This is a genomic window from Streptomyces sp. CBMA29 (genome assembly GCF_014596445.1).
In the GTDB taxonomy this organism is placed as follows: domain Bacteria; phylum Actinomycetota; class Actinomycetes; order Streptomycetales; family Streptomycetaceae; genus Actinacidiphila.
The window spans coordinates 1-115343 of sequence record NZ_MECL01000035.1; the positions used below are offsets into that span (position 1 = coordinate 1).

At 71.4% G+C, this 115343-nt stretch carries 92 protein-coding genes, 1 tRNA gene and 3 pseudogenes (1 of these 96 running past the window's edge); 38 read left to right on the forward strand and 58 right to left on the reverse strand.

From position 1 onward, the window contains the following. From BGM09_RS05405 to BGM09_RS05415, 3 genes and pseudogenes are all read right to left on the reverse strand, one after another. A pseudogene (locus BGM09_RS05405) lies at positions 1-845 on the reverse strand (hypothetical protein); the annotation flags it as partial. Next, complete coding sequence (locus BGM09_RS05410; RefSeq protein WP_317452543.1) at positions 836-2062, reverse strand: hypothetical protein; 1227 nt, start codon at positions 2060-2062, stop codon at positions 836-838. The gene BGM09_RS05410 and the pseudogene BGM09_RS05405, both read right to left, overlap by 10 nt. Before the next feature lie 21 nt (positions 2063-2083). Beyond that, positions 2084-3184, reverse strand: a complete 1101-nt coding sequence (locus BGM09_RS05415; protein ID WP_188280255.1) for a phosphatase PAP2 family protein — start codon at positions 3182-3184, stop codon at positions 2084-2086. 335 nt (positions 3185-3519) lie between these two features. Between BGM09_RS05415 and BGM09_RS05420 the strand changes: the two genes are divergently transcribed. Both BGM09_RS05420 and BGM09_RS05425 read left to right on the forward strand, forming a co-directional pair. Further along, the gene (locus tag BGM09_RS05420; RefSeq protein WP_188280256.1) at positions 3520-4209 is read left to right on the forward strand and encodes a TetR/AcrR family transcriptional regulator; all 690 of its coding nucleotides are present in this window, start codon (positions 3520-3522) and stop codon (positions 4207-4209) included. Positions 4210-4330: 121 nt separating this feature from the next. Next, positions 4331-4924 (forward strand): histidine phosphatase family protein, encoded by a 594-nt coding sequence (locus tag BGM09_RS05425; protein ID WP_188280257.1) that lies wholly within the window; start codon positions 4331-4333, stop codon positions 4922-4924. A 192-nt stretch (positions 4925-5116) separates the two neighbouring features. On the opposite strand, the gene BGM09_RS05430 is transcribed toward BGM09_RS05425, so the two are convergent. The 3 genes from BGM09_RS05430 to BGM09_RS05440 all read right to left on the reverse strand — a co-directional run bounded on the left by BGM09_RS05430 (position 5117) and on the right by BGM09_RS05440 (position 9294). After that, positions 5117-6409, reverse strand: coding sequence for an alpha/beta fold hydrolase (locus BGM09_RS05430; RefSeq protein WP_188280258.1), 1293 nt, complete (start codon positions 6407-6409; stop codon positions 5117-5119). Between the two features lie 192 nt (positions 6410-6601). Continuing rightward, positions 6602-7246: a response regulator transcription factor gene (locus BGM09_RS05435; RefSeq protein WP_317452544.1), complete on the reverse strand. Its 645-nt coding sequence runs from the start codon at positions 7244-7246 to the stop codon at positions 6602-6604. Beyond that, positions 7243-9294, reverse strand: coding sequence for a histidine kinase (locus BGM09_RS05440; protein ID WP_188280259.1), 2052 nt, complete (start codon positions 9292-9294; stop codon positions 7243-7245). The genes BGM09_RS05435 and BGM09_RS05440 overlap by 4 nt, the downstream gene beginning before the upstream one ends. A 1206-nt stretch (positions 9295-10500) precedes the next feature. On the opposite strand from BGM09_RS05440, the gene BGM09_RS05445 reads away from it, so the two are divergent. Next, positions 10501-11421: a metalloregulator ArsR/SmtB family transcription factor gene (locus tag BGM09_RS05445; protein WP_188280260.1), complete on the forward strand. Its 921-nt coding sequence runs from the start codon at positions 10501-10503 to the stop codon at positions 11419-11421. Further along, complete coding sequence (locus tag BGM09_RS05450; RefSeq protein ID WP_188280261.1) at positions 11418-12020, forward strand: dihydrofolate reductase family protein; 603 nt, start codon at positions 11418-11420, stop codon at positions 12018-12020. Before BGM09_RS05445 ends, BGM09_RS05450 begins: the two co-directional genes overlap by 4 nt. Before the next feature lie 11 nt (positions 12021-12031). Here BGM09_RS05450 and BGM09_RS05455 read toward each other — a convergent pair whose 3' ends face one another. After that, positions 12032-13429 (reverse strand): tetratricopeptide repeat protein, encoded by a 1398-nt coding sequence (locus tag BGM09_RS05455; protein ID WP_188280262.1) that lies wholly within the window; start codon positions 13427-13429, stop codon positions 12032-12034. Between the two features lie 222 nt (positions 13430-13651). On the opposite strand from BGM09_RS05455, the pseudogene BGM09_RS05460 reads away from it, so the two are divergent. Both BGM09_RS05460 and BGM09_RS05465 read left to right on the forward strand, forming a co-directional pair. Next, a pseudogene (locus BGM09_RS05460) lies at positions 13652-14044 on the forward strand (hypothetical protein); the annotation flags it as partial. A 154-nt stretch (positions 14045-14198) separates the two neighbouring features. Then, entirely contained in the window at positions 14199-15068 is an 870-nt protein-coding gene (locus tag BGM09_RS05465; protein ID WP_188280263.1) for a spermidine synthase, read from the forward strand. Between the two features lie 67 nt (positions 15069-15135). Here the strand turns inward: BGM09_RS05465 and BGM09_RS05470 are convergent, their stop codons facing one another. Then, positions 15136-15690: a hypothetical protein gene (locus BGM09_RS05470; RefSeq protein WP_188280264.1), complete on the reverse strand. Its 555-nt coding sequence runs from the start codon at positions 15688-15690 to the stop codon at positions 15136-15138. Between the two features lie 164 nt (positions 15691-15854). On the opposite strand from BGM09_RS05470, the gene BGM09_RS05475 reads away from it, so the two are divergent. The 3 genes from BGM09_RS05475 (at position 15855) to BGM09_RS05485 (ending at position 19609) form a co-directional block, all read left to right on the forward strand. Continuing rightward, positions 15855-16592, forward strand: coding sequence for a response regulator transcription factor (locus tag BGM09_RS05475; RefSeq protein WP_188280265.1), 738 nt, complete (start codon positions 15855-15857; stop codon positions 16590-16592). Further along, positions 16589-17962 (forward strand): sensor histidine kinase, encoded by a 1374-nt coding sequence (locus tag BGM09_RS05480; protein WP_188280266.1) that lies wholly within the window; start codon positions 16589-16591, stop codon positions 17960-17962. Before BGM09_RS05475 ends, BGM09_RS05480 begins: the two co-directional genes overlap by 4 nt. Positions 17963-18154: 192 nt before the next feature. Beyond that, a complete protein-coding gene (locus tag BGM09_RS05485) occupies positions 18155-19609 on the forward strand; it encodes a cellulose binding domain-containing protein (RefSeq protein ID WP_188280267.1) in 1455 nt (484 codons plus the stop codon). Positions 19610-19706: 97 nt separating this feature from the next. Here BGM09_RS05485 and BGM09_RS05490 read toward each other — a convergent pair whose 3' ends face one another. From BGM09_RS05490 to BGM09_RS05515, 6 genes are all read right to left on the reverse strand, one after another. Further along, the gene (locus BGM09_RS05490) at positions 19707-21362 is read right to left on the reverse strand and encodes a bifunctional aspartate transaminase/aspartate 4-decarboxylase (protein ID WP_188280268.1); all 1656 of its coding nucleotides are present in this window, start codon (positions 21360-21362) and stop codon (positions 19707-19709) included. A gap of 74 nt (positions 21363-21436) precedes the next feature. Then, positions 21437-23113 carry an aspartate-alanine antiporter gene (aspT, locus tag BGM09_RS05495; protein ID WP_188280269.1) on the reverse strand — a complete coding sequence of 559 codons (1677 nt, stop codon included), beginning with the start codon at positions 23111-23113 and terminating at the stop codon, positions 21437-21439. A 126-nt stretch (positions 23114-23239) separates the two neighbouring features. Further along, positions 23240-24721, reverse strand: coding sequence for a glycoside hydrolase family 1 protein (locus BGM09_RS05500; RefSeq protein ID WP_188280270.1), 1482 nt, complete (start codon positions 24719-24721; stop codon positions 23240-23242). Positions 24722-24847: 126 nt separating this feature from the next. After that, positions 24848-25783: a carbohydrate ABC transporter permease gene (locus BGM09_RS05505; RefSeq protein ID WP_188280271.1), complete on the reverse strand. Its 936-nt coding sequence runs from the start codon at positions 25781-25783 to the stop codon at positions 24848-24850. A gap of 4 nt (positions 25784-25787) precedes the next feature. Continuing rightward, positions 25788-26792 carry a carbohydrate ABC transporter permease gene (locus BGM09_RS05510; protein ID WP_188280272.1) on the reverse strand — a complete coding sequence of 335 codons (1005 nt, stop codon included), beginning with the start codon at positions 26790-26792 and terminating at the stop codon, positions 25788-25790. A gap of 145 nt (positions 26793-26937) precedes the next feature. After that, a complete protein-coding gene (locus tag BGM09_RS05515) occupies positions 26938-28284 on the reverse strand; it encodes an ABC transporter substrate-binding protein (protein WP_188280273.1) in 1347 nt (448 codons plus the stop codon). Positions 28285-28581: 297 nt separating this feature from the next. Here BGM09_RS05515 and BGM09_RS05520 point away from each other — a divergent pair, with 297 nt between their 5' ends. Both BGM09_RS05520 and BGM09_RS05525 read left to right on the forward strand, forming a co-directional pair. Further along, the gene (locus tag BGM09_RS05520; protein ID WP_188280363.1) at positions 28582-29607 is read left to right on the forward strand and encodes a LacI family DNA-binding transcriptional regulator; all 1026 of its coding nucleotides are present in this window, start codon (positions 28582-28584) and stop codon (positions 29605-29607) included. Between the two features lie 1209 nt (positions 29608-30816). Further along, positions 30817-31482: a hypothetical protein gene (locus BGM09_RS05525; protein WP_317452545.1), complete on the forward strand. Its 666-nt coding sequence runs from the start codon at positions 30817-30819 to the stop codon at positions 31480-31482. 176 nt (positions 31483-31658) lie between these two features. Here BGM09_RS05525 and BGM09_RS05530 read toward each other — a convergent pair whose 3' ends face one another. From BGM09_RS05530 to BGM09_RS05540, 3 genes are all read right to left on the reverse strand, one after another. Further along, positions 31659-32093: a hypothetical protein gene (locus BGM09_RS05530; protein WP_188280274.1), complete on the reverse strand. Its 435-nt coding sequence runs from the start codon at positions 32091-32093 to the stop codon at positions 31659-31661. A 92-nt stretch (positions 32094-32185) separates the two neighbouring features. Beyond that, complete coding sequence (locus BGM09_RS05535) at positions 32186-33004, reverse strand: hypothetical protein (protein ID WP_188280275.1); 819 nt, start codon at positions 33002-33004, stop codon at positions 32186-32188. Between the two features lie 150 nt (positions 33005-33154). Next, entirely contained in the window at positions 33155-34420 is a 1266-nt protein-coding gene (locus BGM09_RS05540) for an SAM-dependent methyltransferase (RefSeq protein ID WP_188280276.1), read from the reverse strand. 240 nt (positions 34421-34660) lie between these two features. Between BGM09_RS05540 and BGM09_RS05545 the strand changes: the two genes are divergently transcribed. Next, positions 34661-35365, forward strand: a complete 705-nt coding sequence (locus BGM09_RS05545; RefSeq protein WP_188280277.1) for an alpha/beta fold hydrolase — start codon at positions 34661-34663, stop codon at positions 35363-35365. A gap of 80 nt (positions 35366-35445) precedes the next feature. Here the strand turns inward: BGM09_RS05545 and BGM09_RS05550 are convergent, their stop codons facing one another. Next, the gene (locus BGM09_RS05550; protein ID WP_188280278.1) at positions 35446-36243 is read right to left on the reverse strand and encodes a TetR/AcrR family transcriptional regulator; all 798 of its coding nucleotides are present in this window, start codon (positions 36241-36243) and stop codon (positions 35446-35448) included. Positions 36244-36504: 261 nt separating this feature from the next. On the opposite strand from BGM09_RS05550, the gene BGM09_RS05555 reads away from it, so the two are divergent. The 4 genes from BGM09_RS05555 to BGM09_RS05570 all read left to right on the forward strand — a co-directional run bounded on the left by BGM09_RS05555 (position 36505) and on the right by BGM09_RS05570 (position 41988). Beyond that, entirely contained in the window at positions 36505-38838 is a 2334-nt protein-coding gene (locus BGM09_RS05555) for an MMPL family transporter (RefSeq protein WP_188280279.1), read from the forward strand. A 258-nt stretch (positions 38839-39096) separates the two neighbouring features. Further along, positions 39097-40515: a glycoside hydrolase family 16 protein gene (locus BGM09_RS05560; protein ID WP_317452546.1), complete on the forward strand. Its 1419-nt coding sequence runs from the start codon at positions 39097-39099 to the stop codon at positions 40513-40515. 177 nt (positions 40516-40692) lie between these two features. Continuing rightward, entirely contained in the window at positions 40693-41427 is a 735-nt protein-coding gene (locus tag BGM09_RS05565) for a D-Ala-D-Ala carboxypeptidase family metallohydrolase (protein ID WP_188280280.1), read from the forward strand. A 135-nt stretch (positions 41428-41562) separates the two neighbouring features. Beyond that, positions 41563-41988 (forward strand): hypothetical protein, encoded by a 426-nt coding sequence (locus tag BGM09_RS05570; protein ID WP_188280281.1) that lies wholly within the window; start codon positions 41563-41565, stop codon positions 41986-41988. 40 nt (positions 41989-42028) lie between these two features. On the opposite strand, the gene BGM09_RS05575 is transcribed toward BGM09_RS05570, so the two are convergent. The 3 genes from BGM09_RS05575 to BGM09_RS05585 form a co-directional block, all read right to left on the reverse strand. Continuing rightward, positions 42029-42784: a VOC family protein gene (locus tag BGM09_RS05575; RefSeq protein WP_188280282.1), complete on the reverse strand. Its 756-nt coding sequence runs from the start codon at positions 42782-42784 to the stop codon at positions 42029-42031. 148 nt (positions 42785-42932) lie between these two features. Then, the gene (locus BGM09_RS05580; RefSeq protein WP_188280283.1) at positions 42933-43307 is read right to left on the reverse strand and encodes a YybH family protein; all 375 of its coding nucleotides are present in this window, start codon (positions 43305-43307) and stop codon (positions 42933-42935) included. Positions 43308-43316: 9 nt separating this feature from the next. Then, positions 43317-44018, reverse strand: coding sequence for an alpha/beta fold hydrolase (locus BGM09_RS05585; protein ID WP_188280284.1), 702 nt, complete (start codon positions 44016-44018; stop codon positions 43317-43319). A 331-nt stretch (positions 44019-44349) separates the two neighbouring features. Here BGM09_RS05585 and BGM09_RS05590 point away from each other — a divergent pair. Beyond that, positions 44350-44442 (forward strand): annotated as a pseudogene (locus BGM09_RS05590) (nuclear transport factor 2 family protein); the annotation flags it as partial. Here BGM09_RS05590 and BGM09_RS05595 read toward each other — a convergent pair. Next, on the reverse strand, positions 44418-45263 hold the full coding sequence (locus BGM09_RS05595) for a helix-turn-helix transcriptional regulator (RefSeq protein ID WP_223186359.1): 846 nt from the start codon (positions 45261-45263) through the stop codon (positions 44418-44420). The pseudogene BGM09_RS05590 and the gene BGM09_RS05595 sit on opposite strands and share 25 nt — an antisense overlap. 294 nt (positions 45264-45557) lie before the next feature. Here BGM09_RS05595 and BGM09_RS05600 point away from each other — a divergent pair, with 294 nt between their 5' ends. Next, on the forward strand, positions 45558-46298 hold the full coding sequence (locus BGM09_RS05600) for a siderophore-interacting protein (protein WP_317452547.1): 741 nt from the start codon (positions 45558-45560) through the stop codon (positions 46296-46298). Between the two features lie 500 nt (positions 46299-46798). On the opposite strand, the gene BGM09_RS05605 is transcribed toward BGM09_RS05600, so the two are convergent. The 4 genes from BGM09_RS05605 to BGM09_RS05620 form a co-directional block, all read right to left on the reverse strand. Next, positions 46799-47395: a sigma-70 family RNA polymerase sigma factor gene (locus tag BGM09_RS05605; RefSeq protein WP_223186360.1), complete on the reverse strand. Its 597-nt coding sequence runs from the start codon at positions 47393-47395 to the stop codon at positions 46799-46801. A gap of 227 nt (positions 47396-47622) precedes the next feature. After that, positions 47623-48777: a S1 family peptidase gene (locus BGM09_RS05610; protein ID WP_188280286.1), complete on the reverse strand. Its 1155-nt coding sequence runs from the start codon at positions 48775-48777 to the stop codon at positions 47623-47625. A gap of 352 nt (positions 48778-49129) precedes the next feature. Then, the gene (locus BGM09_RS38770; RefSeq protein WP_188280287.1) at positions 49130-50929 is read right to left on the reverse strand and encodes a discoidin domain-containing protein; all 1800 of its coding nucleotides are present in this window, start codon (positions 50927-50929) and stop codon (positions 49130-49132) included. A gap of 337 nt (positions 50930-51266) precedes the next feature. Next, complete coding sequence (locus tag BGM09_RS05620; RefSeq protein WP_188280288.1) at positions 51267-52802, reverse strand: cellulose binding domain-containing protein; 1536 nt, start codon at positions 52800-52802, stop codon at positions 51267-51269. Between the two features lie 264 nt (positions 52803-53066). Here BGM09_RS05620 and BGM09_RS05625 point away from each other — a divergent pair, with 264 nt between their 5' ends. Then, positions 53067-55994, forward strand: coding sequence for a glycoside hydrolase family 48 protein (locus BGM09_RS05625; protein ID WP_188280289.1), 2928 nt, complete (start codon positions 53067-53069; stop codon positions 55992-55994). 86 nt (positions 55995-56080) lie between these two features. Here BGM09_RS05625 and BGM09_RS05630 read toward each other — a convergent pair whose 3' ends face one another. The 4 genes from BGM09_RS05630 to BGM09_RS05645 all read right to left on the reverse strand — a co-directional run bounded on the left by BGM09_RS05630 (position 56081) and on the right by BGM09_RS05645 (position 58685). Next, on the reverse strand, positions 56081-56476 hold the full coding sequence (locus BGM09_RS05630) for a hypothetical protein (protein ID WP_188280290.1): 396 nt from the start codon (positions 56474-56476) through the stop codon (positions 56081-56083). Between the two features lie 125 nt (positions 56477-56601). Continuing rightward, positions 56602-56677 (reverse strand) — tRNA-His (locus BGM09_RS05635). A 92-nt stretch (positions 56678-56769) separates the two neighbouring features. Next, positions 56770-57372: an oligoribonuclease gene (gene orn / locus BGM09_RS05640; protein ID WP_188280291.1), complete on the reverse strand. Its 603-nt coding sequence runs from the start codon at positions 57370-57372 to the stop codon at positions 56770-56772. A gap of 5 nt (positions 57373-57377) precedes the next feature. Continuing rightward, positions 57378-58685, reverse strand: a complete 1308-nt coding sequence (locus BGM09_RS05645; RefSeq protein ID WP_223186361.1) for a helix-turn-helix domain-containing protein — start codon at positions 58683-58685, stop codon at positions 57378-57380. Between the two features lie 831 nt (positions 58686-59516). Between BGM09_RS05645 and BGM09_RS05650 the strand changes: the two genes are divergently transcribed. Continuing rightward, complete coding sequence (locus BGM09_RS05650; protein WP_188280292.1) at positions 59517-60038, forward strand: universal stress protein; 522 nt, start codon at positions 59517-59519, stop codon at positions 60036-60038. 149 nt (positions 60039-60187) lie between these two features. Here the strand turns inward: BGM09_RS05650 and glmS are convergent, their stop codons facing one another. The 10 genes from glmS to BGM09_RS05700 form a co-directional block, all read right to left on the reverse strand. Next, positions 60188-62002, reverse strand: a complete 1815-nt coding sequence (gene glmS, locus BGM09_RS05655) for a glutamine--fructose-6-phosphate transaminase (isomerizing) (protein ID WP_188280293.1) — start codon at positions 62000-62002, stop codon at positions 60188-60190. 128 nt (positions 62003-62130) lie between these two features. Next, positions 62131-62406: a hypothetical protein gene (locus tag BGM09_RS05660; RefSeq protein ID WP_188280294.1), complete on the reverse strand. Its 276-nt coding sequence runs from the start codon at positions 62404-62406 to the stop codon at positions 62131-62133. A gap of 90 nt (positions 62407-62496) precedes the next feature. Further along, positions 62497-64302 carry an IucA/IucC family protein gene (locus tag BGM09_RS05665; protein WP_188280295.1) on the reverse strand — a complete coding sequence of 602 codons (1806 nt, stop codon included), beginning with the start codon at positions 64300-64302 and terminating at the stop codon, positions 62497-62499. Beyond that, a complete protein-coding gene (locus BGM09_RS05670; RefSeq protein ID WP_188280296.1) occupies positions 64299-64874 on the reverse strand; it encodes a GNAT family N-acetyltransferase in 576 nt (191 codons plus the stop codon). Before BGM09_RS05670 ends, BGM09_RS05665 begins: the two co-directional genes overlap by 4 nt. Next, complete coding sequence (locus tag BGM09_RS05675) at positions 64871-66229, reverse strand: lysine N(6)-hydroxylase/L-ornithine N(5)-oxygenase family protein (protein WP_188280297.1); 1359 nt, start codon at positions 66227-66229, stop codon at positions 64871-64873. Before BGM09_RS05675 ends, BGM09_RS05670 begins: the two co-directional genes overlap by 4 nt. Then, the gene (locus BGM09_RS05680; RefSeq protein WP_188280298.1) at positions 66213-67661 is read right to left on the reverse strand and encodes a pyridoxal phosphate-dependent decarboxylase family protein; all 1449 of its coding nucleotides are present in this window, start codon (positions 67659-67661) and stop codon (positions 66213-66215) included. The genes BGM09_RS05675 and BGM09_RS05680 overlap by 17 nt, the downstream gene beginning before the upstream one ends. Before the next feature lie 112 nt (positions 67662-67773). Next, the gene (locus tag BGM09_RS05685) at positions 67774-68934 is read right to left on the reverse strand and encodes an acyl-CoA dehydrogenase family protein (protein WP_188280368.1); all 1161 of its coding nucleotides are present in this window, start codon (positions 68932-68934) and stop codon (positions 67774-67776) included. Positions 68935-68942: 8 nt separating this feature from the next. Further along, complete coding sequence (locus BGM09_RS05690) at positions 68943-69881, reverse strand: hydroxymethylglutaryl-CoA lyase (RefSeq protein WP_223186378.1); 939 nt, start codon at positions 69879-69881, stop codon at positions 68943-68945. A 101-nt stretch (positions 69882-69982) separates the two neighbouring features. Next, a complete protein-coding gene (locus tag BGM09_RS05695; RefSeq protein ID WP_188280369.1) occupies positions 69983-72133 on the reverse strand; it encodes an acetyl/propionyl/methylcrotonyl-CoA carboxylase subunit alpha in 2151 nt (716 codons plus the stop codon). Between the two features lie 47 nt (positions 72134-72180). Then, complete coding sequence (locus BGM09_RS05700) at positions 72181-73821, reverse strand: carboxyl transferase domain-containing protein (protein ID WP_188280300.1); 1641 nt, start codon at positions 73819-73821, stop codon at positions 72181-72183. A gap of 84 nt (positions 73822-73905) precedes the next feature. Here BGM09_RS05700 and BGM09_RS05705 point away from each other — a divergent pair, with 84 nt between their 5' ends. From BGM09_RS05705 to BGM09_RS05715, 3 genes are all read left to right on the forward strand, one after another. Then, positions 73906-74526 (forward strand): TetR/AcrR family transcriptional regulator, encoded by a 621-nt coding sequence (locus tag BGM09_RS05705; protein ID WP_188280301.1) that lies wholly within the window; start codon positions 73906-73908, stop codon positions 74524-74526. Between the two features lie 67 nt (positions 74527-74593). Further along, positions 74594-75751 carry an acyl-CoA dehydrogenase family protein gene (locus tag BGM09_RS05710; RefSeq protein ID WP_188280302.1) on the forward strand — a complete coding sequence of 386 codons (1158 nt, stop codon included), beginning with the start codon at positions 74594-74596 and terminating at the stop codon, positions 75749-75751. A 52-nt stretch (positions 75752-75803) separates the two neighbouring features. Further along, on the forward strand, positions 75804-76688 hold the full coding sequence (locus BGM09_RS05715; protein ID WP_188280303.1) for an acyl-CoA thioesterase: 885 nt from the start codon (positions 75804-75806) through the stop codon (positions 76686-76688). A 104-nt stretch (positions 76689-76792) separates the two neighbouring features. On the opposite strand, the gene BGM09_RS05720 is transcribed toward BGM09_RS05715, so the two are convergent. The 3 genes from BGM09_RS05720 to BGM09_RS05730 form a co-directional block, all read right to left on the reverse strand. After that, a complete protein-coding gene (locus tag BGM09_RS05720; RefSeq protein ID WP_188280304.1) occupies positions 76793-78094 on the reverse strand; it encodes a sensor histidine kinase in 1302 nt (433 codons plus the stop codon). Between the two features lie 2 nt (positions 78095-78096). Then, on the reverse strand, positions 78097-78771 hold the full coding sequence (locus tag BGM09_RS05725) for a response regulator transcription factor (RefSeq protein WP_317452548.1): 675 nt from the start codon (positions 78769-78771) through the stop codon (positions 78097-78099). 103 nt (positions 78772-78874) lie between these two features. Continuing rightward, positions 78875-79693, reverse strand: a complete 819-nt coding sequence (locus BGM09_RS05730) for a phosphatase (RefSeq protein ID WP_188280306.1) — start codon at positions 79691-79693, stop codon at positions 78875-78877. A gap of 172 nt (positions 79694-79865) precedes the next feature. On the opposite strand from BGM09_RS05730, the gene speB reads away from it, so the two are divergent. Continuing rightward, on the forward strand, positions 79866-80825 hold the full coding sequence (gene speB / locus BGM09_RS05735) for an agmatinase (RefSeq protein WP_188280307.1): 960 nt from the start codon (positions 79866-79868) through the stop codon (positions 80823-80825). A 289-nt stretch (positions 80826-81114) separates the two neighbouring features. Beyond that, positions 81115-85005: an ABC transporter ATP-binding protein gene (locus BGM09_RS05740; protein WP_223186382.1), complete on the forward strand. Its 3891-nt coding sequence runs from the start codon at positions 81115-81117 to the stop codon at positions 85003-85005. A gap of 83 nt (positions 85006-85088) precedes the next feature. Here BGM09_RS05740 and BGM09_RS05745 read toward each other — a convergent pair whose 3' ends face one another. The 6 genes from BGM09_RS05745 to BGM09_RS05770 all read right to left on the reverse strand — a co-directional run bounded on the left by BGM09_RS05745 (position 85089) and on the right by BGM09_RS05770 (position 90540). Next, positions 85089-85715, reverse strand: coding sequence for a hypothetical protein (locus BGM09_RS05745; protein WP_188280309.1), 627 nt, complete (start codon positions 85713-85715; stop codon positions 85089-85091). A 112-nt stretch (positions 85716-85827) separates the two neighbouring features. Then, entirely contained in the window at positions 85828-86751 is a 924-nt protein-coding gene (locus tag BGM09_RS05750) for a LysR family transcriptional regulator (RefSeq protein WP_188280310.1), read from the reverse strand. Between the two features lie 5 nt (positions 86752-86756). Further along, entirely contained in the window at positions 86757-87554 is a 798-nt protein-coding gene (locus BGM09_RS05755; protein ID WP_188280311.1) for a sugar phosphate isomerase/epimerase family protein, read from the reverse strand. Between the two features lie 86 nt (positions 87555-87640). Beyond that, entirely contained in the window at positions 87641-88351 is a 711-nt protein-coding gene (locus tag BGM09_RS05760; protein WP_188280312.1) for a VWA domain-containing protein, read from the reverse strand. Positions 88352-88405: 54 nt separating this feature from the next. Beyond that, the gene (locus BGM09_RS05765) at positions 88406-89368 is read right to left on the reverse strand and encodes a bifunctional helix-turn-helix transcriptional regulator/GNAT family N-acetyltransferase (protein ID WP_188280313.1); all 963 of its coding nucleotides are present in this window, start codon (positions 89366-89368) and stop codon (positions 88406-88408) included. A gap of 86 nt (positions 89369-89454) precedes the next feature. After that, entirely contained in the window at positions 89455-90540 is a 1086-nt protein-coding gene (locus BGM09_RS05770) for a LacI family DNA-binding transcriptional regulator (protein ID WP_188280314.1), read from the reverse strand. Positions 90541-90811: 271 nt separating this feature from the next. Here BGM09_RS05770 and BGM09_RS05775 point away from each other — a divergent pair, with 271 nt between their 5' ends. From BGM09_RS05775 to BGM09_RS05785, 3 genes are all read left to right on the forward strand, one after another. Then, positions 90812-91963, forward strand: coding sequence for a Gfo/Idh/MocA family protein (locus BGM09_RS05775; RefSeq protein ID WP_188280315.1), 1152 nt, complete (start codon positions 90812-90814; stop codon positions 91961-91963). Next, positions 91960-93114 (forward strand): dihydrodipicolinate synthase family protein, encoded by a 1155-nt coding sequence (locus tag BGM09_RS05780; RefSeq protein WP_188280316.1) that lies wholly within the window; start codon positions 91960-91962, stop codon positions 93112-93114. Before BGM09_RS05775 ends, BGM09_RS05780 begins: the two co-directional genes overlap by 4 nt. Positions 93115-93179: 65 nt before the next feature. After that, on the forward strand, positions 93180-94013 hold the full coding sequence (locus BGM09_RS05785) for a sugar phosphate isomerase/epimerase family protein (protein ID WP_317452555.1): 834 nt from the start codon (positions 93180-93182) through the stop codon (positions 94011-94013). Between the two features lie 244 nt (positions 94014-94257). Here BGM09_RS05785 and BGM09_RS05790 read toward each other — a convergent pair whose 3' ends face one another. Further along, complete coding sequence (locus tag BGM09_RS05790; RefSeq protein WP_188280318.1) at positions 94258-94686, reverse strand: DUF937 domain-containing protein; 429 nt, start codon at positions 94684-94686, stop codon at positions 94258-94260. A gap of 206 nt (positions 94687-94892) precedes the next feature. Between BGM09_RS05790 and BGM09_RS05795 the strand changes: the two genes are divergently transcribed. The 4 genes from BGM09_RS05795 to BGM09_RS05810 all read left to right on the forward strand — a co-directional run bounded on the left by BGM09_RS05795 (position 94893) and on the right by BGM09_RS05810 (position 100800). Continuing rightward, the gene (locus BGM09_RS05795) at positions 94893-97112 is read left to right on the forward strand and encodes an ATP-dependent RecD-like DNA helicase (protein WP_188280319.1); all 2220 of its coding nucleotides are present in this window, start codon (positions 94893-94895) and stop codon (positions 97110-97112) included. 124 nt (positions 97113-97236) lie between these two features. Continuing rightward, positions 97237-98526: a citrate synthase gene (locus BGM09_RS05800; protein WP_188280320.1), complete on the forward strand. Its 1290-nt coding sequence runs from the start codon at positions 97237-97239 to the stop codon at positions 98524-98526. A 424-nt stretch (positions 98527-98950) separates the two neighbouring features. Then, complete coding sequence (locus tag BGM09_RS05805; protein WP_188280321.1) at positions 98951-99697, forward strand: SDR family NAD(P)-dependent oxidoreductase; 747 nt, start codon at positions 98951-98953, stop codon at positions 99695-99697. Between the two features lie 218 nt (positions 99698-99915). Continuing rightward, on the forward strand, positions 99916-100800 hold the full coding sequence (locus tag BGM09_RS05810) for a DedA family protein (RefSeq protein WP_223186364.1): 885 nt from the start codon (positions 99916-99918) through the stop codon (positions 100798-100800). A 42-nt stretch (positions 100801-100842) separates the two neighbouring features. Here the strand turns inward: BGM09_RS05810 and BGM09_RS05815 are convergent, their stop codons facing one another. Then, the gene (locus tag BGM09_RS05815; protein ID WP_317452549.1) at positions 100843-101577 is read right to left on the reverse strand and encodes a TetR/AcrR family transcriptional regulator; all 735 of its coding nucleotides are present in this window, start codon (positions 101575-101577) and stop codon (positions 100843-100845) included. A 115-nt stretch (positions 101578-101692) separates the two neighbouring features. Between BGM09_RS05815 and BGM09_RS05820 the strand changes: the two genes are divergently transcribed. Further along, on the forward strand, positions 101693-103915 hold the full coding sequence (locus BGM09_RS05820; RefSeq protein WP_188280323.1) for an MMPL family transporter: 2223 nt from the start codon (positions 101693-101695) through the stop codon (positions 103913-103915). Positions 103916-103918: 3 nt separating this feature from the next. Here the strand turns inward: BGM09_RS05820 and BGM09_RS05825 are convergent, their stop codons facing one another. Then, positions 103919-104122 (reverse strand): helix-turn-helix transcriptional regulator, encoded by a 204-nt coding sequence (locus BGM09_RS05825; protein WP_188280324.1) that lies wholly within the window; start codon positions 104120-104122, stop codon positions 103919-103921. Positions 104123-104416: 294 nt separating this feature from the next. On the opposite strand from BGM09_RS05825, the gene BGM09_RS05830 reads away from it, so the two are divergent. Genes BGM09_RS05830 through BGM09_RS05840 form a run of 3 tightly spaced genes read left to right on the forward strand, consistent with a single transcriptional unit; the run spans position 104417 to position 107161 of the window. Next, positions 104417-105001: a sigma-70 family RNA polymerase sigma factor gene (locus tag BGM09_RS05830; protein WP_188280325.1), complete on the forward strand. Its 585-nt coding sequence runs from the start codon at positions 104417-104419 to the stop codon at positions 104999-105001. Continuing rightward, positions 104998-105768 carry an anti-sigma factor domain-containing protein gene (locus BGM09_RS05835; protein ID WP_188280326.1) on the forward strand — a complete coding sequence of 257 codons (771 nt, stop codon included), beginning with the start codon at positions 104998-105000 and terminating at the stop codon, positions 105766-105768. Before BGM09_RS05830 ends, BGM09_RS05835 begins: the two co-directional genes overlap by 4 nt. Beyond that, on the forward strand, positions 105761-107161 hold the full coding sequence (locus tag BGM09_RS05840) for a deoxyribodipyrimidine photo-lyase (RefSeq protein WP_317452550.1): 1401 nt from the start codon (positions 105761-105763) through the stop codon (positions 107159-107161). Before BGM09_RS05835 ends, BGM09_RS05840 begins: the two co-directional genes overlap by 8 nt. An 81-nt stretch (positions 107162-107242) precedes the next feature. On the opposite strand, the gene BGM09_RS05845 is transcribed toward BGM09_RS05840, so the two are convergent. From BGM09_RS05845 to BGM09_RS05865, 5 genes are read right to left on the reverse strand one after another with little or no spacing between them, the layout of a single operon-like run. Next, the gene (locus tag BGM09_RS05845; RefSeq protein WP_188280327.1) at positions 107243-108085 is read right to left on the reverse strand and encodes a DUF1295 domain-containing protein; all 843 of its coding nucleotides are present in this window, start codon (positions 108083-108085) and stop codon (positions 107243-107245) included. Further along, entirely contained in the window at positions 108082-109440 is a 1359-nt protein-coding gene (locus BGM09_RS05850) for an SAM-dependent methyltransferase (RefSeq protein WP_188280328.1), read from the reverse strand. Before BGM09_RS05850 ends, BGM09_RS05845 begins: the two co-directional genes overlap by 4 nt. 53 nt (positions 109441-109493) lie before the next feature. Further along, positions 109494-110297 (reverse strand): DUF1365 domain-containing protein, encoded by an 804-nt coding sequence (locus BGM09_RS05855; protein WP_188280329.1) that lies wholly within the window; start codon positions 110295-110297, stop codon positions 109494-109496. After that, positions 110294-111685: an NAD(P)/FAD-dependent oxidoreductase gene (locus BGM09_RS05860; RefSeq protein ID WP_188280330.1), complete on the reverse strand. Its 1392-nt coding sequence runs from the start codon at positions 111683-111685 to the stop codon at positions 110294-110296. The genes BGM09_RS05855 and BGM09_RS05860 overlap by 4 nt, the downstream gene beginning before the upstream one ends. A gap of 13 nt (positions 111686-111698) precedes the next feature. Beyond that, positions 111699-111869, reverse strand: coding sequence for a hypothetical protein (locus tag BGM09_RS05865; protein ID WP_188280331.1), 171 nt, complete (start codon positions 111867-111869; stop codon positions 111699-111701). Positions 111870-111946: 77 nt separating this feature from the next. On the opposite strand from BGM09_RS05865, the gene BGM09_RS05870 reads away from it, so the two are divergent. Together BGM09_RS05870 and BGM09_RS05875 are read left to right on the forward strand one after the other, a co-directional pair. Then, positions 111947-113749, forward strand: coding sequence for a molybdopterin-dependent oxidoreductase (locus tag BGM09_RS05870; RefSeq protein WP_188280332.1), 1803 nt, complete (start codon positions 111947-111949; stop codon positions 113747-113749). A gap of 87 nt (positions 113750-113836) precedes the next feature. Continuing rightward, positions 113837-114502 (forward strand): fasciclin domain-containing protein, encoded by a 666-nt coding sequence (locus BGM09_RS05875; RefSeq protein ID WP_188280333.1) that lies wholly within the window; start codon positions 113837-113839, stop codon positions 114500-114502. Positions 114503-114526: 24 nt separating this feature from the next. Here BGM09_RS05875 and BGM09_RS05880 read toward each other — a convergent pair whose 3' ends face one another. Then, positions 114527-115343: the 3' portion of a ketose-bisphosphate aldolase gene (locus BGM09_RS05880; RefSeq protein ID WP_188280334.1), read on the reverse strand. Its footprint extends 29 nt past the window's final position; 817 of the gene's 846 nt are visible here — the last part of the coding sequence; its start codon lies beyond the right edge, outside the window — the gene reads right to left on this strand; the stop codon is at positions 114527-114529.

The window sequence follows — 115343 nt, forward strand, 5'->3', positions numbered from 1 at the left end:
GCGGCGGCCCCGGCCGGGTCGGCCTCCGCCGCCGTACGCGCCGCGTCGTAGCGGGCCATCGCGGGAGCCAGCACACGGTTGTCGAAGACCGGGTCGGTCGCGGGACCCGCGGGCGGGCTCAGCAGCAGCCCGTCGGCGGCGCGGTCGGTCTGCGCGCGCTCGGCGGCGACCGCCCCGTCCAGCCCGTCCGGCGGGTCGATCCAGCCGAGCAGGCCGCCCAGGTGCTGGTCCTCCATCGAGCTCTGCCCGGTCGCCCAGTGCCGGGTCAGCAGCTCCGTCGCGGCCACCAGCAGCGCGCTGCCCGGCGTACGCGCCCGCTCCCCGTAATGCGTCAGCCAGCGGCCGAGCAGCGGCACCGGCACCGGGACGGGGTGCGGCGCGTCCGCGTCCTCGACGGTCCGCAGGAAGCGCGTGGACCGGCCGAGCAGGCGTACGTACTCCAGCGCCGCGCTGTTCGGCACCACGATCTGCGGCGCGTCCGAGCAGACTTCGGACGCTCCCCCAGCCCGGCGGCTGGGAGGTGCCCCCACGCGGTTGCGCGTGGCGGGCTCCACCTCCACGTCGTCCGCGTACGCGTCCATCAACGGCAGTACGGCGCCCGCGAGCCCGGCGAAGAAGCCGAAGCGCAGCTCCCGGTCCAGCGGCTGCGGCACCACCAGCAGCTCGGGCGCCGCCCGGTCGGTGCCGACCATCGCGCCCAGCGGCGCGCCCGCCTCACCGGCCGTCGTCAACGGCACCAGCACCAGCGGCCGTTCGGCCAGATGCCGGTGGCGTACGGTCGCCGCGGGTACGGCCCGGCCCGTCGCGACGGCCTCGGCCCGCGCGAGCGTGTTCATCAACGACATGCGGCACCGTCCCGTGCGGCGGCGTCGTCCGGTACGCCGCCCGGTACCCCGCCCGGTACGCCGTCCCGTCCGGCGGCCTGGGCGGGCAGCGCGGGGGGCTCCTCCCGGGCGGACAGCGCCTCGGCCCGCAAGGCCGCCGCCCGGCGCAGCGCCGCCACCGCCGGGTCGGCCGGGTCACCGGCCTCACCGTGCGCGGCCGACAGCACCGCCTCCACCGTCGTCAGGGTGCCCAGCTCGCCGCGCAGACCGCGGCCGAGGGACTCCACGCAGCCGTCCGCCCGCGACCGGTCACGGCAGTGGTACGCCAGCTCGCAGGCCGACAGGCACTCGGGTGCGTACGCGGCGGGCACGGCGTCCACGGCGGCGGTCAGGTCGATCCGCGGCCGGGTCGGCGTACTGCCGTCCGCGCCGTACCTCAGGTCGAAGGTGGTGCCCTCGGGGAGGGCCGCCGCGATCTCCTCGATCCGGGTCAGCCGGGTCAACTGCCGCCGGGTGACCGAGAGCTGCTTGCGCACGTCGACCCACTCGGCGGTCGGCAGATTCGAGAAGTCCTTCGGGCAGACCAGCAGGACGTCGGGCCGGGTCCGGCCGGCCGCCACCTCGTCGAGCGCGAGCACGTACACCGCGGACTGCCGGGCCGCCGCGCCGACCTTCAACGCGTCCGCGCCGCCGTCCAGGATCGGGAAGGACTTGATCTCCACCACCGTCCAGGACCCGTCGGGCCGCACCGCCACCGCGTCCGGCTCCAGATACGCCAGGGAGCCCGCGACCTCGAGTGCCAGCAGCGGGTGGTCGAGCAGCGTCCAGGAACCGGCCGGTGCCTCGGCGAGCGCCAGCCGCGTCCGGGCCGCCCGGCCCTCGGGCCCCGCCGCCGACAGATCGGGGACCTGAGCGGACTGCGGAATCCCCGCCGCCGTCTCCGCCGCGCCCAGCAGCCGCAGCAACTCGGCGCAGCCGTCCCGTTTGACGCGGGCCTCGAAGGCGTGGCCGCGCGAGAAGGCGAAGCGGGACTGGCCGAACCGGGCGGGCGCGCCCAGCACTTCGGCGACCGCGCCCTTGTCGACCCCGGCGGCGTCCAGCAGCGCGCGGCGGCGGCAGCCGGGGTTGGCGGCCAGCGCGGCCAGCGCGCGTGCGTCGAGCGGCCGTGGCGCGGTGTCGGGGCCGCGCAGCGCGGCCAGCCGTTCCCGCAGCGAGTGGTGGTGGTGCGTAGTGCTCACCCGCGAAAGTGTGGCACCCGGCTACGACATCCGGCTCTGTCCGGCGTGTTCGCCCGCCGCCCGCGGGTCGTCGGCATCATCCGGCCCGTCCGCGCCGGGCGGTACGGAGACGGTCCGCGGCTTCGGTACGGAGGCGCCGCCGCCGGGCGTCGGGATGCTCGCGGCGACACCGCTGACGCCGGTGCCATGCGCGCCGGGGGAGACCTGCGTGCCGTTGGAGACCTGTTTGCCGTTGGATACCTGCGCGGTGTGGGCGACGTGCGCGGTGTGGGTCACGTGCGCGGCGACCACCGCGGACGACGAACCGGAAACCGGCTCCGACCCCTCGGCCGTCGGCCTGCCCACGGCTTCCTTCACGCGCGCCAGCAGCCGGTCGGCGACCCGCAGCGCGGGCTTCGCCAGCAGATAGCCCAGGCCCATCACGGCGACACCGGCCACCGCGTCCAGCAGATAGTGGTTGGCGGTGCCCATCACGACACACGCCGTCGTCATCGGGTAGAGCACGCCCAGGGTGCGCACCACCCTGTTCCGCCCGTAGCGCCACAGGATGATCCCGCACCACAGCGACCAGCCCACGTGGAGGCTGGGCATCGCCGCGTACTGGTTGGTGAGATGTCCCATACCGCGCGGCGCGCTCGCGTCGGTGCCCCACCAGCCGTAGGAGCCGTACTGCGCCATCGTGTCGATGAAGCCGTGCCCGCCGCCGATCAGCCGCGGCGGCGCGGTGGGCGCCACGGTGAAGCCGACCAGACCGATCAGCGTCGAGATCATCAGCCACGTACGCGCCATCCGGTAGTGCGTGGGGCGGCGGCGCCACAGCCAGACCAGGATGCTCGGCGTGACCACATAGTGCAGCGACGCGTACGCGAAGTCCGCGGGCACGCCCAGGAAGGCGTGCTGGGTGAAGAGCTTGTTGAACCAGCGCTCCGGATCGATGTGCAGGAGCTGCTCGAGGTGCAGGATGTCCGCGCCGTGTTCGACGGCGTCGTCCACATCCCCCCTGACCAGCAGGCGGGCGCCGGAGTAGAGCCCGTAAATCACCGCGATGAGCGGCAGCTCTGTCCACCAGCGCAGCTTGCCCCGGTAGGCGGCGGCGCGCGGCGCGGTGGCGGTGATCGTCATGCGGGCGTCTCTCCAGGTTCTCCGAAGGCCGCGGGCGGGCGGTCATGGTCGTGGCGCGTACCCTCTACCGTACGACGTACGCTAAACGCCACGTACACCGGCCCAGAACTACGGAAGAAACTCCGACATCGTACGGTGTTCAACGTTCCGTAGCAGGGGTATGTGCAGTCGAGGACGCCCGGTCCGCTCTCCGGGTTGCCTTCCTCGGCGTATTCCTCGACGTGTTGGCGACGTTTTGACCTCGGCGTACCTCATCGATCGAGGCACTCAAGCACAACTGATGTGCGACTGAAGTACGAGTAAGTACGACTAAGTACGAGAAACAAGAGAATCGGATGTCCGTCACCCAGCCGGTCCGCTCCCCACGGCGCCGCGCTCCCCGCAACTCGCTCAACCCCGACCGTATCCTCGACGCCGCGATCACCCTCCTCGACCGCGACGGCGCCGAGGCGTTCACCATGCGCGCGCTCGCCCAGGAACTCGGCGTCGGCACCATGGCGGTCTACTCCCACTTCCGCGGCAAGGACGAGATCAGCGACGCCGTGGCACAGCGTCTGATGGACACGATAGAGCTTCCGCCCACCGGCACGGGCGATCCGCGAGGTGAGCTGCGGGAGGTCTGCCGCGGCGTCTACGGGCTCTTCACCGAGCACCCCTCCGCGCTCCAGCTCCTCACCATCAGGCCGCTGCGCGGCGACGACGCCATAGCCGTCATCGACCGCATGCTCGAACTGCTCAGGCGCGCCGGACTCGGCCGCGCCGACGCCGCGCACGCCCACGTGGCCCTCATGCAGTACACCGTCGGCTCCGCCCTGTGGAACACGCGGCGGGCCCGCGCCCTGTGCGAGGACGGGGTACGCGACCGGGTCCGCGCCAAGATCGACGCCCTGCCGCCCGACGTCTACCCCGCCCTCGTCAGCCTCGCGCCCGAACTCCTCTGCGCCCAGGACCAGGGGTCCGCGCAGTACGAATTCGGCCTCGAAGGACTGCTGGAAGGGCTGCTCGGCGGCGGCCAGGGGCTCTGAGGGCGCGGACGGCCGGGCCCGCGCGCGGCCCTCGTGCGGCCTGTGCGCGGCCCGTGCGCGAGGAGACGGCGGGGCCGTGCGCGATGATGGGGGGCCCGCTTCCTAGGAAAGGCACCGCCGCATGGCTCCGCGCATTCTTCTGGTCAGACACGGCCAGACGGAATGGTCCCTGTCCGGGCGGCACACCGGCCGCACCGACATCCCCCTCACCGAGGAGGGGCGGCGCACCGCGCGAATCCTCGGGGAGCGGCTCGCGCGCGGGCCCTGGAACGGACTTCCCGACGTCGAGGTCCGCACGAGTCCGCTGCTGCGGGCCGCCGAGACCTGTGACCTCACCGGGTTCGGCGGCGCCGCCAAGGAGTGGGACGCGCTGGTCGAATGGGACTACGGCGACTACGAGGGCCTGACGCCCGCCCAGCTCCAGGGCCTGCGGCCCGGCTTCACCATCTGGCGCGACGGCGTGCCGGGCGGTGAGGCGCTGGCCGAGGTCGCCGCGCGCGCCGACCAGGTCGTCTCCTGGGCGCGGTCCGCCGAGCGCGACGTCCTCGTCTTCGCCCACGGGCACTTCCTGCGCGTCCTCGGGGCCCGCTGGCTCGGCCTCGACCCGTCCTTCGCCGGCGCCCTCCGCCTCGACCCCGCCTCCCTGTCCATCCTCGGCTGGGCCTACGGCGCGCCGGCGATCGAACGCTGGAACGACACGGGTCACTTGGCGTGAGGCCCTGGCTCTTTCGGGTGCCGTTCGGGTGCCGTTCGGGCGGGGGTCGGTGCCGGGCCGGGGTACCTCCTCGAAATCCGTATCACCTGGTCACGCGTATCCGGTGACCTTCCTGTCAACGTATTTCTGCGGGGGCACCCCAGCCCGTCCCCTCCCCTCCCCTCCCCTCCCCTCCCCTCCCCCTTCCTCGGCTCAGGAGGCGGGTGTCGGCAGGGGGCGGTTCAGGAGGAAGGACCGGAGGAGGGCGGTGTAGAGGGCGGGCTGGTCGTGGGAGATGGCGTGGCCCGCGTCCTTGACGCGCACGATGCGGGAGTCCGGGAGGGTCTGCCGGTACTCCTCGGTCACGGCGGGCTTGATGAAGTCGCAGCTTCCCCGCATGACCAGGGAGGGAACGTGGATGGCGCGCAGCTTGGGGCGCGGGTCGGGGAGCTGTTCAAAGTCCTTGACGGTCATCTGGTTGCTGTAGAAGCCCTGGGGGTTGGCGTGCGCCTCCGAGGCCGCGGCGTCCGCGCAGGAGGCGGTGTCCTTGCCGAGCAGGGCCACCTCGTGCATCCAGTGGTCGAGTTCGCCGTCGCCCACCAGGGCGTGCGCGGCGCGCGCGTTGATCTGGAGCAGCAGGCTGGCGGCGATCAGCCGCGGCTTGCTGTCGAGCCGGTCACGGGCCGCCCGCTGGGCCGGTGTCAGGTGGTCCCAGGGGTCTCCCGCCGCGGAGCCGGGGAATTCGTGGCCCCACAGCGCGCCGGGCGAGGTGAACACGGCCTTGGCGACGTGCGTGCCGTGCGCCAGCAGGTACTGGGCGGCCAGCGAACCGCCCCACGACTGGCCGACGACGATGATCCGGTCCGCCCCGATCGTGCGGCGGATCGCGTCGAGGTCCGCGACCTGGCGCGCCACCGTGTACTGGGTGATGTCGGAGAGCCGGGTGGAGCGTCCGGCGCCCACCTGGTCGTACGCGTAGACGTCGAAGCCGTCCGCGGCCAGTTCCCGGCCGCCGGTGGGGATGCCCTCGGACGGGGTGCCGGGGCCGCCGTGCAGGAAGACGACCGGGGCCGGCCTCGGAGTGCCGACGGCGGGAGCGTGCACATAGGCGATGCGTGAGCCGGTCGGCAGATTCCAGAATCCGACGTCCGCCGGGACCGGGGCCGGGGCGGAGGTCGGCATCGGGCGGAAGACCGTACCGGCGGCGAGCGCGCAGACGCCGAGGAGCAGGACGCCGGTGAGGACGCAGGTCGCCCGCAGGCCGCCCTTGCCGAGCAGGGCGAACGCTCCTCGGCCGAGCGCCGCGGCCGTCCCCGCGGCGACCAGCAGGCCGCACAGGGCGAGCAGGGACACGTTCGCGGTCGCGAACGCCGCCGCGAAGAAACCTGCCGTCGCGGTGACGGGCGTCAGCGCCACCGTGACGACGAGGAGGACGCCGCCGAATATGCGGCGCGCGAGCGGGGGAAGAGGGGGGAGCGGGGGAAGCGGGGGAGGTCTCAGTGCCATGCCGCCGAGGCTAGGTACGCGCGGGTCACCCGGTCGTCGTGCGCCCGGACGACCGGCACGCGGCGAAATCCGCAGGTCGGCGGGGTGCCGACCCCCGCCGCACGGCGGGGGTCCCGGCCGCGGACTCAGGCGGCTCCGGGGCGGATCAGGCCCTCGTACGCGGCCGGGGGCTGCGGGCCGCGGACTGTGGGTTTAGCCGGTTCCGGGGCGGATCAGGCCCGTCTCGTACGCGGCGATCGTCGCCTGGACCCGGTCGCGTACGCCCAGTTTGCCGAGGACCACGGCGACGTGGTCCTTGACGGTAGCCGGGCTGATGCCCAGTACGGCGGCGATCTCGGCGTTGGCCAGGCCGCGCGCGACGTGCCGCAGGACCTCGGTCTCGCGCGGGGTGAGCCGCGCCAGCCGCGCCGGGTCGGTTGGGACGGGCCCGGCGGCGTACCGCTCGATCAGCCGTCCGGTCACCGCGGGGTCGAGCAGGGCGGCTCCGCCGGCCACCACCCGTACGGCGTCCACGACCCGTTCCGGCTCGGCGTCCTTGAGCAGGAAGCCGACGGCCCCGGCGCGCAGCGCGGCGAACACGTACTCGTCGAGGTCGAAGCTGGTGAGCACGATGACGCGGGTGGCGGGGGCGCCCGCGACGATCCGGGCGGTGGCCGCGAGACCGCCGGTGCCGGGCATCCTGATGTCCATCAGCGCGATGTCCGGGCGCAGTTCGAGGGCGAGCGCCACCGCCGACTCCCCGTCGTCGGCCTGGCCGACGACCGACAGGCCGGGCTCCGCGTCGACGATCGCCGCGATGCCCGCGCGGACGACCGCCTGGTCGTCGGCGACCGTCACCCTGATCGTGATGGGAACACCTCCGGCAGCCACACGCGCACCGCGTCGTCGTCGGTCCTGGTGAGCGTACCGCCGACCGCGTCGGCCACCGCACGTACCCGACGCAGGGCGCCGGAGCCGCCGGGCGGCGGCGCGGTGAGTTCGACCCCTGAGTCCAGGCGCAGCACGGTGAGCGTGACGCCCTCGGTGAGCAGCAGCGCCGCGACCCGGTACGCGGCCACCCCCACGACGACGGTCACTGCCCGGTGCGGCCCCCGGTAGCGGACGGTCGCGCCGTACCGGCCCGCCAGCGCGGCGATCCCCGCCACCGTGGGCGGCGGAGCGCTCACGCCGTCCCGGCCGCGCAGGTCACGCAGGAGTTCGCGGAGCGCGCCCAGGGCCGCGCGCGCCTCGTCGAGCACGGCGTCGAGCCGTCCCGCGTCGGCCGCGTCCGCCACATTCGCCGCGTATTGCCGGGCGGTACGCAGCAGGCCCGCCGCGATCAGGCGGCGCTGGTCGCGTACGGCGGCGTCGGCGTCCCGTTCGAGCCGCTCCCGCCCCCGCGCTGCCACCGCCCCGCGCCGCTCCCGCCGCCGGGCGGTGGCCAGACCCAGCCACCACAGCGCGAACGACGGCACCGCCAGCAGCCCGGTCAGCGCCGCCCAGGCCGCCGCCCTGCTTCCGGTGATGCCGTCGGCGCTGGCCAGCGCGAGCCCCCCGGTCACGGCCACCGCCACCGGCGCCATCAGCCCGCGCCGCACCGCCAGATACGCGCCCGCGCTGAAGACGAACGTCAGCTCGACCCACCAATAGACCAGGAAAATGTCACTGACCGGCGGCCGGGTCCACCCGGCCCTGTCGCACCCCCACCACAGCACCAGCGCCGACAGCGCCGCCACCAGCCCCGCCCCCGGCGCCCGCGACCGCCACCCCAACGGCACCGCGTGCAGCCCGGACAGCACCACCACCGGCACGCTCGGCAGCAGCCCGCGAAACGAGTCGGGCACATCGTCCGACAACAGGCTCGCGCCGAGCGACAGCGCGACGGCCAGGACGACCAGTGCCCAGTCGAGCGCGGTGGGTCCCCGCCACAGGGGGCGGCGGCGGAGGCCGGGTGTGCGGCCGGGCGTGCGGCCGGGCGTGCGGCCGGGCGTGCGGCCGGGCGTCCGGCCAGACGCGGCGTGTACGACCGGGAGTTCGGCCCGGACCGTCCAGCCGGGGCCGTCCGGGCCGTAACTGAGCGCGCCCCCGGCGGCGGCCACGGTCGTACGCAGCCCGGCCAGGCCGTGGCCCGTGCCGAGGCGGGGTTCGAGCGCCGTGCCGCCGCTGTCGCCGACCGTCACCGTGACCAGGCCGGGGGCGGCCTCGACGGCGATACGGATCGCCGAACCGCGGGCGTAGCGGGCCGCGTTGGTCAGGGACTCGCGCACGACGCGGTACGCGAGGGCGGCGGTCGGCGCGGGGACCGCCGGGGCGGTGCACTCGTAATGGGCGCGGGACTCGGCGGCGAGGGCGGCTATGGCGTCGAGGTCCGCCGCTCTTTCGTCCTGTCTTTCGTCCGCTCTTTCGTCCTCGTGGTCGGTGAGGACGTCGAGTTCGGCGATCGCCTGGCGGGCGGCGGCGCCCGCGTGACGCAGTGCGGCGGCCGTGCGCTCGGGGTCGGCGAGGCGGTGCGCCGCCGCGGCGGAGACGACGATCGCCGTCAGGCACTGGGCGGCCACGTCGTGCAGCTCGACCGCGAGGCGGTCGCGTTCCGCGAGGGCCGCGAAGCGGGGGATCTGGGGTGCGCCGGTACGGTACGCGGCCAGGGCCGAACGCTCGGCGCGCTTGCGTTTCCTCGACCGGCCCAGGACCCACGTGACGGCCGCGGCGCCCGCCGCCACGAGGGCGGTGCCCGCGACGTTCCACGGCCTCAGCCCGGCCGCGGCGGCGGTGGCGGCGGTTATCGCGACGGCGAGGGCCGCGCCGGTGGCGGCGAGGCCGGCGGTGCGGCGGAGGGTGAGCAGGTACAGGGTCAGCAGCAGCGCCGCGGTGGACGCGGCGACGCCTCCGACGGTTTCACCGCCCACCGCTCCTCACCCCCTTCCCGCACCCTAACGAACCCGCCTCCGGCTCTCGTTGTCTTGTCTTTCCCGCCCGCCCACCCGTGCGGGTGTGTTGTTCGTCTGCGGGTGCCGCTTGTGCCTGGTCGGTGCCGGTCCGGGGTACCTCCTCGAAATGCGGCTGCCTGCTCTTTGCTGATTCGGCACCCTTCCTGTCACCGCATTTCTGCGGGGGCACCCCGGCCCGTCCCCTTCCGGTACGTCGGCGTCCGCCTGTCCGCTGTGGCTGAGGGGGTGGGGGGTCTTCCGGCGAACCGTCCTGCGCCGGTGCCCCCTCCCGGTGTGGCGAAGACCTCGGGCCCTTCCCCAAGCACCCCACGAAGCCCCCGCCCCGCCACACTGCCAGCCCGCGCAGGTCCTCTCGGCCCTCACCCACTCCCTTTCGCCCACCCCGGCCGGACGTCGCGTGGCGCAGGTCCCGGTTCCTGGCACCCGTTTTCGCCCGCCCCAGCTGGACGATCGGGCGGCGCCGGGGCTCGGCCTCCCTCCCACCCCCTCCCGCCGCCCCCCACCGGACTGTCGGATGCCGATGTGCCTAAACCCGCCCACCCCCCCGCCCGAAGGCGCCCCGTCGGCCGCCCAAGACCCGGACCCCACCCACCCCCCTGCGCCACCTCGCCGAACGTCGGCCGCGCGGGACCCGCACCTCCCCCACCCCCCCTTTCGCCCACCCCGGCTGGACGGCCAGGTGGCGCAGCGGCCCAGCCCCCACCCCCCTCCGCCACCCACATGAACAGGCACCCGCCGCCGTACCCAAACCCACCCACCCCCCTCCCTGGCCACCCCGCCGGACAGGCACCCGCCGACGTACCCGAGCCCACCCACCCCCCTCCCGCCCACCCCCACCGGCAGGCGAACGCCGACGAGCTCACCCCCACGCACCCCCCTCCCCGGCCACCCCCACCGGGCAGGCGGACGCCGATGGACCCGGAGGGGACGGGGCGGGGTGCCCCCGCAGAAATACGTTGACAGGAAGGGTGCCGGATACGAGGGGCCAGGTGTTACGGATTTCGAGGAGGTATCCCGGGCCGGGACCGACCAGGCACGGGCGGCACCCGCAGACGGAAAAAGCACCCGCACGGGTGGGCGGGCGGGCGGGGAGGAGAAACACCACAGGAGGCGAGCGAGAGATATTCGTTGACACGAATATGCTTTGTGGGGAATACTCAAGACATGGACGCACTCCTCACCGCCTTGGCGGACCCGGCGCGGTGGCGCCTCGTGAGCCTGCTCGCAGAGCACCCCCGCTCAGTGGGCGTGCTCGCACAGCTCGCAGAGGCCCGCCAGCCGCAGACGACAAAGCACCTCCAGACGCTGGAACGCGCAGGCGTCGTGATGTCGCAGCGCTCCGGCCAGCGCCGGATATACGCGCTGCGCTCAGCCCCGCTCAGGGACCTGGCGGCGGCACTGAACCTGCTGGCGGACACGGCGAACGCGGCGAACACGGCGAACACGGCGAACACGGCGGAATGGGAGGTACAGGGCGGGACACGGGCGACGTACGACCGGTACGGCCTGAGCCTGAGGGCGGAGCGCATGGCGGCGGAGGGGGCCGGCTGGGCGGACGGAAGGACGTTCGGGTTCGAGCGTGCGCTGGCCGGCAGCCCCGAAGTGGTCTGGCGGCACCTGACGGACTCGGCACTGCTGGCGCAGTGGTGGGCACCGGAGGACCTCCGGGTCTCGGAGCTGGTGTTCGAGGCGCGGCAGGGCGGCCGGGTCGTCCTGGAGTACCGGGACGCCGAGGACGCCGACGGCTCCGACGGCGTGGTGGGCCGCGCGGAGGGCGCGGTCGACGACGTACGGCCGGGCGAGCGCCTCGCGTACCAGCTCTCACCGCTGCTGCCGGACGGCGCCACGGCGTTCACCTCGCACGTGACGCTCGACCTGCGCCCGACGCCCACCGGCACCCACCTCGACGTCGGCTACCGCATCAGCGACAGCACGATCGACTCGGCCGACTTCGTCGCGGGCATCGAGATCGGCTTCGGCCAGAGCCTCGACAAGCTCGCGGCGACACTCGCGGCGACCGCGCGGGACGCGGCGCCGCAGGACACCAACACATCGCGGGACAACGACACAAGGAGCACGAAATGACCGAGCAGACCGCAAGCCGCAGGGTCGTCACCAACATGAGCCTGTCCCTCGACGGGCACTACGCGGGTCCGGGCGACGCCCGGGACATGGGATGGGTGATGCCGTACGCGATCACCGACGTCGCGCGCGACCACCTCGCGAGCCTCTGGGGCTCCGCGACGACGGCTCTGCTCGGGCGGGTCAACGCTGAGGGATTCCTGGGCTTCTGGCCCACCGTCATCGGAATGGAGGGTGCGGACCCGCGTGACGAGGGTTTCGCGAAGTGGCTGGTGGACAACGAGAAGGTGGTCCTCTCGTCCACCCTCACGGAGTCCCCGTGGGAGCGGACGACGATCGTGGACAAGCCGACCGCCGAGGTGGTCGCGGACCTCAAGGAGACCGAGGGCGGCGACATCCTGGTGCTGTCCAGCGCGAGCGTGATCAAGGCGCTGCTCGCTGCCGACCAGGTCGACCGGCTGGCGCTCAACGTCTTCCCGGTCTTCCTCGGCGGCGGACCGCGCCTCTTCGAGGACGGGCTGCCGGCCGGGCAGTGGTCGCTGGTCAGCCAGGCGGCGGGCGAGCACGGGACGCTGTCCCTCGTCTACGACCGGGTCCGCTGAGGTGCCGCGTGCTACGCCACCAGCATCGCGCGGATGCGGGAGGAGCGGACCTGTCCGAGGAGGCGCAGCGCGCGCGAGCGCGCCGCCTGGGCCTCCTCGGGCCGGCCGGACGCGGCCAGATTGAGGGCGAGTTCGGCCTCGTACAGGGCGATGTTCCGGGTGAAGTGCGGGTCCTGGAGGCGGACGGCCTCGCGGGCGGCGGCAGCGGCGCGGGAGTGGGCGCCGAGGGCGGACCATGCCTGGGCGGCGAGGCCGGAGAGTTCGGCTTCGCCGAAGAAGGTCATCCAGGCGGGGTCGGCGTCGCGGGGGCCGGAGGCGAAGAGGGAGTGGGCGCGGGAGAGGGCGAGTTCGCAGCCGCGCCGGTCGCCGAGCCCGGCGCGTCCCCCGGCCTCGCGCAGGGCCAGCAGGGAGAGCAGCCGGGGGGAGCCGAAGAAGCGGGCGAGGAGCTGGGCGGCCTGGGCGGCGCGGACGGCCTCGCGGGGGCGCCCGGCGTCACGGGCGAGGAAGGCGGTGTTGCAGAAGGCGTGGGCCTCCAGTGCGGAGTCCCCGGCCATCCGGGCGGTGGCCAGCGCCTCGGCGTAGTACGAGCGGGCCTCGGTGAGCCGCCCGGAGTCGTGGGCCAACCAGCCGACGGAGATGGCCAGTTCACCGGCGCCGGAGGCGAGCCCGGCGGCGACGGCGGGCCCGTGGCTGCTCTCGTCGAGGAGCCGGTAGGCGGTGCGCAGGGCGTCTCCGGCGTCGGTGTAGAGGCCGTCGGCGCCGTGCCGGTCGTCGTGCAGCCGGATCTGCCGGACGGACTCGTGGACGGCGCGTACCTCGGAGGACCCGGCGCGGCCGGTCGTACGGCCTCGGTCCCGGCCGCCCTGCGCGGGCACCAGCGTGCTGGCGAGGGCGGCGGAGCCGCCGGTCATGAATGCGCGACGCAGCACGTCGCTCTCCTCGTACGTCGGATCGGGAGGGCCGGCGGAACCAGCGGGGACAGAAGGGCCGGTGGGGACAGAAGGGCCGGTGGGGACAGAAGGGCCGGTGGGGGAGGGCAGGACGGAGAGGGCGGGCGGACCGGCGGTGCCGGACTCGGGGGAGCGGCGGGCGCGGCCCCGTACCGCCCGGCGGGGCGCGAAGCCCATGTCCGCCGAGGTCAGGTCGGGGAACATATGGCGGAAGACCCGCTGGTAGGCGTAGTTGGGGCAGCGGATCTCCCCGCTCTCCAGCCGCCCGATGTACCGCGCGTCGCAGCTCACGTGCTCGCCGATCCCGCGGGCGGCGCGCCGTACCGCCGCCGCGAATTCGCCCGGCGACCGGTCGCCGCGCAACTGGCGGAAGGCGGTGTTGGGCGTGTACGGGGAAGCGGACGCGGCGGCGGACGACCCGGTGGCGCGGGGGAGAGGGGACAGGGGGAACGACGTCATGACGGACTCCCGGACGGACGGTGCCGCTCGGCGGCGGGGACGACCGTACCGGGGAATCGGGCCTGCGAAATACTCAATTTGCCTACAAAACGGATATCTCACGCGCTATCCGCCATGAAACGCCACCCCTTACGGCGTCATTCACGCGTAGCCGTTGACGCCGGGGCGCGTTGATACGGGTGTGGTGCCGATCCCATCGTGAGCGTGAGGAGAGTTGCCTTGTTGGACACCAGCGGGTCACACACGTCGGGTCCGAGCACGGAGAGCAGCCAGCTGCCGCCGCCGTGCGACCTGGTCACCGTGCCGACCAGGCAGGGTCTCGAAGCGGTCGACATCCTGCGGCTGAGCAGCGGAGTCGGTCCCGTACTGCACGACAACTCGGGGCACAGCCTCGGCTTCCTCGTCCCGCCCGGCACCGCGGACTGCTGGGACGTCCCCGGCAGCTCGTGTACCCGTACCGACGGCCGCGGTCTGGTCATCGGTGACGAGCCGCCCGTCGAGGACACCGGCTGGCTGGTGCCGCCGCACACCGACACGGTCGTCACCGACCCGGCCGTACTGCGCGCGGCCCTCGGCATGGCGGCCCGCACCATCGAGCTGGCCGACGGCTTCCGCCCGTCCACGGACCACCACCGCCCGGCCGAGTCGGCCCTGCGGACCGCGGACGCGACCCCGGGGTACCGGTAGACCTGCCCCTGCCAGGCCCCTCGGCCCTCCGGCCTCCCGCCCCTGCCCCGCCCGATCGTCGGCCGTCCCCGATAATCGGGGGATGGCAGGCAAGCGGCAGAGCGGTGGCAGGGCGCGTACCCCGGACACGGTCGAGGCTGAGGTGGGCGGCGGACTCGCCGCGCTCGTGCCCGACCGGGCGCGCCCCGGCGGCTGGACACTGCTGATCGACGGCGCCCCGCAGTCGCATGTGGACCTCGCGGACCCCGCGCACCTGGACTTCTCCTACCAGCGCAGGCTCGGCCACCTGATCGACCTGGCCGCGCCGCCCGGCCGCCCGTTGCAGGTCCTGCACCTGGGCGGCGGCGCCCTGACGCTGGCCCGCTACACCGCGCACACCCGGCCGCGCTCCACCCAGCAGGTCGTGGAACTGGACACCGCGCTGGTCGAGTTGGTCCGCGCCGAACTGCCCTGGGACCGCGGCTGGCGGATCAAGGTACGCGGCGGCGACGCCCGCGCGGGCCTGGCCAAACTGCCCGACGGCTGGGCCGACCTGGTCATCGCCGACGTCTTCGGCGGCGCCCGCACCCCCGCCCACCTCACCAGCGCCGAATTCCTCACCGAGGTCCGCCGGGTGCTGCGGCCCGACGGGCACTACGCCGCCAACCTCGCCGACGGCGGGCGGCTGGACTTCCTGCGCGCGCAGATCGCCACCGTACGGGCGGCCTTCGCCGAGGTGTGTCTGGCCGCCGACCCCGCCGTGCTGCGCGGCAAGAGATTCGGCAATCTCATCCTCTACGCCGCCGACCACCCCCTGCCGGTCGCCGAACTGACCCGCAGGGTCGCCACCGACCCGCACCCCGGCCGGGTCGAACACGGCCGCGAGCTGGCGGACTTCGCGGGCGGCGCGCCTGTCGTCACGGACGCCACGGCCGCCGACTCCCCGGCGCCACCGCCCGACGCCTTCACGTAAGCCCGCGGCCTGCTCCGTACCGGCGCGCCCCGTACCCGCGGCCTGCTCCGTAACGGCAGGCCGGGCGTCAGTCCTCGAAGGCCTGGACCGTCGGCGCGTGGCCGTTCCAGGTGCAGAAGACGGAGGACGAGCCGCTGCCGGAGGTCTCGGTGAAGGTCACCCGCAGCCAGCCGTCCTGCGTCCAGACCTGCATCTGCCAGCCCGGATTGGGCGTCGCGGAGACCAGCGACGCCGAGTCGGGGCCCAGGTCGAGGGCGACCCGGCCGCCGTCCACGGTGTAGCTGTGCACATGGCCGGTGTCGCCGCTCGCCGGAGCGGTCGCCTTCGGCGTGCCCGGGGGCGTCTTCGGCGGCACCTTGGCCTTGCCGGTGACCGGAGGCGGGGTCGTCGCCCTGGTGTGCGTGGCGGTCGGCGTGGCGGTGGGCGTCGCGGGCGGCGTCGGCTTCGGGCGGTGCGTGGAGGACACGACCGGCGGGTCCCCGTCCGAGATCGGCAGGGCGCGCGGCGGGTCGTACGCCGTACGCAGCACCGAGTGCACGCCGAACCACGACAAGGTCACGGCCGCCGCGGTCGCCAGCGCCCAGGCGCCGACATGGAACAGTCCTCTGTGCACGCGCGCCATACTGCCGCACCCGCCCGCCGCCCGGAACACGTACCGCCCGCGCGACCGTCCGCCCCGCCGCGCGTCCGATGCGCCCTGTACGCACCCCGATACGCACCCCGTACGCGCCTCGGATCGTCGGGCGGGCCGGTGCCCGGTCCCCCGGATGGGCTAGGTTGCGGCGCATGGCAAGTGTGCTCGTGGTCGAGGACGACCAGTTCGTACGGTCCGCCCTCATTCGGCACCTCACCGAGGCGTCCCACACGGTACGCAGCGTGGGGACGGCGCTTGAGGCGTTGCGGGAGGTCGCGCAGGTCGGCTTCGACGTGGTCATCCTCGACCTCGGCCTGCCCGACCTCGACGGCTCCGAGGCGCTGAAGATGCTGCGCGGCCTCAGCGACGTACCGGTGATCATCGCGACCGCGCGGGACGACGAGGCCGAGGTCGTACGGCTGCTCAACGCCGGGGCCGACGACTACCTGATCAAGCCGTTCTCCGTCGAGCACCTGTCGGCCCGGCTCTCCGCCGTACTGCGGCGCGCCCGCAGCCGGTCCGCCGCGCCCACCGCGGACGCCCTGATCCACGTCGGCGGCCTGCACATCGACGTACGCCGCCGCCAGGCGGTCCTGGACGGCGCCGTCCTCGACCTGACCCGCCGCGAATTCGACCTGCTGGCCTTCCTCGCCGCCCGGCCCGGCGTCGTCGTCGCCCGCCGCGAACTGCTCGCCGAGGTCTGGCAGCAGTCGTACGGCGACGACCAGACCATCGACGTCCACCTGTCGTGGCTGCGCCGCAAGCTCGGCGAGACCGCGGCCAGCCCGCGCTATCTGCACACCCTGCGCGGCGTCGGCGTCAAACTCGAACCGCCCGCCGCCCTGCCGCCCACCGCGATACCGCCCGCCCCCGCGGTGCCGCCGTCATGAGATGGGCGCTGATCAAGGTGAGTCTGGCGGTGACGGCGATGGTCGTCATCGCCTTCGCCGTACCGCTCGGTCTGGTCGTCAAGGAACTGGCCCGCGACCGCGCGCTCACCAACGCCGAACGCCAGGCCGCCGCGATCGGGCCCGCTCTGGCCATCACCACCGACCGGGGCGAGCTGGAACGCGCCATCGCCAGCACCCAGGCGGGCGCCGAGTCCCGGATCGCGCTGCGCATACCCGCCACCGCGCAGTCAGCGGCCGTCGGCATCGGCACCCCGCACGCCACCGACGCCGCGCTGCACACCGCCTCGGCGTACGGCGAGGCCGCGACCGTACGCGTCCCCGGCGGATACGCGCTGCTCCAGCCGACCGCCGTCAGCTCGGGGACGGTCGCGGTCGTCGAGGTGTTCGTGCCCGACGACGACATCAACCGCGGTGTCCCCACCGCCTGGCTGGTGCTGGCCGCCGTCGGGATCGGTCTGATCGTCGGCTCGGTCGCCATCGCCGACCGGCTCGGCACCCGCATGGTCCGCCCCGCCGCCCGGCTCGCGGGCGCCGCGCAGCGCCTCGGCGAAGGCGACCTGGCGGTACGGGTTCCCGAGGCCGGTCCCAGCGAACTGCGGTCCGCCGCGGTCGCGTTCAACGCCATGGCCGACCAGGTGGTCGAACTCCTCGCCAGCGAAAGGGAGTTGGCCGCCGACCTTTCGCACCGGCTGCGCACCCCGCTCACTGTGCTGCGGCTCAACACCGCGTCCCTCGGCGAAGGCCCGGCCGCCGACCAGACCCGCGCGGCCGTCGCCCAGCTCGAACGCGAGGTCGACCAGATCATCCGCGCCGCCCGCGAACAGCGCGGCGCCCACACCGCGACCGGCGCCGCCGGGTGCGACGCCGCCGAGGTCATCCGCGAACGGATGGCCTTCTGGTCCGCTCTCGCCGAGGACGAGGGCCGCGAGGTCCGCTCCGCGGGGGCCGACCGACCGGTACGGGTCCCCGTCGCCCGCGCCGAACTGGCCGCCGCCCTCGACGCCATGCTCGGCAACGTCTTCCGCCACACCCCGGAGGGCACCGCCTTCGCCGTCGACGTCCACCGCGGCGACGACGCCGTCATCGTCCTCGTCTCCGACGCGGGACCCGGCCTCGCCGACCCCGCCGCCGCGCTGCGCCGCGGCCACGGCGACGGCGGCCAGGGCTCCACCGGCCTCGGCCTCGACATCGTCCGCCGCGTCGCCGAATCCACCGGCGGTGACCTCGCCGTCGGCCGCAGCGTCCTCGGCGGCGCCGAGATCCGCCTCTGGCTCGCCCTCTCCCCCCACACCTCCACCCCCCACCCCACCGCCACCCACCGCCGCGCGACCCTCAAGCGCCACCGCTGACCGGGCCCGGCGCGCCGCACCTTTAACGGCTCCCTTGCGCTGGCTTAAGCGCGCCATAAGAACCCCGTCCGCGCCCCGGACCAGCCAATTTGTCCGTTCTGGACGCGCTAGCGTGCCAACGCGTCCCCCTCTCCCCAACCCCGCCGTCCCCCCTCTCCCCAACCCCCCAACCCCCAAGAGGCAGGCCCGAACATGGCAACAACGCACCGCCGTCGCCCCAGCCGGAAGGTCCAACTGATAGGCGGCCTCACCGCCGTCGCCGCCGTAGCCGGAGGCGCCTTCGCACTGGCGGGGTCGGCGAGTGCCGCGTCGGTCGGGGCGGTGTACTCCAAGACCAGCGGGTGGGACGGCGGTTACACCGGCCAGTACGAGATCACGAACTCCGCGAGCGGCGCCCTCACCGGCTGGACGCTGAAGTTCGACCTGCCCGCGGGAACGAAGATCAGCTCGCTGTGGAACGGCAGTTACCAGGTGTCGGGCCAGACGGTCACCGTCACCGCGGAGAGCTGGAACGGCACGATCGCCCCCGGCGGCAAAGTCGACGTCGGCTTCGTGACGAGCGCGTCCGGCGCGGCGGGCGACCCCGTCAACTGCCTGATCAACAACGCGAAGTGCTCGGTCTCCGACGGCCCCACTCAGACCCCGACGGGCCACCCGACGCAGACCGCGACCCCCACGCAGAAGCCCACGCAGACCCCGACGCCCACCGCCACCCCCACCTCGGGCGGCGGCGGAGGCGGCGGCACCACCGCGTCCAGCGGATTCGCCCCGTACGTCGACACCTCCCTCTACCCGGCGTACGACCTCGTCGCCGCGTCGAAGGCGAACGGCGTCAAGGAGTTCAACCTGGCCTTCCTTGTGTCCGGCGGCGGCTGCGTCCCGAAGTGGGGCGGCGTCACCGACCTGGGCAGTGACGCGGTGGCCGCGCAGATCGGCGCGCTGCGGGCGGCCGGCGGCGACGTACGCGTCTCCTTCGGCGGCGCCAACGGTACGGAGCTGGCCTCGGCGTGCTCCTCGGCGTCGGACCTGGCGGCGGCGTACGGCAAGGCCGTTGACCAGTTCAAGCTCACGAAGGTCGACTTCGACGTGGAGGGCGGCGCGCTGCCGGACACCGCGGCCAACACCCGGCGCGCGCAGGCCATCGCCCAACTCCAGAAGAGCCACAGCGGACTTGAGGTCTCGTACACGCTGCCCGCGATGCCGACAGGGCTCACGCAGGACGGCATCAACCTGCTGAGCAACGCCAAGACCAACGGGGTGGACATCCACGCCGTCAACATCATGGCGATGGACTACGGCTCCTCGTTCAGCGGTGACATGGGCCAGTACGCGATCGACGGCGCGACCGCCACGCAGGCGCAGGTCAAGAGCGTGCTCGGGATCTCCGACGCCGCCGCGTGGAAGAAGATCGCGGTGACGCCGATGATCGGCGTCAACGACGTCGCCACGGAGACCTTCACCGTTCAGGACGCCACGCAGTTGGTGACCTTCGCCAAGTCCAAGGGCCTGGCGTGGCTGTCGATGTGGTCCGCGACCCGCGACAAGCAGTGCGCGGGCGGCGCGCAGAGCTGGGCCGACGCCTCGTGCAGCTCGATCGTGCAGAGCGCGGGCGCCTTCTCCAAGGCGTTCGCCGCGTACACCGGCTGACGGTCCCCGTACGCGACACCCCGCAGCCGTACGGCCGCTCCTCTCCTACCCCCACGGGAGAGGAACGGCCGTACGTGCGAAGCCGCCTGATGTGACGTCAGGCCGTCTGTTCCTGCCACTCCGCGTGGTAGGCGTTGAAGATCTCGCGCAGGTGGTGCCCGATCTTCAGATAGTCGAGGTCGTCCAGATTGGCGAGCGAGACGCGTACCGACCACTGCGGGCCGTCGAAGCCGCCGCCGTTGAGCAGCACCACCGAGGTCTGCTCGGCGAGCCGGAACAGCGGGTCGACCGGCTCGTAGGTGGCCTCCAGATAGTCCGCGAAGGCCCTGCCGTGGGTGCGCTCCGCCTCGGCGAGCAGGTCGAGTTCGATGTAGTAGCCCGCCCGCTCCGGGTCCTCGGCGATCTTCATCCGGGCGCCTTCGAGCAGCAGATCGAGCCGCTGTCGCACGATCGCCCGGATGCGGCGCTTGTACGCCTGGCCCTCCTCCAGCATGTCGAAGAGCGAGAAGAGCGTCATCATCGCCTGCTGCGGCAGCGACAGACCCGCGGTGTGGTTCAGCGCCACCTGGCGGGAGTCGGCGACCAGCCGGTCGATGAAGCGGATACCGCCGGGGTCGAGGCTGAGCGTCCCGTACCGCGCGGCCAGCCGGTCCTTCTCCGCCCCGGGGAGCGCGGCGATCATCTCGTCGATCACATTGTCGTCGTGCAGGGCGATGACGCCGAGCCGCCAGCCGGTGCAGCCGTAGTGCTTGGAGTAGGAGTAGACCAGCAGGGTGTTGCGCGGCACTTCGGCGGCGATCGAGCGGAAGCCTTCCACGAAGGTGCCGTAGACGTCGTCGGTGACGATCAGCAGACCGGGGTTGCTGGTCGCGACGATCTCGCGGATCTGTGTCACCACCCGCTCGCTGAGCGCCAGCGACGGCGGATTGCTCGGGTTGACAAGGCAGACCAGTTTGACGTCGGGGTCGGCCAGCTTGGCGACCTCCTCGGGGGGATAGCGCCATTCGCGTACGCCGGTGCCGGCGAAGAGGTCGGCCTCCACCAGCACGACCTCGAAGCCGTACGTGTCCAGTTCGGGGATCTCGATGTACGGGGTGAACACCGGCACCATCAGGGCGATCTTGTCGCCCTTGTGCAGCAGGCCGTTCTTCATCAGCGAGTCGAAGATGTAGCACATCGCGGCGGTGCCGCCCTCGGTGGCGAACAGGCGCAGATCGCCCGCGCCCTGCGGCGGCCTGCCCGCGAACATCTCGTCACCGAGGTAGCCGCGCACGATCCGCTCGGCGTGGGTCAGCATCCGGTCGGGGACGGGATAGTTGTCGCCGATGGAGGCGTCGGCCAGTTCGTGCAGGAACGCGTCCCGGTCGAACCCGAAGCGCTGGAGGGCGTGCTGGACGCAGGCGCCGAGCATGTCGATGCCGGGCAGGTCCGGGTGCTGCCGGACGAAGGCGTCGAAGCGGCCGCCGATGCCCTGCTTCTCCGGCATGCCGCCGAGGTTGTCGGCCGTCCACACCCGACGGGATTCGGAGAGCGCGAAGTGGCCGAGGGCGAGATACGCCTCGCGGGGGCCGGTGGCGATCCAGTTGGGGTTGCCACGGCCCGCGTTGAGCATCGCGCGGGCGGTGGTCTCCTTCTGCCCCGGCTTGTCCTCCTGCTCGCTCTGCGCGATCTCGATGAATTTGTCCTTCAGCTCGAACGGGCTGAGCTGCGCGAAGGACTGGATCTCGGCGCGGGTGAACCGGGTTTTGGGCACGGCATGCTCCCTCACGGATGTCAGTGGGTCTCGGTGGGCGTCATGGGTCTCAGCGGGCGTTCAGGCGCGGCCGGTCAGGAGCCGAGGACGCCGACGAGGACGGGGCCGGTGAGCGGCAGCAGGAAGTTCGACAGCGCGTAGGTGACCGTGTAGCCGAGCAGCGGTACGGAACTCTGCGCCACCTGGGTGATCGAGGTGATCGCGGGCGTCGAGCACTGCTGTCCCGCGATGGCGCCGATCAGCACCGGTTTCTCGATCTTCAGCAGCTTCAGGCCGACGAAGAGCGAGATCGCCGCCGGGATCAGCACCATGCCGATACCGGCCAGCGGCAGCAGCGCGCCGTACTGCTTCAGCAGCGGACCGGCCTGTGGTCCCGAGGCCAGGCCCGTACAGGCGATGAAGACCGCGAGGCCCAGGTCCTTGATGGTGGCCGCGGCCTGCGGCGGGAAGGCGCCGAAGGTCTGCCGCTGGGAGCGGAACCAGCCGAAGACCAGCCCCGACACCAGGCAGCCGCCGCCGGTGCCCAGCGACAGCGGGATGTCGCCGATGTGGATGACGATCTGGCCGAGCAGCGCGCCGACGGCGATGCCCAGGCCGAGGTAGACGAAGTCGGTGCTGTCGTTCTTGACCACCGCGCCGATCCGTGCGGCGACTTTGCCCAGCCCCGCGCGGGCGCCGACCAGGGTCAGGACGTCGCCCCGGCGCAGTTCGGTGTCGGGGGAGGCGGGCATGTGCTGCTCGCCCCTGAGTACGTCGGTGACGTAGACGCCTGCCCCGGTGAACTCCGGGTGCCGCTTTTGGAGGTCGTCGATGGTGTGGCCGTCTGAGGCCCGTTCGGTCAGCGCGACCTGGCTGCTGGCCAGCGGCGCGTCGAGCCCCGGGATGGCGGAGGTCTCGGGCCCGATCTCGCGGCCCGCCTCGATGGTGTTGGCCCGGCGGCCGACCACCATCACCAGGTCGGACAGGATCAGCTCCACCTCGGGCGCGGGGGTGATGGTGGCACTGCCGCGCCTGATGCCCTCGACGGTGACCCGGCCGCCGAGTCCGGCCTCCAGGTCGCCGACGGTGCGGCCGTCGGCGAGCGTCACCAGGAAGGTGCGGCCGACCATGCCGGGCAGCGGCTCGCGCTCGTCGGCTTCCAGCGACGGCGCGTCGCCGCGCATCCGCAGCCACATCTCGCGCGAGGCGTCCCGCAGGTTGATCCGGAGCATCATCGGCAGGATCTGGCTGGTGAACAGCACGATGGTGACCAGGCCGAAGAGATAGCAGACGGTGTACGCGGTGGCCACATGGCCCTGGTAGTCCTTGACCTGGTCCGGGGTCAGTCCTGACAGCTTGCCGATGGCCTCGGTCGCGGTACCGACCACCGCGGACTCGGTCGCCGCGCCCGCCAGGATGCCGGAGGCGGTGCCGACGTCCAGGTCGAACGCCTTGGCGAGGCCGTAGGCGATACACAGGACCGTGACCATCTCGATCAGAGACAGGACGCCGAAGGTGAGGCCGCGCCGGTTGAAGTTGGCGAAGAACTGAGGGCCCGCCATATAGCCCAGGGCGAAGATGAACAGCGCGAAGAAGACGGTCTTGACGTCGTCCGCGACGGTGACCTTCTGCGTGCCGAGCAGCAGCGATACGATCAGCGTGCCGCAGATGCCGCCCAGTGTGATCGGGCCGACCCGCAGCTTGCCGACCAGATAGCCGGCGGCGAGGCAGAGGAAGAGGGCAAGTTCCGGATGGTCGCGCAGAACGCCCATGTCAGGACGGCCGGACCGGCGACAGCGGTGTAAATCGGTACATAGCTCACAAAATAGCAGCGCGAACAGCGCGGAGCGGTACGGACAGCACCCTCGAGCTGTCCGTACCGCTCCTTTTCCGTTCCCTCAGGAAGCCCCGTCCTCCTCCGCGGCTCCCTGAAGGACGTTCTCGCGGGCGACGGCCGCGTACCAGTGGGCGCTCTGCTTGGGGATGCGGCGCTGTGTGCCGAAGTCGACGTAGACCGCGCCGAACCGCTTGCTGTAGCCGTACGCCCACTCGAAGTTGTCCATCAGCGACCACAGGAAGTAGCCGCGTACGTCCACGCCGTCGGCGATCGTGCGGTGGATCGCCGCGAGGTGGCTGCGCAGATACGCGATCCGCTCCGGGTCGTTGACCGTGCCCTCGGGCGAGATGTAGTCGTCGTAGGCGGCGCCGTTCTCGGTGACCATCAGCGGCAGCCCCGGGTGCTCGCGCGCCACCCGGTGAATGAGGTCGTACAGGCCGGTGGCGTCCACCGCCCAGCGCATCGCGGTGGTCTCGCCGGGCGGCAGGTGGAAGGCGACGTGCTCCGAGCCGGGCCACGGCGAGTGGTCGCTGGCGCCGTGCCCGTCGTTGCGGGGCACGTCGGGTCCGTCGGCGCGCTGCTTGCCGTCCGAAACCAGCGTCGGCGTGTAGTAGTTGATGCCCAGCAGGTCGATCGGCCGGGAGATCTCCGCGAGGTCGCCCTGCCGTACCAGGGACTCCCAGTCCACCAAGTGGGCGGTGTCCGCGAGGAGATCGGCCGGGTAGTCGCCGCCGAGGATCGGGCCGAGGAAGACCCGGTTGCCGACCGCGTCGATCCGGCGGGCCGCGTCGAGGTCGCCCGACGAGGTGGTCAGCGGGCGGATCTGGTGCAGATTGAGGGTGATCGAGGTCTGCGCGGCGGCGGGCAGCACGGAGCGCAGGACCCCGATCGCCTTGCCGTGTGCGAGGTTGAGGTGGTGGACGGCCCGCAGCGCCGACTCCGGCTCGGTGCGGCCCGGCGCGTGCACACCGGAGCCGTAGCCGAGGAAGGCCGAGCACCAGGGCTCGTTGAGAGTCGTCCAGTACGGCACCCGGTCGCCGATCGCGCCGGCCACCAGCGCCGCGTAGTCGGCGAACCGCTCGGCGGTGTCGCGTACCGTCCAGCCGCCGACGTCCTCCAGGTCCTGCGGCAGGTCCCAGTGGTAGAGGGTGGCCACCGGCGTGATGCCGCGGTCGAGGAGTTCGTCGGTGAGCGAGCGGTAGAAGTCGAGGCCGCGCTGGACGGCCGGGCCGCGCCCGGTCGGCTGCACGCGCGACCAGGAGACGGAGAACCGGTACGCGGCCAGGCCCAGGTCGGACATGAGCGCGACGTCGTCGCGGAAGCGGTGGTAGTGGTCGGCCGCGATGTCACCCGTGTCCCCGTTGTGGACGCGGCCGGGCGTGTGGCTGAAGGTGTCCCAGATCGAAGGGGTGCGGCCGTCCTCGGCCGCGGCGCCCTCGATCTGGTAGGCGGCGGTGGCCGCCCCCCAGACGAAGCCGGGGGGAAAGCGGAGCGAGGCCGAGACATTGGCGCTCTCGGCGCTCTCGGAGCGGACAGCGGTCATAACGGGGGACTCCAGGGGAATCAGGGGTAAGCGGGGGAGGGGGCCAACAGGACGCTTCTCAGGGGGAGTTCTTGGTGAGCTCAGGGGAGGCGCGGGGAGTTCGCGCGCGGGGAGTTCGCCGAGGGTTCAGCTCTTGACGGCACCTGCCGTGATGCCGCCGACGATGTGCTTGCCGAGGACCGCGAAGACCAGCAGCAGCGGCAGCGTGGCGACCAGCGCGCCCGTCACCACGATCGAGTGGTCGATGGTGTGGTCACCGGAACCCAGACCGGCCAGCGCGACCTGAACCGTCGGGTTCTGCTGGTTGAGCGCGATGAACGGCCAGAAGAAGTCGTTCCACGACTGCACGAACACCAGCATTCCCAGTACGGCCATCGCGGGCCGCGCCACCGGGAACACCACGTGCCAGATGATCCGCAGGCTGTGCGCGCCGTCCACCCGCGCCGCCTCGACCAGTTCGATCGGCAGCGCCTCGGACAGGAACTGCCGCATGAAGAACACGCCGAAGGCGGCCACCAGCGACGGCAGGATGACGGACTGGATGTGCCCGACCCAGCCCAGGTTGGTGATGATCTGGTAGAGCGGGATCACGCTGAGCTGCGGCGGGATCGTCATCGTCGCGACCACCAGCATCAGCAGCGCGTTACGGCCGCGGAACTGGAGCTTGGCGAAGGCGAATCCGGCGAGCGTCGCGAACATCACCGTGCTGAACGACACGAAGCCCGCCACGATCGTGGAGTTGATCAGCGCCTTGCCCATGTCGACCTGGTCCCACACGATGTGCAGGTTGTCGATCAGATGGCTGCCGGGCAGCAGCGGCATCGGCGGCGTGACGATCTCGGCGTCCGTGCGCGACGCCGCCACCACCGTCCAGTACAGCGGGAACAGCGAGATCAGCGCCGCGACGACGAGGATCACGTACGCGACCGGGCCCGCGTGTTCCTGCTTGCCCGCCCCGCTCCTGCGCAGGAACCGGCGACGCGGCGGCTTGGGCGGCGGTACGGCGGTGGACCGCCGCGACGGCGCGGCCCCGAACGCTTGCGTTTCGGTTGTCTGTGCCATGAGGTCAGCCCCCGAGCTTCCGGCGGTTGGCCCGCAGGATCAACAGTTGGACGGCGCCGATGAGCAGCAGGATCAGCAGCATCACCCAGGCCACGGCGGACGCCTGGCCCAGCGCGCCGGTCGCCCAGCCCTTCTCGTACATGTAGAGGCTCAGCGTCTGGTACTGATGCGCCGAGCCGCCGCTGACGCCGACACCGCCGCCGTAGATCAGCGGCTCACCGAAGAGCTGCGTGGCGCCGATCGTCGAGACCACGATGGTGAACAGGATCGTCGGCCGGATCGAGGGGATCGTGACGCTGATGAACTGCCGCCAGCGCGAGGCCCCGTCGAGCGCCGCCGCCTCGTACAGATCGGACGGCACCGCCTGCATCGCGGCCAGGTAGATCAGCGCGTTGTAGCCGGTCCAGCGCCAGGTCACGATCGACGAAATGGCGATCTGCGAAGGCCACTTGGACGACTGCCAGTTGAGGTTGTGCACCCCGAAGTGGGCGAGGATCTGGTTGACCATGCCGTAGTCGGGGTTGAAGAGCTGGACGAAGACCAGCGACGCCGCCGCGATCGAGGTGGCGTACGGCGCGAGCACCGCGACCCGGAAGAAGCCGCGCGCCCTGAGCTTGAAGTTCAGCAGGTGCGCGAGACCGAGCGCCATCAGGAGCTGCGGCACGGTCGAGATCACCGCGAGCGAGAAGGTGTTGCGCAGCGCGTTCCAGAAGAACGTGCTGTCCCACAGGCGGGTGTAGTTCCGGAAACCGACCCAACTGGCGTCGCCGCCGAGCTGCACCTGGTTGAAGGAGAGATACCCGGTGTAGATCAGCGGGAAGAGGCCGAAGGCCGCGAAGCAGATGAAGAACGGGGCGATGTACGCGTACGGCGACGCCTTGGTGTCCAGCCGGTACAGCCTGGAACGCCAGCCCGGGGGGCGGTGGGCGCCCTTGCCGGGCGAGCGGGGGGCGGCGGGCCGGGACGACGGAGGACTGCCGTCGGACGTCGCCCTGACGGAGGTGGCCACGAGTGGCGTCCTTCCCGTAGGGGTTCGGGCGAGGGTTGTGCGGTGACTGGGAGGAGTACGGCTGGGGGTACGGGGTGGGTTGGACCGGGAGCGAGGTGCGGGCCGCCCGGCAGGTGGGAGACACTGCCGGGCGGCCCCGTCCGCGCTACTGGTCGATCTTGTCCTTGACCAGTGCCTTCACGTTCGACCACGCCTTGTCGGCCGAGGTGCCGTGCTGCTCCATGTCGAGGATTCCGTTGTCGGTGATGAAGGTCTTCACCTGACCGTCGTACTGGCCGATGGGCGCGGGCTGGATGCTCTCCGCGGTGGCCGAGTAGATCTTGCCGACGGGGGTGTCACCGAAGTACGGGTTCGTCGCGTTCTGCACGGTCGGGTCGGCGAGACCCGCCTTGGTCGACGGGATGTTGCCGTTCTTCGCGAAGACCTTCGCCTGCTGGGCGGGCGCGGTCAGCCAGGCGGCCAGCGCGGTCGCCTCCGCTATGTGCTTGCCGGCCTTGGGCACCGACAGGAACGAACCGCCCCAGTTGCCGGCCTGCGGCGGCGCGGCGATGTCCCACTTGCCCTGGTTGGCGGGTCCTGCCGAGTCCTTGATGATGCCGATCATCCAGCTCGGGCAGGCCACGGTCGCGAACTTGGAGTTCTTGAACGCCGCGTTCCAGGTGTTGGCGTCGAACTGCCGCAGCTTGTCGGTCAGTCCGTCCTTGACGGCCTGGGTCGCCAGCGTCCACGCCGTCTTCACACCGGGGCTGGTGTCGTAGATCAGCTTGCCGGACGCGTCCGAGTACTGCGTGGTCTGGCTGGAGACCACCGCGTTGAACAGACCGCTGCCGGAGTCGGTGAAGGCCACGCCCGAGGGCGCCTTCGCCTTGAACTCCTTGCCGACGTCCAGGAACTTCGACCAGTCACCGGCCCACTTGGCCGCGACCGCGTCCCGGTCGTCGGGCAGACCCGCGGCCTTGAAGAGGTCCTTGCGGTAGCAGACCGCCATCGGGCCGATGTCGGTGCCCAGGCCGATCACCGAACCGTCGCTGGTGGTGGCCTGCTTCTCCTTGTAGTCCAGCCAGTCGCCGACGTTGACGCCCTTGGCCTTGCCCAGGTCCACGAACTTCGACGCGAGCGTCGGGCCGGTGGCCTCGGCGATGTAGCCGATCTCGATGGCCTGGATGTCGGAGAGGCCGCTGCCCTGGGACAGGTGGAGCTTCAGGGCGTCCCAGTACTGCTGCCCGTCGGCGACGTTGTCCTCGACGATCGTGATGTTGGGGTGCAGCTTGTGGTACTCGGAGAAGAGGGCCGCGCCCGTCTTGTCGTCGTAGCCGAACGATCCGAAGTCACCGACGTGCAGCGTGATCTTCTCGGTCGAGGAGGCGGTGCTCCCGCTGCCCGAGTCCTTGCTCTTGCTGTCACTGCTGCAGCCGGTGATCAGGGTCGCGCAGGTCGCGAGACCCGCGACCGCGATGACTGCGGCCTTGCGGGTTCTGCCGGAAGTGCGCATTCCACTCTCCTTGTCAGGGTGGGTCTGGCGTGCGGTGGTGCGAGTGAGGGTGTGGGAGCGCTCCCACTAAGCTTGCCGGAACAATCCGGCCTCGGAGGGGTCAGTGTCAAGATGTGAAGTCGATTTCGTTGCCGGAACGTGTCCGGACCGGACCGATGGTCACTTCTTGAACGGATCGGACGCCGCGGGGCGGGTACGGTGAACACAGCGTGGGAGCGCTCTCAAGAGATCCTGCTGTCCAGAGCGGGCCGGGCGCTAAGGTGGCGCGACAGTGGAGCACAGGAGGCGGAAGTGGCCATGAACGGGCGGCACAGCGGACGGCCCACCCTGGAAGAGGTGGCTGTACGCGCCGGGGTGGGACGCGGCACGGTCTCGCGCGTCATCAACGGGTCGCCGCGGGTCAGCGACCGCGCGAAGGCCGCGGTCGAGGCCGCCATCGCCGAACTGGGGTACGTGCCCAACCGCGCGGCCCGCGCGCTGGCCGGAAATCGCACCGACGCCATCGCCCTGGTCATCCCCGAGCCGGAGACGCGGCTCTTCGCCGAGCCGTACTTCTCCGACATCATCCGGGGGATCGGGGCGGAGCTGGCCGACACCGACATGCAGCTCCTGCTCACGCTGATCCGTACGCCCAAGGAGCGGGCCCGCTTCGGCCAGTACCTCGCCGCGCACCGCGTGGACGGCGTCCTGCTGGTCTCCGTCCACGAGGACGATCCGCTTCCGGACCTTCTCGAACAGCTCGACATGCCCGCCGTTCTGAACGGGCGGCGCAGTGACCTCGAATCCGTCTCGTACGTGGACGCCGACAACGTCGGCGGCGCGCGCGCCGCCGTCGCCCACCTCTTCGCCCGCGGGCGGCGGGCCGTCGCGACGATCACCGGGCCGCCGGACATGTACGTGGCCCGGTGCCGCCTCGACGGGTATCGGCAGGCCGTGGAGAGCTCTTCGGGAGGCTCCTCGAACTCCGAGCTTGTCGCCCGGGGCGACTTCACCGAGGAGGGCGGGCGGCGGGCCATGCGCGAACTGCTCGCGCGGCGGCCGGACATCGACGCCGTTTTCGCCGCCTCCGACCTCATGGCGGCCGGCGCGCGGCAGGTTTTGCGCGAGTCCGGGCGGCTGGTGCCGACTGACGTCGCGCTCGTCGGCTTCGAGGACTCGGCCATCGCGCGCCATATGGATCCGGCGCTTACCAGTGTTCGGCAGCCGACGGAGGAGATGGGTCGCACGATGGCGCGGGTGCTTCTTGAGGAGATCGCCGAGAGGGATTCGGTACGACGCCATGTCGTTCTGGCCACTGAGCTCATTCAACGCGATTCCGTCTAGCCCTCTTGTCTTTTGTTTTTCCCGCCCGCCCACCCGTGCGGGTGATTTCTCCGTCTGCGGGTGCCGCCCGTGCCTGGTCGGTCCCGGCCCGGGGTACCTCCTCGAAATCCGTAACACCTGGCCCCGGGTATCCAGTGACGTTCCTGTCAACGTATTTCTGCGGGGGCACCCCGCCCCGTCCCCTCCTCGCCCGTCGGCGTCCGCCTGTCCGCTGTGGTGGCGGAGGGGGGTTGGGGGAACTGGGCCCGCACCCGGCGCACGGCCAGTCGCCCAGCCCCCGGCGGACCGTCGGGCGCCGACGTACCCGAACCCACCCACCCCCTCGGCCCACCCCGGTGAGGGTCAGGTGACCCCGGACCCCGGACCCCGGACCCGATTCACCCCCTCCCGTCACCCAGACGGACAGGCGAACCCCGATGTACCCCAGCCCACCCACCCCGGCTGGGCGGCCGGGTGGCGCAGGGGCTCGGCCTCGCCCTCACCCACCCCCGCCGACAGGCGGACGCCGACGTACCGGAGCCCACCCACCCCTCTCCCGCCCGCCCCCACCGGACAGGTGGGCGCCGACGTACCCGAACCCACCCCCCCTCAGCCACAGCGGACAGGCGACCGCCGACGTACCGGAGCCCACCCACCCCCCTCCCGCTCACCCCCGCCGGACCGCCGGGCGCCGCCGTACCCGAGCCCACCCACCCCCCTCCCGGCAACCCCCCACCGGACAGGCGGACGCCGACGTACCCGGCCCCCACCCACCCCTCTCCCGCCCGCCCCCACCGGACAGGCGGACGCCGACGTACCCGGCCCCCACCCACCCCCCTCCCCGGTCACCCCCACCGGACAGGCGGACGCCGACGTACCCGAGCCCCACCCACCCCCGCCCCCCCTCAGCCCCCACCGGACAGGCGGACGCCGACGGGCGAGGAGGGGACGGGGCGGGGTGCCCCCGCAGAAATACGTTGACAGGAACGTCACTGGATACCCGGGGCCAGGTGTTACGGATTTCGAGGAGGTACCCCGGCCCGGGACCGACCAGGCACAAGCGGCACCCGCAGACGGAGAAAGCACCCGCACGGGTGGGCGGGCGGGAAAGACAAGACGGAGGAAGAACAGGACGTGAAGAAGCGGACGGCGGTCTATGGGGAAGTGGCGACAGAGCTGGCGCTGAGAGGCGACGCGGAGCTGCAAGAGCTGGTGGAAAGAGGGGAACCCTTGGGGACAGGAATCGGCGGACAGACCTCGAAAGTGCTCGTCGCGGGAACTCCCGTCTTCGTGAAGGAGATCCGCCTCACGGACCTCGAAAGACGCCCGGAGAACACCCGCTCGACGGCGAACGTATTCGACCTCCCGGCGTTCTGCCACTACGGCATCGCCACCCCCGGCTTCGGCGCCTGGCGCGAACTGGCCGTCCATGCCATGACGACGAATTGGGTCCTGGCGGGAGAGCACGACGGCTTCCCGCTGACGTATCACTGGCGGGTGCTGCCGAGCACGAAAAGGCCCCTGCCGACGGAACTGGCAGACGTGGAGGCGGCGGTGGCGTACTGGGGCGGGAGCCCCAGTGTGCGGCGCCGCATCGAGGGTGTGCGGGACGCGACGGCGAGCGCGGTGGTCTTCATGGAGTACATCCCGCAGAATGTGCAGAATTGGCTGCGGACCCGCCTCGCGGAGGCGGACGAGAAGACGACGGAACGCGTCTGCGAGTGGCTCGAGCGCGAGCTGCTGGACGGCGTGGATTTCATGAACGCCCGCGAACTGCTGCATTTCGACGCGCACTTCGAGAATGTCCTGGCCGACGGCCACCGCCTGTACTTCGCGGACTACGGCCTGGCGGTGTCGACCCGGTTCGAACTGTCGTCGGCGGAGGCCGAGTTCTAGGAGCGGCACCGGACGTACGACCGCGACTACATCCGTACGCACTTGGTGCGCTGGCTGAAGCGCGATACGGGGAGGGTCCCGGCTCAGGTGCTGGCCCGGCACGGGCAGTTGGCCGAGGAGATGGGGGAGTGGCACAGGACGTTGCGGACGGAGAGCCGGGAGGCTCCGTATCCGGTTCAGTCGGCGGGCCGCCATCTGACGCGGTAGTCGACGCCGTCGGGGCGGTAGCGGGGGCCGGGGGTGGAGCGCCACTGGGCGGTCAGGACGCGCGGCTCGGCGGGGGTGTCGCGGTGGGGGAGGAGCAGCGCGGTGAGTTCGTCGTAGCGGGCGTCGACGCCGCCCGCGCCGGGGTGGGTGTCGGGCTCGGCCGTACCGGCCTCGTAGCGGGTGTGCCAGGCCGCGAAGAGGGCCCACCGCTCGCGCTCCAGGGCGAGTTGGGCGGCGTCGACGGGCCAGACCGCGTAGGTGTCCTCGTACACGAGCCGGAAGTAGTGCGGCTCCCCGTCGACCTCGGCGAGGCCGAAAACCGGGGCGTCGTATCGGTCCAGTTCGGCAAAGACCCGCTCGAATCCCTCGCCGATCAGCTCCTGTTCATCCCAGATCTCGGCCATGAACGGAGGCTACGACCTCGGGCCGCCGAGGCGCGTACGTTTCTTGAACGCGGGCCCTCGTACGCGCTCTCAGAACGCGTCGCCGACGCCCGTCAGCGCCGCCACAGACGGCGCCACACCGGCACTCCCGGCGCGGTACGGGAGGGCGGCGACAGCACCACCCGGCCCGGTGTCGGCGGGGCGGGGACCGCTGCGTCCGGGACGTCGGGCAGCTCCAACTCCGGTACGGCGAGGTGGTGGTGAGGGTGCTCGTGACGGTGGCCGCAGGACGCGGCCGGGCGGTCGCACCAGGCGATGAGGAGTTCGCCGTGGACGTCGGCGGCCTCGCGCACCTGGTCGCGTACGTACGCGTACAACTCGCCGAGGGTGATCAGCCCGTCGCGGTCGCCGTCCGCCTCGCCCGTCCGCAGGCCGTGGGCCAGTGCGTGGGTGAGGCCGGACGGAGCGGCGGTGTCCGAGGCGGAGATGACGGTCCGCCCCCGCCCGCCGAGGCGATCGGCGGTGTCCGTGGGAGAGCAGTCGAGCAGCAGGACGATCCGCCGTGAACCACAGCCGTCCAGCAGCCCGTTGAGGCGGCTCGCGGCGACACCGGCGACGTGCGGCTCACCGTCCGCGCCGTCCGCGCCGCCCGCGCCGCCCGCGCCGCCCGCGCCGGGCGCCGAGACGTGCAGCAGCAGAAGGTCGTCGTCGGCGCGGTCGGCGAAGAAGTCCGTCAGGGCCTGCTCGGCGGGCTCGGCGCGCGCGTCCAGGAGTGTCGTGACGTCGAAGCCGCCGATGCCGGGGTCGCGCAGCGCGTCGGCCAACGCAGCGGCGTCGGCGAGCCGTTCGGGCTCAGGGGCGCGCGGGCGGTCCGCCTCCGGGTCCCGACGCCCGGCACCGGCGATGATCAGCGCGCTCCGCCTGCTCGGCATTCGTTCCGCTCCCCTGGCCGACAAGGCTCTCAGGCTAGGGGCGCAGCCACGACTCGGCGCCCGCCGTGCGGCGAATACGTTCGGGAATACGCTCGCGGACACGTTTGGGGCGCCACCCGTCCGGACGGGCGGCGCCCCACGGTCCGACCCTCAGGCGCCGTCGTCCGCCGCGTCCGGGGACGCTGGACGGCGGGAGAGGATCTGGTCGACGCCCATGCGGTTCTCCGCGAAGGACAGGGAACTGCCGACCATGTAGAGCCGCCAGACGCGGGCCGTCTCCTCGCCCGCGAGCGCGACGAAGTCGGCCCAGCGGTCCTCCAGCGTGCGGTGCCAGGCGTCGATGGTGCGGACGTAGTGCTCGCGCATCGCGGTGACCGACCGCACTTCGAGCCCGGCCTGTTCGAGCAGGCCGACCGTCTCGCCGAGCGGGCGCATGTGCATGTCGGAGACGATGTAGGTCTCGATGAAGGCACCGCCGCCGGGGGCGTTGCGGCCGCGCGCCATCTGCTGCACCATCACGTGCCCGCCTGGCTTGACCCGGTCGTGCAGGGCCGCGGCGAAGGCCGGGTACTCGGCGTCGCCGACGTGCTCGCCCATCTCGATGGTGGCCACGGCGTCGTAGCCGCCGCTGTCGATGTCGCGGTAGTCGCGGCGCTGCACGTCCACCAGGTCGCTGAGCCCGCGCGACTTGACCTCCTGCCGCACGTACGCCGCTTGCTCGGCCGCGAGGGTGACGGCGGTGACGCGCGCGCCGTACCGCTCGGCGGCGTGCAGGGTCAACGAGCCCCAGCCGCAGCCGATGTCGAGCAGCCGCGCCTGCGGAGTGAGACCCACTTGCGTGCAGATCATGTCGAGTTTGTCGCGCTGCGCGTCGGCGGAGGTGTAGTCGGGGGCGTCGCTGGTCCAGTAGCCGGAGGAGTACGCCATCGTCTCGTCGAGCAGCAGCTTGTAGAAGTCGTTCGACAGGTCGTAGTGGTGGTGGATCGCCGCACGGTCGCGGTCCTTGCTGTGCAGCCGCCCGCTCAGCCGGGACGGTGCCCCCGGCGGCGCGGGGCGCGGCCCGATCGCGCCGACCCGTACCGCCGCGGCCATCGCGCGTACCCGGTCGGCCGCCGACAGCCGCGCCGGGCGCAGCTTCTGCTGCCGTACGGCCGCCCACACCGTACGCAGTGCCTGTCCGACGTCCCCCTCGACGTCGATGTCCCCCGCGATGTACGCCTCCGCCAGGCCCAGCTCGCCCGGCTGCCAGACCAGCCGCCGCAGCGCCCGCCGCCGCCGTACGACCACCAGGGGGCCGTCGCCCGAGCCCAGTTCGCTCCCGTCCCACAGCCGCACCCGCAGCGGCAGTTCCCCGCCGAGCGCCTGGTCCAGATGGGGGCGCAGCCGGTCGGCCGCGGTGGGTGTCACGGAGGGCATGGACGCGCTCGCTTTCCGCGGTGCCTGCCGGTCGGGCGGCGGCTCCGCTGTGCTGTTCCGGGGTCGTGCCGGAGTCGTGCCGGGGCTGTGCCGGTCGGGGCTCTCACCCTGTATTCGGCGCGGTACGGCGTACGGATTGGCCTGGGTGCCGTCCGGGTGCTGTCCGGGTGCCGCCCGGGTGCCGCGCTGCCGCGTGCGGGCCTCGGCGGGATTGTCGTACCCCTCGGATACGTTGCCGTCATGGCTGAATTTGTACTGGTTTCGGGGGCGTGGCTCGGCGCGTGGGCGTGGGACGAGGTGGTGCCCGCGCTGCGGGCGGCCGGGCACGGCGTCCATCCCCTGACGCTGTCGGGGCTCGCCGAGAAGCGGGGCGTCGCGCCGGACGCCGGGCAGCGGACGCATGTCGAGGACATCGTGGCCGAGGTGGAACGGCTCGATTTGCGGGACGTGGTCCTGGTCGGACACAGCTACTCGGGGATTCCGGTCGGCCAGGCCGCCGGGCGGATCGGCGACCGGCTGGCCCGTATGGTCCTGGTCGACTCCGAAGTGCCGGTCGAGGGAGGGTCGTTCGCGTCCGGCTGGTGGGAGGGGCAGGCCAGATTCGAGGCGATCCTGGCCGAGGGGGACGGCTTCTGGCCGCCGCCCGCCGCCGAGGAGTTCGAGGGCCAGGGCCTGACCGACGAGCAGATCGCCCGGCTCGTCGCGGGCGCGACCCCGCATCCCGCTCCCTCGCTCACCGAGCCCGCCGCGCTGTCCCGCCCGCTCGCCGACCTCCCGACGACGTACATCAAGTGCCTCCTGGACGGCCCGGAGCCGAACAGCGACGTGGCCGCGCTCCTGGACGGCGAGCAGTGGCGGCTGGTGGAGATGAACACCGGGCACTGGCCGATGTTCTCCGAGCCGCGCCAGCTCGCCGCGATCCTGGGGGCCGAGACCGCCGCCTGATCCGTGTCGGGCGCGCGCGTGCCTCGGGCCCGCGCGCTTCGGGCCCGTGCGCGGGTCGAGCCCACTCGCTCCGGGCCCGCCTACACCTGCGGCACCGGCACGTCCGCCGGGATACGGCGGCGGACGTCCGCGACCAGATTCCGCATCGCCATGCGGAAGATCTCGGCCTGGTGCTCGCCGATGAACGAGGTGTGCCCGAAGACCTCCAGGACCACCTGCCCGTGCAGGCGGCCCCACGCCTCCATGAGGAGAGCGGCCGCCGCCGCGGGCAGCTCTCCCGGGCCCTCCGCCGGCAGCCGGTCGAAGTGCGCCAGGAGCTGGGGCGAGAGCGCGGGAATGTCGGCCGCAGCGAGCTGCGCCGTGCTGAAGCCGTCGAACAGTTCGCGCTGGAAGAGCGCGCTCATCCGGCGGTTGGCCTGGGTGGTGATGCCGTCGTGCGGGGCCGCGTACCCCCGCAGCGGTGTCCCGTAGAGGAGCTGGTACCGCTCGGGGTGGGCGATGGCCCAGTGGCGGTAACCCTCGGCCGCGACCACCAGGCGCGGCAGGTCCGGCCAGTCCGCCGCCGCTCGGTCGAGTGCGGCACGTACGGCGGCGGTCAGGTCGTCGTACGCCTTGGTGACGAGCACCGTGACGAGGGCGTCCCGGCTCGGGAAGTAGTGGTAGAGCGCCTGGACGGTCATGCCCAGGCCGCGGGCTGTCGCGCGCATCGACAGGCCCTCGGGGCCGTTCTCCGCGATCAGGCGTTCGGCGGCGTCCAGGATCTCCTGCGTCGCCGCCGCGCGGCGCCGTTCACGCAGAGAGGGCGGGGGCGGCGGTGTCAGCGGCGTCGGCGGCGCGGACACGTCCGGTGGCGCTGGCGGGTGTTCCTCGGCGGGCATGCGCCCACCCTACGACGGCTTCCTTGGCGTGTATCCGGATTTTGAACACTGTCAGGTAAATCTCGCACTGCCAAAGAACGTTGTGTGCTGTCTACGTTCGTCGCGGCGACGTCACTCCCGTCGCATCCGCCGCACGGCGCGAGTCCGCGGGCCCCGTACGCCCACGACTCCGTCGGTACGCACGTCCAGGACGCACGTCCGTACGTCCGGCACTCACGTCCGCAAGTCCGCACGTCCGCAAGTCCGCAGAGGAGATCTCGCGTGTTCGAACGCATAGCCGAACTGGCGATCCGCCGGTCCCGGCTGGTACTCATCGTCGCCATCGTGGCGACGGCCGTCATGGGTGCCGTGGGTGCTGGCGCATTCACCAAGCTATTGGGCGGCGGCTTCGACGATCCAGCTTCCCAGTCCACCCGGGCACGCGACCTCATCGACAAGAGATTCGGCGGCGAGACGAATCTGGTGCTGCTCGTCCGCACGGCGGACGGCCGTATCGCCGACGGCCGTATCGACGCCCCGGCGGCCGAGCGGAACGGGCGGGCCCTGGTCGCCGAGCTGAAGAGCGACACGACGCTGGCGAACGTCGTCTCGTACTGGGACACGCCAAGCCCCGAACTGCGTTCCAAGGACGGCCGCGAGGCCATGGTGCTCGCCCACGTCAAGGGCGACCCGACGCAGCAGCAGAAGAACGCCGAGAAGCTTCTCGACCACTTCGGCGGTACGTACAAGGACGCGCTCACGGTCCGGGCCGGCGGTGTGGCCGCGGTCGGCAACGACATGTCGACGCAGGTCGTCAAGGACCTCGAACTGGCCGAGCTGATCGCGATCCCGCTGACCCTCGTACTGCTGCTGTTCGTCTTCGGCAGCGCGGTGGCCGCCCTGCTGCCGCTGGCCATCGCGATCATCGCCATCCTCGGCTCGTTCGCCGAGCTGTCCCTGCTCGCGGACGTCACCAGCGTCTCGAACACGGCGACCAACCTCACCACGGCCCTCGGCCTCGGACTGGGCATCGACTACGGCCTGTTGATGATCAGCCGGTTCAGGGAGCAGCTCGCGACGGGCGCGAGTGTGGACGACGCCGTCCGCCGGACCGTCCACACCGCGGGCCGCACCGTCGCGTTCTCCGCGGCGACCGTGGCCGCCGCGCTCGCCGCGCTCCTGGTCTTCCCGCAGTATTTCCTGCGCTCGTTCGGCTTCGCGGGCGTCGGGGTGGTCGCCATCGCGGCCGTCAGCGCGCTGTTCGTCATGCCGCCGCTGCTCGTCGTCCTGGGACACCGGGTCAACAGCGGGCGGCTGCCCTGGATGAAGCCCGCGAGCGCGGCGAACGCCGCGGATTCCCCAGGCGTTACGGGTTCCCCAGGCGTTACGGATTCCGCGGGCGTTACGGGTTCCGCGAGCTCCACGGACTCCGCCGACTCCGCCGCCCGCGTCTCCGTGTGGGCGCGGCTGGCGCGTACCTCGATGCGGCGGCCCGCGTTCACCGCGCTGCCCGTGCTCGTGGTCCTGCTGGCGGTGGCGAGCCCGCTGCTGGGCATCGTCTTCGGCACCCCGGACGAGCGCGTGCTGCCCAAGGACGCCGAGAGCCGCCAGGTCTCCGCGACGCTCAGGAGCGACTTCAGCGGCAGCGACGACTCCGCCCTCCAGATCGTCTTCGGCCAGGCCGTGGACAAGGGCCCCCTGGGGTCGTACGCACAGCGGCTGTCGCAGCTCAAGGGCGTGGTACGGGTCGAGACCAGCACCGGGACCTACGCAGACGGGCAGGCTTCCGCCGCCGGGCCCGGCAGCGCCAACCTCGGCCGCCCCGACGGGCAGCGGATCAGCGTGACCAGCTCCCTGACGCCGAGGTCGGACGCGGCCCAGGACCTGGTCGGCGCGGTACGGGACCTCGCGCCGCCCGCCGGAACGCACCCGCTGGTGGGCGGGACCGACGCCGAACTGGTCGACACCAGGCACTCCATCGGCGGCCAACTCCCGCTCGCCATCGGCCTGGTCGTCCTCACCACCTTCATCCTGCTCTTCCTGTTCACCGGCAGCGTCGTGCAGCCGCTGCGCGCCCTGCTGCTCAACGCGATCACCCTGGTGGCGACCCTCGGCGTCATGACGTGGATCTTCCAGGACGGCCATCTCTCCTCCCTGCTCGGCTTCACCGCGCAGCCGATGGAGATGTCGATGACCGTGCTGATGTTCTGCATCGTCTTCGGGCTCTCCATGGACTACGAGGTCTTCGTCACCAGCCGGATCAAGGAACTCCACGACCAGGGCGAGGACACCGAGTCGGCCGTCGTCAACGGCCTCGGGCACACCGGGCGCATCGTCACCGCGGCGGCCTGTCTGCTGGCCGTGAGCTTCTTCGCCTTCGGTACGGCCAAGCTCAGCTTCATGCAGATGTTCGGCCTCGGCAGCGGACTGGCCATCCTCATCGACGCCGTCGCCATCCGCGGTGTCCTCGTCCCCGCCGCGATGCGGCTGCTCGGCGGATCGGCCTGGTACGCGCCGGGCTTCCTGCGCAGGTTCCACGACCGGTTCGGGCTCAGCGAGGGCGAGCCGGCCTCCGGCCCGGACCTCGACCGCGAACCGGTGCCCTCGCAGGGGTAGTCGGACCCGACAGCCCCCGACAGCTCCGGGCGACCCCCCGGCAGCCCCCGACAGCTCCGGCACGCGCGACGGCCCCCGCTCTTCCCCGGCGGGGGCCGTCGCGTGTGCCGGATCGTGCGCGATGCCTTGACGGCTTGGCCTTTCCGGCCGACACTCCACTCGCACCCTGTCCTGAGAGCGCTCTCAGGATGATGTGAGTGTCATGCCCACATCCAACGTCTCCCCGCTGTCCCCCACCAGCGAAAGGCAGCACCTCCCGTGACGACATCTCCTCCTCCGCCTCCCCTCGGCCATCGGCGTGCGCGGCGCTACCTGGGCAAGGGCCCGCTGGCCGTGCTCAGCACCCTTCTCCTCCTCGTGACCGGCCTCACCGGCCTTGTGCTGTCCGGCGGTTCGGCGTCGGCAGCCGTCCCCGGACCCGCGGCGGGCTGGACGACCGTGTTCAGCGACGACTTCAACGGGGCGGCGGGCACCGGCCTCAACCGGGCCAACTGGCTCTACGACATCGGCACGAGCTACCCCGGCGGCGCGGGCAACTGGGGCACCGGCGAGATCGAGACCTCCACCGACTCGACGCAGAACGTCTACCAGGACGGCTCCGGCCACATGGTCATCAAGCCGGTCAAGGACGCCTCGGGGCACTGGACTTCGGGCCGCGTCGAGACCCAGCGCACCGACTTCGCGGCCCCCGCGGGCGGCCAGCTCGAAATCAGCGCCTCGATCCAGCAGCCCAACCCCCAGAGCGGGCTCGGCTACTGGCCCGCCTTCTGGGCGATGGGCGCCGCCGCCCGCCCGGTCAGCGCCACCAACTGGCCCAGCATCGGCGAGATCGACATCATGGAGGACGTCAACGCCCTCAGCAAGCACTCCACCACCTTCCACTGCGGGCAGTGGGCGGGCGAGTGCCACGACCCCGACGGCATCACCAGCGACCTCCAGCCGTGCGCCGGTTGCCAGACCGGCTTCCACAAGTACTCGGCCGTGATCGACCGCACCAACACCTCCGCCGAGCAGCTCCGCTTCTACCTCGACGGCAATCTGACCTTCACCGTCAACGAGAACCAGGTCTCCGTCGCCACCTGGCAGGCCGCCGTCGACCACGGCTTCTTCGCCATCTTCGACGTGGCCATCGGCGGCTCCTACCCCAACAAGGTCTGCGGCTGCACCTCCCCGTCCGCCGACATCAGCTCCGGCGCGGGCATGAGCGTCGACTGGTTCGCCGTGTACCAGACGACCGGCGGCAGCAGCGGCACGGTCGGCGGCACGACCAACGGCGGCACGTCGTCCGGTACGAGCACGGGTACGAGTTCCGGTACGAGCACGGGCACGAGTTCTGGCACAAGCTCCGGTACGAGCACCGGCACAAGTTCCGGTACGAGCGCGGGCAGCACGGGCGGCAGCACCACCACGCCCGACTACACCGCCGGTGTCACCTCCACCAGTTCCACGCAGGCCCGCATCTCCTTCACCCCGACCACCCCGGCCGCCTATGTCGACGTCCATTACCTCGTCAACGGCGCGGGTCAGCAGAATTTCCGCATGACCAACTCCTCCGGCACCTGGACCCAGACCGTCAACGGCCTGTCCACCGGCAGCGTTCTCACGTACTGGTTCACGTACGAGAAGAACGGCCCGCAGTACGACTCCCCGCACTACACGTTCACCCAGGGGTCCTGACCCTCACCTCGCGTGTGCCTGCCTCGGCGGGGCCGCCCGGACACCATGTCCGCGCGGCCCCGCCGTCGTTCGGGGGGCGATGTGCGCCAGGCGAATATGCCAGGTCAAGGGGTGGTTGACGCGCATAGACAAGGTCGGGCAGTCTCGTGAGTCTGTGAACCCCCCATGGGAGGCGTGATGTTGAGACGGTACGTCCGCGCATTACTCGCAATTGTCATGTTTGCGTCAGCAATCCTTGTCGGAACCGCCGTGACCGCGGGCAGCGCCCATGCGGCCGGCTGCTACTCCTGGGGCCGCACCCTCAGCCAGGGCGCGAGCGGTGAGGACGTCCGCCAGCTCCAGATCCGGATCGCCGGATACCCCGGCTACGGCGCGGTGCTGGCGACCGACGGCCAGTTCGGGCCGGCGACCAGGTCCGCCGTCGTGCGTTTCCAGCAGGCGTACGGCCTCACGGCGGACGGCATCGCCGGGCCGCAGACCTTCGCGAAGATCGGCGCGCTCCAGGACGCCGACTGCACCCCGATCCACTTCACCTTCGGCGAGCTGAACCGCTGCAACACCACCTGGGCGGGCGGCGCTGTCGGCGCGGCCACCGCCCGTGACAACGCCCTGCGGCTCATGTGGAAGCTGGAGGCGCTGCGCCACGCGCTGGGCGACCAGCCGCTCACCACGAGCAGCGGCTTTCGCTCCTACTCCTGCAACAGCGCCGTCGGCGGGGCGGCGAGCAGCAACCACCTGTACGGCCGCGCCGTCGACCTGACCGGCTCGCCGAGCTTCTGCCGCATCGTGCAGGAGGCCCGCTACCACGGCTTCAACGAGATCCTCGGCCCCGGCTACCCGGGCCACAGCACCCACGCCCACCTCGGCGACCAGAGCTCCCGCTACTGGAGCGCCTCCTCCTGCGGAATCTGACCCCCGCGCCCCGCGGCCGATGCCCCCCTCCGCCCCGGCCGCGGGGTTCCGCGCCGCCCGGCGGGTGTCAGTGGTCGCGTTTACGCTGAAGCCGAAAGAGCAGGGCAGGACGGGACAAGAGGGTGGGGATCGCAGATGGGCGGCGACGGTTGGAGCCGGGCCGGGGCGTATCAGCCGGATCTGGCGGCGGCGTTCCGGGCCGAGCAGGAGCGCGAACTCTCCGAGGACGACCACGGGTTCGGGACCATGACGATGGCCGAGCGCTGGGCGGACCCGGACTGGCAGGAGTACATCATGACCGGCGGTACGGCCTCCGTGCTCGACCAGATAGAGGTCGTCGCATCCGACAACGGCGAAGAGGGGCCGTTCATGCGCCCCTTGACCGACGCGGAGATCCGCGCCTGGTGCCCCGGCGGCCGTCCCACCGAGGCCGAGTGGAACGCCGCGCTGTCGGACAGCGGTGACCTCTACCCCGACCGCGCGGCGGGCAACTGCACCGTCCTCTACGACGCAGACGGCACGCCGGCCTCGATCGGCTACTGGGGCGTCACGGCGGACTGACCGCAGCGAGCCGCAGCGGGGCGGGGGCCTGGCCGGACGCCTATCCGGGCCTGCGGACGGAGAATTCGTTGCCGTCGGGGTCGAGGAGCAGGACGTGGCCTCCGCCGTCGGTCTCTCCGCCGTCGGTCTCTCCGCCGTCGGTCGCTCCGGCGGCGGCGCGCGTGGCGCCCAGGGCGAGGAGGCGGTCGACCTCGGCGGAGCGGTCGGCGTCTGCGGGGAGGGCCAGTTCGAAGAAGAGCCGGTTGGTTCCGGTCTTGGGGGCGACGGGCGGGCCGCCCCAGGTGATCTTCGTACCGCCCTCGGGGGACTGGATCGCGGTCTCCTCGTCCTGGTCCCAGACCAGGGGCCACCGCAGGGCCTCGCTCCAGAAGCAGCCGACCTCGCGGGTGCCGTCGCAGGCCAGGGCGCCGACGACACCGGTGTCGGCGAGGAAATTGTTGCCGGGCTCGATGACACAGAATTCGTTGCCGTCAGGATCGGCGAGCACGACGTGCCCCTCTTCGGGGAGCTGGCCGATGTCGATGTGCTGTCCGCCCAGTTCCAGCGCCCTGGCCACCGTCTGCCGCTGGTCCTCGGGGGAGGCACTCGTCAGGTCGAAGTGCGCCTGATTCTGCCGGGTCTTGGGCTCCTGGCTCGGCAGGAAGCGAATACGGAACCCGCCGGTCGCCCCGTCGACCGTGGGGGGCAGGATCTGCGGCCCTGAGGCCAACTCCCAGCCCAGGACGCCGGACCAGAACCGCGCCAGCTCCGTCGGCCGCGTCGCGTGGAAACAGATCGCGAACAGTTGACTGCTCATACCCCGTACCTCTCCGATCCCTCGATGTCCGAGCCGCACCCTAGACACGCCCGTCCGCCCCCGCACCCGAGTTTCCGCCCCGGGCGGCGACGCCGGGCCCGCACCCCAAGGCCGTCCGGCCCCACCGGTCCACCGGCGCGTCAGGAGCTCAGGTGCTCAGGTGCTCGTGCAGCATCTTCCACACTCCGTCCCGCTTCACGATCACATTCGTGCCCCGTCCCTCCCCTGACCGGGGCTGACCGTCCACCACCCCCGTCCAGGCGAAGCGGTACCGGCACACGGCGTGGTCGGCGCCCCGCACGACCCATTCGAGATCCCTGATCTCGTACACCTCGTCGCGGATCGCCTCGAAGGTCCGCTCGACCGCCCCCGCGATCTCCTCCAGGCCCCGATACGAACCGTCGGAGAACCAGTAGACGGCGTCCGGAACGATCAACGGCGCCACCCGTTCGATGTCGTGGCTGTTGTTGGCCTGCTCATACCGCGCCATGAACGCCGTGAGCTCGGCGGCGAGATGCGACATGCGCCGGGCTCAGGCGGCCGGGAGGGCATTGGCGTCGGCGTCGGCTTCGGCGAGGAGGATCGCGGCGACGGCGTCCGGGGCCTCGTGCATGGCGTCGTGGCCGGTCGGGAGGTCGTGGACCTGCCAGTTGGGGTCGGCCTGGAGGCGGGCGCGGAGGGCGGCGAAGGGTGTCCGGTTCTCCCAGCCCGAGCAGTAGACGAACTCGCGGCGGGGGACGCGGGCGACCGCGCCGGTGAGCCGGATCGTCTGGAGGAAGGCGGCGAGGGGATGGGGGCGGCGCCGGGGGTCGCCGCCGTCCGGCGGCCGGACGCAGTAGCCGGTGGCCGCGGCGCCGGCGGCGAACACCTCCCGGAAGTGGTCGTTCGTCGACGACCAGCACGAGTCACCGTCGCGCGGTACGTAGGCGTCGAGGTGCACCAGCCGGGAGATCCGGCCCTCCGCGCGGTCGGCCGCGGCGGCGACCACCATCCCGGCGTAGCTGTGGCCGACCAGCGTCGCGTCGGTGATGCGGTGCCGGTCGAGGCACCGCAGCACGTCGTCGGCGTGCGTGTCGAGACCGGCGGTCGCGACCGTCGCGTTGTCGTCGCCCGGCCGCAGACCGGTCAGGGTCAGGGCGTGCACGGTGTGCCCGGCGCGCTCCAGCAGCGGGACCACCGCCTCGAACGACCAGGAGCCCTTCCACGCGCCGGGTACGAGGACGAACGTCGCCATGTGCTTCTCCTTCTCCGGGTGACACGCGGCCCCCTCCGGCGCTCGGCGCGCCGCGGGACCACTCCGCACAGAGCCAGTCTCACGGGGTCAACCGGTGGCGTGCTACCGCTACGATGCCAAGTTATGCCTGTTCGCCGCCAAATCCGCCCCGCCCCCGGTGTGACGTCCCACGTGTGGCCGTCCGGCGAGGCGAGCGAGGTGCGGCCGCACGCACGCGGACACTCGCGAGACGTGGCGCCCCCACAGCCCCCTGCCCCCAGACGGGGCCCAGCGCCCGGAACATGCTTCGTACGACGACCGTCGCCGCGAGCGGACTGGTACTTACTGGTACATGCGTGAAGAGGCCGCGCAGTCCGCGATCGACACGTTCATCTCGGCGTTCAACGCCTCGGACGACAACTACGTGACCGGGCTGCTCTCCCGGGGGGACGTGGGGCGGAGGTAGGTGCCCGGGGTTTGGCCGGTGGCGCGGCGGAAGGAGTTGATGAAGGCGCTCGTCTTGCGGTAGCCGACGGCGCGGGCGGTGGCGTCGACCGGGGTGCCGTTGGACAGGAGTTGGATGGCGGCGCGGATGCGGACCTGGGTGCGCCAGCGCGTGAAGGAGAGTCCGGTCTCGCTGAGGAAGAGCCGGGAGAGGGTGCGGACTCCGGCGTGTACGTGGTCCGCCCAGGCGCTGAGTTCGCGCGGGTCGGCGGGGTCCGCGAGGAGCCGTTCCGCGATGACGCGTACTCGGGGGTCGGTCGGCATCGAGACGTGGATGGCATGGTCGGGCAGCGGGGTGAGCAGGTCGAACGTGAGGCCCTCGGCGTGCGGGCGACTGGGGTCCTGCGCCTCCGTCCGGCACAGGTGCGCGATGAGTTCGCGCATCAGCGGCCCGATCGAGACGCCGGTGGGCCGGGCCCAGGTGATCGGGCAGCGCTCGGGGTCGAAGGCGATGACGGACCCCTCGCCCATGCGCAGCGCGGAGACGGAGTGCTCGGTCCAGCCGGGGACCCACAGGCCGTAGCCGGGCGGGACCAGCCAGTCGCGCGACGGGGTGCCGACCGCAAACGTCGCGGTCGCGGTCGCGGAGCACAGCAGTATGTGCTCGGGGTGGGAGTGCGACGCCATCCACAGGGGCGATACGCCCTTGCCGCGGTCGATGCTCAGGACCGGCGACCGCGTCGTCGGTGACATCACCGCTGTCACCGCGGCGGGTGACGCGGGCCCTGCCGGCCTCATCGGCGCGTGCTCCGGACTGCTCATGGTGCTGATCCTGTTCCGCAATCACGCCTGGGGATCCTGCCGCGAATCAGCAGAACCGTTCGGGGATTTCGAGGATACGGAACGCGGACTCGTCGGTTTCCGCAGTCAGTTCGCTGAAGAGTTCCCGCCACCGGTTGGGTTCACGCCCCGGTCCGGCTCACGCCCCGCCTGCGGACGGTTGCCGCAAGGCTGGCCGTTTCGGGGTATTCATTGGCCGCCATGCGCGGGCGAGCCGCCCTAGCGTGGAACCCCCCTGCCTGCACGGCCCGTTGACCCGCCATGAGGAGCGCCACCGTGAAACGCCGCCTGTTGGACCGTCTGCTGCTGCCCGCCCGCGTCAACGCCGTCCGCCAGTTGGCGCCGAGGATGCGCCATATCACCCTGACCGGGGCCGAGTTGGCGGGTCTCACCTGGCAGCCGGGCCAGCACGTACGGCTCCAGGTCGGCGCGGCGCCCGGTGCCGTCGACTGGCTGGTGGGCACCCTGCGCACGTACACCGTCTGGGACTACGACGGCGAGAACCTCGAACTGATCGTGTACCAGCACGGCGACGACGAGGGGCCGGGCGCCGACTGGGCGCGTACCGCCCGGCCCGGTGACGAGCTGCGGCTGATGAAACCCGAGGGCTCCTTCGTCACCGCGCCGGGCGCCTACCACCTCTTCGCGGGGGAGGAGACGGCCCAGGTCGCGTACGGCCCCATGCTCCGGGCACTGCCCGCCACCGCCCGCGCCTTCGGCTGCCTGGAGGTCGACACCCCCGACGAACGCCTCGACCTGGACTCCGACGGCGGCCCCCAGAAGAACTGGGACCTGCGCTGGACCTTCCGTCAGGGCCGTCCGGCAGCCTCCGCCACCACTCTCGTGGACGCCGTCCGCGCGCTCGACCTCCCCGCGGAACCCGGCGTCGCCTACCTCGCGGGTGAGGCGAGGACCATTCAACTGATCCGCCGTCACCTCACGGAGGACCGCGGCTGGCCGCGCCGCGCCATCCGTACCAAGCCGTTCTGGACCCCGGGCAGGAAGGGCCTCGACTGACCGCCCCGCAGCCGCGCCCGGAACCCCGCCACCCGCCGATGTGCCCGCTGCCCGACGACACCCTCGCGTCGGACAACGGGCACTTTCGGGATACGGATCAGCGGCCCCGCGAGCCGCCGACCGGTACCCATTCCCCCGGATGTTCCCCCTGGTGTTCCCCCGGGTGTTCCCGTGGTGCGCCGACGACGTCCTCCCCGGTCGTCGGTGCGTCCGCCGTGGCCCGCGCCACGATCCGGACCGCTTCCGCGGTCGCCATGAGTCCCCCGTACAGCTCATGCCAACCGGTCGTGCTCCCAAGGCCCTTGCACCCCTCGGGCTCGGGCGGGTCGTTCACCGTGCGGTCACTCTCGTTCAGGTATGCCAGCATCCTTTCGTGCGGTGAATCCCCTCGATTCGGTTTCGACACGTGCATCCTCCCTGTCTCCCCCTGTTCTTCATGTCGGGATTAGATCCCGACTCGGGACCACGGTGAAAGTGATCCGTGGTCCCGAGAAGCAGACCTATTCCGCGCGCCATTCCTCCTCCGGGCCGATGCCTGAGGCCAACCGGGTGGCCTTCTTCAGGTCCTTGCTGACGGTCGCGGGTGAGACGCCCAGGTGGGCGGCGATCTCGACCCCGCTCAGGCCCCATACGTGGGTCAATTCCCGTATGGTGTATGGGCGTTCACGGCCGATCGCGGCTCGTACGGCGGCGAGGAGTTCGATGAACTCCAGGGAGGCCGTGAGATGGTCCGCGGCGGGGCGGCCGGGAACGCCGGGCCACGGGACGCCTTCGGGGAGTTCCCCGGTCGGGTCCTCGTAGCGCGTACCGAACCGGTTGTAGTGCGACGTGAGTCTGTTGCGGGCGACCACCGTCGCGAAGACGATCACCGGCTTCTCGAAGACGGTGCCCTTGCGGTATTCCAGGATGACGGCGATGCACGCCTCCTGCGTGATGTCCTCGGCGAGGACCGCGTCCCGGGTCAGTCGCCTGACCGCCCTGAGCAGGCGGGGATGTACCTCCTTCAGCTCTGCCTCGATGAGCCCTTCCAGCTCCTCCGACAGCCGTTTCGGCGGCGGTACGGCGCTCGTCGTCATGGCCCCCGAGCCTCGTCCCATGTCCTCCGCTCCATTCGATCTGCGGGTCGCCCCGCGTTGCCGGACATGGAGTAGGACGCGCGAGGCGCCGGATTCTTTCCACCGCCCCCGAAAGGGCTGGGCTTCAAGAATCCGGCGCCTCATATGCCCCTAGAGGCATGGACACACGACATGCGACCGGCTCCGCCGACTTCGCACAAGCCGCAGCTGTCACGCGTCACCGGGACCGCGACAGGTCCCGTATCCGGTCAGGCGGTGACCAGGGTCAGCCCGTAGCGGCTCAGGATCGGGTTGACCGGCTGGAACCAGGTCTGGCCGCCGGAGGTGCAGTCGCCGTAGCCGCCGGATGTGACGCCCTGGGCCTGGTCGCCGGTGATGAACGAGCCGCCGGAGTCGCCCGGTTCGGCGCAGACGTTGGTGCCGGTCAGGCTGTAGACCGCGCCCTGCGAGTAGTTGACGGTGTCGCCCTGGGACAGGACGGTGCCGCAGTGCCAGTGGGTGGTGGAGCCGGAGCGGCAGATGGAGGAGCCGACCGGGGCGACGTTGGAGCCGCGGATCAGCACGTCGCTGACGGTGCCCCAGCCGAGGACGACCGGGACGGTGTACCAGCCGTTGCCGATGGAGATGTAGGAGTAGTCGTTGCCGGGGAAGGTCGAGCCGACGAAGGTGCCCATCGCCGAGCCGTCCCAGCCGACCACGGAGCTGCCCGGTGTGCCGCAGTGACCGGCGCTGACGAAGCCGCCGACCACCGAGAAGCCTATGGAGCAGCGGGTGTTGCCGTTGATGTAGTACGGGTCACCGCCGACGGTCCCGGCCGAGAAGGTGCTCGGCGCGGGGGAGTTGTCGGCCTTGACGGTCAGCAGCCCGGCGGCGCGCGCGGGCGCGAGGAACGCCTTGACGTCCGCGCGGCTCTCCGCCCCGGCCTGTACGTCGGCGACGACCTGGTTGCTCTTGACGTCCACGCGCCAGCCGTGCACCGCCGCGGGCGCGCCGGCGGTCGTACGCGCCGCCGAGTCCAGCGTGGTCTTCGCCGAGTCCAGCGCGGCGGCGCTGTGCGCGACCCGCACCGTGGAGGCGCCGGTCGCCCGTACCGCCTTGGTCGCCGCGGCGTCGGTCACCCCCACCACCAGCTTGCCGGAGGCGGCGTCGAACCACTCGCCGCCGTACGCCTTTCCGGCCGCGCGCCGGGCGGTGGGCGCCAGCGTGGTCGCCGTCGCCTCGGCCTTCAGCCGCGCGGTCGCCTGCGTCTGGGTCAGCCCCAGGTCCCGCTGCATGGCGCTCACCAGTCCTGGCGACACCGGTTCCGAGGCCGACGCCGAGGTCACCGGCGCCAGCCCCAACGCCCCTACTCCCAAAGCCACTACGGCGGACAGACACCAGCCCGTACGAGTCATACGTCGCATCGACGCGCTCCTTTGCACCTTCTCGCGAGCGAGAAATCGTGGGGGGACAACACACTCGAACAGCGCCCGGCAGCCGAGCGCGCCCAACCGCACGAGAGCGCTCTCACCACCGGCCGCTCCCCACCATCAAACGATGTCGAGCACATGTCAACACCGCCTCACGCGTAACACCCGTTTCGTACAGGGATATCCGGAGGTAAAACGTCCGCCATGGCGAGATCCGCTGATCGCAAAATCTTGCCCCCCGCACATGCCGCCGGGGGCGGCCGACGGCCATGAACGGCCGCCGCCCGCCCCCGGCTTGTGGGGGGAGCAGAAAGGAACAGCGGGAAGGAAGGAGCGGCAGCGGGTGCTACCAGCCCACCGCGATCTCCATCCACTGCGGGTTCTGGAGCGAGGCGTACGCGGCCTGCCCGGCCACGTCGTCGTACGGGAACCCGTAGGCGAGGTGGTTGATCGCGTGGTCGTGCCAGAACTTGGCGTACCAGTTGGCCGGGTCGCCGCCCGTGTAGAACTTGGTCGGGTCCTCCCACTGGCTGGACGGGAGGTTGGCGGTGTGCCGGTTGAGCGCGGCGCACATGCCGGGGTTGCCCGCCAGCGAGCCCGCGCAGCCGAAGATGTTGGACGTGGGCTCGTTGACACCGACCGAATTGGCGTACGCCGTGAAGTAGTTGGCGTTCGCGCCGCCCGCGCGGAAGCTCGGGTCGCTGCCCGGCGCGATGATCCGGTACGGAGCCTGGGTCTGGGCCAGCACCTTGAACTGCTGCGGTACGGCGGCCTGGAACTGCGCGAAGGTCGCCTCCCGGCTCTGGTTGAACAGATCCTGGCTGTCACCGAGCTGGACGTCCTGGCCGTCGTGCGTGTGCAGCCGGATGGCCAGCGGCAGGCCCCAGGCGTCGACCCGGGTGGTGTTCCCGTTGAAGACGTTGGCGCCGATGGTGAACTCGATGAAGTCGTAGTACTGGCTGTTCGGCGAGCCGAGGTAGAAGTACATCCGGCCCGAGGAGTTCGCCGGCATGTCGAAGTACGGCTGCTCGGCGATCGAGTGGACCGTGCCGTTGAAGCTCCAGTACACCTGGCTGTCCGGGTACTGGCCGTTGGTCCTGTTGAGGATCTTCAGTTCCATCACATTGTGCGCGGCCGGAATGTCGTCCGTCGTGCCCCAGAAGCTGTCACTGGGCGGTGTGGTGGGGGGAGTCGTGGTGCCGCCGCCGGTGGTGTTGACGGTCAGCTCCCACAGCGAGTAGCCGTACGCGGTGGCGCGGGCGGTGCCGTTGACCCGCAGGTAGCGGCCGGTGCCAGTGACGTTGAGCGCCTGGACGCCGCCGGTCCCGGTGGTGGTGGAGTAGATGGTCGTCCAGCCGCCGGTACCGCTGTCGGACACCTGGATCTGGAACCCGGTGGCGTACGCGGCCTCCCAGTTGAGGCCGACCTTGCAGATCGTCTGCGAGGAGCCGAGGTCGACCTGGAGCCACTGCGGGTCGCCGAAGGCGCTGGACCAGCGGGTGCCGGTGTTGCCGTCGACCGCCGCCGAGGCGGGGGTGGTCGCGTTCTCGGTGGAGGACGCGGTGGCCGGGTGGTTCAGCGCGGCGTTGGCCGTGCCGCAGGCGGCGGGCGGCGTCGTACCGCCGTTGCCGTACACCTGGAACTCCCACAGGGAGTAGCCGTACGGGGTGGCGCGGACCGTGCCGTACATCCGGACATAGCGCCCGGAACCGTTTACGGTCAGCGTCTGATTGCCGCCCGTTCCGGTCGTGGTGGAGTAGATGTCGGTCCAGGTCGTGCCGTTGGCCGACGTCTGGATCTTGAAGGATTTCGCGTACGCCGCCTCCCAGTTGAGGGCGACGGAGGTGATCGTCTGCGAGGAGCCGAGGTCGACCTGGAGCCACTGCGGATCGGCGGCGGCGCTCGACCAGCGGGTGCCGGTGTTCCCGTCCACGGCGGCCGACGCGGGGGTGCCCGCGTTCTCCGTCGAGGACGCGGTGGCCGGCTTGCCCTGGGAGAGCAGGGTGTCCGCCGCGCGGGCCGAGGACTGGGTCCAGACGAGCGCCAGGCTCGCCAGCAGTGCCGCGAGGACGGTGAAGATCAGAACCGGCCGGCGCCCGCCGCGCCATGGCCGTTGGCGCACCGACAGGGTAGTGCTGCCTGACATGTGTTCTCCTCAACCGGGTGGGGGTCCGTGATGGAGGCCGGAGGGAGCCGGAGTGCAATGAGAGCGCTCTCCCGGCGAGGTGATGTTTACAAGCGCTGAACAGCCGCGTCAATGAGTTGTTCAATAATGGTCAGTTGGCCCCTTGTCCGATGTCGAGAACCGAACGCGAGCGGACGCCGAACCCGCAGCTCACCCCTCGCGCGCCGCCGCTCACGCCTCGCGCGCCGCAACTCACCCCCCACCGCCGCTCACGCCTCGCACTCGCGCGCGGCGCGAAGGAGCGGCCCCGCGCACGCCATCCATGCGCGGGACCGCTCCGGCTCGTCACGTCACCGGGTTACCCCAGCGACGTCAGGTGATCGCGCAGCCCGATCCCGTACGCCGTCGGCGTCCCGTCGTACGCCGAGATCAGCGACGGTCCCGAGGAGCAGTCCCAGGTGTTCCAGGTCCACCCCAGGTACGACAGCTTGTGCGCGTCCAGCCAGCTCATGAACTGGTCGATGAAGCCGTGCGAGCAGGTGTTCTCGCCGATCTCACCGGCCACCAGCGGGACCTGCGCCGCGACCGGCGCGACCTGGGAGTCCCAGCAGGCCGCCGAGGAGCAGGTGTTGAAGTTGTAGACGTGGAGCGAGGCGCCCAGATTGCCCGTCGGGTCCGTGGGCTTGTGCGCCAGCCAGCCGGTCAGGTCGTTGGAGTACGCCAGACCGCCCGCCAGGATCACGTTCTGCGCGCCGGTGCCGCGTACCGCGTTGATCATCGACTGCATGCCGGCCACCTGGTAGCCGATCCCCGGGCAGGTGCCGCCGTCCCGCCAGCAGGTCCACGCCTGCTCGGTGGTGGAGGTGGCGCGGTCCGGGTAGGGCTCGTTGAACAGGTCGAAGACCACCGAGGTGTTGTTCTTGAACGCGTTGGCCACGCCGGTCCAGAACGGGATCGCGTACTGCGCGTCCGGCATCGGCTTCTGGCAGGTCGCGTTGACGTCCGAGCAGCCCGCCGAGTTGCCGGTGTACGTGCCGTGGGTCCAGTGCAGCTCCACGATCGGCGTGATGCCGTGCGCGACCAGGCGGTTGACCCAGCCGGTGATCGCCGAGATGTAGTTGGCGCCGCCGTACGCGGCGGGCACGTACGAAAGTCCCTGCCAGCAGTCCTCGTTGAGCGGGACGCGGACCGCCGTGACGTGCCAGCTCTTGATCGCGTCGATCGCCGCGTCGTCCACCGGGCCGTCGAAGACGCCGTAGCCCTGGGCGCACATGAACTCGGTGCCGGAGCGGTTGACGCCGTGCAGCACGACGTTCTTTCCGGTGGAGTCGACGAGCTGATTGCCGGAGACGTGCAGCTTGGGCGGCGCGGTGTCACCACCGGGCGGAGTCGTGGGAGGTGTCGTCGGGGGCGTGGTGGGGGGAGTGGTCGGCGGTGTCGTGGGCGGTGTCGTGGGCGGCGTCGTGCCGTTCACATTGCATGTGGTCCCGTTGAGCTTGAAGACGGTCGGCGCCGGGTTGGAGCCCGACCAGTCGGCCAGGAATCCGGCGCTCACCGAACCGCCCGTGGCGATCGTCCCGTTGTACGACATCGAGGCGACGCTGACGGTCTTGCCGGACTGGGTCCAGGTGCCGTTCCAGCCCTGGGTGACCTTCTGGCTGCCGGGGAAGTCGAAGCTCAGATTCCAACTGGTCGTGGCGGCGGCGTTGTTGGTGATCACCACATCGCCCTGGAATCCGGCGTCCCACTGGCTGGTCACCGAGTAGGCCACCGAGCAGGCGGGGACGGCACCCGACGCGGTCGCGCCGAGCGCGGCGGGTAGCAGCGCGGCGGCGGTCGCGGCCGTCGTGACGGCCGCGATCCCGAACGCCGCGGTGCGCGTGGGTCGTCGCATGTGCGACTCCTCGTAAGTGGGGGGATCGAGAAGTGGACGCGCTCCCACTGGTCCGCCGCAGACCATAGCGGCAAGTCGGCGAGGGCGGTAGGGGTTCGGTGACGACCGTGTCGACTTCTGTAGCGACTCCCCGGTGATAGCGGCATGAACATGCCGTTCTGCTTCACCTCTTGACAGTCCGCTCACAGCGCCTTGATTGTGGGAGCGCTCCCACTGGTTCAGATATTTCCATCCCCCCACAGAACCGCGAGGAGGGCTTCTCGCATGCCCAGAGGAAGACCGTTCAGCAAGCGGATCCGCAGGCTGGTGACGGCTTTCGCCGTCGCGCTGTCCCTGCCGCTCGCCCTGACCGTGGCCGGCGGCGGAACCGTCGCGCACGCGGACACACTCCAGTGCAGCGTCGACTACTCGGCCAACGACTGGGGTTCGGGCTTCACCGCCAACGCCACCGTCACCAACCGCGGTACGGCCGCGATCGACGGCTGGACACTGACGTACGCCTACACCGGCAACCAGGCGCTCCAGAGCGGCTGGAACGGCACCTGGTCGCAGACCGGGAAGAACGTCACCGTCAAATCGCTCGACTGGAACAAGACGATCGCGCCGAACGCCGGTGTGACCACGAGCGCCAACTTCAACTACAGCGGTACGAACGCGGCGCCGACCGCTTTCGCCGTCAACGGCACCGTATGCGGGGGCGCTCACCAGCCACCGCTCACCGTGCTCACCAGCCCGTCGGCCGGGGCCACGTACACCGCCGGCGCCAGCATCCCGCTGGCGGCCACCGCGGTCGCGGCGGACTCGGCGACCGTCAGCAAGGTGGAGTTCTGGAGCGACACCACGCTGCTGGGCACCGACACCACCTCGCCCTACACCTTCACCTGGCCCGCGGTCGCGGCCGGTGACTACTCGGTCTACGCCAAGGCGTACGACAGCCTGGGCGCGTCCGGCGAATCGACCCCGGTGGGCGTGCACGTGGCCGCCGGGCCCTCGATCGTCGCCTCGCCCACGCAGGTCTCGGTCACGCAGGGCGGCACCGGCACCTTCGGTGTCAAGCTGTCCGGCGCGCCGTCGGCCAATGTCACGGTCGCCGTCGCGCGCACCTCGGGGAACACCTCGCTGACCGTGAAGTCCGGCGCCAGCCTGACCTTCACCCCCGCCAACTGGAGCACGGCGCAGACGGTCACCGTCGCCGCCGCGGCCACCGGCAGCGGAGCGGCGACCTTCTCCGCGACGGCCACCGGCTTCGCCAAGGCCGACGTCACGGTGACGGAGGTGACGGGCACCAGCGGCACGTACGACTCCCGCTTCCTGAACCTCTACGGCAAGATCACCGACCCGGCCAACGGCTACTTCTCCCCCCAGGGCATCCCCTACCACTCGGTGGAGACCCTGATCGTGGAGGCGCCGGACTACGGGCACGAGACGACGTCGGAGGCGTACTCGTACCTGATCTGGCTCCAGGCGATGTACGGCCGGATCACCCAGGACTGGAGCAAGTTCAACGGGGCCTGGGCGCTGATGGAGAAGTACATGATCCCCACCAGTGCCGACCAGCCCAGCACCAGCTCCTACGACCCGAGCAAGCCCGCCACCTACGCGCCCGAGCACCCGCTGCCCTCGGACTACCCGTCCAAGCTCGACACCGGCATCTCGGTCGGGCAGGACCCGATCGCGAACGAGCTGAAGTCGGCGTACGGCACGTCCGACATCTACGGCATGCACTGGCTCCAGGACGTGGACAACACCTACGGCTTCGGTGACACGCCCGGTGGCGGCTGCGAGGCGGGGCCGACCGCGGCCGGTCCCTCGTACATCAACACCTTCCAGCGCGGCTCGCAGGAGTCGGTCTGGGAGACGGTGCCGCAGCCGACCTGCGACGCCTTCAAGTACGGCGGCACCAACGGCTATCTGGACCTGTTCACCGGCGACTCGTCGTACGCCAAGCAGTGGAAGTACACCGACGCACCCGACGCCGACGCGCGCGCGATCCAGGCCGCCTACTGGGCGGACACCTGGGCCAAGGCGCAGGGCAAGGGCGCCGACGTGTCGACCACCGTCGCCAAGGCCGGAAAGATGGGCGACTACCTGCGGTACTCGTTCTTCGACAAGTACTTCAAGAAGATCGGCAACTGCACGAGTCCGTCCTGCCCGGCGGGCACCGGCAAGGACAGCGAGCACTACCTGCTGTCCTGGTACTACGCCTGGGGCGGTTCCAGCGGTACGGGCGGCGGCTGGTCCTGGCGGATCGGTGACGGCGCCTCGCACTTCGGCTACCAGAACCCGCTGGCGGCCTACGCGTTGACCACCGACCCGGCGATGGCCCCCAAGTCGGCCACCGGCAAGCAGGACTGGTCGACCAGCCTCACCCGGCAGTTGGAGTTCTACACCTGGCTCCAGTCCAAGGAGGGCGGCATCGCGGGCGGTGCCACCAATAGTTGGGACGGCGCCTACGCCCAGCCCCCGGCCGGCACGCCGACCTTCTACGGGATGGCGTACGACTGGGAGCCCGTCTACCACGACCCGCCGTCGAACCAGTGGTTCGGCATGCAGGCGTGGTCGATGGAGCGCGTCGCCGAGTACTACCAGCAGACCGGTGACGCCAAGGCCAAGGCGGTGCTCGACAAGTGGGTGATCTGGGCGATCTCCCAGACCACCATCAACCCCGACGGCACCTTCAAGATCCCGTCCGACCTGGCCTGGACCGGCGCTCCCGACACCTGGAACGCCGCCTCGCCGGGCGCCAACGCCAACCTGCACGTCACGGTCACGGCCTACGGCAACGACCTCGGTGTCGCCGCCGCCCTGGCCAAGACCCTGGCGTACTACGGCGCCAAGTCCGGGAACGCCGCCGCCAAGACCACGGCCAAGGCGCTGCTGGACGGCATGTGGAGCAAGAACCAGGACGCCCTGGGCATCGCGGTGCCGGAGACCCGTACGGACTTCTCCCGCTTCAACGACCCGGTCTACGTCCCGTCCACCTTCTCCGGCGTCATGCCGAACGGCGACAAGATCAACTCCAGCTCGACCTTCCTTGAGCTGCGTTCCTTCTACAAGAACGACCCCAACTGGTCCAAGATCGCCACCTACCTCGGCGGAGGAGCCGCCCCGACCTTCACCTACCACCGCTTCTGGGCCCAGGCGGACATCGCGCTGGCGATGGGCTCGTACGCGCTGCTCTTCAACGAGTGACGCACATCACCTAGCTCGCCCTGCACGGGAAGGGCCCGGTCCGCGTGACCTGCGCGGGCCGGGCCTTTTCCCGCGCCTTTGGCGGGTCAGCCCCTGGCGGTGGCCTGCTTGGTGGCCTGCTTGGTGGCGGCGGACCTGGTGGCGGCCCGGACGACCGGCGGCACCAGCGCGGTCACCTGCGTACGGGTCCACATCGCGGCGAGCGCGGCCGCGAAACTCATGACGGTCGACTGCTGGTCCGGGGACCAGTGCAGGCCGAAGCCGACCGCGAGGGCGATGCCCGCCTGGAGCAGTCCGAGCACGGCGGCGCTTATCCCGTCCTGCGTGGACACCGCCACCAGCACCCCGGCCACAGCGGCGGCGCCCGCGTTGACCGACGCCTGCTGGCCGTCCGACAGATCGAGGCCGAAGGCAGTGGACAGCTTGACGGCTACGGCGACCAGGGCGAGCCAGAGTGCCGGTTCGCGGCCGAAGATCTTCATGATGGGGTCCGTTTCTGCGCGTCTGCGCGTCTGCGCGGGATCGTGGTGACGAACGCCGCGTTCCCCACGACCGGGCCCGCAATCACGGAAAAGGCCCGGTCCGCATCAGCGGGCCGGGCCTTTCATGGGGTGAGTGACGGGACTTGAACCCGCGGCCACCTGGACCACAACCAGGTGCTCTACCAACTGAGCTACACCCACCATGTGCGGCGCCCTCGGACGCCGACGTGGAAAATTGTACAGGCAAAGAGGCCGTGCTCACGCACCCCTTTTCCGGCAGGCGACCGGAACGCCTACTCGGCGGGGAGTACGTGCTTGGCCGCGATGGCCCGCACGGTGTCGGTGTCCGGCCCCGGCTGGGGGACGAAGACCGCCTCGCGGTAGTAGCGCAGCTCCGCGATGGACTCGCGGATGTCGGCCAGCGCCCGGTGGTTGCCGTTCTTCTCCGGGCTGTTGAAGTACGCGCGCGGGTACCAGCGGCGGGCCAGCTCCTTGACCGAGGAGACGTCCACGATCCGGTAGTGCAGGTGCTGCTCCAGGGTCCCCATGTCGCGCGCGAGGAAGCCGCGGTCGGTGGAGACCGAATTCCCGCACAGCGGCGCCTTGCGCGGTTCGGAGACATGCTCGCGCACGTACCCCAGCACGATCTTCTCGGCCTCTTCGAGCGTGATCCCGCCGGGCAGCTCCTCCAGCAGACCGGAGGAGGTGTGCATCTCCCGCACGATGTCCGGCATGGTCACGAGCGCCTCGTCGGGCGGCCGGATGACCACGTCCACCCCGTCCCCGAGCACATTCAGCTCGGAGTCCGTGACGAGCGCGGCCACCTCGATCAGCGCGTCGTGGGCCAGCGACAGCCCGGTCATCTCACAGTCGATCCACACCATCCGGTCGTTCATACGCCTCACCCTACGGGGCGATCCCGCGAGCCGGGCAGTGCGGCGCCCAGGCTGCGTGAGGCGCGCAGCCGCCCCCGGGACGCGCTCTCGGCCGCCTCGGCCCTGCTGCCGGGCTGCTCGGGCACACGGGCGGCGACGTAGGCGTCACTGTCCGTCTTGCCGGGCGCGGCCAGGATCTGGGAGACCGGGCCGCGCCGGGGCGGCGGCAGGTCGGGTGCGGGCGGTGTGCGGTCCGGCTCGTCCTGCGGCCTGCGGGCGCGGTAGGCCGCCCGGTAGGACGCGGGGGAGGAGCCGAGCTGCCGCCGGAAGTGCCCGCGCAGCGCGACGGGCGAGCGGAAGCCGCAGCGGCCCGCCACCTCGTCGACCGAGTAGTCCGACGTCTCCAGCAGCCGCTGCGCCTGGAGCACCCGTTGGGTGATCAGCCACTGCAACGGCGCGCTGCCGGTGAGCGAGCGGAACCGCCGGTCGAACGTCCGACGGCTCATGTACGCGCGCGCGGCCAGCGCCTCGACGTCGAACTGCTCGTGAAGATGCTCCAGCGCCCAGGCGACGACCTCGGCCAGCGGGTCGGCGCCGATCTCCTCGGGTAAAGACCGGTCGAGGTGTCGCTGACCGGTCTGCCAGTCCGCCCGGCGGGGCGGTACGACCAGGCGTCTGGCCAGCGCGGCCGCGGCCTCGCCGCCGTGGTCGGTGCGCACCACGTGCAGGCACAGGTCGATCCCGGCGGCGGTCCCCGCGGAGGTGAGGACGTCACCGTCGTCCACGAACAGTTCCCTGGGGTCCACGTGCACCGAGGGATACCGTTTGGCGAGCGTGGGCGCGTACATCCAGTGCGTGGTGGCCGGGCGGCCGTCCAGCAGCCCGGCGGCGGCCAGCACGAAGGCGCCGGTGCACAGTCCGATGATCCGGGCGCCCTCTTCGTGGGCGCGGCGGATCGCGTCCAGCGCCTCGGGCGGCGGCGCCTGGGAGATCGAGCGCCAGGTGGGCACGACGACCGTGCCGGCCCTGGAGAGTGCCTCCAGGCCGTAGGGCGCGGTCAGTTCGAGTCCGCCGGTGGTGCGCAGCGGGCCGTCCTCCCCGGCGCAGACCAGCAGCCGGTAGCGGGGCACGCCCGCGTCCTGCCGGTCTATGCCGAAGACCGAGAGCGGTATGGAGCTCTCGAAGATCGGTCCGCCGCTGAAGAGCAGCACGGCGACGACTTCCGGTCGGCGTCGCGCGGAAAGTTTACGAATGGCGCGAGGCGATGCGGATGGTGCCTGCGACGGACTGTCCGTCCTGTCCACCGCCGTAACGGAACTGGACTCCTGGCTCATGGAGCTCAAGCCCCCCTCGAATCGACGCGTCGTCCCCTCGGTCCTGCATGTTTTCCCCCATGAGGCCACCCATGATCAAATCTACTGTGTCAGGTGGGGCGTTAGTGACTAGTTCACCATCTGACGCTAAGTCGACAAGACAACGTGGCGTAAAGCATTCGATCACGAAGCGTTTCACTCGCTGAGCCCGCTGGGAAGTACGCCTCCCGCCACACGGGCCACCAAACGCCCCCTCCGCGTCTTCGGGCATCGTAGAACCGCAGGTGGTGGGGGTGTTAATGATCCGGAAGCCCAATCGGCGCGCAGGGAAGAGAAGTTGGCCGAAAAACGTCGTTCGGCGGGCCGGTGTGCGTAAAGGGCGCCGGGTGGTGCGCCCACCGCGTGCGGGGAGCGGTGCACAGCGCGCGGCCGACCCGCGCGCCTGCCGGAGCCCGAACACGTCGTTCACGTGCGCCGGAGGCGTTCTGTCCATCGGTCCGACGTCCCTCCGGCGGGGTTCCGACGCGTTCCGGAAGAGCCACGGACGGGTGATCCCGATGCGCCCCCACGGTGCGCCGGTGCGCTGAACCGTGCCGCCGGTTGGCGTGATGGCGTTGCACTCTGGGCCCGGCTCCGGCATTCTTCCGGAAACTCCGGGTACCTGCCGGGTACGACAGGGCTGTGGAGCCCCGGCAAGCCTGTGCAGGCGGTCTCCACGGCCGTACTCTGGAGTCAGTGGGACGGGAAGTGGCGAACTGGCCGAAACCGGCTGGTTCCGGCGGCCCGCCCCGCGCGCACCGTCCTTGTCCGCCGCTCGGCGCGTCAGCGCCGCCCTCGCCGAGAATCCGCATCATGGCCGGTCATGAGTTTCCCGAGCCCGCCGACGGCAGGCCGCTCGCCGAGTCGGCGGCGCTGCCCGAGCAGGCCCCAGCGCTGCGGCACGCCTGCGATCCTGCCTTCCGGCACGGGGTCGTGGTGGGCTTCGACGGTTCCCTCTCCAGCGAGCGCGCCCTGTCCTACGCGGTCGGCATGGCGCGCAGGACGCACTCCGCGCTGATCATCGTGCATGTCGCCAACCGGCTTCCGGCCACCGTGTGGGCGGGCTGCGAACCACCGGTCTTCGTGGACGTGCCCGACCACCGCACCGAAGTCCTCGGCCTCGAACTGGCCTGCGCGGACCATCTCGCCGAGATCTCCTGGGTGTTGGTGGAGCGCGGCGGCGACATCTGCCACGAGTTGGAGGAGGTCGGCCGGGAGTACGAGGCCGACGCCATCGTGGTGGGCGGTACGCACGGCCTGGTCGGCCGGATCTTCGGCTCGGTCGCCGGGCGGCTCGCGCGGCGGGCGCAGCGGCCCGTGGTGGTCATTCCGTAGCAGATCGTTCTGTGCGGGATTGTCTCGTGCGGGATTGTCTCGTGCGGGATCGCCCTGTATCGGACGGAGCCCCTCGCCGGGCTGGCGCGGGGCTCCGCTGTATGCGTGACCGGACGAGTGCTCGGCTGCCCGAGTGCTCGGCCGCTCGGCTACTCGACGGTCACGGACTTCGCCAGGTTACGCGGCTTGTCGATGTCCCGGCCCAGCGCGAGGGCCGTGTGGTACGCGAAGAGCTGGAGCGGGATGCCCATCAGGATCGGGTCCAGCTCGTTCTCGTTCTTCGGTACGACGATGGTGTCGTCGGCCTTCTCCTGCGGCTGGTGCGCGACCGCGAGGATGCGCCCGCTGCGGGCCTTGATCTCCTCCAGCGCCGCCCGGTTCTTCTCCAGCAGGTCGTCGTCCGGCACGATCGCGACCGTCGGCATGGACGGGTCGATCAGGGCCAGCGGCCCGTGCTTCAGCTCCGAGGCCGGGTACGCCTCCGCGTGGATGTACGAGACCTCCTTGAGCTTCAGCGACGCCTCGCGGGCCACCGGGCAGCCGCGTACCCGCCCGATGAACAGCATCGACTTGGCGTCCGCGTACCGCCTGGCCAGCGCCTTGATCTCCGGCTCGGTCTTCAGGATCTCGTCGATCTGGCCGGGCAGCCGGCGCAGGCCCTCGATGATCCGCTTGCCGTCGGCCACCGACAGGTCGCGGATCCGGCCCAGGTGCAGGGCGAGCAGCGCGAAGGCGACCACGGTGTTGGTGAAGCACTTGGTGGACACGACGCAGACCTCGGGGCCCGCGTGCACATAGGTGCCGCCGTCCGCCTCGCGGGCGATGGCCGAGCCGACCACGTTGACCACGCCCAGCACCCGCGCGCCCTTGCGCTTGAGCTCCTGGACGGCGGCCAGCACGTCGTACGTCTCGCCGGACTGGGAGACCGCGACATAGAGGGTGTCGGGGTCGACCACCGGGTTGCGGTAGCGGAATTCGGAGGCGGGCTCGGCGTCCGCGGGGATACGGGCCAGCTCCTCGATCAGCCCGGCGCCGATCTGCCCCGCGTGGTAACTGGTGCCGCAGCCGAGGATCTTGATCCGGCGCACCCGGCGGGCCTCGCCCGGCTCCAGGTTCAGACCGCCCAGGTGCACGGTGGAGAACCTGTCGTCGATCCGGCCGCGCAGCACGCGGTCGACCGCCTCCGCCTGCTCGGAGATCTCCTTGTGCATGTACGTGTCGTGGCCGCCCATGTCGTACGACTCGGCCTCCCACTCCACGGTGGTCGGCGTCGCCGTGGTCAGCGAGCCCTCGGTGGTGTACGTGCGGAAGTCGTCGGCCTTGAGGGTGGCCATCTCGCCGTCCTGCAACGTGACGACCTGGCGGGTGTGGGCGACGAGCGCGGCGACGTCGGAGGCGACGAACATCTCCTTCTCGCCGATGCCGAGAACGACGGGGGAGCCGTTGCGGGCCACGACGATACGGTCGGCGAAGTCGCGGTGCAGGACGGCGAGGCCGTAGGTGCCCTCGACCGAGCGCAGCGCCTCGCGGACCTTCTCCTCCAGGGTCTCCGCCTGGGCGCGGCCGATCAGGTGGGCCAGGACCTCGGTGTCGGTCTCCGAGGCGAAGGTGACGCCGTCGGCGGAGAGCTTGGCGCGTAGCTCGGACGCGTTGTCGATGATCCCGTTGTGGACGATCGCGACCTTGCTGTCCCCGTCGAGGTGCGGGTGCGCGTTGTGGTCGCTCGGGGCGCCGTGGGTGGCCCAGCGGGTGTGCGCGATGCCGGTGGTGCCCGCGAAGCGCTTGGGGATGCGGGCTTCCAGCTCGCGCACCCGGCCCTTGGCCTTCACGGTCCTCAGCTCGCCGGACTTTCCGGTGATCACGACGCCCGCGGAGTCGTAACCCCGGTACTCCAGCCGCTGTAGCCCTTCGAGGAGCAGCGGTGCCACGTCACGCCTGCCGATGTATCCGACGATTCCGCACATATGGTCGTCCCTCGTCCCTGTGTCTGTCCGTGTTCTGTTCTTTTCGGCCCCCGGGTGCCCTGTCCCGGTGGCCGACGGTGCTCTGCGGCCGGGCCGCTCGGCGCTCGACCGCTCAGCCGCTCGGCCGCTCAGCCGTAGACGATGCGGCGGAGCTGACGCTGCGAGAGGGCCGAGGGGGCCACCGCGCGGTGCGGCAGCTCCTCGGCGATCCGCTCGAAGATGTCCGCGTTGACCAGGCCCTTCGCCTGGAGCTCGCGGTGTCTCCTGCGGACGAACTCCTCGGTCGTCTCGTCGAAGTACGCCAGCACGTCCAGCACCACCCGGCTCGCCTCGCCGCGGTGCAGCGGCGTGGAGCGCACCAGGTGGTCGATCAGGTCCTCGTAGGACGTCCGGCGTTCGAGCACCCGTCGATACTGATGTGATCATCTGCGCTTTGCAAGATTCCTGCCCGATTTCGGGCAGGGAAAGCGGCCAAGGGGGTGAAAATTCGGCCGTTACGGACGTGGGCGGTGGGCTGCGAGGGGGTTGGGGAGGGTGCCCGCGAACTGGAGGGCGGCCGACGGGTCGGCGAGGTCGATCATCTGCTGGTTGTCACGGAGCTGGAGCCGGTTGAGGCAGGACAGGGTGAATTCCGGCGCGAAGAGGTCGTACCGCTTGAACCGTTCGGCGAGGTCGGGATGGGCGGCCTGGTAGTCGGCGACGCATTCGGCGACCGTCCGCCAGAACACCGTTTCGTCCAGGATCTTCCCGGTGTGGAGGATCGCGCTCAGGAAGCGGAAGAAGCAGTCGAAGACATCGGTGAAGACGGCGAGCACCCGCTCGTCCTCCGGGACCTCGGCCCTGATCCGCTCCACCTCGGGCGGCAGCGGCGTCTCCGGGTCCATGATCACGATCTCCTCCGCGATGTCCTTGAACACCGCCCGCCGCACCGCCCCGGTCTCGTCCAGCACCAGGATCACGTTCTCGCCGTGCGGCATGAAGGCCAGCCCGTAGGCGTAGAGGCTGTGCAGCACCGGGACGAGATACGCGTCCAGGTAGCGCCGCAGCCAGGTCTCGGCGGGCAGGCCGGAGCGGGCGATGAGGGCGCCCGCGAAGGAGGTGCCCGCGCCGTCGGTGTGCAGCAGCGACGCCATCGTGGCCAGGCGGTGGCCCGGCTCCAGGTCCGCGACCGGGCTCTCCCGCCACAGCGCGGCCAGCATCTTCCGGTACGGGGAGCCGTACGCGGTGGCCGCCTCGTACTGCCGGTGGTGGTAACCGATCGCCGCGCGCTCGCGGATGATCGAGAAGCGGGCCGCGGCGAAGGTGGGGTCGGCGGTGATCAGCTCGGCGAGCCAGTCGTTGATCGCCGGGGTGGCCGCCATGTACGCGGCGGACAGGCCGCGCATAAAACCCATGTTGAGGACGGACAGCGCCGTCTTCACATAGTGCCTGGTCGGGACGGTGGTGTTGAAGAACGTACGGACCGACTGCTGCGCCAGATACGCGTCGTCGCCGGGGCCGAGGCAGACCAGGTGCTGCCGGGCGACCTCGCCCGCGAAGGTGACCGAGAGCTTGTTCCACCACTGCCAGGGGTGGACCGGGATCAGCAGATACGCGGCCGGGTCGAGGCCCCGGCCGGTCAGCGCGGCGGCGAAGCGCTGGAGCTGTTCCCTGCCCAGCTCGGCGGTGAGGAAGTCCTCGTAGTCGATGCCCGCGCCCGCGCTGAAGGTGGTGCGGTCGCGGCGCGCGGCCAGCCAGATCAGCCGGACGGGGGAAGCGGCCTCGGGCGCGTACCGCAGATGGTCGTCCGTGCCGAAGCCGAGCCGCCCGCTGTTGGCGACGAAGCAGGGGTGGCCCTCGGTCATCCCGGTCTCGATGGCCTGGAATCCGGCGCGGGTCAGCTCCGCCGCACTCACCGGCGTGCGGTCGTGGGCGGCGCGTCTGAAGGCGGCGGCGGAGAGGGTCGCGCTGATCTCCTCCAGGTAGACCGGCAGGACGCTGTCGCTGATGGCGAGGGTGGTGCGCAGCTCGGTGATGAAGTCGAGCGCGTCGAGGGGGAGTTCGGCCGCCTGCCGGTGGCGGGTGATGCTCGCCGGGTCGATCTGCCAGTGGTCGAGGGCCAGGCGGCGGGCGGCGAAACGGTACGTCGTGGCGCCGTCGTCGCTGCGGACGAGGTAGCTGTCGTGGCCGTCGTGGCCGTCCTGACTTGAGGGCTCCGGGGTGAGCAGCCGTTCGTGGGCGAATTCGGCGAGGGCCTTGGCCACCAGGTGGCGGGTGGCCCGCTCCCACAGCGCCGGGGTGAGGTGGTCGACGTCGGTCATCGCGTGGCCTCGAAGCGCTCGCGGGTGCAGATGCTCAAGAAGGCGTCCTTCTCCGGCTTCTTGATCTCCTCAACGATCTCGAAGCCGACCGTCTCGTTGAGCACGTGCACCGCCGTGTTGCGGACGTCGGGCTCCACGATCACTCTGCGGGTCGCGGGATCGGCGAAGAGTTCGGACATGACGGCCCTGATCACCGCGCGGGTGAAGCCGTGCACGGGGGTGTCGCAGGGCGCGACCAGGAAGTGCATGCCGACGTCACCGGGCCGCGCCGGGTAGAGCCCGACGAGTTCGACCCGCGCGGGGTCGTACCGTTCCATCAGGAAGGCGGGCCGTCCGTCCCGGCAGCCGAGGAACGCCGCCTCGTACGGGGCCTGCGCGATCTCGGTGTACGCGCGCTCGACGTCGTAACGGCTCGCGTCGCCCATCAGCCAGAAACCGGCTTTCGGGTGCGTCACCCAGGTGTGCAACAGGTCGGCGTCGGCGAGCGGGTCGACCGGGCGGAAGGTGAAGTCGAGGTCTGTGCTCGTACTGTTCGTGTTGGTCGCGGCGTTCGTGCTGCTTGTGCTGCTCATGCGGTGAACTCCTGGAAGGCGATGGCCTTTTCCACGCGGTAGTGCTCGCGGCCCAGCAGCTCCCGGATGATGCGGGAGTTGCGGTAGGCGGCCATGCCGAGGTCGGGGGAGACGAAGCCGTGCGTGTGCAGTTCGGCGTTCTGCACGTAGATCGCGCGCTCGGTGACGTCGATGGCGTAATCGCGGGTGACGTCGTAACGGTCCTGCTCGTCCCAGCGGATGCGGTCCCGGACGGGGGCGAGGAATTCCGGCGTCTGGTAGCGGTAGCCGGTGGCGAGGACGAGGCCCTCGGTGTCGATCGTGAACTCCCTGCCCTGCTCGCGCTGGCACAGCCCGAGGGTGTACGTGCCGCTGTCGGCGTCGTACCGCGCGCTGTCGAGCGAGGTGTTGGTGAGCAGCCGGGTCGGGACCTTGCCGCGCCGGTTCTTCAGATAGAGCAGGTCGAAGATGTCGTTGATCAGCTCCGAATTGATCCCCTTGTAGAGGTTCTTCTGCGAGACGTTGAGCGTGTCGCGCACCGGGGACGGCAGGGAATGGAAGTAGTCGACGTATTCGGGCGACGTCATTTCCAGCGTGAGCTTGGTGTATTCGAGCGGGAAGAAGCGCGGCGAGCGGGTCACCCAGTTCAGCGCGTAACCGTGCGCGTCGATGTCCTGGAGCAGGTCGTGGTAGATCTCGGCGGCGCTCTGCCCGCTGCCGACGACCGTGATGCTGCGCTTGCGCTGGAGGTCGCTCTTGGCCGCCAGATAGCGGGAGTTGTGGATGAGGTCGCCGCCGAGCCCTTCGCAGGCTGCGGGGACGTACGGCGGTGTGCCGGTGCCGAGGACGAGTCGGCGCGTACGGTGCGCCGCGCCGCTCGCGGTCCGTACGACGTAGGTCCCGCCGCGCGTGCCCTCGTGCGTGCCGTCGTACGTTCCGCCGCCCTCGTAGGTCACCTCGGTGACCGTCTGTCCGAAGCGGATCGACGGGATGCGGGCGGCGGCCCAGCGGCAGTAGTCGTTGTACTCCTCGCGCAGCGGATAGAAGCTCTCGCGTATGTAGAAGGAGTACAACCGCCCCGATTCCTTGAGGTAGTTGAGGAAGCTGAAGGGCGACGTGGGGTCGGCGAGGGTCACCAGGTCCGACATGAACGGCGTCTGGAGGGTGCTGCCCTCCAGGAACATGCCGGAGTGCCAGTCGAAGTCCGGTTTGGCCTCCAGGAAGAGGCCGTTGAGGTCGTCGATCGGCTCGGTCAGGCAGGCCAGGCCCAGATTGAACGGGCCGAGGCCGATCGCGATGAAGTCGAACTCCGGTTCCGGCGCGGCGGGTTCGGATGCGACTTCGGGTACGGCGTCCGGGTCACGAGGCGTGGACAAGTGCGTCTCCCAGGTACTGGTCCGCGTGCTCGGCGAGCAGGTCGAGGACGGTGGCGATGTCGGCGGGTGTGGTGCGCGGGTTGAGCAGGGTGAATTTCAGGTAGTGGCTGCCGCGTACCTTCGTGCCCGCCACGACGGCCTCGCCCGAGGCGAACAGCGCCTTGCGGGCGTGCAGGTTGGCGCGGTCGATCAGCGCCGGGCTGGTGACGGCGGCCGGGATCCAGCGGAAGACCAGCGTGGACAGGGTCGGCGGGGCGGCCACTTCGAAGCGCGGGTCGGCGTCGAGCAGCTTCCAGCCCTCGGCGGCCAGGTCCACGACCTCGTCGAAGAGTTCGCCGACGCCGTCGGCGCCCATCACGCGCAGCGTCATCCACAGCTTGAGGGCGTCGAACCGCCGTGTGGTCTGGAGCGACTTGTCCACCTGGTTCGGGATGCGCTCGGTGGTGGTGCGGCGCGGGTTGAGGTAGTCGGCGTAGTACGTGGCGTGCCGCAGTGTGGTGCGGTCGCGGACCAGGAGGGCGCTCGAACTGACCGGCTGGAAGAAGGACTTGTGGTAGTCGACGGTCACCGAGTCGGCGCGCTCGATGCCGTCGAGCAGGTGGCGGCGGGTGGGGGAGACCAGCAGGCCGCAGCCGTACGCGGCGTCCACGTGCAGCCACACGCCGTGGCGTTCGCACAGGTCGGCGACGGCGGGCAGCGGGTCGATGGAGCCGAAGTCGGTGGTGCCCGCGGTGGCGACGACGGCCATCGGGGTCAGGCCCTCGCGGGCGCAGCGGTCCAACTCGCGGGCGAGCGCGAGGCTCTGCATCCGCTTGTTCTGGTCACAGGGGACCGCGATGACGGCGTCGGCGCCGAGTCCGAGCAGTTTCGCGGACTTCTGGACGCTGAAGTGGCCGCACTCGGAGGCGAGGATGCGCAGCCGGGAGGAGGCGGCGCCGCGGGTGACGGCTTCCTCGCGGGCGAGCAGCAGCGCCTGGAGGTTGGACTGGGTGCCGCCGCTGGTGAAGACGCCGTCAGCCGTCGGACCCAGGCCCGCGCGCTCGGCCGTCCAGTCGATCAGGCGGCGCTCGATGAGGGTGGCGCCGGCGCTCTGGTCCCAGGTGTCGAGAGAGGAGTTGACGGCGCTGAGCACGGCCTCGGCGGCGACGGCCGGTATGACGACCGGGCAGTTGAGGTGCGCGAGGTAGCGGGGGTGGTGGAAGTAGACGGCGTCGCGCAGATAGACGGCTTCGAGTTCGTCCAGCGCGGCGGCGGTGTCGCCGAGCGGCTGGGCGAGGTCGATCGCGTCGATCCGGGGCGCGAGGGCTTCCGGGGTGATGCCGGTGAAAGGCCGGTCGGTCGCGGCGAGGGTGGCCGCCACCCGCTCGACTCCCTGGGTGACGGAGCGCAGATAGTGCTCCGTCGTGGTGTCGTTGAGCAGGTGTGAGCGCATGGGCGGACCTCTCGTTGAGCGGCTGAGTTAGGTTAGCCTAACCTAACTCACCGCTTCAACGATCATGCGCCCCACCTGTCTCAGGGATCACTCTTCCCCGGAGACCGGCGTTCTAGCCCGTCAGCCCCAACTCCCGTGCGATCAGCATGCGCTGCACCTCGCTGGTGCCCTCGCCGATCTCCAGGATCTTGGAGTCCCGCCACATACGGGCCACCGGATATTCGTTCATGAAGCCGTAGCCGCCGTGGATCTGTGTGGCCTCACGGGCGTTGGTGACCGCGATCTCGGAGGAGTAGAGCTTGGCCAGCGCCGCCTCCTTCTTGAACTCGTCGCCGTGCACCAGCCGCGACGCCGCGTCCCGCCACGCCAGCCGCGCGGTGTGGGCCCGCATCTCCATGTCCGCGATCTTGAACTGGATCGCCTGGTTGTCACCGATCGGACGCCCGAAGGCGTGCCGGGTCTTGGCGTACGACAGCGACTCGTCCACACAGCCCTGCGCCAGACCGGTGGACAGCGCCGAGATCGCGATCCGCCCCTCGTCCAGGATGCGCAGGAACTGCGCGTAGCCCCGGCCCTCCTCGCCCAGCAGATTCGCCGCGGGCACCCGGCAGTCGGCGAAGGACAGCTCACGGGTGTCCGACGCGTTCCACCCGACCTTGCTGTACTTCTTCGACACCGTGAAGCCGGGCGTCCCCGACGGCACGATGATCGAGGAGATCCGCGGCCTGCCGTCGTCCTTGCGGCCGGTCACCGCCGTCACCGTGACCAGTCCGGTGATGTCGGTGCCCGAGTTGGTGATGAAGCACTTGGTGCCGTTGATCACCCACTCGTCGGTCGCCTCGTCCAGCCGCGCGGTGGTACGGGTGCCGCCCGCGTCGGAGCCGCACTCCGGCTCCGTCAGCCCGAACGCGCCCAGCATCTCGCCCGAGCAGAGCTTCGGCAGCCAGGTGCGCTTCTGCTCCTCGGTGCCGAACCTGAACACCGGCATCGCGCCCAGCGACACCCCGGCCTCCAGGGTGATCGCCACCGAGGAGTCCACGCGGGCCAGCTCCTCCAGTGCGATGCACAGCGCGAAGTAGTCACCGCCCATCCCGCCGTACTCCTCAGGGAACGGCAGCCCGAACAGGCCCATCCGCCCCATCTCCCGCACGATCTCGTACGGGAACTCCTGCTGCTCGTAGAACTCGCCGATCTTCGGCGCGATCACGTCCTTGGCGAACTCCGCGACCGTGGCGCGCAATTCCTCGTACTCGGCGGACAGACGGTGGTCGATCGACATGGCTACTGCTCCTGGTGGGTCAGGGCGCGGACGGTACGGGACGGGCTCGGCCGTCCCAGGTGCTCCGCCATCCACACGCTTGTGGCGCTGAGGCGGTCCAGATCGACCCCGGTGCGGATGCCGAGGCCGTGCAGCATCCAGACGAGGTCTTCGGTGGCGAGGTTTCCGGTGGCGCTCTTCGCGTACGGGCAGCCGCCGAGGCCGCCCGCGGAGGCGTCCACGACGGTGACGCCCCGCTGGAGCGCGGCCAGCGTGTTGGACAGCGCCTGGCCGTAGGTGTCATGGAAGTGCACGGCCAGCTTGTCGACCGGGACGGTGTTGTGGGTGGAGCCGCCGGTCAGTTCGTCCAGCAGCGCTGTGACATGGCCGGGCGTGGCCACCCCGATCGTGTCGCCGAGGCTCAGTTCGGTGCAGCCCAGCTCGTACAGCCGCCGGGCCGCGGCTGCGACCTGCCCGATCGGGACCGGGCCCTCCCAGGGGTCGCCGAAGCACATCGACAGGTAGCCGCGGACGGTGGCGCCCGCCTCCCTGGCCCTGGTTACCACCGGGGCGAACATCGCCAGCGACTCCTCCACCGTCCGGTTGAGGTTGGCGCGGGCGAAGGACTCGGTGGCGCTGCCGAAGACCGCGATCTCCCGGACGCCCAGGTCCAGCGCCCGCTCCAGACCCCGCTCGTTCGGCACCAGCACCGGCAGCCGCACCGCCGGTTCCAGGTCCGCGAGCAGCGGCATCAGCTCGGCCGCGTCGGCCAGTTGGGGCACCCACTTGGGGTGGACGAAGCTGGTCGCCTCGATCGTGCCGAGCCCGGCGGCGGCGAGCCGGTGCACGAACTCCGCCTTCACGGCGGTCGGCACGGTCGCCTTCTCGTTCTGCAATCCGTCCCGCGCGCCGACCTCGTGGATTCGCACGGCCGTTGGCAGCCCGGCCGCGGGAACGGCCATCGGCAGCCCGGCGGGCAGCGCGCCGCCCGTCGCGTCCGTCGTCGTACTCGCGGCGCCGTCGGTGGGTGTCCCGGACGCGGCCGGGCTCCGGCCGGCGGCGCTCATGACGCCTCCCCAGTAGTCGGCGCGGAAGCCGGTGCGGTGGTCTGCGCGGATGTCTGCGCGGCGGCGGGTGCGGTGGTCTGCGCGGCGGTCGGTCCGACGGGCGGCTCGGGTGCTGTTCCGGCGGCTGTCGCGGGTGTTGCCGCCTCGGTTGCCTCGGCCGCCTCGGCCGCGTCCTGCGCGGCCGACGGGGTGACCACCGCCAGCACCTGGTCCATCGTCACGGTGCTGCCCGCGGTGACGTCGATCTCGGACACCGTCCCGTCGTGCGGGGCGGTGATCACGTGCTCCATCTTCATCGCCTCCACCACCAGCATGCTCTGACCCGCCACGACCTCGTCCCCCTTGCCGACCTTCACCACCGTGACCGTGCCGGGCATCGGCGCGGTCAGCGCGCCGCCCCCGCCCCCGCCCGCGGCGCCGCGCAGGGCCGCGGCCACCGGGTCGTACGCCCGCACCCACCAGCCGTCACCGTCCCGTCCCAGCCACTCGCCCGCGTGCCGGAAGGCGGTCACCATGCCCTCGCGGTGCAGCAGCGCGCGCGGTCCGTCCAGCGTCAACCGGGCCGCCGTGGACGGTCCTTCGCCGATCCGCACCAGGCCGTCGCGGACCCGTACCGTCACCGGCTCCCGGCCGGGAACCCGCAGGTGGTGCACCGTCCAGGCCGCCTCGCCGCCCAGCCGCCAGCCGCTCGGCACCGAGAACGGGTCGGTCCAGCCGCCCGCGTCCGGCGCCGGGGCCAGCGCGGCCTGCCGCAGCAGCGCCGCCGCCGCGTACACCTCGTCCGGCACACCGGGCAGCAGCAGTTCGGCGGCGTCCCGGTCGATCAGCCCGGTGTCCAGCTCGCCCGCGACCACCGCCGGGTGGGCCAGCAGCCTGCGCAGGAAACCGGTGTTGGTGTCCAGGCCCAGCACGACGGTGTCCGCCAGCGCGGCCCGCAGCCGCCGCAGCGCGGTGGCCCGGTCGGGGCCGTACGCGATCACCTTGGCCAGCATCGGGTCGTAGGCGGTGCCCACCTCCGTGCCGACCGCGAGACCCGAATCCACCCGCACCCCGGGGCCGGTCGGTTCGGCCAGCGCCACGACAGTGCCCGCGGACGGCAGGAAGTCCACCCGGCCGTCGCCCGCTCTGGCGGTCTCCGCGCAGATCCGCGCCTCTATGGCGTGGCCGGTCATGGCGATGTCCCGCTGTCCGAAGCCGAGCCGTTCGCCGCAGGCCACCCGGAGCTGCCACTCAACCAGGTCGAGCCCGGTGACCAGCTCCGTCACCGGGTGCTCCACCTGGAGGCGGGTGTTCATCTCCATGAAGAAGTACGCGCCGCGGTCGGCGCCGGGGACGATGAACTCCACCGTGCCCGCTCCGGTGTAGCCGCAGGAGCGGGCGGCCTGCACCGCGGCCTCGCCCATCGCCTGCCGGGTCGCCTCGTCGAGCAGGACCGAGGGGGCCTCCTCGATCACCTTCTGGTGCCGTCGTTGCAGCGAGCACTCGCGCTCGCCGAGGTGCACCACCGAGCCGTGGCCGTCGGCCAGCACCTGGATCTCGATGTGCCGCGGCCGGTCGATCCACCGCTCCACCAGCAGCGTGTCGTCGCCGAAGGAGCCGCGCGCCTCGCGCCTGGCCGCCGCGATCTCCTCGGCCAGCAGAGCCTCGTCCCGCACCAGCCGCATGCCTTTGCCGCCGCCGCCCGCCGAGGGCTTGAGCAGCACCGGCAGGCCGATCTCCCGTGCCGCGTCGGCCAGTTGGGCATCGGTGAGTCCGCTGCCCGTGCTACCGGGCACGACCGGGACGCCCGCGGCCCGTACGGTCTCCTTGGCCCGGATCTTGTCGCCCATCAGCTCGATGGCCTCGGCGGGCGGTCCGATGAAGACCAGGCCGGCCTCGGCGCAGGCGCGGGCGAAGGCCGCGTTCTCCGCCAGGAAGCCGTATCCGGGGTGGACCGCCTGGGCGCCCGCCTCGACGGCCGCCCGTACCTGCTCGGCGGCCGACAGGTAGTTCTCGATCCGTACCGCGGTGTCCGCCTCGCGTACGTGCCGGGCGTCGGCGTCGGCGTCGGTGAAGACGGCGGCCGAGCGGACGCCCAGCTCCCGCAGGGTCCGCAGCACGCGGACGGCGATCTCGCCGCGGTTGGCGACCAGGACGGTGTCGAACATGGGGCTCGCGCTCCCGGCGGTTGCGGTGTTCATGGTCGGCACGCCCCTCACATCCGGAAGACGCCGTAGCCGGGCGCGCCCGGATCGGCGGTCGGAAGGGGGGCGTTGGCGCAGGCGGTGAGGGCCAGGCCGAGGACGGTACGGGTCTCCAGCGGGTCGATCACACCGTCGTCCCAGAGCCTGGCGGTGGCGTAGTAGGCGTTGCCCTGGGTCTCGTACTGCTCGCGGACCGGGGCCTTGAACGCCTCCTCCGCCTCCTCGCTCCACTTCTCGCCCGCCGCGGCGAGCTGGTCGCGCTTGACGGTGGCCAGCACGGACGCGGCCTGCTCGCCGCCCATCACCGAGATCTTGGCGTTCGGCCACATCCACAGGAAGCGCGGGCTGTACGCCCGGCCGCACATCGAGTAGTTGCCCGCGCCGTAGGAGCCGCCGATCACCACGGTCAGCTTGGGCACGCGCGCGCAGGCGACCGCCGTGACCATCTTCGCGCCGTGCTTGGCGATGCCGCCCGCCTCGTACTGGCGGCCGACCATGAAGCCGGAGATGTTCTGGAGGAACAGCAGCGGGATGCCGCGCTGGTCGCACAGTTCGATGAAGTGCGCGCCCTTGAGGGCGGATTCGGCGAACAGGATGCCGTTGTTGGCCACGATGCCGACCGGGTGGCCCTGGATGTGGGCGAAGCCGGTGACCAGCGTGGTGCCGTACTCCGCCTTGAACTCGGCGAAGCGGCTGCCGTCCACCAGTCGCGCGATGACCTCGCGGACGTCGTACGGGGTGCGGGAGTCGACCGGCACCGCGCCGGTCAGCCCGGCCGGGTCCACGGCCGGCGGCTCCGCGGGCCGTACCGTCCACGGCGGCGCGCCGCGCGCGGGCAGGGTGGCGACGATGTCGCGGACGATGTCCAGCGCGTGGGCGTCGTCCTCGGCGAGGTGGTCGGTGACGCCGGAGACACGGGAGTGCACCTCGCCGCCGCCCAGTTCCTCCGCGGTGACGACCTCGCCGGTGGCGGCCTTCACCAGCGGCGGACCGCCGAGGAAGATCGTGCCCTGATTCCGTACGATCACCGCCTCGTCGCTCATCGCCGGGACGTAGGCGCCGCCCGCGGTGCACGAGCCCATGACGGCGGCGATCTGCGGGATGCCGCGCGCCGACATGGTGGCCTGGTTGTAGAAGATCCGGCCGAAGTGGTCGCGGTCGGGGAAGACCTCGTCCTGCCGGGGGAGGAACGCGCCGCCGGAGTCGACCAGATAGACGCACGGCAGCCGGTTGTCCAGGGCGATCTCCTGGGCGCGCAGGTGCTTCTTGACCGTCATCGGGTAATAGGTGCCGCCCTTGACCGTGGCGTCATTGGCGACGACCACGACCTCACGCCCCGCGACCCGGCCGATCCCGGCGATCACCCCGGCGGCCGGTGCCTGCCCGTCGTACATCCCGTCCGCGGCCAGCGGCGCCAGCTCCAGGAAGGGCGAGCCGGGGTCGAGCAGCCCGTCCACCCGGTCTCTGGGCAGCAGTTTTCCGCGCGCGGTGTGGCGGGCGCGAGATCTCTCGCCGCCGCCGAGCCGCGCGGCGGCCAGCTTGTCGCGCAGGTCCGCGGTCAACGCGGCATGAGCCTGCGCATTGGCCTGATACGCCTCCGACGCCGGATCTGCGGCGCTGGACAGGACTGGTGACAGTGCTGGTGCTGCCATGATTCGACCCCCCGGATGTTAGCGAGCGTTAACGTGATGACTCCACGTTAACGCTCGCTAACTCGGTTGTCTAGACTCGATCTCATGAACCCGACGAAGACGGCGGAGAACCGTCGCGAGCAGATTCTCCGAGAGGCCGCCCGGCTCTTCGCCGAGCGCGGCTTCCACGGGGTCGGTGTCGACGAGATAGGCGCCGCGGTCGGCATCAGCGGCCCGGGTCTCTACCGGCATTTCGCGGGCAAGGACGCCATGCTCGCCGAGCTGCTGGTGGGCATCAGCGGCCGGCTGCTGACCGCGGGCAAGATGCGGGTGGCCGAGGCGACCGGGCCCGTGGAGGCGCTGGACGCGCTGGTCCGCGGCCATATCGACTTCGCGATCGACGACCGGCCGCTGATCACCCTGCACGACCGTGAGCTGGACCGGCTGCGCGACTCCGACCGCAAGCTGGTCCGCCAGCTCCAGCGGCAGTACGTCGAGGAGTGGGTCGCGGTGGTGCGGCTGGTGCATCCGGGCGCCACCGAGCTGGAGGTGCGCGCGGCCGTGCACGCCGTCTTCGGTCTGCTCAACTCCACCCCGCACCTCGGCGAGCGCGGCGGACTGCCCGGCAAGGCCGCGATGGCGGCCCTGCTGCACCGGCTGGCCCTCGGGGCGCTGGAGGCACTGGACGGTCTGGACAGCACGGCCGACTGGCGGGTAACTTACTGAGCGCTTGCTTAATGCTCGATTGTCGATCGCCCCGGCAGCGGACCCGGTCGCGGATGGGAGGCGCGCTGTGCGTCGTACGGTGTTCAACGAGGACCACGAAGCGTTCCGCGAGACGATACGTGCCTTCATCGAGGCCGAGGTCGTCCCCGTCCACGACGAGTGGCTGGCGGCGGGCCTGGTCCCGCGCGACTTCTACTACAAGCTCGGCGAGCTGGGCGTCTTCGGCATCGAGGTGCCCGAGGAGTTCGGCGGCGCGGGCGAGCACAGCTTCAAATTCCAGGCCGTCATCAGCGAGGAGTGCGCCCGCGCGGGCGTCAGCTTCGGCGGCAGCGGGGTCCACGTCGGCCTCTGCCTGCCCTACGTGATGGCCTACGCCACCGACGAGCAGAAGAAGCGCTGGCTGCCCGGCTTCGTCAGCGGCGAGACGATGTTCGCCATCGCCATGACAGAACCCGGCACCGGCTCCGACCTCGCGGGCATGAAGACGACCGCCAAGCTCTCCGCCGACGGCACGCATTACGTGCTCAACGGCGCCAAGACCTTCATCACCGGCGGCGTCCACGCCGACCGCGTCATCGTCTGCGCCCGCACCGCCCCCGCCACGCCCGAGGACCGCCGCGCGGGCATCTCCCTGTTCGTCGTGGACACCAAGGCCGACGGATACGCGGTCGGCCGCAAGCTGGACAAGCTCGGCCTGCGCACCTCCGACACCGCGGAACTCTCCTTCTCCGACGTCAAGGTCCCGCTCGAGGACCTGCTCGGCGAGGCGGGCAAGGGCTTCTCCTACCTCGGACAGAATCTTCCGCAGGAGCGATTGGGCATCGCCGTCGGCGCGTACTCCCAGGCCGCCGCCGCGATCCGCTTCGCCCAGGCGTACGTCCAGGACCGGACCGTCTTCGGCCAGACCGTCGCGTCCTTCCAGAACACCAAGTTCGAACTGGCCGCCTGCAAGGCCGAGGTGGACGCCGCGCAGGCCGTCGTCGACCGCGCCCTCGAAGCGCACGACAAGAAGGAACTGTCCGGCGCGGACGCCGCCTCCGCCAAGCTCTTCTGCACCGAGGTCGCCGCTCGCGTCATCGACCGCTGCCTCCAGCTCCACGGCGGCTACGGCTACATGAACGAGTACCCGATCGCCCGCCTGTACGCCGACAACCGCGTCAACCGGATCTACGGCGGCACCAGCGAGGTCATGAAGTCCATCATCGCCAAGTCGATGGGCCTGTGACCGGAGACCCATCCGTGAGAAAGCCGGCGGACGCGTGAATGCCGAAGGACCCGTGAACGACTCCCAGGATCCGCTCCAGTCCCTGCTCGATCTGCTCGACCTGGAGCGGATCGAGCGGGACATCTTCCGCGGTGTCAGCCGGTCGGCCGTGGTGCCCCGGGTCTTCGGCGGCCAGGTCGCCGCACAGGCCCTGGTCGCCGCGGGCCGCACGGTGCCCGGGGACCGAGGCGCGCACTCGCTGCACGCCTATTTCCTGCGGCCCGGCGACCCCAGTGTGCCGATCGTCTACCAGGTCGACCGGATCCGCGACGGCCGCTCCTTCACCACTCGTCGGGTCGTCGCTATCCAGCACGGTCAGCCGATCTTCCACCTCTCGGCGTCCTTCCAGGTTCACGAGGAGGGCCTGGAGCACCAGGAGCCGATGCCGTACGCGCCCGACCCGGAGACCCTGCCGACGGCCGAGGAGATGCTGCCCGTACACGCCGCGCGGTTCCCCGACCCCACCGTGGTCGACCGGATACTGGAAACCCGCGCTGCCGTCGACCTGCGCTACGTCGAGGACCCGCCGTTCCTCACCGCGGGTGTCATCCGCGAACCGCGCTCCCAGGTCTGGTTCCGCGCCCGCGGCAAACTCGCCGACGACCCGCTGCTCCACGTCTGCCTCGCCACCTATGTGTCGGACATGACGCTGCTCGACTCGGTCCTGCTCGCCCACGGCCGCGGCGGCTGGACCGTCGGCGACGTGGTCGGCGCGAGCCTGGACCACGCCATGTGGTTCCACCGGCCCTTCCGTGCCGACGAATGGCTGCTCTACGACCAGCAGAGCCCGTCCGCCTCCGGCGGTCGCGGCCTCGGCACCGCCCGGATCTACACCCGCGACGGGCGGCTCGCCGTCTCGGTGATCCAGGAGGGTCTGGTCCGGGTGCCGCGCGACTGACGCTCACCCTTTCGGGTGAGCGCGGATTTCCTGGACGCGGGACACACGGCCCTACGGCTCCGCGGCTTCCGACGCGGGGCCAGGCCCTGATCGTGCGGCTCCGCCTACGCGGCCTCGACCGCGGGTCCGACCGGCAGCGTCGCCCGTACGAGAAAGCCCCCGGCCGCCGCGGGCGACGCGATGAACTCACCGCCGAGCTGCACCGCCCGCTCGCGCAGTCCGGCGAGACCGTGGCCGCCCGAGGGCAGGGCCGGTCCCGGAGCCGCCGACGCCGGGCCGTTGCGCACCTCCACCACCAGCACATCGCCGCTGTGCCGCACCAGGACGCGGGTTTCCGCGCCGGGCGCGTGCTTGCGGATGTTGGTGAGCGCTTCCTGCACGATGCGGTACGCCGCGTGCTGGACGTCCGACGGCAGGCGGGCGGCGTCGGCCGGGGCCATGGCGCCTGGCAGTTCGCCGTGTGTGCCGGGTCCCGCGGCAGCGACCAGCGCGGGAATGCCCGCGAGGCCGGGGCCCGCGTCCAGCGGCTGCCCCGACGTCAACGGCAGCCGCAGCAGCCCCACCATCCGGCGCAGCTCGTCCAGCGCGTCCCGGCTCAGCTCGCGCACCGCACCGGCCGCCGCCCGCGCCTGCGGCCCCCGCGCGGTCGCCTCCAGGGCGCCGGACTGCACGGCGATCAGGCTGATGTGGTGCGCCACGGTGTCGTGCATCTCGCGGGCGAGCCGGGCCCGCTCCCGTACCACCGCCTGTTCGGCGGCCAGCTCTCTCTCCCGTTCCCTGCTGGCCGCCAGCTCCTCCAGCCGCCCGGCCAGCTCACGCCGCGAGGCCGCGAACAGGCCCAGCGCGGTCGGCGCCAGGGCCAGCAGCGAGGACAGCATCACCGCGAGGATCGTGTCCGAGAGCCCCCAGGGCGCCGGGTCGCGGAACGGCCAGGGCACGCAGGAGACCGTCGCCGCGAGCAGCGCGCAGCCACCGGTCAGCAGGGCGCGGCGCGACATCACACGCTCACCCGAACGGGTGAGCGCGTCCGATGAGGCAGCGGACGGCGTCGCCGGCGGTACGAGAGCCGCCGGAGCGAAGGACGTGGCGGGCGGCGTACCGGAAGGCGTGCGCTTCGAGGGCCCGGCCGGAGAAAACGGCCACCCTTGTGCGCGATGGCGGTCGGGACCGCCCGCGGCGATCTCGTAGAGCGCGCCCATCGGCGAGAACCAGATGTAGCCGAGCGAGAGGGCGGGCAGGGTCGCGGCGAAGGCGATCAGCGGGAAGCGGTGCCTGAACAGCAGCGCCAGCGTGCCCAGGGCCGCGAAGGTGAACGAGAGCGGGCCGCCGTAGGAGCGCGTCGCCCACACCTCGGTCGCGGAGAGGGCGAACAGGGCGGCGTCCGGCAGGGTGACACGTGGTTTCACGATCACTCGGGCACCCGTACCAGCCCGGCCTGGTGCGCGGCGACGGCGGCGGCCACCCGGTTGGGCGCCGCCAGCTTCCGCAGCACCGCGCGCACATGGTCCTTGACCGTGCCGACCGAGATCCCCAGCTCGGCCGCTATCCGGGCGTTCGGCAGCCCGGCCGCCAGCAGTCGCAGCACCTCGGTCTCGCGGTCGGTCAGCGGTGCCAAGGCCGCGGCGTGCGCGGACGCCCCGGGTGTACCGGGCTTCGCGCCGTCGGAGCCGAGCGGATCGCCCAGGAAGCCGTCGACGACCGCGCGGCCCACGGTGGGGGTGAAGACGGTGCCGCCGCGTGCCATGACGCGTACCGCGTCGATCAGGGTGCCGACCGCGGTGTCCTTGAGCAGGAAGCCGGTGGCGCCCGCCGCCATCGCCGCGCGCAGATGGGCGCTGGTGTCGAAGGCGGTCAGCATGGCGACGGCGGGCGGCGAGGGCAGTGCCCGCAGGGCGCGCAGTACGGTCAGCCCGTCGTCGGGCGGCGGCATCACCGCGTCCAGCAGGACGAGGCCGGGACGCGTCGCGGTCACCGTATCGACGGCGTCGTGCCCGTCGCAGTCCGCTTCCACCCGGATGTCGCCGGAGGATTCGAGGATGCTTCGCAGGGCGGCCCTGACCAGTGCTTCGTCATCGACGATCACGACCTGGACCACTGTGCCTGCCTTCCTCGCCCCCCTATTGACCCTGATATTCCCTTTGTTCCCTCATCGATGGTAGCGAGCGTAGCGACGGACCGGGACGGCGTCAGTTCCGTGCGGCCTGACCTGCGGCGGCCAGATCGGCGGTCGCCAGCAGATACGCGGTCAGCGGCGCGTAGTGCTGCGGGGGCACATTGTCGTCCAGCGGGACGGTCACCAGCAGGCGGCCCTCCGCCTCGCCGACGAACAGCGCCGGGTCGTTGCAGTCCGCGAAGCCGACCGTGTCGATGCCGCGCTCGCCCGCGTACCCCGCCCAGCCGTGGTCGGCGATCACCAGATCGGGCAGCGGCTCGCCGTCGCGCTCCAGCGCGTCCAGGATCTCCCGCATCGGGTCGGGGGAGTGGGTGTGCACCAGACCGCCCGCCCGGTGGACCATGGAAACGGACGCCAGGTGCCGGATCTCGCCGCCGTCCGCGTACAGGCGCTCCGACGGGGTGATCAGCGTGCAGCCCGCCGCGCGCAGCGCGGCGGCCAGCTCCCAGTGGACGGCGAACAGACCCGCCGGGTGACCGGTCGCCACCAGCACCCTGGAGCCGTTTTCCGCCGCCTTGTGCAGCACACCGGCCATCCGGTCGAGCGCGTCGATCGTTAGCTCGGGATCGATGGTGTCCTGCCCGTGCCGGTGCCCGGGATCGGCGACGACACCGCACCGCTCGGCCATCAGCTCCAGCACCGCCGCCTGGTCGTCCCAGCGGTCGCCCAGCTCCAGTCCGAACCAGTAGTAGCGATTTCCCTCGGCCAGCGCCCGGAAGTGGTCGAGGTTGTTCTCGCGGCTGGTCGCCACGTCGCCGGCTATCCGGGTGCTGGTCAGATGGGCGACGAGGGCCTGGCGGGTGGGTGCTGCGGCAGCTGGATCCAAGGGCATGCGCACATTGTCCCGCTCCGCCGCTCGGACGTGCGTCGGGGCGGGGATCGACGCCGAGGCGTAATCGGGACCGCCGATTGGAGGAAACGTACATTCCGGTGGCTTCCGGCGGCCACGTAGGGTCGGCCTCGCCCCTCAGGTGGGCGACCCCCAACGAAAGAGGCAGCCACCCATGAGCAGCGCAGAGCCGCGCGGCCCCGTCGACTCCTCGCGTGTCCCGCGCTACGCGGGACCGGCCACCTTCGCGCGCCTGCCGCGCCTGGACGAGGTCGGCGCCGCCGACGTCGCGGTCGTCGGCGTGCCCTTCGACTCCGGCGTCTCCTACCGGCCCGGCGCGCGGTTCGGCGGCAACGCGATCCGCGAGGCGTCACGGCTGCTGCGCCCGTACAACCCGGCACAGGACGCGTCGCCCTTCGCGCTCGCCCAGGTCGCGGACGCGGGCGACATCGCCGCCAACCCGTTCGACATCAACGAGGCCGTGGAGACCGTCCAGGCCGCGGCGGACGACCTGCTGGACACCGGTGCCCGGCTGATGACGCTCGGCGGCGACCACACCATCGCGCTGCCCCTGCTGCGCGCCGTCGCGCGCAAACACGGCCCGGTGGCGCTGCTGCACTTCGACGCGCACCTGGACACCTGGGACACCTACTTCGGCGCCGAGTACACCCATGGCACGCCCTTCCGACGCGCGGTCGAGGAGGGCATTCTCGACACGTCGGCGCTGTCGCACGTCGGCACGCGCGGCCCGCTGTACGGCAGGAAGGACCTGGACGACGACGAGAAGATGGGCTTCGGGATCGTGACGTCCGCCGACGTCATGCGGCGCGGCGTCGACGAGGTCGCGCAGCAGCTCAGGGAGCGCGTCGGGAACCGCCCGCTGTACATCTCCGTCGACATCGACGTGCTCGACCCGGCGCACGCGCCCGGCACGGGCACCCCGGAGGCCGGCGGGCTCACCTCCCGCGAGCTGCTGGAGATCCTGCGCGGCCTGTCCGACTGCCACCTGGTGTCGGCCGATGTCGTCGAGGTCGCCCCGGCCTACGACCACGCCGAGATCACCTCGGTCGCGGCCTCGCACACCGCGTACGAGCTGACGACGATCATGTCCCGGCAGGTCGCCGCAGCCCGCTGACGGCCCCTCCAGGGCCGTCCTGCGGGCCTGTCCACGGCCCCTTGGCGGCCTGGCCGGCGTCGCCCCCGGGACTACGACCAAGGTCGCACCGCCCCGCGGCCTTGGTCTCCCGTTTGTTGCGGGAGGATGAAACGCGCACGCCGGAGCGTTGCAGCCTCCGGCGGCAACGGGTGGACGGACGGGCTGGAGGACACGGGTGGCAAGGTCGTTGACCAGGGCGAGGACGACGAAGGAAGGTCCTGTCCCCGGTGAGGGGGCGGCGGCGCGGACGCCGAAGGAGCGGGGCTGGCTGTGGCGGCTGACCACGTACTGCTGGCGCTACCGCCGCAATGTGCTGCTCGCGATGGGCGCGTCGCTCGGCGGCATGGCGGTGACCGCGCTGGTCCCGCTGGTGCCGAAGCTGATCATCGACGACGTGATCGTCAAGCACGACAAGCCGCTCGCGCCCTGGGCGTTCACCTTGATCGCGGCGGCCGTCGTCGTCTATGTGCTCACCTATGTGCGGCGCTACTACGGCGGACGGCTCGCGCTGGACGTTCAGTACGACCTGCGCAATGAGATGTTCGGCTCGATCATGCGCCTGGACGGCCGCCGCCAGGACGAGTTGAGCACCGGCCAGGTCGTCGGCCGCGCCACCAGCGACCTTCAGCTCATCCAGGGTCTGCTGTTCATGCTGCCGATGATGATCGGCAATCTGCTGCTGTTCGTGCTGTCCCTCGTGGTGATGTTGACGCTGTCGCCGCTGCTCACCCTGGTCGCGCTCGCGGTCGCCCCCGCTCTGTGGTTTATCGCCGACCGGTCGCGTAAGCGGCTGTTTCCCGCGACCTGGTACGCGCAAGGTCAGGCGGCGGCCGTCGCGGGCATCGTCGACGGCTCGGTCACCGGTGTGCGCGTGGTGAAGGGCTTCGGCCAGGAGCAGCAGGAGATGGACAAACTGGAGACGGTCAGCCGCAAGCTGTTCGCCGGCCGCCTCCGTACCATCCGCCTCACCGCCCGCTACAGCCCCGCGCTCCAGGCGGTGCCCTCCCTCGGCCAGATCGGCATGCTGGCGCTCGGCGGCTGGATGGCGACCCGCGGCCAGATCACCCTCGGCACCTTCGTGGCCTTCTCCACCTACCTGGCGCAGCTCACAGGACCGGTCCGGATGCTGACGATGATGCTCACCGTCGGCCAGCAGGCGCGAGCCGGAGTCGAGCGGGTCTACGAACTGATCGACACCGAGCCCACCCTGACCGACGGCGCCAGGACGCTGCCCGCGGACGCCCCCGCCACCGTCGACTTCGACCACGTCACCTTCGGCTACACCGAGGACCGGCCGGTCCTCGACGGCTTCGACCTGCGGGTCGAGCCCGGCGAGACCGTCGCCGTCGTCGGCTCCTCGGGCTCCGGCAAGTCCACGGTCTCGCTGCTGCTGCCGCGGCTGTACGACGTGACCGGCGGCGCCGTACGCGTCGGCGGCGTGGACGTACGGGAGCTGACCTTCGAATCGCTGCGGTCCGCGATCGGCATGGTCCCCGAGGACAGCTTCCTGTTCTCCGACAGCGTGCGGGCGAACCTCCTCTACGGCCACCCGGACGCCACCGAGGAGCAGATGCTCGCCGCCACCCGCGCCGCACAGGCGGACGGCTTCATCTCCGACCTGCCCGACGGCTACGACACGGTCGTCGGCGAACAGGGCCTGACCCTGTCCGGCGGCCAGCGCCAGCGCGTCGCCCTCGCCCGCGCGATCCTCACCGATCCCCGCCTGCTGCTGCTCGACGACGCCACCTCGGCGGTCGATGCCCGGGTGGAGGCGGAGATCTTCGACGCGCTGCGCGAGGTGATGCGCGGCCGTACGACGCTGCTGATCGCCCACCGCCGCTCCACGCTGGCGCTCGCCGACCGGATCGCCGTGCTGGACGCGGGACGCCTGGCGGACGTCGGCACGCACGAGGAGTTGCAGGAGCGTTGCGCGCTCTACCGCGCGCTGCTCACCGACCCGGACGCGCTCGGCGCCGACGTGGTCGACCTCGACCCGGCGGGGCGGATCGAGTGGGAGGCGGCGCAGACGGAAATGGCCGCGGCACAGGCCGAACTGGCGAGTGCGCGGACCGAGGGGTGTACGGACGGTCTCGACGGCTTCGAGTGTCCGCTCGACGACGACCTGGCGCGGGGCGACGGCGCTTCTCCTGAGGCTGTGCCACCTGAGGTTGTGCCACCGGGGGCTGTGACTCCCGAACTGTGGCCTGCCGACCGGCGGGCTGCGGCCGAGGACGACGACCGGCGGAGCGCCGCCGCGGGCGCTTCCGTCCCGCCGCGGGTCGCTCCCGTCCAGGGCGGCATGGCGGGCGCGCTGGCCGGCATGCCCGCGACCCCCGACCTGCTCGCCAAGGTCGCCGCGCTGCCGCCCGCGCTGGACACCCCGGAAGTGGACGAGGACCGGGCGCGGACCGCCGAGGAGAAGTTCGGCCTCGGCAGCCTGCTGCGCGGCTTCCGTACCCCGCTGCTGCTCAGCCTGGCGCTGGTGGCCGTGGACGCCGTCGCGGGACTGCTGCTGCCGGTACTGATCCGGCACGGCATCGACGCGGGCGTCCGGCAGGCGGCGCTCGGCGCGGTCTGGGTGGCGTCGCTGCTCGGCCTGGTCCTGGTGATCGCGCAGTGGGCGGCGGAGTGGGGCTCGACCCGGCTGACCGGCCGCACCGGCGAACGCGTCCTCTACACGCTGCGCGTGAAGATCTTCGCGCACCTGCACCGGCTCGGCCTCGACTACTACGAGCGCGAGCTGACCGGCCGCATCATGACGCGGATGACCACGGACGTGGACGCGCTGTCGACGTTCCTCCAGACCGGGCTGGTCACGGCGCTGGTCAGCGTCCTCACCTTCCTGGGCATCCTGGTGGCTCTGCTCGCCATCGACGTCCAGCTCGCCCTGATGGTCTTCGCCACGCTCCCGATCCTGATCGTCGCCACCTGGGTCTTCCGCCGTAAGTCGGTGAAGGCGTACGAGTTGGCGCGCGAGCGGATCGCCGTCGTCAACGCCGACCTCCAGGAGCACGTCGCGGGTCTGCGGATCGTGCAGGCGTTCCGGGGGGAGCGGCGCGGGGCGGAACGATTCGCCGAGCGCGGTGACGACTACCGGACGGCGCGGGTGCGCGGCCAGTTCCTGATCTCCGTTTACTTCCCCTTCGTCCAACTGCTGTCCAGCGTGGCGGCGGCGCTCGTCCTGATCGTGGGCGCGCACCGGATCAGCGCGGGGACGCTCACGGCGGGCGCGCTGGTGGCGTATCTGCTCTACATCGACCTGTTCTTCTCGCCCGTGCAGCAGCTCTCGCAGGTCTTCGACGGCTACCAGCAGGCGTCGGTGTCGCTCGGCCGGATCCGTGAGCTGCTGCACGAGCCGACCGCCACGCCGGCCGCCGCCCGGCCGCGCGAGGTCGGAAGGCTACGCGGCGAGATCGCCTTCCGCGACCTGCACTTCAGGTACGGCGGCGAGGGGGCCGAGGGCGCGGAGGCGCTCAGCGGTGTGAATCTGCGCATCCCCGCGGGGCAGACCGTCGCCTTCGTCGGCGAGACCGGCGCGGGCAAGTCCACCCTGGTCAAGATGGTCGCGCGGTTCTACGACCCGACCGACGGCGCGGTGCTGGTCGACGGCAGCGACATCCGCGAACTCGACCTCACCGCCTACCGGCAGCGCCTCGGCGTCGTCCCCCAGGAGCCGTATCTCTTCGCGGGCACGGTGCGCGACGCCATCGCGTACGGGCGGATGGGCGCGACCGACGCCGAGATCGAGGCGGCGGCGCGGTCGGTCGGCGCGCACGCGATGATCGCGACCCTGGAGGGCGGCTATCTGCACCAGGTCGCCGAGCGGGGCCGCAATCTGTCGGCGGGGCAGCGGCAGTTGATCGCCCTGGCCCGCGCCGAACTGGTCGACCCCGCCGTGCTGCTTCTCGACGAGGCGACCGCGGCCCTCGACCTGGCTACCGAAGCCCTCGTCAACCAGGCCGCCGACCGGCTCGCCACCCGGCGTACGACGCTGGTCGTCGCGCACCGGCTGAGCACGGCGGCCCGCGCGGACCGGGTCGTCGTCCTCGACCACGGGCGGGTCATCGAGGACGGCACCCACGCGGCGCTGCTGGCCCGCGACGGCCGCTACGCCGAACTGTGGCGCACCTTCACGGGCGAGGTGCGCGCGGTGGCGTGACGGGAGGAGACCCGTCGCCCATGTGACGGAACCGGCGGGTCCCGCCGTCCTGGCCTTCTGCCCTTCTGGCGTCCCGCCTTCGCTCAGCCGAAGGCGGGACGCGCGGGGATCCGGTCCTTCGGCACCTCGAAGACGACCGTCACGCGGAAGTCCGTCAGGCACTCCGCCGTCGGCGTCGGCTGCTCGACGCGCAGCTTCAGCGAGTCGCCCGCCACGCCGAGCGTCGCCGACGTGGCCGCGCTGCACCCGGTCGACTCGGTCCAGCCGACCAGCACGTACCGCCCGAAGTCCGTCGCCGCCCCGCCAGCCGAGATCTCCGCCGCCGTCCGCCCGTCGCTGTGCGCCACGGTGGTGGCGAAACGGTCCAACTCGCCCCGGTCGTGCAGCACCTCGTGCGTCCCCGCGACGGCCCGCACCGACGACGAGAAGTACACGACGCGACTGGCGATCGACCCCGCCCCCGGTCTCGCCCCGCCTGTGGTGGGGCCACCGGTCGTCGGCACCGCGGTCGTCGGCCCGGCGGTGGTCGGCGGCGCGGTCGTCGCGGTGGTCGTGTCGCCGCTCGGCGTCACGGACCCGGTTGCGGCGGACGGCGCGCCGTCCGCCGCGTCCGAGGTGCCGCTCCCGCAGGCGACGGCGCCCAAGGTCAGCGAAACGGCCAGTGCCACGGCCGAGGCCGCTCCGCGCTGATTCACCTTCACGGTCAGCATGCCGGTGTGACGGCCCCCGCCCCCGCACGGTTCCGCGATGGCCTCAGAGCCTCGGTCACCGCCCGGCTGCGGGCGCGGCGGACGGTACAGAAGTCGTGGGCGCATGCCCCGATCATCCGTCCTCGGCGGCCGATCCCGGCCCAGCCGCCCAGTGCGACCGCAACGTGTCGACCGCCGCGACGATCGAGGGCCTGCGCGCGGCCCCCGTCCGCCACAGCGCGTACAGCCGCCGCACCGGAGCGGGCTCCAGCCGTACGACCGCGACGCCTTCGGGCACCGGCCCCCGCCCCAGCCTCGGTACCAGCGCGATACCGAGCCCCGCCCCTACCAGCGCCAACTGCGTCCCGTACTCGCCGACCTGGAAGGCCATGTCCGGCTCCGTCCCGGCCTCCCGCAACGTCCGCACCAGCCAGTCGTGGCACACCGACCCCGGCGGCTGGCAGATCCACCGTTCGTGCGCCACGTCCGCCCGCGTCAGCGACGTCCGCCCGGCCAATCGGTGCCCGGCAGGGACCAGCACGTCGCACCGGTCGTCCCCGATGACCGCCCGCTCCAAGCCCGGCGGTGCGGGCAGCGGCGCGACGTCCCAGTCGTGCGCCACGGCCAGGTCCACCGTCCCGCGCGCCACCAGGTCCACCGACAGATGCGCGTCCACCTCCAGCAGCCGCAGCTCCAACGCCGGGTGCGCCCCGGTCAGTTCCGCCAGCACTCCGGGCAGCAGCCCGCAGGCCGCCGTCGGGAACGCCGCCAGCGTCAGCCGGCCCGTGGGCCGTCCGCGCTGCTCCTCCAGCGTGACCTCGGCCGCCTCCACGATCGACATCAGCCGCTGCGCGGTCTCCACCAGCAGATGCGCCGCGTCCGTGAGGGCCACCCCTCGCCCGTGCCGCTCCAGCAGCACGGACCTGGTCTCCCGCTCCAGCTTGGAGATCTGCTGAGAGACCGCCGACGGTGTGTAGCCGAGCGCTTCGGCCGCCGCGCCCACCGACCCGTGGATGTGCACCGCGTGCAGCGCCCTCAGCCGCGCCAGATCGAGCATGCCGTTCAGGCCGAGTCGGCCAGCAACCGGGACAGGTGCTCACGTGCCGGGCCGAGCAGTCCCGCCAACTCCGGCACCTGTGGATACCAGCGCTTCTCGTACTCCCAGCACAGCCAGCCGTCCCAGTCCGCCCGGCTCAGCACCTCGACGGTCTCCGCCAGCGGCAGCACCCCGGCCCCCAGCGCCAGCGGCGTGGTGTCCGCCGCCGAAGCGATGTCCTTGACCTGGACATAGCCCAGGTACGGTGCCAGCGCCGGATAGGTCGTGGACGGCTGCTCACCCGCCAGCCAGGTGTGCATCACATCCCAGATCGTGCCGACCCCCTGGTGTCCGACCAGGCCCAGGATCCGCGCGACATCGGCGCCGCCCCGGTGCGAGTCATGGGTCTCCAGCAGCACCCGCACCCCGAGGTCGGCGGCGACCGGCGCCACCGCTGCGAGACGGCGCGCGGCGACCGCGTCCGCCTCCTGCGACTCGGTGTCGCCTCCGCCGGGGAACACCCGCACATAGGAGGCCCCCAGATCGGCCGCGAGGGTCATCGCCGCGCCGATCTCGTCGAGTACCGGCTGGTCGTCCCCGGGCGCGGCCACCTTGGCGTAGGCGGCCACGGTGAGAATCTCGACCCCGGCCTTGCCGAACTGCTCCACCACGTCGGCGCGTTCACCGGCCGAGAGACCGGGGTGGACCGGTTCCTCGTCGCTGGCGCGCAATTCGACGCCGTGGAAGCCGTTTTCCGTCGCGAGCCGCACCACCTGCTCGATGGGCAGGGCCGGGACGCCGAGAGTGGAGAAGGCGAGTTTCATTCGCCGGACACTAGGCACCGCTTTCCTGCCAGGTCAACCGCGTTCGGCCCCGCCCGACCCGTGTTCAGCCCCTGCTCGGCACCTGTTCAGCCACGGACGATGCCCTGCGCGCGGGCCGCCGCCAGCCAGTCGGGGAACTCCGCCATGAGCTGGTCGTACAGCACCGCGTCCGATATCGATCGCGGGTCCTTGCCCGCGGGGAAGAACCCCGCGTTGTCCACCACCCGTTTGGCGGGTACCGGCAGTTCGTCCAGCCGCCGCAGGAAGCGGAATTCGTCGTCCCCGAATCCCACGAACTGCCAGAAGATCGGCAGCTTCGCCGCCTTGCACAGCACCTCGATGGCCGCGCCCTTGTTGATCGGCCCGCCGTCCGTCTGGAACACCACGAACGCGGGCGCCGTCGACCCCGACCGCTGATAGTGCTCGATGACCGCTTCCATGGCAGCCGCGTAATTGGTGCGACCCATGTGGCCGTACGCCTCATTGAGCTTGTTGATCCGCCCGCCGTACCGCGTCAGCGACACCTCGTCCACACCGTCGACCTCGGTGGAGAAGAACACGACGGGGACGATTCCGTCGTCGTCGAAATGCGCGGCCAGACCGAGCGTCTGTTCGGCGAGATGCTGGACGCTGCCGTCGTTGTAGAACTCCCGCATGCTGCCCGAGCGGTCGAGCACCAGGTAGACCGCGGCGCTCTCGCCCGACAGCCGGTGCTTGTCCAGGCTGACGGCCGCCTGCTTGTAGAGGCTGACCAGACCGGGCGCGGTCTGCTCCACCTTCTGCATCGAAATCGCCATGGAATCCCCCTATACCGTGTCTGCCATGTCGTGTCGGCCCCGCGGCGCTGTCCCCTACAGCGCCAAGTGCCAGTCCTGCCCCACGAGTTCGCGGCCGAAGCTGTGATGCCGCTGCTCCGCGACGAGTTCGAATCCCGCGCGCTGATAGATCGTTCGGGCGCCGGCCAGTATGTCATTCGTCCACAGGACCAGGTCGGTGTAGCCGGCGGAGCGGGCGAAGGCGATGCATTCGTCCACCAGCACATTGCCTATGCCGTTTCCACGGGCGGCCGGATCGACCAGCAGCAACCGCAGCCGCGCGGTGTCCGGCTCCTTGTCGCGTACACAGAAGACGCAGCCTGCCCGCTGTCCGTCGAGTTCGGCGATCCACACCGCGTCGCGCTCGGGATCGCGATTGGCGGCGAAGTCCGCGACGATCTGGGCGACGAGTGCCTCGTACTCCTCGTTCCACCCGAACTCCGTCGCGTAGACCTCCGCGTTGCGCTCGATGGACCACCCCAGATCGCCGGGGCGCGCGCCGCGCAGCACGACCCGCGACGCGGACGGTTTGCCGCCGGTGGCCGCGGCGCGGCCGTCACCGCCCTCGCCGCTGACGGTGTTGTCGCGCAGTATTTCCCGCACTGTCCGCATCGCCTCGGACAGCCGTGGCCGGTCCTGCGGACGTATGCGGTCCACCAGCGAGCCGACGGCTTCCTCGGACCGCTCCTCCAGCAACGACGCGGCCTGTCTTCCGTGCGTGGTCAGCTCTATCCGCTGCCGCCGGGCGTCCTGTTCCGACGGGCCGCGGGTGACCAACTGCCGTTCCTCGAATTTGGCCAGCATCCGGCTGAGATGGCCCGCGTCCAGCGACAGCTCCACCCGCAGGTCGGCCGCGTCGGTCCGCGGTGCGTGTGCCAGCTCGTACAGCACGCGCGCCTCGGTGAGGGTGAACGGTGTGTGCAGGTGGCGGCTGTAGTCGAGCGCGCCGATCAGGTTGGTGTAGAAGCGGTTGAACTCGCGGATCTCCCGGACGGCCATGATCAATCCCCCATTTCCTTTGCCTGAGTCAAAGGTAGGCGGATGCGGGGCCCGGCGGAAGCCCCCTCCGAAACCTGTGGATAACTTCAGGCGGACCGGCCCGACGGCGGCGCGGTCGACCCGCGGACCATGAGTTCCGTACGGATCGTGGCGACCCCGCCCGGCGGCGGGGACAGCCGCCCCATCACCAACCGCCCGGCCCGCGCGCCCGCCTCCTGCAAGGGAATGCGGACCGTCGTCAGTGCCGGAGAGACATCGGCGCTGAACGGCAGATCGTCGAATCCTGCGACCGACACGTCACCGGGAATGCTCAGCCCCTGATCCCGCAGCGCCGCGCACACCCCGAGCGCGACTGTGTCGTTCGCGGCCACGATCGCGGTCAGACCCGTGTCCCGCCGCAGCAGTTCCAGCGCGGCGTCATAGCCCGACGCCCGGTCGTACGTCCCGTGCACCGTCAGCCGCTCCGCGTACGCCTCCGGATCCGAGGTGACCCGGGCGCTGCTCTCGGCCAGGGCCGCACGGTGGCCCTCCAACCGGTGCCGGGAGGTGCTGCGCTCGACCGGCCCCGTCACATAGCCGATTCTGCGGTGGCCCAGGGACAGCAGATGCTCGGTCAGCCGCCGCGCGCCGCCGCGGTTGTCGAACGCGACGGTGGCCGCGACGAGCCCGCTGTCCGGCAGGGGCAGCGGGGGACGGCCGCACAGCACGACATTGGCGCCGGACGCGGCGAGCCGGGTGAGCCGCGCGGTGACCGCCGCCGTGTGCTCCTCGCTCTCCACGGCGCCCCCGGTGAGGACCACGCCCGCGGCGCGCTGGCGTTCGAGAAGCGTGAGGTAGGTGAGTTCGGCCTCAGGGGATCCGCCGGTGTTGCACACGACGGCGAGCTTGCCGCCGCCCGGCGCCGCGCCCGCGCTGATCTCGGCCTGGACGGCGCTCGCGATGAGCCCGAAGAAGGGGTCGGCGACATCGTTGACGAGGACTCCGACCAGGTCGGAGGTGGCGGCGGCGAGGGCCCGCGCCTGGCCGTTGACGACGTAGTCCAGTTCGGCGACGGCGCGCCTGACCCGCTCCCGAGTGCTTCCCGCGACCGGGTAGTTGCCGTTCAGAACACGGGATACGGTCGCCGACGACACTCCGGCGCGTGCCGCCACATCGGCCAGAGTCACTGCCATCTCGGTCCGGTCCTTCTTGCAGGGGGTGGTGGGCGCGAGGGGCGCCGTGAGGTGCGCGTTCCCGCTCGCAGGGGCACATGGTCTCACTTCGTGGACGCGAGGGGGAGCGGTGGTGCGTGTGAGAGAAAGCGCTTACATTCGAGACCAGGAGACTCTTGTCGAACTCGGTCTGTGGCGGCTAGCGTGAAGCGTAAGAAAGCGCTTGCTAATAGCTAGCTGGTGACGATGGGCGCGTTCCTATGCGCCAGGCAGCGACGAGAGGACTTGTCACGTGACACGCAGGACAGTGCGGATCGCCATGAACGGCGTCACCGGGCGGATGGGATACCGGCAGCACCTGGTCCGCTCCGTCCTGAGCCTGCGTGAGCAGGGCGGACTCGACCTCGGCGACGGCACCACGCTGTGGCCCGAGCCGATCCTGCTGGGCCGGCGCGAGCACGCGTTGCGGGCCATGGCCGAGCGGCACGGCATCGAGCACTGGTCGACCGACCTCGACGCCGTCCTCGCCGACCCTTCCGTTGACATCTACTTCGACTCGCAGGTGACCGCGGCCCGCGAGACCGCGCTGAAGGCGGCCATCGCCGCGGGCAAGCACATCTACTGCGAGAAGCCCACCGCCACCTCACTCGACGGAGCGCTGGAACTCGCCCGGCTCGCCACCGCCGCGGGCGTCAAGCACGGCGTCGTGCAGGACAAGCTCTTCCTGCCGGGCCTGCTGAAGCTCAAGCGGCTCATCGACGGCGGCTTCTTCGGCCGGATCCTGTCCGTCCGCGGCGAATTCGGTTACTGGGTCTTCGAAGGCGACTGGCAGAGCGCCCAACGCCCCTCCTGGAACTACCGCTCGCAGGACGGCGGCGGCATCGTGGCCGACATGTTCCCGCACTGGGAGTACCTGCTGCACGAGCTGTTCGGCCGGGTCCGTACCGTCCAGACGCTGGCCACCACCCACATCCCGCAGCGCTGGGACGAGAAGGACAAGCCGTACGACGCCACCGCGGACGACGCCGCCTACGGTGTCTTCGAGCTGGAGGGCGGCGCCGTCGCGCAGATCAACTCCTCCTGGGCGGTCCGCGTCAACCGCGACGAATTGGTGGAGTTCCAGGTCGACGGCACGCACGGCTCCGCTGTCGCCGGGCTGCGTAACTGCCGCGTGCAGCATCGTTCCGCCACGCCGAAGCCGGTGTGGAATCCGGACCTGCCCGCCACCGAGTCCTTCAGGGACCAGTGGCAGGAGGTCCCGGACAACGGCGACTTCGACAACGGATTCAAGGTCCAGTGGGAGCTGTTCCTGCGGCACGTCGTGCTCGACGAGCCCTGGCAGTGGGACCTGCTGGCCGGTGCCCGGGGCGTCCAGCTCGCCGAACTCGGCCTGGCCTCCTCCGCGCAGGGCCGCCGCTTCGAGGTTCCGGAGCTGACCCTGTGAGCATCCTGCTGCCGGACGCGTCCGGTGAAACGCGCACCTATGTGCCGCGTTCGGAATCCGTCACCTATAGCGCGGATCTTCCGCTGCGCAGCCGCGTCGTCTACTCCGCCGCCCACGTCGTGGCCGACCCGCTGCGGACGGCGGCCGACGAGCCCGCGGCCGTCGACTGGGACGCCACTCTCGCCTTCCGCCGCCATCTGTGGTCGCACGGGCTGGGCGTGGCCGAGGCCATGGACACCGCACAGCGCGGCATGGGGCTCGACTGGGCGGGCGCGGCGGAGCTGATCCGCAGGTCGGCGACCGAGGCGCGCGCCGTCGGCGGCCGGATCGCCTGTGGCGTCGGCACCGACCAGCTCACCGGCCCCGCCGCCACACTGGACGAGGTCGCCGCCGCGTACGAGGAGCAGTTGGCGCTCGTCGAGGCGGCCGGTTCGCAGGCCGTCCTCATGGCGTCCCGCGCCCTCGCCGCGGTCGCCAAGGGTCCTGAGGACTATCTGGAGGTGTACGGGCGGCTGCTGCGTCAGGCCGGCGACCCGGTGATCCTGCACTGGCTCGGCCCGATGTTCGACCCGGCGCTCGCCGGGTACTGGGGCAGCGACGACCTGGACGCGGCGACCGCCACCTTCCTCGACGTCATCAAGGCCCACCCGGACAAGATCGACGGCGTGAAGATCTCGCTGCTCGACGCGCGGCGCGAGGTCGAGCTGCGCCGCCGCCTGCCGCAGGGCGTGCGCTGCTACACCGGCGACGACTTCAACTACCCCGAGCTGATCGAGGGCGACGAACAGGGCTTCAGCCACGCGCTGCTCGGCGTCTTCGACCCGCTCGCGCCCCTGGCGTCGGCGGCCGTCAGCGCCCTCGACACCGGAGACGCCGCCGGTTTCCGCCGCGTCCTCGACCCCACCGTCGAGCTGTCCCGGCATCTGTTCCAGACACCGACACGCTTCTACAAGACCGGTGTCGTCCTGCTCGCCTGGCTGGCCGGGCACCAGTCGCACTTCAGCATGGTCGGCGGTCTCCAGTCGGCCCGTTCCCTGCCGCATCTCGCCCGCGCCTATGAATTGGCTGACCGGATCGGCCTGTTCCCCGACCCCGGACTCGCCGAGGCGCGGATGCGCGGACTGCTCGCCGTATACGGAGTGGACGCATGACCGTACCGACGTCGCCCGACCCCGCATCCTCCGAATCCGCCTCTCATAGCGACGGGTACGGCGACGTGACCGGCGACCTCTCGCGGCTGAGCATCAACCAGGAGACCGTCAAACAGTGGTCGCTGCCCGAGCTTGCCAAGGGCTGCGTGGCGGCCGAGATCGGCTCGGTGGGGCTGTGGCGGGCGCCGGTGCAGGAGTACGGCGTCGAGCGTGCCGCGGATCTGATGCGGGACAGCGGGCTCACCGTGACGTCGCTGTGCCGCGGCGGATTCTTCACCGCGACCGACCCGGCGGAGCGGGCGACCGCGCTGGACGACAACCGTGCGGCGATCGACGAGGCGGCGACGCTGGCGACGGCCACCCTTGTGCTGGTCTCGGGTGGCCTGCCCCTGGGCGACCGCGACATCGCCGCCGCCAGGGAGCGGGTCGCCGACGCGATCGGCGAGCTGGCGCCCTACGCGGCGGAGCGCGGGGTACGGCTCGCGATCGAGCCCCTGCACCCGATGTACGCCGCCGACCGGTGTGTGGTCTCCACGCTCGGCCAGGCGCTGGACATCGCCGAGCGCTTCCCCGCGGACCAGGTGGGTGTGGTGGTCGACACCTATCACTTGTGGTGGGACGACCTGACGCCCGCGCAGATCGTCAGGGCCGGGTCGGGCGGCAGGATCGCCTCCTTCCAGGTCGCCGACTGGGTGACACCGCTGCCGGAGGGGGTGCTGCTGGGGCGGGGACAGCTCGGTGACGGCTGCGTTGACCTGCGGGGACTGCGTGAGCAGGTGGACGCGACTGGCTTCCGTGGACCGGTCGAGGTGGAGATCTTCAACCCAGCTCTGTGGGCCAGGGACGGCGCTGAACTGGTCGCCGAGATCGCCGACCGGTACCTCCGGCACGTTCTCTGAAAAAAACTTGAGAGATTACGCATCCGTCGTACAACCCTTCCGGGGGGTCGGTGGTCTTACTGGGCATCAAGGCTCCTGGGAGGGGTTTCACGGAGCCAAGAGGGAAATGCGCCCGAGGGGGGCTTCGGGGGTAGTAGGGGGGAAAACGAAGAGGTCCGGCCTTGTGCCGGACCTCTTTCGTCTCTCTGTGCGGGCGCTGTGACCGCCGGGGCGGCTCGCCGCGTCGCCTCACTTCGCCGTCGCCCTACTTCGCCCGGCGGGCCCGCTTCGCCAGCACCGTCGCCACCACGGGAATGAGCATCTCCAGCGCCCCCGAGACGGCCGCCACCGGCAGACCCGTCCGCTTCGATACCGCGCGGGCCGTCGGGGCGGTCGCCTTGCGCAGCACCGTGGTGAGCAGACCGCCGCCCACGCCTGTGCCGAGCCCCGCGAAACCGGCGACCCCGGTGAGCGGCTCCGGCTCCGAGGCGGCCTCTTCCAGCGCCTGGCTCAACTCCGCGGTTCCGCCCGGTGTCACCGCCTCGTCCGTGACCACACCGGTCAGCGAACCGACCGAGGCACCCACGACCTGCCGAGCCGCGTCCGTGTCCGTGCCGAGCCGCTCGGCCATCTCCTGAAGCCGCTCGTCACCCAGCTCGGTCAGCACTTCGTCCTGCAGCGGTCGGTCGCTCATGTGCCGCACGCTACGCGGGTGCGCGAGCGGCGGCCCCCGGGGTTCGGCCGAACGCGTGAAGGGTCGGCGCCGGGTGGCCCGAGCGGCGTTGTCCACAGGGGGAGTTGCCGCCGGAGAGTTATCCACAGGGCGGGAACGGGGTGTCCGAGCCAACCGGTACCTTCGGAGCAGATCACCAACGGGAGGGCCGGGAAGGGAGGCCGAGCATGGGGGAGTCGGGGCTGGCCGTGCTGGACGGCGTCCTGGAACGGATCACGTACGCCAACGAGGACACCGGGTACACGGTCGCGCGGGTGGACACCGGCCGAGGCTCGGGGGATCTGCTGACGGTCGTCGGCGCGCTGCTGGGGGCGCAGCCGGGGGAGTCGCTGCGGATGCACGGCCGCTGGGGCTCGCATCCGCAGTACGGCAAGCAGTTCAGTGTCGAGAACTACACGACGGTGCTGCCGGCCACGATCCAGGGGATACGCCGCTATCTGGGATCGGGGCTGATCAAGGGCATCGGGCCGAGGATCGCCGAACGAATCGTCGACCACTTCGGCACCGGCACGCTGGAGATCATCGAGGGTGAGCCGAAGCGGCTGATCGAGGTGCCGGGGCTTGGCCCCAAGCGCACCAAGCTGATCGCCGCCGCGTGGGAGGAGCAGAAGGCGATCAAGGAGGTGATGGTCTTCCTCCAGGGAGTGGGGGTGTCCACTTCCATCGCCGTGCGGATCTACAAGGGCTACGGGGACGCGTCGATCTCCGTGGTGAAGAACCAGCCGTACCGGCTGGCCGCCGAGGTCTGGGGGATCGGCTTCCTGACCGCGGACCGGATCGCGCAGGCGGTCGGGATACCCCATGACAGCCCGGAGCGGGTCAAGGCCGGATTGCAGTACGCCCTGTCGCAGGCCACCGACGGCGGCAACTGCTATCTGCCCGAGGAGCGGCTGATCGCGGACTCGGTGAAGCTGCTCCAGGTCGACACGGGGCTGGTGATCGACTGCCTCGGCGAGCTGGCCGACGAGGAGGGCGTGGTCCGGGAGGGCGTGCCCTCGCCGGACGGGCACGAGGAGCAGGTGAAGGCCGTCTACCTGGTCCCCTTCCACCGGGCCGAGATATCGCTCGCCGCCCAGTTGCTACGGCTGCTGCGCGGACCGGAGGACCGGCTGCCCGCCTTCCGGGACGTGGAGTGGGACAAGGCACTGGCCTGGCTGGCGACCAGGACAGGAGCCGATCTCGCACCGGAACAGCAGGAGGCGGTACGGCTGGCGCTGACCGAGAAGGTCGCCGTGCTCACCGGCGGCCCCGGCTGCGGCAAATCGTTCACCGTGCGCTCGGTGGTGGAGCTGGCGCGCGCGAAGAAGGCCAAGGTGGTGCTGGCCGCCCCGACCGGCCGCGCCGCCAAGCGGCTGGCCGAGCTGACCGGCGCCGAGGCATCGACCGTGCACCGCCTGCTGGAGCTGAAGCCGGGCGGCGACGCTGCGTACGACAAGGACCGGCCGCTGGACGCGGATCTGGTGGTGGTCGACGAGGCGTCGATGCTCGACCTGCTGCTGGCGAACAAGCTGGTGAAGGCGGTGCCGCCGGGCGCGCACCTGCTGTTCGTCGGCGATGTGGACCAGTTGCCGAGCGTCGGCGCCGGTGAGGTGCTGCGTGACCTGCTCGCGGCGGACGGCCCCGTGCCCGCCGTGCGGCTCACGCGTATCTTCCGGCAGGCCCAGCAGTCCGGGGTGGTGACCAACGCGCACCGGATCAACTCCGGTGTCCCGCCGCTCACTCAGGGCCTGCCCGACTTCTTCCTCTTCGCCGAGGAGGACTCGGAGGAGGTGGCCAGGCTCACCGTGGACGTGGTGGCCCGCCGCATCCCGGCCCGCTTCGGGCTCGACCCGCGCCGGGACGTCCAGGTGCTCGCGCCGATGCACCGGGGCCCTGCGGGCGCGGGCGTGCTCAACGGACTGCTCCAGCAGGCCGTCACCCCGGCGCGGCCCGACCTGCCCGAGCGCCGTTTCGGCGGCCGGACATTCCGGGTCGGCGACAAGGTCACCCAGATCAGGAACAACTATGACAAGGGGGCGAACGGCGTCTTCAACGGCACGGTCGGCGTGGTCACCGGGCTGGACACCGTCGAGCAGCGCCTCACCGTGCACACAGACGAGGACGAGGAGATTCCGTACGACTTCGACGAGCTGGACGAGCTGGCCCACGCGTACGCGGTGACGATCCACCGCTCGCAGGGCAGCGAGTATCCGGCGGTGGTGATCCCTGTCACCACCAGTGCCTGGATGATGCTGCAGCGCAATCTGCTCTACACCGCTGTGACCAGGGCGAAGCGGCTCGTGGTGCTGGTCGGATCGCGTCGCGCCATCGGTCAGGCGGTGCGGACGGTGTCGGCGGGAAAGCGCTTCACGGCTCTCGACCACCGGCTGTCCAGGGGCGCAAAATAGGCACTGAGTGCCACCTTTCGGCCCGATGGCCGACCCCGAGTGCACACGCCAGTGCCAAATGGGGGACAGTGGACCTCGTCAGGGCACCTCGAAGAAGAGGCAACACCGTCGGTGAGGGAATGACGTGAGCGACAAGTCTGTAGTACTGCGGTATGGGGACGGCGAGTACAGCTACCCGGTGGTTGACAGCACCGTCGGTGACAACGGCTTCGACATCGGCAAGCTGCGCGCCGACACCGGGCTGGTCACCCTGGACAGCGGTTACGGCAACACTGCGGCCTACAAGTCCGCGATCACCTTCCTTGATGGTGAGGAAGGCATCCTGCGCTACCGCGGTTACCCGATCGAGCAGCTCGCCGAGCGCGGAAGCTTCCTGGAGACCGCCTACCTGCTGATCAACGGCGAACTGCCGACGGTCGACGAGCTGGCGGAGTTCAAGGGCGAGATCACCCAGCACACCCTTTTGCACGAGGACGTCAAACGGTTCTACGACGGCTTCCCCCGTGACGCCCACCCGATGGCGATGCTGTCGTCCGTGGTGAGCGCGCTGTCGACCTTCTACCAGGACAGCCACAACCCGTTCGATCCCGAGCAGCGCCACCTCTCCACGATCCGGCTGCTCGCCAAGCTGCCGACCATTGCGGCGTACGCGTACAAGAAGTCCGTCGGTCAGCCGGTGGTCTACCCGCGCAACGACCTCGGCTATGTCGAGAACTTCCTGCGCATGACGTTCTCCGTGCCGGCCGAGGAGTACGAGCTGGACCCGGTCGTGGTCAGCGCCCTCGACAAGCTCTTCATCCTGCACGCCGACCACGAGCAGAACTGTTCGACGTCGACGGTCCGGCTGGTCGGCTCCTCGCAGGCGAACCAGTTCGCCTCGATCTCGGCCGGTATCAGCGCGCTGTGGGGCCCCCTGCACGGCGGCGCCAATCAGTCGGTGCTGGAGATGCTGGAAGGCATCCAGGCCGACGGCGGCGACGTGGACGCCTTCATCCGCAAGGTGAAGAACAAGGAAGACGGTGTGAAGCTCATGGGCTTCGGACACCGCGTCTACAAGAACTTCGACCCCCGGGCGAAGATCATCAAGTCGGCCGCGCACGACGTCCTGTCGGCGCTCGGCAAGTCCGACGAACTGCTGGACATCGCGCTCAAGCTCGAAGAGCACGCGCTCGGCGACGACTACTTCGTGTCGCGCAAGCTGTACCCGAACGTGGACTTCTACACCGGCCTGATCTACCGGGCCATGGGCTTCCCGACCAGCATGTTCACCGTGCTGTTCGCCATCGGGCGGCTGCCCGGCTGGATCGCCCAGTGGCACGAGATGATCAAGGAGCCCGGCTCCCGCATCGGCCGTCCGCGGCAGATCTACACGGGCGTGGAGATCCGCGACTACGTGCCCGTCGAGGGCCGCTGAGCCAGGGCTGAGCCTGGCTGGACCACGCATGAAGAAGCGCCCCGCGCTGGATCCCCCCACGGGTCCGGCACGGGGCGCTCCCGTTCCCGGAACGGATCCCCCCACGGGTCCGACCGGGCGTCTTTCGGCGGCTGCGCCGTGCCGGGACGACTGCGGCCCGGGAGGGCCGCTCAAAGCTCCCCGGACATCGCCCCGGCGACGCATTCACGGGCCGTCCCCCAAGACAGCCCGTTCCGCAGCCCCCCACCGGCTCCGCCGGGAGCGCGGTGCTCAAGAGATAAGACCCACGAACCACCGTAATGGTTACGTTCCAAGCCCTGTGATCTACGTCTCTTCGAATGGGGGCGTTTTCGCAGGCTACCCCGCTCGCGGGCGGTATGGGGCGATCCCGTAGCGTGCTGTCTCCTCATGAGGGGCGGAGTACATGGCACAGAACGGGACAGCGGGCCGGAGCGTCGTCGTGACCGGCGGGGGTACGGGCATCGGTCGGGCGATCTCGATCCGCTTCGCCGAGGAGGGCCACCACGTCACGATCGTCGGCCGTCGCCGTGAGGTCCTGCACGCCACCGCGGAGGAGCTGCGCCGGGAACGCGGGCTTGACGTCACCCCGGTCGCCTGCGACCTGGCCGACCCCGACGACGTCGAGGCGGCGCTCCGGCACCTGCCCGAGCAGGTCGACGTCCTGGTGAACAACGCGGGCAGCCGGGAGCTGGCGATCGGTGCGGGCCCGCACGGGGTGCTCGCCCGCTGGCGCGGCGACTTCGAGCGCAATGTGCTGACCGCGGTGCTGCTGACCGAATCGCTGCGGGACCGCTTCACCGACAGCGGCCGGGTGGTCACGGTCACCTCGGTTGCCGCGTTGCGCGGCGGCGGCTCCTACGGTGCCTCCAAGGCCGCCCTGCACGCCTGGAACCACTCGCTGGCCGCCCAGCTCGGACCGCAGGGCGTCACGTGCAACATCGTGGCGCCCGGCACCGTGGCGGGCACCGAATTCTTCGGCTCGCGGCTCAACGACGCCGAGCTGACCCGGCGGGCCGGGCGCACGCTCGTGGGCCGGGTCGGCCACCCCGCCGACGTGGCGGCGGCCGTGGTCTTCCTCGCGTCCCCCGAGGCGGGCTTCATCACCGGCGAGATCCTTCAGTGCAACGGCGGCGAACTGCTCGGCCGGTGACCCGGTGACCCGGTGACCCGGTGGGCCAGTGCTCCGGGGCCATTCCGCGTTCCGTGACAGGCGCGCCCGTACTCCCTGAGGAGTAGCCCGACTGGACCCTCAGGATGAATTCTCCTGGGAGCCCCCGAGGAATCCCCTGATCCACGGGAAACCCCCTTGCCCCGTCCCACCGGCCGCTGTCAGTTTTGAAGCCCGGGGGCGGGAAGAGGGGCGGTGGAATGGACGTTGCACTGAACGTGTCGGCACTGGACTTCACCTCGGGTCTCGCTGAGTACCTGCGAGGTGGACACGTCTTCTGGGCATACGCGGTTCTGGCCCTCACCACGGCCCCGCCGCTCGTGCCCAACGCCGTGCTGCTTGTGACCGGCGGAGTGATGGCGGCCGAGGGGCGCCTGGACATCGCCCTCGTGCTGCTGGTGGTGGCGGGCAGCGCGATCCTCGGCGACATGCTGATCCACCGCACCGGCCGGGCGCTCAGCGGCCGGGTGCTGGCCCGCATGGAGCGCGACGAACGCCGGGCGGCGCTGCTCAGATGGGCCGCGCTGCGGATACAGCGGCACGGTGTGCCCTTTGTGATCGGTGTGCGATTTCTGCCCAGCGGCCGGGTGATAGGCGGCCTCGCGGCGGGTGTCGTGCGCTATCCCGCCCGGCGTTACGCGGTGGGCGCGGGTGTCGCGGAGGCCGTCTGGGCCAGCTATTCCGTCGGCGCCGGGTATTTCAGCGGCAAAGCCGCATCAAACTCCTTCTTCGCCCTCTCCCTGGGGCTCGGCATATCGATGCTCGTCGCCGGTATCGGCACGCTGGTGCAGTGGATCTCGCGGGCGCGTGAGCGCCGCCAGCCGCGCCTGGTGGGGGAGCGCGAGGCGGCCCGGCCTCCCTCGACGGTGGTACGGGCGTCCTTCGCGGGTGACGCGGCGGCGGCCGTACCGGCTCCCTCCGGCGGTGGTGCTACGGGACCGGCCGGTGGCCTGCCCGCGGGACCAGGGGCAGCGGCCACCACCACATCGGCATCCGTCACAGGCGCCACTGTCGCGCGCACAAGTCCGCCACCGGGCAAGGACCGGGGCGGATTTCCCTGTTTCTCGGCCGGCCGCGGCAAGTAGCCGTCGGCCGCGTCCCCGTCGGCCGCGTCCCCCAGTCCGGGGTCAGCGCGCGGCGGCGGTGTCCGTGCTGTTCTCTGTGCTCTTGCCCAGGGCGGCGCCCTTGTCCGGGGAGGCGGCTCCGTCGGGGGCGGCGGCCGTGCCCGGGGCGGTGACCGCCCCGGTGCCCAGGTAGGGCGCGAGATAGCGGTAGAGCATCCCCTTCATCTCCCGCGCGTACGCGTCCCGTTCGTCGCCCTCGTGCTGGACGACGAGGTCGAGTCCTGCCTTGAACATCGCGAAGGACATCTGCGCCACGAGAGTGCGTTCCGCTGTGGACAGCGACGGCTGACGGACGCCGAGCAGTTCGGTGAGGCGCGCGAGCAGTGACGCGTGCAGCTCGTCGTGGCCCTCGGCGACCTTGCCGGGAGTGTCCGGGCCCTTGATCAGGGCGAGGAAGGCCGGGTTGGCGCAGTTGAACTCGATGAAGGGACCGGTGACGGCGTCGATCATCTCGTCCAGCGGCAGCAGGGCGTTCTCGACGGTGAAGACCCGGCCGTGGGTGGCTTCCATCTCCTTGGCGAGCTGACTGCCCAGCTCGACGGCGATGGCCTCCTTGTTCGGGAAGAACTGGTAGAGCGTGCCCGGCGACACCCCTGCCTCGCGGGCGATCGCGTTGGTGCTGGACGCCGTGTAGCCCAGCGCGCAGAACACGCTGGCGGCGGCTTTGAGGAGCTGTGTGACACGCCGCTCGCCGCGGGCCTGCCGACGGCGCGGCTGCCGCTCTTCCGCCTCGGACACGGTGACTCCCCAGGGGTATTGACAAACACGAGCGATCACTCGCATTCTTGAAACGCGAGCGACAGTTCGCATTTGCGATTCTACGTCGCACTACGGGGAGAGGACACCTTTTGTCATGGCTGATGTCAACCACGACTCCGAGGTCGGGGGCTGGACGCGGGCCGTCACGGCCCGGCCCAGGCTGACGCTGCTGCTCGCCCTCCTCTTCGCCGCTCTCGCGGTCGTCGCCGGGCGGGGCGTCGCCGACCGGCTGGCCAGCGGGGGCTGGGAAGCACCCGACTCCGAGTCCTCGTACGCGACCGCGGCGCTCGCCGACCACTTCCCCGCCTCCCAGCCCAATCTGGTCCTGCTGGTCGACGCCAAGGGCGCGGGAGTCGACAGCCCCGCCGTGGCCGCGCAGGGGCAGGAGCTGGCCCGCAAGCTCGCCGCGGATCCGGCGGTCACCGGCGTCACCTCCTACTGGGGCACCCACGCGCCGGTGCTGCGTGCCAAGGACGACGGCTCGGCGATGATCACCGCCCGGCTCAAGGGCGACGACGACGCGGTGGCCACTGCCGTCAAACGGATCGCCCCCGCCTACCGCGGAGAGCACGGACCGGTCGACGTGAGCGTCGGCGGCTCGGCGGCCGTCCGGCACGAATTGCAGAGCACCATCCAGGACGACCTGGTCAAGGCGGAGATGATCGCCCTGCCCGTTACCCTGATACTGCTCGTCATGGTCTTCGGCAGCGCCATCGCCGCACTGCTGCCACTGGGCGTCGGCATCATCGCGATCCTCGGCACCAACGCGGTGCTGCGCGCCATCACCTCGTTCACCGACGTCTCGGTCTTCGCGCAGAATCTCACCACCGCGCTCGGCCTCGGCCTTGCGATCGACTACGCCCTGTTCATCGTCCGCAGATTCCGCGAGGAGCTGGCGACCGGGCTCACCCCGCGCGCGGCGGTCGGAGTGACCCTGCGCACCGCGGGCCGCACCGTCCTCTTCTCGGCCCTGACCGTCGCCGCCTCGCTCGCCGCGATGCTCGTCTTCCCGCAGTACTTCCTGCGCTCCTTCGCCTACGCGGGGATCGCCGTGGTGCTGCTGGCCGCCGCAGCGGCCCTGATCGCGCTGCCCGCCTGCCTGGTCCTGCTCGGAGAACGGGTCAACGCGCTGGATCTGCGCAAGGCCCTGCGCCGCAGGACCGCGAGCGACCCCGGCGCGGGATACGCCGCCTTCGCCCGGCTGGTGATGCGCAGAGCGCCGCTCTTCATGATCGGCGCGGTCGCGGGCCTGCTGCTGCTCGGACTGCCCTTCCTTCAGGTGCGTTTCGGCGCCGCGGACGACCGGCAGTTGCCCTCGGCGGCCGAGTCCCATGTGGTGCAGCAGCACATCCGCCAGGAGTTCCCCGGCAGTCCCGACGGCGCCGTCACGGTGCTGGCCGAAGGCGCCGACCGGTCCCAACTGGCCGGATACGAGAAGCGGGTGGCCGCCCTGCCCGGCGTGGTCCGGGTCGAGGGGCCGGTCGTCGCCCAGGACTCAGGCGCCGCCTATATGACGGTGCTGTCCAAGGGCGAGGCGGTGGACACCGGCACTCAGCACCTGGTCGGCGCGGTCCGCGCCGTCCCCGCGGACTTCAAAGCCTCGGTGACCGGCCAGGCCGCCGTCCTGGTGGACACCAAGGACACCATCGGCCAGCGGCTGCCATGGGCGGCCGGGATCATCGCCCTGGTCACCTTGCTGCTGGTCTTCCTGCTCACCGGCAGCGTGATCATCCCGCTCCAGGCGGTGCTGCTCAACGCGCTGAGCCTCACCGCGATGTTCGGCGCGGTGGTGTGGGTCTTCCAGGACGGTCATCTGTCCAGGCTGCTGGGCTTCACGGCCACCGGCAGCATCGAGACGACCCTGCCGGTGCTGATGTTCTGCGTGGCCTTCGGACTCTCCATGGACTACGGGGTGTTCCTGCTCTCGCGGATCAAGGAGGAGTACGACCGCAGCGGTGATCACCAGGCGTCCATCGAGTTCGGGCTCAAGCGGACCGGCGGACTGATCACGGCGGCGGCTGTGATCCTCGCCGTGGTGATGGTCGCGATCGGCACCTCGCGGGTGGCCAACCCCAAGATGCTGGGGCTCGGCATCGCGCTCGCGGTGCTCATGGACGCGATGGTGGTCCGCACCCTGCTGGTCCCCGCGGTGATGCGGCTGACCGGGCGGGCCACCTGGTGGGCGCCGCCGGTGCTGCGCCGCTTCCACGACCGGTTCGGCATATCGGAGGGCGGCGGCCAGGAGGCGCCGGACGGCACGAAGGCCCCGCACTCCTCGCAGGAGCGGCGGGACCCCGAGCCGGCCACGCGGAACTGAGGCTCAGTCCGGATCCCGGCGGCCGCGGTTTCCCGGCCGCCGGGCACTCCAGGCCCTGACGGTATCGGCGTACCAGAAGGGCTTGCCGCCCTCGACGACATCGGGCGGCGGGAGATGCCCGTGCTTCCGGTAGGAGCGGACGGTGTCGACCTGTACGCGGATGTGCGCGGCGATCTCGGCGTACGACCACAGGGTCCGGTCGGTCATCCCAGGTACCTCCGTACGGCGGGGCTGCTGTTGATCAGCACCTTCGTCCGGCCAACGACAGGTGAGCGTCACCGCATGGGCTTGTTGATCTTCTGTGACACGGAACCCGCGTAACGGTGACAAACGTGGCGAACGGGTAACGACCACGCTGGTCGTCCCCACCGCGGCGGTGAAAGGGGGCACGATGGCGGGCTGAGACCGGGGGAATTCCGCGAGCGGGCAATCCGCCCACCCCTCGGCTCCGAATACCGGTCGGAGACTTGCGCGGGTGAGTCGAGACGGGATGGATCGCAGATGAGGGAAGCCGTACGGCTGGACGGCGTCGCAGGCGCCGGCCCCGACCTCCAGGAGCTGCTGGTCGCGGTCGCCCGCGGCGACGAGGCGGCGTTCGCCAGAGTCTACGACGCGGTGGCCGGGCCCGTGCTGGGGCTGGTGCGCTCGGTGCTGCGCGACCCCGCGCAGTCGGAGGAGGTCGCCCAGGAGGTGCTGGTCGAGGTCTGGCAGACCGCGACCCGGTTCCAGGCATCCCGTGGCAGCGCCATGACCTGGGTGATGACGCTGGCCCACCGTCGCGCGGTGGACCGGGTGCGTTCCGCACAGGCGTCCTCCGACCGGGAGCACAAGGCCGCGCTGCTTGAGCACACGCCCGCCTTCGACGAGGTCGCGGAACAGGTCGAGTCACGGCTGGAGCGCGAGCAGGTGCGGCGCTGTATGCGGACGCTCACCGAATTGCAGCGCCAGTCGGTGACACTCGCCTATTACCAGGGATTCACCTACCGGGAGGTCGCCGAGTTGCTCGCGGCTCCGCTGGGGACCGTCAAGACCCGACTGCGGGACGGACTCATCCGCCTGCGCGACTGCTTGGGAGTGAGCGCATGACGACCGCCGATCTGCATACCCTCACCGGTGCGTACGCGGTGCACGCGCTGCCCGACGGCGAGCGGGAGGAATTCGAACGCCACATCGCCGACTGTTCGGCCTGCGCGCAGGAGGTCCGCGAGCTGTCCGCGACGGCCACCCGGCTGGCGCTCGCCGCGTCGGTCGTGCCGCCGCCGCACATGCGCGAGCAGGTGCTGCGCCGGGTCGCCGCCGTGCGGCAGGAGCCGCCGGTCGTCGCGCGGCAGGAGCGGCGCGGTCTCGCCGGATGGATGGCCGGGGCGCGGCGGCTGCCGCGCTACGCGCTGGCCGCGTGCATGGCCGGAGTGGTCGGGCTCGGCGGGGTGGCCGTCTGGCAGCACCAGGCCGCCGACGACGCGAGGCAGCGCGCGAACCAGGCCGAGCAGCGGGCGGGCGAGCTCTCCCAGGTGCTCTCGGCACCCGACGCGGCAAGCACCACGCGGAAGCTCAGCACCGGTACGACCGCGACCGTGGTGGTCTCCCGCAGCCTGGGCAAGGCCGCCTTCCTGGCCGCCGGTATGCCGACGCCGGCGGCCGGGAAGACGTATGAGCTGTGGTTCGACGACGGGGGGAAGATGCGGCCGGCGGGTCTGATGGACCCGTCAGCCACCGACCAGGCCGTGGTGCTGGACGGGCCGATCGACAACGCCTCCGGGGTGGGGGTGACGGTCGAACCGGCCGGCGGCTCGCAGCAGCCCACGAGTGCGCCGCTGGCGTTGGTGACGTTCCCGGCGGTCGCTGGTGCCTGAGACGTCGCGGACCGGGTCGTCCATCGCGCTGTTCACCGCGGACCTGCGGCTGCACGACAATCCCGTGCTGGCCGCGGCGGTGGCGGCGGCCGGGAGCGTGGTCCCGCTGTTCGTGGTGGACGAGGGCATCGCGCGGGCCGGATTCGCGGTGCCGAACAGGGCGGCGTTCCTCGCCGACTGCCTGGCCGACCTGGACGCGGGCCTGCGGGCCCGCGGCGGGCGGCTGGTCGTGCGGCGCGGCGACGTCGTCGAGGAGGTCGTGCGGGCCGTCGGCGAGAGCGGGGCGCGGCAGGTGCACATCGCGGCCGGGGTGAGCGGTTACGCCCTGCGCCGCGAGGACCGGCTGCGCAAGGCCCTGGCCGAGGCGGGCTGCGAGGTGGTGGTGCACGAGGCCGTGGTCACCGCTGTTCCCCCCGGCGCCGTCACCCCCGTGGGCCGCGATCACTTCGCCGTCTTCACGCCGTACTTCCGGCGCTGGAGCGCGGAGCCGCCGCGTCGCGTGCTGGACGCGCCGCGCAAGGTCACCGTCCCCGAGGACGTGGAGTCCGCCGCACTGCCCTGCGCGGCGGACCTGGCCGGGTCAGGGGAGGGACAGCCGTCCCCCGGCCTGCCGCGCGGCGGCGAGACGGCGGCCCGCAAGCTGGCGGGCAGTTGGTGGCGTTCGGGTATCGAGGGATACGCGGACCAGCACGACGACCTGGCGGGCGACGAGACCTCGCGGCTCTCGCCGTATCTGCACTTCGGGTGCGTGTCCGCGACCGAACTCGCCCACCGGGCGCGGTCGGTGAGCGGCCGGGGCGCGGAGGCGTTCGTCCGGCAGCTCGCCTGGCGCGACTTCCACCATCAGGTGCTCGCCGCGCGGCCCGACGCGGCGCACCGCGACTACCGCTCCCGGCACGACCGTTGGCGCACCGCGCCCGAGGAGGTCACCGCCTGGCGCGAGGGCCGCACCGGTTACCCCATCGTGGACGCCGCGATGCGCCAACTGCTGCACGAGGGCTGGATGCACAACAGGGGCAGGCTGCTCGTGGCGAGCTTCCTGACCAAGACGCTGTACATGGACTGGCGGATCGGCGCCCGGCACTTCCTGGACCTGCTGGTCGACGGCGATATCCCCAACAACCAGCTCAACTGGCAGTGGTCGGCGGGCACCGGCACCGACACCCGGCCCAACCGGGTGCTCAACCCACTGCTCCAGGCGTCCCGTTTCGACCCGGACGGCGACTACGTACGGCGCTGGGTTCCGGAGCTGGCCGGGCTGGAGGGGGCGGCGGTGCACCAGCCGTGGAAGCTGTCGGGTCCGGAACGGGCGCGGTTCGACTACCCGGCCCCGATCGTGGCCCTCAGCGACGGGCACGCCCGCTTCTCGCGGGCCCGCGGCCTGGACGACTGACCGCGAACCCGCGAACCGACCGAACCGACTGACCCAATCACTCGCCACGACCGGTGCCTCCAGCGGCCCGGCTGTCGCCGACTACGCCCGCCCGTCAACGCCGCCCTTTCGCGGCGGCCACGGGAAGAAACCACTCGTCCGGGCGACGTACTCGGCATAGCCGGGCCGCTGCGCCATGTGCCGTTCCAGCAGCGGCTTCCCGCTGCCCCGCAGGAGCAGGAAGCTGATGGTCAGCGGCCCGAGCACGGCCAGTACGACCGCGCCCGCCGCCGACGACCAGCGGGCGCCGTCGCACGCCAGCACGTACAGCCCCCACCAGACGCAGAAGTCGCCGAAGTAGTTGGGGTGCCGGGTCCAGGCCCACAGGCCGCGGTCCATCACCTGACCGCGGTGCGCGGGATCGGACTTGAAGCGGGCGAGCTGGTGGTCGCCGACCGCCTCGAAGACCAGCCCGACCAGGCACAGCGCCGCGCCGACCGCCGCCGCCGGGCCGACGGACCCCGGCAGATAGCAGGCGACCTGCACCGGCAGCGACACCACGCACACCAGCAGGCCCTGGAGCAGGTAGACGATCCGGAAGGCGTACCCGTTGCGGCGGTCGGCCGGGACCTTGGACAGCATCTTCTCGTAGCGCGGATCCTCGCCGTGGCCACGGCCGCGCCAGGCGATGTGCCCGGCCAGCCGCAGCCCCCACACCACGGTCAGGACGAGGACCAGCAGCCGGCGCCCGTCGTCACCGTGCCCCGATGACACCCCGTACGACACGACGGCGACCGCCGCGAAGGCGGCGCCCCACGCCACGTCGACCACCCGGTGCATGCCCTTGGCCACCGCGACCGCGAAGGTCACCAGCATCACGGCGAGTGCCGCGCCCGCCGTCGCCCCGAGATTCACGCAGAAAGCGCCCCACGGAAAACCGTTCACCGGCCTCCCGCCGAGCCTTCCGCGTGCCCGGCCCCAGCGGCCTCAGTGGCCTCAGTGGCTCCAGCAGAATCAGCAGGATCAGCAGCTCCCGCCGAGCCCTCCAGCACGATCTGCCGCACATCCAGGTACCCGGACCGGAAACCGGCCTCCGAGTAGGCCAGATAGAACGTCCACAGCCGCCGGAAGACCGCGTCGAAGCCGAGCGCCGCCACCTCGTCCGCACACCGCGCGAACCGCTCGCGCCACAGCCGCAGCGTCTCCGCGTAGTGCGGCCCGAACGCCTCGGCGCTGACGATCCGCAGCCCGGTGGCCTCGCCGCTCACCTCGGAGATGGCCTCGGCGGAGGGGATCATGCCGCCGGGGAAGACGTACTTGTGGATCCAGGTGAAGGTCGGAAGGCTCACCAGCATCCGGTCGTGCGGCATGGTGATCGCCTGGAGCGCGATCCGGCCGCCGGGTGCGAGCCGCCGCTCCAGGGTGCGGAAATACTCCGGCCAGAATTCGTGGCCGACCGCCTCGATCATCTCGACGCTGACCACCGCGTCGTACTCGCCCTCGACCTCGCGGTAGTCGCGCAGCAGCACCTCGACACGGTCCTGGAGCCCGGCGGCGCGGACCCGTTCCAGCGCCAGTTCACGCTGCTCGCGCGAGAGCGTCACGCTCACCACACGGGCGCCGCGGGATGCCGCGCGCACCGCCAGTTCGCCCCAGCCGGTGCCGATCTCCAGCAGCCGGGTGCCTGGACCGACCCCGGCCGCGTCCAGCAGCAGGTCGATCTTGCGGTGCTGGGCGGCGGGCAGCAGGTGCTCGTCGGCCGGGAAGCCGCGGAAGACCGCGGAGGAGTACGTCATCGTCTCGTCGAGGAAGAGCGAGAAGAGATCGTTGGACAGGTCGTAGTGCCGGTGGATGTTGTCGCGCGCGCCCTCGCGGGTGTTGCGCTGCGCCTCCGGCCGCCGCCTGGCCCACGCGCCGCGCAGCCGTTGCAGGGACGGCGGTACGAGGGTGGCGACGTTGTCGGCGAAGACCGTGAGCACACCGGTCAGGTCGTCCGCGTCCCACTCCCCGGCCATGTACGACTCGCCGAAGCCGATCAGGCCCTCGGCGCCGATCCGGCGGAAGAAGGAACGCGGGTCGTGCACCCGCATCAGCGGGCCGCCGAGCCCCAGCGTGCGGGCGCCCTCGCCCGCGTCGTCGCCGTCCGCGCCCGCCAGCCGCACCCGCAGCGGCAGCCGTTCCAGCGCCCTGCGGACGAGGAAGGCCGCGACGGCCGCACGCGCGGCCGAACAGCGGGGCGCCGCCGCGACATCCGGCCAGCGCTCGGCGTCGACCGCCGCGCGCACCCTGGACGTCGACATGGGCGAGATGGCGGCCCCGGTAGTAACCGGGGCGGCCGGAGTGGATGACACGGTCACCGCATTCCCTCCTGAACGTGATGGCTGGGCCGCGGCCTTACGGGCAGGCCGCGCAGATACAGCAGAACACCGTGGAATCTGATCCCGGCGGAGACGAGGAGCGTCGACCACGGATGGCGTACAGCGGCCCGCAGCAGTCCGGCCGTGGTGGCCGGGCGGCGGTCGCCGCTCACGGTCGCGGTGAAGGGGCGTTTTCCGTCCAGTTCCAGATGGACTGTCACGGAAAGACGGCTGCCCGGCTCCGGCACCCGCATGCGGTAGCCGCCCTCCACGGGGAAGAACGGGGAGACGTACAGCTCCTTGGCGGTCGAGGCACGGCCCTCGGCGTCCGGCGCCAGCAGATAGCAGTGCCGCTCGCCATAGGTGTTGTGGACCTCCGCGACCACATGGCGGGGCGTGCCGTCACGCGCGTGGCACCAGTACAGGGTCAGCGGGTTGAAGACATGGCCGAGGACACGGGCGTGCGTGAGCATCAGCACGCGGCCGTCCGCCGGGGCCGCCCCCTGCGCGGCGAGAAACCGGTCGAGCCCTGCCCTGACCGAGGGCGCCGTACCGCCGAAGTGGTCCCGCGCCCGGAAACCGGCCAGCGGGCGCAGCGGGAGCGGCAGCCGCGGCATGTGGTCCAGGTCGACCAGCCACATATAGGTCCGCATACGGAAGGAGTGCCGCACGGGGCGGTTACGGGCGTGGGCGATCCGACAGTCGTACAGCGAAGGCGCCGCAGCCTCCGCCACCACTTCCGCCACTGCCTCCGCCTCCGCCGGGTCGTGCGTCGCGCCGTCAGGGACCGGAGCCGTCATGACCACTCCACCCCCAGCGCGCGCGCCGCCGCCACCCCGGAGGCGCAGCCGTCCTCGTGGAAACCCCAGCCGTGGTACGCGCCCGCGTAGGCGACCACCGGCCCGTTCAGTTCGGGCAGCCGTCGCTGCGCGGCCACCGACTCCGGCGTGTACTGCGGGTGTTCGTACGCCATCCGGTCCCGTACGGCGGAGGGATCGACCCGGTCGGCGCCGTTGAGCGTCACCACATAGGTGTCGGCGCCGTCCAGCCGCTGGAGGCGGTTCATGTCGTAGCTGACCAGGACGGCGCCGGCGTCCGAGGCGCAGGACGGCATCAGGTAGTTCCACGACGCGCGGGCGCCGGACGCGCGCGGCAGCACGCCGGTGTCGGTGTGCAGCAGCGCGGGATTGACGGTGTACGGGATCGCGCCCAGCACCTCGCGCTCGGCCGCGGTGGGCTCGGCGAGCAGGCCCAGCGCCTGGTGCGGGTGGACGGCGACGACCACCGCGTCGTAGCGCTCGGTGGTGCCGTCCTCGACGGTGACCTCGGCGCCGCCGGGGACGCGGCGCAGCGCCGTCACCCGGCTGGAGGTGTGCACGGCGGACACCTCCTTGCCCACCCGCTCGACGTACGTACGGGAGCCGCCGGTGATCGTGCGCCAGGTGGGGGAGTCGCCGACGCTGAGCAGTCCGTGGTGGTCGAGGAAGCGGAAGAGGTAGCGGGCCGGGAAGTCCAGCGCGGTCGCGGGGGAGCAGGACCAGACGGCGGAGACCAGCGGGGTCATGAAGTGCTGGACGAAATAGGGGGAGTAGCGGCCGTCCGCGAGGAATTCCCGCAGCGTGCGGTCGGTGGCGGCAGCACCCGCACCCCCGTCAGCACCCGTATCCGAGCCCGTATCCGTGTCAGCACCCGTATCCGAGCCCGTATCCGCGGCAGCACCCGCACCCGAGCCCGTATCCGAGCCCGTATCCGAGCCGCTCTCCGCGAGCAGGCGGCGCGCCCCGCGGTGGAAGGCCGTGACCTCGGTCAGCATCCGCAGATACCGGCCGCGCAGCGCGTTGCGCGGCTGTGCGAAGAGCCCGCGCGGTCCGCGGGCCCCTGCGTACTCCAGGCCGCAGCCCTCGCACCGCACCGACATGCTCATCTCGGACTCCTGCGTGGCGACGTCCAGCTCGCGCAGCAGCCGCAGCAGGTTCGGGTAGGTGCGGGCGTTGTGCACGATGAAGCCGGTGTCGACGCTCAGGGACCGGCCGTCGGTGTCGGCCACGTCGTGGGTGTCCGCGTGCCCGCCGAGCCGGTCGTCCGCCTCGTACAGGGACACGTCACTCGCGCGGTGCAGCACGTGGGCGGCGGTAAGGCCCGCCACTCCGCTGCCTATCACCGCGATCCGACGTCGTTCGGCCGTCATGCGATCCCCTCGGTCAGTGCTCGATGTCCGGTGACACCCCGTGGTGCCCGGTGACGCCCCGTGCCCGGTCGGTGTCCGGCGCGGCCGGTACGGCGACCGGCACCGGTGCGCCCTCACTGATCATTCGTGGCCGCCCCCGCCGCGGATTGGTGCGGGAGCGGAACGTTCCGGCGGTGATCTTCACGGTCCCCACCTGCGGCGGAGCCCGTCGCTCAGGGGAACGCGGAATCCCGTACCAATCCGCTGAGCGCACAGCCACGAATGCGGGATGTGACCGACCAGGAGACCATCAGCCCCGGCAGTGTGCTGGAGCCTCATCAGCCACATGGCCCGAGTGCTGTCGGCCGGCTGCTGAGGGTCGTACTCGGGGCGCTGAGCGGGCTGTTGGCCGCGGCCGTGTCACTCGGTTTCGCCGAACTCGTCGCCGTGGCCGCCCGTCCCGAGGCCAGTCCGGTGACGGCGGTCGGCGGCGCGGTCATCGACCGCACACCGGTGTCCCTGAAGGACTACGCGGTACGGAACTTCGGCACCAACGACAAGCTGGTGCTGCAACTGGGCATCGTCGCGATCCTGGCCCTCTTCGCCTTCGCGCTCGGCGTGTTCGCGCTGCGCTTCCGGCGCACGGGCTGCGCGGGCGTGCTGGCCTTCGGCGTCATCGGGGCGGTCGCCGCCTGGAGCCGTCCCGATTACCACCGCCTGGACGCGCTGCCGTCGATCGTCGGCGCGCTGCTCGGAGCGGCGGCGCTGTGGCTGCTGACGGAGCGTCTCACGCTCCGCACCACACCGGCCGCGCGCCTGCCGGAACAGGCCACCGCGCCCGTCCCGCAGACGCCGACCGACCCGACCACCCTGACCGACCCGACCTCCCCGTCCCCCGTGGAGCACACCACGGAGGACGACGAGGACACCGTCGAGACCCCTCTGCCGCGGACGGAAACGCCCGCCGCAGAGGCTGGGCCCACCTCCCGCCCCGCGTTCGACCGCCGTGGCTTCGTCCTGGCCGCTGCCGCCACGGCTGCCGCGTCCGCGGGTGCGGGAGCCCTGGGCCGCACCCTCAACAACCGCCGCGGTGCCGTCGCGGTGGCCTCACGGGCGGCCATCGCGCTACCCGCCCCGGCCTCCCGCGCCGCCGCCGTCCCGCGCGGCGCGGACCTGGGAATCCCCGGACTGAGCGAATTCACCACGCCGAACGCGAAGTTCTACCGCGTCGACACCGCCCTCGTCGTCCCGAAGATCGACGCCACCACCTGGCGGCTGCGCATCCACGGCATGGGCGTGGGCAAGGAGTTGACGCTCTCCTACGACGACCTGCTGCGCCGCGACCTGATCGAGCGGGACATCACGCTGACCTGCGTGTCCAACCAGGTCGGCGGCCCGTATGTCGGCAACGCCCGCTGGATCGGCGTCCGGCTGGCCGATCTGCTGCGCGAGGCGGGGGTCCGGCCCCCGTCGCGCGGTGGCAAGGCGGACCAGTTGGTGGCGCACTCGGTGGACGGCATGGCCATCGGCTCACCGGTGGAGACCGTGCTCGACGGCCGCGACGCGATGCTCGCGCTCGGCATGAACGGCGAGCCGCTGCCCTTCGCGCACGGCTTCCCCGTCCGCATGCTGGTGCCCGGCCTGTACGGCTATGTGTCGGCCTGCAAGTGGCTGCACGAGCTCGAACTGACCACCTTCGACTCCTACGACGCCTACTGGGTCAAGCGGAGCTGGTCGCGCGAGGCGCCGATCAAGACCGAGTCGCGGATCGACACCCCGAAGCCGTTCGCCAGCCCCAAGGCGGGCCGGGTGCCGGTGGCCGGAGTGGCGTGGGCGCAGCACCGGGGCATCGACCGGGTGCAGGTCCGGGTCGACGGCGGCCGGTGGCAGACCGCCCGGCTCGCGGACGAGGACAGCACCGACACCTGGCGGCAGTGGCTGTGGGAGTGGGACGCCACGCCCGGCAGTCACACGCTGGAGGTCCGCGCGACGGACCGTGACGGCTACACGCAGACCGACCACCGCGTCGGCACCGTCCCGAACGGTGCGACCGGCTGGCACTCGGTTGTGGTCAGCGTCGACTGACCCGTCGTCGCCCCGGCCACCACCCCCTACCGATGACTTTTCCGCACGCACATTTCGTATACACCGCACATATAGAGGAGAAAAACCATGTTCCACCTCCGCGCCCGCCGCATCGCCGTCGCCGTGACGGCCGCCGCCGTACTGCCGCTGGCCCTCAGCGCCTGTTCGAGCGACGACAACAAGAAGGACGACTCGGCGGCGGCGAGCCCGTCCACCTCGGCGAGCGATTCGGGGATGGCGCCCACCAGCGACGCTCCGAGTGACGCCTCGACGATGGACGCGCCCTTCGGGCCCGGCTGCGCCACGGTGCCCAAGGACGGCGCGGGCAGCTTCGACGGCATGTCCAAGGACCCGGTGGCGACCGCCGCCTCGCACAACCCGGCGCTGTCGACGCTGGTCGCCGCCGTCCAGAAGGCCGGTCTTGTCGACACCCTGAACAACGCCCAGAACATCACCGTCTTCGCGCCGACCAACGACGCCTTCGCGAAGATCCCGAAGGCCGACCTCGACAAGGTCCTCGCCGACAAGGCGATGCTCACCAAGATCCTCACCTACCACGTGGTCGGCGAGCCGGTGAAGGCGCCCGAGGGTCTGTCCAAGGGCACCTACACCACGCTGGAGAAGGGCACCCTGACGACCTCGGGCTCCGGCGAGGCGTACAAGGTCAACGACACGGCGAACGTGGTCTGCGGCAACGTCACCACCGCCAACGCCACCGTGCAGATCATCGACACGGTGCTGATGCCCAAGTAGCCCTTGGGGATCTGGCGTTACCGATCACTCCGGACGGCCCGCGACGACGCGCAACAGGTGTTCCGCCACGGCGGACATCGCGTCGCGGGCCGGCCGCAGATAGCGCCGCGGGTCGACGACGGCCGGGTCCGCCGCCAGGTGGTCCCGTACCGCCCCGGTGAAGGCGATGTTCAGCGCCGTACCGATGTTGACCTTCACCATCCCGGCCGCGACGGCCCGCCGCAGCTCGTCGTCGGGCACACCGGACGAGCCGTGCAGCACCAGGGGTACGGGTACGGCCGTGCGCAGCGCGGCTATCAGTTCGTGGTCGAGGCGCGCGGAGCGGTCGGTCATCGCGTGCGAACTGCCGACCGCGACGGCGAGCGCGTCCACCCCGGTCGCGGCGGTGAAGGCGGCGGCCTCGGCCGGGTCGGTCCGCACGCCGGGCGCGTGGGCGCCGTCCTTGCCGCCGACCTCGCCCAACTCGGCCTCGACCCAGGCGCCCTGGCCGTGCGCCCACTCCACCATCCGCGCGGTGGCCCGGAGATTCTCCTCGTACGGCAGCTTCGACGCGTCGAACATCACCGAGGACGCCCCGGCCGCCACGCCCGCCCGCAGCAACTCCTCGCTCTCCACATGGTCCAGGTGCAGGGCGACCGGCACGGCCGCGCCCCGCGCGACCGCCGCCGCCCCCGCCAGCACCGGCTCGACCCGGCCGCCGTGGAAGGCCACCGCGTTCTCGCTGATCTGGAGGATCACCGGCAGCCCGGCCGCCTGCGCGGCGGAGGTGATCGCCTCCGCGTGCTCCAGCGTGATCACATTGAACGCGGCGACCCCGTGGCCCGCGGACCGGGCGGCGGTG

What these genes read in the sequence shown, in the direction of transcription:
- BGM09_RS05415 (WP_188280255.1), bottom strand. Translation starts at nt 3,184, where the DNA reads ATGACGATCACCGCCACCGCGCCGCGCGCCGCCGCCTACCGGGGCAAG.
- BGM09_RS05420 (WP_188280256.1), top strand. Translation starts at nt 3,520, where the DNA reads ATGTCCGTCACCCAGCCGGTCCGCTCCCCACGGCGCCGCGCTCCCCGC.
- BGM09_RS05425 (WP_188280257.1), top strand. Translation starts at nt 4,331, where the DNA reads ATGGCTCCGCGCATTCTTCTGGTCAGACACGGCCAGACGGAATGGTCC.
- BGM09_RS05430 (WP_188280258.1), bottom strand. Translation starts at nt 6,409, where the DNA reads ATGGCACTGAGACCTCCCCCGCTTCCCCCGCTCCCCCCTCTTCCCCCG.
- BGM09_RS05445 (WP_188280260.1), top strand. Translation starts at nt 10,501, where the DNA reads ATGGACGCACTCCTCACCGCCTTGGCGGACCCGGCGCGGTGGCGCCTC.
- BGM09_RS05450 (WP_188280261.1), top strand. Translation starts at nt 11,418, where the DNA reads ATGACCGAGCAGACCGCAAGCCGCAGGGTCGTCACCAACATGAGCCTG.
- BGM09_RS05455 (WP_188280262.1), bottom strand. Translation starts at nt 13,429, where the DNA reads ATGACGTCGTTCCCCCTGTCCCCTCTCCCCCGCGCCACCGGGTCGTCC.
- BGM09_RS05465 (WP_188280263.1), top strand. Translation starts at nt 14,199, where the DNA reads ATGGCAGGCAAGCGGCAGAGCGGTGGCAGGGCGCGTACCCCGGACACG.
- BGM09_RS05470 (WP_188280264.1), bottom strand. Translation starts at nt 15,690, where the DNA reads ATGGCGCGCGTGCACAGAGGACTGTTCCATGTCGGCGCCTGGGCGCTG.
- BGM09_RS05475 (WP_188280265.1), top strand. Translation starts at nt 15,855, where the DNA reads ATGGCAAGTGTGCTCGTGGTCGAGGACGACCAGTTCGTACGGTCCGCC.
- BGM09_RS05480 (WP_188280266.1), top strand. Translation starts at nt 16,589, where the DNA reads ATGAGATGGGCGCTGATCAAGGTGAGTCTGGCGGTGACGGCGATGGTC.
- BGM09_RS05485 (WP_188280267.1), top strand. Translation starts at nt 18,155, where the DNA reads ATGGCAACAACGCACCGCCGTCGCCCCAGCCGGAAGGTCCAACTGATA.
- aspT (WP_188280269.1), bottom strand. Translation starts at nt 23,113, where the DNA reads ATGGGCGTTCTGCGCGACCATCCGGAACTTGCCCTCTTCCTCTGCCTC.
- BGM09_RS05500 (WP_188280270.1), bottom strand. Translation starts at nt 24,721, where the DNA reads ATGACCGCTGTCCGCTCCGAGAGCGCCGAGAGCGCCAATGTCTCGGCC.
- BGM09_RS05505 (WP_188280271.1), bottom strand. Translation starts at nt 25,783, where the DNA reads ATGGCACAGACAACCGAAACGCAAGCGTTCGGGGCCGCGCCGTCGCGG.
- BGM09_RS05515 (WP_188280273.1), bottom strand. Translation starts at nt 28,284, where the DNA reads ATGCGCACTTCCGGCAGAACCCGCAAGGCCGCAGTCATCGCGGTCGCG.
- BGM09_RS05520 (WP_188280363.1), top strand. Translation starts at nt 28,582, where the DNA reads ATGAACGGGCGGCACAGCGGACGGCCCACCCTGGAAGAGGTGGCTGTA.
- BGM09_RS05530 (WP_188280274.1), bottom strand. Translation starts at nt 32,093, where the DNA reads ATGGCCGAGATCTGGGATGAACAGGAGCTGATCGGCGAGGGATTCGAG.
- BGM09_RS05535 (WP_188280275.1), bottom strand. Translation starts at nt 33,004, where the DNA reads ATGCCGAGCAGGCGGAGCGCGCTGATCATCGCCGGTGCCGGGCGTCGG.
- BGM09_RS05540 (WP_188280276.1), bottom strand. Translation starts at nt 34,420, where the DNA reads ATGCCCTCCGTGACACCCACCGCGGCCGACCGGCTGCGCCCCCATCTG.
- BGM09_RS05545 (WP_188280277.1), top strand. Translation starts at nt 34,661, where the DNA reads ATGGCTGAATTTGTACTGGTTTCGGGGGCGTGGCTCGGCGCGTGGGCG.
- BGM09_RS05550 (WP_188280278.1), bottom strand. Translation starts at nt 36,243, where the DNA reads ATGCCCGCCGAGGAACACCCGCCAGCGCCACCGGACGTGTCCGCGCCG.
- BGM09_RS05565 (WP_188280280.1), top strand. Translation starts at nt 40,693, where the DNA reads ATGTTGAGACGGTACGTCCGCGCATTACTCGCAATTGTCATGTTTGCG.
- BGM09_RS05570 (WP_188280281.1), top strand. Translation starts at nt 41,563, where the DNA reads ATGGGCGGCGACGGTTGGAGCCGGGCCGGGGCGTATCAGCCGGATCTG.
- BGM09_RS05575 (WP_188280282.1), bottom strand. Translation starts at nt 42,784, where the DNA reads ATGAGCAGTCAACTGTTCGCGATCTGTTTCCACGCGACGCGGCCGACG.
- BGM09_RS05580 (WP_188280283.1), bottom strand. Translation starts at nt 43,307, where the DNA reads ATGTCGCATCTCGCCGCCGAGCTCACGGCGTTCATGGCGCGGTATGAG.
- BGM09_RS05585 (WP_188280284.1), bottom strand. Translation starts at nt 44,018, where the DNA reads ATGGCGACGTTCGTCCTCGTACCCGGCGCGTGGAAGGGCTCCTGGTCG.
- BGM09_RS05595 (WP_223186359.1), bottom strand. Translation starts at nt 45,263, where the DNA reads ATGAGCAGTCCGGAGCACGCGCCGATGAGGCCGGCAGGGCCCGCGTCA.
- BGM09_RS05605 (WP_223186360.1), bottom strand. Translation starts at nt 47,395, where the DNA reads ATGGGACGAGGCTCGGGGGCCATGACGACGAGCGCCGTACCGCCGCCG.
- BGM09_RS05610 (WP_188280286.1), bottom strand. Translation starts at nt 48,777, where the DNA reads ATGCGACGTATGACTCGTACGGGCTGGTGTCTGTCCGCCGTAGTGGCT.
- BGM09_RS38770 (WP_188280287.1), bottom strand. Translation starts at nt 50,929, where the DNA reads ATGTCAGGCAGCACTACCCTGTCGGTGCGCCAACGGCCATGGCGCGGC.
- BGM09_RS05620 (WP_188280288.1), bottom strand. Translation starts at nt 52,802, where the DNA reads ATGCGACGACCCACGCGCACCGCGGCGTTCGGGATCGCGGCCGTCACG.
- BGM09_RS05625 (WP_188280289.1), top strand. Translation starts at nt 53,067, where the DNA reads ATGCCCAGAGGAAGACCGTTCAGCAAGCGGATCCGCAGGCTGGTGACG.
- BGM09_RS05630 (WP_188280290.1), bottom strand. Translation starts at nt 56,476, where the DNA reads ATGAAGATCTTCGGCCGCGAACCGGCACTCTGGCTCGCCCTGGTCGCC.
- orn (WP_188280291.1), bottom strand. Translation starts at nt 57,372, where the DNA reads ATGAACGACCGGATGGTGTGGATCGACTGTGAGATGACCGGGCTGTCG.
- BGM09_RS05645 (WP_223186361.1), bottom strand. Translation starts at nt 58,685, where the DNA reads ATGAGCCAGGAGTCCAGTTCCGTTACGGCGGTGGACAGGACGGACAGT.
- BGM09_RS05650 (WP_188280292.1), top strand. Translation starts at nt 59,517, where the DNA reads ATGGCCGGTCATGAGTTTCCCGAGCCCGCCGACGGCAGGCCGCTCGCC.
- glmS (WP_188280293.1), bottom strand. Translation starts at nt 62,002, where the DNA reads ATGTGCGGAATCGTCGGATACATCGGCAGGCGTGACGTGGCACCGCTG.
- BGM09_RS05665 (WP_188280295.1), bottom strand. Translation starts at nt 64,302, where the DNA reads ATGACCGACGTCGACCACCTCACCCCGGCGCTGTGGGAGCGGGCCACC.
- BGM09_RS05670 (WP_188280296.1), bottom strand. Translation starts at nt 64,874, where the DNA reads ATGAGCAGCACAAGCAGCACGAACGCCGCGACCAACACGAACAGTACG.
- BGM09_RS05680 (WP_188280298.1), bottom strand. Translation starts at nt 67,661, where the DNA reads ATGCGCTCACACCTGCTCAACGACACCACGACGGAGCACTATCTGCGC.
- BGM09_RS05690 (WP_223186378.1), bottom strand. Translation starts at nt 69,881, where the DNA reads ATGGCCGTTCCCGCGGCCGGGCTGCCAACGGCCGTGCGAATCCACGAG.
- BGM09_RS05695 (WP_188280369.1), bottom strand. Translation starts at nt 72,133, where the DNA reads ATGTTCGACACCGTCCTGGTCGCCAACCGCGGCGAGATCGCCGTCCGC.
- BGM09_RS05700 (WP_188280300.1), bottom strand. Translation starts at nt 73,821, where the DNA reads ATGGCAGCACCAGCACTGTCACCAGTCCTGTCCAGCGCCGCAGATCCG.
- BGM09_RS05705 (WP_188280301.1), top strand. Translation starts at nt 73,906, where the DNA reads ATGAACCCGACGAAGACGGCGGAGAACCGTCGCGAGCAGATTCTCCGA.
- BGM09_RS05730 (WP_188280306.1), bottom strand. Translation starts at nt 79,693, where the DNA reads ATGCCCTTGGATCCAGCTGCCGCAGCACCCACCCGCCAGGCCCTCGTC.
- speB (WP_188280307.1), top strand. Translation starts at nt 79,866, where the DNA reads ATGAGCAGCGCAGAGCCGCGCGGCCCCGTCGACTCCTCGCGTGTCCCG.
- BGM09_RS05745 (WP_188280309.1), bottom strand. Translation starts at nt 85,715, where the DNA reads ATGCTGACCGTGAAGGTGAATCAGCGCGGAGCGGCCTCGGCCGTGGCA.
- BGM09_RS05750 (WP_188280310.1), bottom strand. Translation starts at nt 86,751, where the DNA reads ATGCTCGATCTGGCGCGGCTGAGGGCGCTGCACGCGGTGCACATCCAC.
- BGM09_RS05755 (WP_188280311.1), bottom strand. Translation starts at nt 87,554, where the DNA reads ATGAAACTCGCCTTCTCCACTCTCGGCGTCCCGGCCCTGCCCATCGAG.
- BGM09_RS05760 (WP_188280312.1), bottom strand. Translation starts at nt 88,351, where the DNA reads ATGGCGATTTCGATGCAGAAGGTGGAGCAGACCGCGCCCGGTCTGGTC.
- BGM09_RS05765 (WP_188280313.1), bottom strand. Translation starts at nt 89,368, where the DNA reads ATGGCCGTCCGGGAGATCCGCGAGTTCAACCGCTTCTACACCAACCTG.
- BGM09_RS05770 (WP_188280314.1), bottom strand. Translation starts at nt 90,540, where the DNA reads ATGGCAGTGACTCTGGCCGATGTGGCGGCACGCGCCGGAGTGTCGTCG.
- BGM09_RS05790 (WP_188280318.1), bottom strand. Translation starts at nt 94,686, where the DNA reads ATGAGCGACCGACCGCTGCAGGACGAAGTGCTGACCGAGCTGGGTGAC.
- BGM09_RS05795 (WP_188280319.1), top strand. Translation starts at nt 94,893, where the DNA reads ATGGGGGAGTCGGGGCTGGCCGTGCTGGACGGCGTCCTGGAACGGATC.
- BGM09_RS05805 (WP_188280321.1), top strand. Translation starts at nt 98,951, where the DNA reads ATGGCACAGAACGGGACAGCGGGCCGGAGCGTCGTCGTGACCGGCGGG.
- BGM09_RS05810 (WP_223186364.1), top strand. Translation starts at nt 99,916, where the DNA reads ATGGACGTTGCACTGAACGTGTCGGCACTGGACTTCACCTCGGGTCTC.
- BGM09_RS05820 (WP_188280323.1), top strand. Translation starts at nt 101,693, where the DNA reads ATGGCTGATGTCAACCACGACTCCGAGGTCGGGGGCTGGACGCGGGCC.
- BGM09_RS05825 (WP_188280324.1), bottom strand. Translation starts at nt 104,122, where the DNA reads ATGACCGACCGGACCCTGTGGTCGTACGCCGAGATCGCCGCGCACATC.
- BGM09_RS05830 (WP_188280325.1), top strand. Translation starts at nt 104,417, where the DNA reads ATGAGGGAAGCCGTACGGCTGGACGGCGTCGCAGGCGCCGGCCCCGAC.
- BGM09_RS05835 (WP_188280326.1), top strand. Translation starts at nt 104,998, where the DNA reads ATGACGACCGCCGATCTGCATACCCTCACCGGTGCGTACGCGGTGCAC.
- BGM09_RS05850 (WP_188280328.1), bottom strand. Translation starts at nt 109,440, where the DNA reads ATGTCGACGTCCAGGGTGCGCGCGGCGGTCGACGCCGAGCGCTGGCCG.
- BGM09_RS05855 (WP_188280329.1), bottom strand. Translation starts at nt 110,297, where the DNA reads ATGACGGCTCCGGTCCCTGACGGCGCGACGCACGACCCGGCGGAGGCG.
- BGM09_RS05860 (WP_188280330.1), bottom strand. Translation starts at nt 111,685, where the DNA reads ATGACGGCCGAACGACGTCGGATCGCGGTGATAGGCAGCGGAGTGGCG.
- BGM09_RS05870 (WP_188280332.1), top strand. Translation starts at nt 111,947, where the DNA reads ATGCGGGATGTGACCGACCAGGAGACCATCAGCCCCGGCAGTGTGCTG.
- BGM09_RS05875 (WP_188280333.1), top strand. Translation starts at nt 113,837, where the DNA reads ATGTTCCACCTCCGCGCCCGCCGCATCGCCGTCGCCGTGACGGCCGCC.